General features: G+C 71.5%; 94 protein-coding genes. 56 read left to right on the forward strand and 38 right to left on the reverse strand.

Annotated features, from left to right (window positions below):
• Positions 1-448: 448 nt before the first annotated feature.
• Positions 449-1,468 carry a tryptophan--tRNA ligase gene (gene trpS / locus ASC60_RS32270; RefSeq protein WP_055557233.1) on the forward strand — a complete coding sequence of 340 codons (1,020 nt, stop codon included), beginning with the start codon at positions 449-451 and terminating at the stop codon, positions 1,466-1,468.
• Positions 1,469-1,522: 54 nt separating this feature from the next.
• On the opposite strand, the gene proC is transcribed toward trpS, so the two are convergent.
• Complete coding sequence (gene proC / locus ASC60_RS32275; RefSeq protein WP_055557234.1) at positions 1,523-2,332, reverse strand: pyrroline-5-carboxylate reductase; 810 nt, start codon at positions 2,330-2,332, stop codon at positions 1,523-1,525.
• Positions 2,333-2,629: 297 nt separating this feature from the next.
• Here proC and ASC60_RS32280 point away from each other — a divergent pair, with 297 nt between their 5' ends.
• Together ASC60_RS32280 and ASC60_RS32285 are read left to right on the forward strand one after the other, a co-directional pair.
• Entirely contained in the window at positions 2,630-3,016 is a 387-nt protein-coding gene (locus tag ASC60_RS32280; protein WP_234357225.1) for a hypothetical protein, read from the forward strand.
• Between the two features lie 201 nt (positions 3,017-3,217).
• Positions 3,218-4,729: a SulP family inorganic anion transporter gene (locus ASC60_RS32285; RefSeq protein WP_055557236.1), complete on the forward strand. Its 1,512-nt coding sequence runs from the start codon at positions 3,218-3,220 to the stop codon at positions 4,727-4,729.
• An 81-nt stretch (positions 4,730-4,810) separates the two neighbouring features.
• Here the strand turns inward: ASC60_RS32285 and ASC60_RS32290 are convergent, their stop codons facing one another.
• Positions 4,811-5,086 (reverse strand): SH3 domain-containing protein, encoded by a 276-nt coding sequence (locus ASC60_RS32290; RefSeq protein WP_055557237.1) that lies wholly within the window; start codon positions 5,084-5,086, stop codon positions 4,811-4,813.
• A 207-nt stretch (positions 5,087-5,293) separates the two neighbouring features.
• Between ASC60_RS32290 and ASC60_RS32295 the strand changes: the two genes are divergently transcribed.
• A complete protein-coding gene (locus tag ASC60_RS32295) occupies positions 5,294-7,471 on the forward strand; it encodes a PQQ-binding-like beta-propeller repeat protein (protein WP_079038774.1) in 2,178 nt (725 codons plus the stop codon).
• A gap of 12 nt (positions 7,472-7,483) precedes the next feature.
• Here ASC60_RS32295 and ilvD read toward each other — a convergent pair whose 3' ends face one another.
• The 4 genes from ilvD to ASC60_RS32315 form a co-directional block, all read right to left on the reverse strand.
• Complete coding sequence (gene ilvD, locus ASC60_RS32300; protein ID WP_055557239.1) at positions 7,484-9,334, reverse strand: dihydroxy-acid dehydratase; 1,851 nt, start codon at positions 9,332-9,334, stop codon at positions 7,484-7,486.
• A 144-nt stretch (positions 9,335-9,478) separates the two neighbouring features.
• Positions 9,479-10,129: a TetR family transcriptional regulator gene (locus ASC60_RS32305; protein ID WP_055557240.1), complete on the reverse strand. Its 651-nt coding sequence runs from the start codon at positions 10,127-10,129 to the stop codon at positions 9,479-9,481.
• Positions 10,126-10,971 (reverse strand): sugar phosphate isomerase/epimerase, encoded by an 846-nt coding sequence (locus ASC60_RS32310; protein WP_079038775.1) that lies wholly within the window; start codon positions 10,969-10,971, stop codon positions 10,126-10,128. The genes ASC60_RS32305 and ASC60_RS32310 overlap by 4 nt, the downstream gene beginning before the upstream one ends.
• 89 nt (positions 10,972-11,060) lie before the next feature.
• Positions 11,061-11,990: a Ppx/GppA phosphatase family protein gene (locus tag ASC60_RS32315; protein ID WP_055557242.1), complete on the reverse strand. Its 930-nt coding sequence runs from the start codon at positions 11,988-11,990 to the stop codon at positions 11,061-11,063.
• Between the two features lie 106 nt (positions 11,991-12,096).
• On the opposite strand from ASC60_RS32315, the gene ASC60_RS32320 reads away from it, so the two are divergent.
• On the forward strand, positions 12,097-12,954 hold the full coding sequence (locus ASC60_RS32320) for a hypothetical protein (protein ID WP_055557312.1): 858 nt from the start codon (positions 12,097-12,099) through the stop codon (positions 12,952-12,954).
• A gap of 320 nt (positions 12,955-13,274) precedes the next feature.
• On the opposite strand, the gene ASC60_RS32325 is transcribed toward ASC60_RS32320, so the two are convergent.
• Positions 13,275-14,972: a sigma-70 family RNA polymerase sigma factor gene (locus ASC60_RS32325; RefSeq protein WP_055557243.1), complete on the reverse strand. Its 1,698-nt coding sequence runs from the start codon at positions 14,970-14,972 to the stop codon at positions 13,275-13,277.
• Positions 14,973-15,177: 205 nt separating this feature from the next.
• Between ASC60_RS32325 and radA the strand changes: the two genes are divergently transcribed.
• Both radA and disA read left to right on the forward strand, forming a co-directional pair.
• Positions 15,178-16,599: a DNA repair protein RadA gene (gene radA / locus ASC60_RS32330; protein WP_055557244.1), complete on the forward strand. Its 1,422-nt coding sequence runs from the start codon at positions 15,178-15,180 to the stop codon at positions 16,597-16,599.
• A gap of 260 nt (positions 16,600-16,859) precedes the next feature.
• Positions 16,860-17,918 carry a DNA integrity scanning diadenylate cyclase DisA gene (disA, locus tag ASC60_RS32335; RefSeq protein WP_055557245.1) on the forward strand — a complete coding sequence of 353 codons (1,059 nt, stop codon included), beginning with the start codon at positions 16,860-16,862 and terminating at the stop codon, positions 17,916-17,918.
• 74 nt (positions 17,919-17,992) lie between these two features.
• Here the strand turns inward: disA and ASC60_RS32340 are convergent, their stop codons facing one another.
• The 4 genes from ASC60_RS32340 to ASC60_RS32355 form a co-directional block, all read right to left on the reverse strand.
• Positions 17,993-19,129 carry a mandelate racemase/muconate lactonizing enzyme family protein gene (locus ASC60_RS32340; protein ID WP_055557246.1) on the reverse strand — a complete coding sequence of 379 codons (1,137 nt, stop codon included), beginning with the start codon at positions 19,127-19,129 and terminating at the stop codon, positions 17,993-17,995.
• Entirely contained in the window at positions 19,126-20,091 is a 966-nt protein-coding gene (locus ASC60_RS32345; protein WP_055557247.1) for a dihydrodipicolinate synthase family protein, read from the reverse strand. The genes ASC60_RS32340 and ASC60_RS32345 overlap by 4 nt, the downstream gene beginning before the upstream one ends.
• Entirely contained in the window at positions 20,088-21,392 is a 1,305-nt protein-coding gene (locus ASC60_RS32350) for an MFS transporter (protein WP_055557248.1), read from the reverse strand. The genes ASC60_RS32345 and ASC60_RS32350 overlap by 4 nt, the downstream gene beginning before the upstream one ends.
• Before the next feature lie 461 nt (positions 21,393-21,853).
• Entirely contained in the window at positions 21,854-22,714 is an 861-nt protein-coding gene (locus ASC60_RS32355; protein WP_055557249.1) for a hypothetical protein, read from the reverse strand.
• Positions 22,715-22,953: 239 nt separating this feature from the next.
• Between ASC60_RS32355 and ASC60_RS32360 the strand changes: the two genes are divergently transcribed.
• The 5 genes from ASC60_RS32360 to cseC all read left to right on the forward strand — a co-directional run bounded on the left by ASC60_RS32360 (position 22,954) and on the right by cseC (position 27,478).
• Positions 22,954-23,874, forward strand: a complete 921-nt coding sequence (locus tag ASC60_RS32360; protein WP_055557250.1) for an A/G-specific adenine glycosylase — start codon at positions 22,954-22,956, stop codon at positions 23,872-23,874.
• Between the two features lie 242 nt (positions 23,875-24,116).
• The gene (locus ASC60_RS32365) at positions 24,117-24,734 is read left to right on the forward strand and encodes a SigE family RNA polymerase sigma factor (protein WP_055557313.1); all 618 of its coding nucleotides are present in this window, start codon (positions 24,117-24,119) and stop codon (positions 24,732-24,734) included.
• A gap of 26 nt (positions 24,735-24,760) precedes the next feature.
• Entirely contained in the window at positions 24,761-25,450 is a 690-nt protein-coding gene (locus tag ASC60_RS32370) for a hypothetical protein (RefSeq protein ID WP_055557251.1), read from the forward strand.
• Between the two features lie 9 nt (positions 25,451-25,459).
• Positions 25,460-26,170, forward strand: coding sequence for a two-component system response regulator CseB (gene cseB, locus ASC60_RS32375; RefSeq protein WP_055557252.1), 711 nt, complete (start codon positions 25,460-25,462; stop codon positions 26,168-26,170).
• A gap of 9 nt (positions 26,171-26,179) precedes the next feature.
• Complete coding sequence (gene cseC, locus ASC60_RS32380; RefSeq protein ID WP_055557253.1) at positions 26,180-27,478, forward strand: two-component system sensor histidine kinase CseC; 1,299 nt, start codon at positions 26,180-26,182, stop codon at positions 27,476-27,478.
• Positions 27,479-27,570: 92 nt separating this feature from the next.
• On the opposite strand, the gene ASC60_RS32385 is transcribed toward cseC, so the two are convergent.
• Positions 27,571-29,202: an MDR family MFS transporter gene (locus ASC60_RS32385; protein ID WP_370592996.1), complete on the reverse strand. Its 1,632-nt coding sequence runs from the start codon at positions 29,200-29,202 to the stop codon at positions 27,571-27,573.
• Between the two features lie 164 nt (positions 29,203-29,366).
• Here ASC60_RS32385 and ASC60_RS32390 point away from each other — a divergent pair, with 164 nt between their 5' ends.
• Positions 29,367-29,954, forward strand: a complete 588-nt coding sequence (locus ASC60_RS32390) for a TetR/AcrR family transcriptional regulator (protein WP_055557254.1) — start codon at positions 29,367-29,369, stop codon at positions 29,952-29,954.
• Positions 29,955-29,976: 22 nt separating this feature from the next.
• Here the strand turns inward: ASC60_RS32390 and ASC60_RS32395 are convergent, their stop codons facing one another.
• The gene (locus ASC60_RS32395) at positions 29,977-30,579 is read right to left on the reverse strand and encodes a M23 family metallopeptidase (RefSeq protein WP_055557255.1); all 603 of its coding nucleotides are present in this window, start codon (positions 30,577-30,579) and stop codon (positions 29,977-29,979) included.
• A 328-nt stretch (positions 30,580-30,907) separates the two neighbouring features.
• Between ASC60_RS32395 and ASC60_RS32400 the strand changes: the two genes are divergently transcribed.
• Complete coding sequence (locus ASC60_RS32400; protein WP_055557256.1) at positions 30,908-33,946, forward strand: NACHT domain-containing NTPase; 3,039 nt, start codon at positions 30,908-30,910, stop codon at positions 33,944-33,946.
• Here ASC60_RS32400 and ASC60_RS40105 read toward each other — a convergent pair.
• The gene (locus tag ASC60_RS40105; protein WP_234357226.1) at positions 33,846-34,148 is read right to left on the reverse strand and encodes a hypothetical protein; all 303 of its coding nucleotides are present in this window, start codon (positions 34,146-34,148) and stop codon (positions 33,846-33,848) included. The genes ASC60_RS32400 and ASC60_RS40105 overlap by 101 nt on opposite strands.
• A complete protein-coding gene (locus ASC60_RS32405; RefSeq protein ID WP_055557257.1) occupies positions 34,145-34,564 on the reverse strand; it encodes an ATP-binding protein in 420 nt (139 codons plus the stop codon). Before ASC60_RS32405 ends, ASC60_RS40105 begins: the two co-directional genes overlap by 4 nt.
• Positions 34,565-34,725: 161 nt before the next feature.
• On the opposite strand from ASC60_RS32405, the gene ASC60_RS32410 reads away from it, so the two are divergent.
• Together ASC60_RS32410 and ASC60_RS32415 are read left to right on the forward strand one after the other, a co-directional pair.
• Complete coding sequence (locus ASC60_RS32410) at positions 34,726-35,613, forward strand: helix-turn-helix transcriptional regulator (protein ID WP_055557258.1); 888 nt, start codon at positions 34,726-34,728, stop codon at positions 35,611-35,613.
• A 10-nt stretch (positions 35,614-35,623) separates the two neighbouring features.
• Positions 35,624-35,815 carry a DUF397 domain-containing protein gene (locus tag ASC60_RS32415; protein ID WP_055557259.1) on the forward strand — a complete coding sequence of 64 codons (192 nt, stop codon included), beginning with the start codon at positions 35,624-35,626 and terminating at the stop codon, positions 35,813-35,815.
• Positions 35,816-35,864: 49 nt separating this feature from the next.
• Here the strand turns inward: ASC60_RS32415 and ASC60_RS32420 are convergent, their stop codons facing one another.
• On the reverse strand, positions 35,865-36,716 hold the full coding sequence (locus tag ASC60_RS32420) for a LysR substrate-binding domain-containing protein (protein ID WP_234357227.1): 852 nt from the start codon (positions 36,714-36,716) through the stop codon (positions 35,865-35,867).
• Positions 36,717-36,797: 81 nt separating this feature from the next.
• Between ASC60_RS32420 and ASC60_RS32425 the strand changes: the two genes are divergently transcribed.
• Positions 36,798-37,292 carry a cupin domain-containing protein gene (locus tag ASC60_RS32425; protein WP_199831106.1) on the forward strand — a complete coding sequence of 165 codons (495 nt, stop codon included), beginning with the start codon at positions 36,798-36,800 and terminating at the stop codon, positions 37,290-37,292.
• A 97-nt stretch (positions 37,293-37,389) separates the two neighbouring features.
• A complete protein-coding gene (locus ASC60_RS32430) occupies positions 37,390-37,749 on the forward strand; it encodes a DoxX family protein (RefSeq protein WP_055557262.1) in 360 nt (119 codons plus the stop codon).
• A gap of 471 nt (positions 37,750-38,220) precedes the next feature.
• Here the strand turns inward: ASC60_RS32430 and ASC60_RS32435 are convergent, their stop codons facing one another.
• Entirely contained in the window at positions 38,221-38,943 is a 723-nt protein-coding gene (locus tag ASC60_RS32435) for a DJ-1/PfpI family protein (RefSeq protein ID WP_055557263.1), read from the reverse strand.
• Between the two features lie 88 nt (positions 38,944-39,031).
• On the opposite strand from ASC60_RS32435, the gene ASC60_RS32440 reads away from it, so the two are divergent.
• Complete coding sequence (locus tag ASC60_RS32440) at positions 39,032-39,985, forward strand: GlxA family transcriptional regulator (protein ID WP_055557264.1); 954 nt, start codon at positions 39,032-39,034, stop codon at positions 39,983-39,985.
• 170 nt (positions 39,986-40,155) lie between these two features.
• On the forward strand, positions 40,156-40,971 hold the full coding sequence (locus ASC60_RS32445) for a bifunctional 2-polyprenyl-6-hydroxyphenol methylase/3-demethylubiquinol 3-O-methyltransferase UbiG (RefSeq protein WP_055557265.1): 816 nt from the start codon (positions 40,156-40,158) through the stop codon (positions 40,969-40,971).
• 295 nt (positions 40,972-41,266) lie between these two features.
• Here the strand turns inward: ASC60_RS32445 and ASC60_RS32450 are convergent, their stop codons facing one another.
• Positions 41,267-42,064, reverse strand: a complete 798-nt coding sequence (locus ASC60_RS32450) for a thioesterase family protein (protein ID WP_234357228.1) — start codon at positions 42,062-42,064, stop codon at positions 41,267-41,269.
• A gap of 392 nt (positions 42,065-42,456) precedes the next feature.
• Entirely contained in the window at positions 42,457-42,813 is a 357-nt protein-coding gene (locus tag ASC60_RS32455; protein WP_055557267.1) for a MerR family transcriptional regulator, read from the reverse strand.
• A gap of 95 nt (positions 42,814-42,908) precedes the next feature.
• Here ASC60_RS32455 and ASC60_RS32460 point away from each other — a divergent pair, with 95 nt between their 5' ends.
• The 5 genes from ASC60_RS32460 to ASC60_RS32475 all read left to right on the forward strand — a co-directional run bounded on the left by ASC60_RS32460 (position 42,909) and on the right by ASC60_RS32475 (position 48,417).
• Complete coding sequence (locus ASC60_RS32460; RefSeq protein WP_055557268.1) at positions 42,909-44,042, forward strand: NADH:flavin oxidoreductase; 1,134 nt, start codon at positions 42,909-42,911, stop codon at positions 44,040-44,042.
• Between the two features lie 117 nt (positions 44,043-44,159).
• Positions 44,160-44,420 carry an RNA-binding protein gene (locus ASC60_RS32465; protein WP_055557269.1) on the forward strand — a complete coding sequence of 87 codons (261 nt, stop codon included), beginning with the start codon at positions 44,160-44,162 and terminating at the stop codon, positions 44,418-44,420.
• A 118-nt stretch (positions 44,421-44,538) separates the two neighbouring features.
• Positions 44,539-45,903 carry a DUF2993 domain-containing protein gene (locus ASC60_RS32470; RefSeq protein WP_063787255.1) on the forward strand — a complete coding sequence of 455 codons (1,365 nt, stop codon included), beginning with the start codon at positions 44,539-44,541 and terminating at the stop codon, positions 45,901-45,903.
• Positions 45,904-46,163: 260 nt separating this feature from the next.
• Positions 46,164-46,292, forward strand: coding sequence for a hypothetical protein (locus ASC60_RS43830; RefSeq protein ID WP_267892844.1), 129 nt, complete (start codon positions 46,164-46,166; stop codon positions 46,290-46,292).
• Positions 46,293-46,368: 76 nt separating this feature from the next.
• On the forward strand, positions 46,369-48,417 hold the full coding sequence (locus tag ASC60_RS32475) for an ABC transporter ATP-binding protein (protein ID WP_107097230.1): 2,049 nt from the start codon (positions 46,369-46,371) through the stop codon (positions 48,415-48,417).
• A 178-nt stretch (positions 48,418-48,595) separates the two neighbouring features.
• Here ASC60_RS32475 and ASC60_RS32480 read toward each other — a convergent pair whose 3' ends face one another.
• The 6 genes from ASC60_RS32480 to ASC60_RS32505 all read right to left on the reverse strand — a co-directional run bounded on the left by ASC60_RS32480 (position 48,596) and on the right by ASC60_RS32505 (position 54,784).
• Positions 48,596-49,336: a response regulator transcription factor gene (locus tag ASC60_RS32480; protein WP_055557270.1), complete on the reverse strand. Its 741-nt coding sequence runs from the start codon at positions 49,334-49,336 to the stop codon at positions 48,596-48,598.
• Positions 49,337-49,442: 106 nt separating this feature from the next.
• Positions 49,443-50,861, reverse strand: coding sequence for a cell wall metabolism sensor histidine kinase WalK (locus ASC60_RS32485; protein ID WP_055557271.1), 1,419 nt, complete (start codon positions 50,859-50,861; stop codon positions 49,443-49,445).
• Positions 50,858-51,598 carry a response regulator transcription factor gene (locus ASC60_RS32490; protein ID WP_055557272.1) on the reverse strand — a complete coding sequence of 247 codons (741 nt, stop codon included), beginning with the start codon at positions 51,596-51,598 and terminating at the stop codon, positions 50,858-50,860. Before ASC60_RS32490 ends, ASC60_RS32485 begins: the two co-directional genes overlap by 4 nt.
• Before the next feature lie 78 nt (positions 51,599-51,676).
• Positions 51,677-52,801 carry a S1C family serine protease gene (locus tag ASC60_RS32495; protein ID WP_055557273.1) on the reverse strand — a complete coding sequence of 375 codons (1,125 nt, stop codon included), beginning with the start codon at positions 52,799-52,801 and terminating at the stop codon, positions 51,677-51,679.
• Positions 52,802-52,901: 100 nt separating this feature from the next.
• Positions 52,902-53,924 (reverse strand): LacI family DNA-binding transcriptional regulator, encoded by a 1,023-nt coding sequence (locus ASC60_RS32500; RefSeq protein WP_055557274.1) that lies wholly within the window; start codon positions 53,922-53,924, stop codon positions 52,902-52,904.
• A 23-nt stretch (positions 53,925-53,947) separates the two neighbouring features.
• The gene (locus ASC60_RS32505) at positions 53,948-54,784 is read right to left on the reverse strand and encodes a response regulator transcription factor (RefSeq protein ID WP_055557275.1); all 837 of its coding nucleotides are present in this window, start codon (positions 54,782-54,784) and stop codon (positions 53,948-53,950) included.
• A gap of 264 nt (positions 54,785-55,048) precedes the next feature.
• On the opposite strand from ASC60_RS32505, the gene ASC60_RS32510 reads away from it, so the two are divergent.
• Positions 55,049-55,921 carry an alpha/beta hydrolase gene (locus ASC60_RS32510; RefSeq protein WP_079038779.1) on the forward strand — a complete coding sequence of 291 codons (873 nt, stop codon included), beginning with the start codon at positions 55,049-55,051 and terminating at the stop codon, positions 55,919-55,921.
• 15 nt (positions 55,922-55,936) lie between these two features.
• On the opposite strand, the gene ASC60_RS32515 is transcribed toward ASC60_RS32510, so the two are convergent.
• Together ASC60_RS32515 and ASC60_RS32520 are read right to left on the reverse strand one after the other, a co-directional pair.
• Positions 55,937-57,892 (reverse strand): ABC transporter ATP-binding protein, encoded by a 1,956-nt coding sequence (locus ASC60_RS32515; protein ID WP_304956833.1) that lies wholly within the window; start codon positions 57,890-57,892, stop codon positions 55,937-55,939.
• A gap of 37 nt (positions 57,893-57,929) precedes the next feature.
• The gene (locus ASC60_RS32520) at positions 57,930-59,669 is read right to left on the reverse strand and encodes an ABC transporter ATP-binding protein (RefSeq protein WP_055557277.1); all 1,740 of its coding nucleotides are present in this window, start codon (positions 59,667-59,669) and stop codon (positions 57,930-57,932) included.
• A 124-nt stretch (positions 59,670-59,793) separates the two neighbouring features.
• Here ASC60_RS32520 and ASC60_RS32525 point away from each other — a divergent pair, with 124 nt between their 5' ends.
• The 7 genes from ASC60_RS32525 (at position 59,794) to ASC60_RS32550 (ending at position 64,032) form a co-directional block, all read left to right on the forward strand.
• A complete protein-coding gene (locus tag ASC60_RS32525) occupies positions 59,794-60,069 on the forward strand; it encodes a MoaD/ThiS family protein (RefSeq protein WP_055557278.1) in 276 nt (91 codons plus the stop codon).
• Between the two features lie 11 nt (positions 60,070-60,080).
• A complete protein-coding gene (locus ASC60_RS32530; protein WP_055557318.1) occupies positions 60,081-61,280 on the forward strand; it encodes a hypothetical protein in 1,200 nt (399 codons plus the stop codon).
• Positions 61,281-61,377: 97 nt separating this feature from the next.
• The gene (locus tag ASC60_RS32535; RefSeq protein ID WP_055557279.1) at positions 61,378-62,064 is read left to right on the forward strand and encodes a DUF2993 domain-containing protein; all 687 of its coding nucleotides are present in this window, start codon (positions 61,378-61,380) and stop codon (positions 62,062-62,064) included.
• Between the two features lie 199 nt (positions 62,065-62,263).
• On the forward strand, positions 62,264-62,344 hold the full coding sequence (locus tag ASC60_RS44255) for a putative leader peptide (protein ID WP_350203226.1): 81 nt from the start codon (positions 62,264-62,266) through the stop codon (positions 62,342-62,344).
• A gap of 157 nt (positions 62,345-62,501) precedes the next feature.
• Positions 62,502-63,341 (forward strand): sulfurtransferase, encoded by an 840-nt coding sequence (locus ASC60_RS32540; protein ID WP_055557280.1) that lies wholly within the window; start codon positions 62,502-62,504, stop codon positions 63,339-63,341.
• A 36-nt stretch (positions 63,342-63,377) separates the two neighbouring features.
• Entirely contained in the window at positions 63,378-63,665 is a 288-nt protein-coding gene (locus ASC60_RS32545; RefSeq protein ID WP_055557281.1) for a DUF1416 domain-containing protein, read from the forward strand.
• 109 nt (positions 63,666-63,774) lie between these two features.
• The gene (locus ASC60_RS32550; protein WP_055557282.1) at positions 63,775-64,032 is read left to right on the forward strand and encodes a DUF3099 domain-containing protein; all 258 of its coding nucleotides are present in this window, start codon (positions 63,775-63,777) and stop codon (positions 64,030-64,032) included.
• 19 nt (positions 64,033-64,051) lie between these two features.
• Here the strand turns inward: ASC60_RS32550 and ASC60_RS32555 are convergent, their stop codons facing one another.
• Complete coding sequence (locus tag ASC60_RS32555; RefSeq protein ID WP_055557283.1) at positions 64,052-64,414, reverse strand: DsrE family protein; 363 nt, start codon at positions 64,412-64,414, stop codon at positions 64,052-64,054.
• 269 nt (positions 64,415-64,683) lie between these two features.
• Between ASC60_RS32555 and ASC60_RS32560 the strand changes: the two genes are divergently transcribed.
• From ASC60_RS32560 to ASC60_RS32570, 3 genes are all read left to right on the forward strand, one after another.
• On the forward strand, positions 64,684-65,247 hold the full coding sequence (locus ASC60_RS32560; RefSeq protein WP_055557284.1) for an FABP family protein: 564 nt from the start codon (positions 64,684-64,686) through the stop codon (positions 65,245-65,247).
• A gap of 70 nt (positions 65,248-65,317) precedes the next feature.
• Positions 65,318-65,779, forward strand: a complete 462-nt coding sequence (locus ASC60_RS32565) for a Fur family transcriptional regulator (protein ID WP_055557285.1) — start codon at positions 65,318-65,320, stop codon at positions 65,777-65,779.
• Positions 65,780-65,789: 10 nt separating this feature from the next.
• Positions 65,790-66,755 carry a folate-binding protein YgfZ gene (locus ASC60_RS32570; protein ID WP_055557319.1) on the forward strand — a complete coding sequence of 322 codons (966 nt, stop codon included), beginning with the start codon at positions 65,790-65,792 and terminating at the stop codon, positions 66,753-66,755.
• A gap of 13 nt (positions 66,756-66,768) precedes the next feature.
• Here the strand turns inward: ASC60_RS32570 and dtd are convergent, their stop codons facing one another.
• Positions 66,769-67,194, reverse strand: a complete 426-nt coding sequence (dtd, locus tag ASC60_RS32575; RefSeq protein WP_055557286.1) for a D-aminoacyl-tRNA deacylase — start codon at positions 67,192-67,194, stop codon at positions 66,769-66,771.
• A gap of 145 nt (positions 67,195-67,339) precedes the next feature.
• Here dtd and ASC60_RS32580 point away from each other — a divergent pair, with 145 nt between their 5' ends.
• Together ASC60_RS32580 and ASC60_RS32585 are read left to right on the forward strand one after the other, a co-directional pair.
• Complete coding sequence (locus tag ASC60_RS32580; protein ID WP_055557287.1) at positions 67,340-67,993, forward strand: hypothetical protein; 654 nt, start codon at positions 67,340-67,342, stop codon at positions 67,991-67,993.
• A gap of 90 nt (positions 67,994-68,083) precedes the next feature.
• Positions 68,084-69,334: a GNAT family N-acetyltransferase gene (locus ASC60_RS32585; protein ID WP_055557288.1), complete on the forward strand. Its 1,251-nt coding sequence runs from the start codon at positions 68,084-68,086 to the stop codon at positions 69,332-69,334.
• Between the two features lie 17 nt (positions 69,335-69,351).
• Here ASC60_RS32585 and soxR read toward each other — a convergent pair whose 3' ends face one another.
• Entirely contained in the window at positions 69,352-69,813 is a 462-nt protein-coding gene (soxR, locus tag ASC60_RS32590) for a redox-sensitive transcriptional activator SoxR (RefSeq protein WP_055557289.1), read from the reverse strand.
• Positions 69,814-69,865: 52 nt separating this feature from the next.
• Here soxR and ASC60_RS32595 point away from each other — a divergent pair, with 52 nt between their 5' ends.
• The 5 genes from ASC60_RS32595 to ASC60_RS32615 all read left to right on the forward strand — a co-directional run bounded on the left by ASC60_RS32595 (position 69,866) and on the right by ASC60_RS32615 (position 73,000).
• Positions 69,866-70,471 carry an NADPH-dependent FMN reductase gene (locus ASC60_RS32595; RefSeq protein ID WP_055557290.1) on the forward strand — a complete coding sequence of 202 codons (606 nt, stop codon included), beginning with the start codon at positions 69,866-69,868 and terminating at the stop codon, positions 70,469-70,471.
• Between the two features lie 122 nt (positions 70,472-70,593).
• On the forward strand, positions 70,594-71,385 hold the full coding sequence (locus ASC60_RS32600) for an NAD(P)H-dependent oxidoreductase (protein WP_055557291.1): 792 nt from the start codon (positions 70,594-70,596) through the stop codon (positions 71,383-71,385).
• A gap of 100 nt (positions 71,386-71,485) precedes the next feature.
• A complete protein-coding gene (locus ASC60_RS32605; RefSeq protein ID WP_055557292.1) occupies positions 71,486-71,905 on the forward strand; it encodes a helix-turn-helix domain-containing protein in 420 nt (139 codons plus the stop codon).
• A gap of 19 nt (positions 71,906-71,924) precedes the next feature.
• Positions 71,925-72,524 (forward strand): hypothetical protein, encoded by a 600-nt coding sequence (locus ASC60_RS32610; protein ID WP_055557293.1) that lies wholly within the window; start codon positions 71,925-71,927, stop codon positions 72,522-72,524.
• Between the two features lie 128 nt (positions 72,525-72,652).
• Positions 72,653-73,000, forward strand: a complete 348-nt coding sequence (locus ASC60_RS32615; protein ID WP_055557294.1) for a DUF2516 family protein — start codon at positions 72,653-72,655, stop codon at positions 72,998-73,000.
• 46 nt (positions 73,001-73,046) lie between these two features.
• On the opposite strand, the gene ASC60_RS32620 is transcribed toward ASC60_RS32615, so the two are convergent.
• Both ASC60_RS32620 and ASC60_RS32625 read right to left on the reverse strand, forming a co-directional pair.
• Complete coding sequence (locus tag ASC60_RS32620; RefSeq protein ID WP_055557295.1) at positions 73,047-74,279, reverse strand: PP2C family protein-serine/threonine phosphatase; 1,233 nt, start codon at positions 74,277-74,279, stop codon at positions 73,047-73,049.
• A 351-nt stretch (positions 74,280-74,630) separates the two neighbouring features.
• Entirely contained in the window at positions 74,631-75,722 is a 1,092-nt protein-coding gene (locus tag ASC60_RS32625; RefSeq protein WP_055557296.1) for an NlpC/P60 family protein, read from the reverse strand.
• Between the two features lie 430 nt (positions 75,723-76,152).
• Here ASC60_RS32625 and pstS point away from each other — a divergent pair, with 430 nt between their 5' ends.
• From pstS to pstB, 4 genes are all read left to right on the forward strand, one after another.
• Positions 76,153-77,271, forward strand: a complete 1,119-nt coding sequence (gene pstS, locus ASC60_RS32630; RefSeq protein ID WP_055557297.1) for a phosphate ABC transporter substrate-binding protein PstS — start codon at positions 76,153-76,155, stop codon at positions 77,269-77,271.
• A 118-nt stretch (positions 77,272-77,389) separates the two neighbouring features.
• Positions 77,390-78,379, forward strand: a complete 990-nt coding sequence (pstC, locus tag ASC60_RS32635; RefSeq protein WP_055557298.1) for a phosphate ABC transporter permease subunit PstC — start codon at positions 77,390-77,392, stop codon at positions 78,377-78,379.
• Positions 78,376-79,440: a phosphate ABC transporter permease PstA gene (gene pstA / locus ASC60_RS32640; RefSeq protein WP_055557299.1), complete on the forward strand. Its 1,065-nt coding sequence runs from the start codon at positions 78,376-78,378 to the stop codon at positions 79,438-79,440. The genes pstC and pstA overlap by 4 nt, the downstream gene beginning before the upstream one ends.
• A gap of 26 nt (positions 79,441-79,466) precedes the next feature.
• Entirely contained in the window at positions 79,467-80,243 is a 777-nt protein-coding gene (pstB, locus tag ASC60_RS32645) for a phosphate ABC transporter ATP-binding protein PstB (protein WP_055557300.1), read from the forward strand.
• A gap of 130 nt (positions 80,244-80,373) precedes the next feature.
• Here pstB and ASC60_RS32650 read toward each other — a convergent pair whose 3' ends face one another.
• Positions 80,374-81,372 (reverse strand): inorganic phosphate transporter, encoded by a 999-nt coding sequence (locus tag ASC60_RS32650; RefSeq protein ID WP_055557301.1) that lies wholly within the window; start codon positions 81,370-81,372, stop codon positions 80,374-80,376.
• A gap of 8 nt (positions 81,373-81,380) precedes the next feature.
• Positions 81,381-82,001, reverse strand: coding sequence for a DUF47 domain-containing protein (locus tag ASC60_RS32655; RefSeq protein ID WP_055557302.1), 621 nt, complete (start codon positions 81,999-82,001; stop codon positions 81,381-81,383).
• 192 nt (positions 82,002-82,193) lie between these two features.
• Between ASC60_RS32655 and ASC60_RS32660 the strand changes: the two genes are divergently transcribed.
• A complete protein-coding gene (locus ASC60_RS32660) occupies positions 82,194-82,583 on the forward strand; it encodes a metal-sensitive transcriptional regulator (protein WP_055557303.1) in 390 nt (129 codons plus the stop codon).
• Between the two features lie 57 nt (positions 82,584-82,640).
• On the opposite strand, the gene ASC60_RS42400 is transcribed toward ASC60_RS32660, so the two are convergent.
• Both ASC60_RS42400 and ASC60_RS32670 read right to left on the reverse strand, forming a co-directional pair.
• Complete coding sequence (locus ASC60_RS42400; RefSeq protein ID WP_199831110.1) at positions 82,641-82,961, reverse strand: hypothetical protein; 321 nt, start codon at positions 82,959-82,961, stop codon at positions 82,641-82,643.
• A gap of 153 nt (positions 82,962-83,114) precedes the next feature.
• Entirely contained in the window at positions 83,115-84,017 is a 903-nt protein-coding gene (locus tag ASC60_RS32670) for a hypothetical protein (RefSeq protein ID WP_055557304.1), read from the reverse strand.
• Positions 84,018-84,402: 385 nt separating this feature from the next.
• Between ASC60_RS32670 and ASC60_RS32675 the strand changes: the two genes are divergently transcribed.
• Positions 84,403-85,992, forward strand: a complete 1,590-nt coding sequence (locus ASC60_RS32675) for an FAD-binding oxidoreductase (protein ID WP_055557305.1) — start codon at positions 84,403-84,405, stop codon at positions 85,990-85,992.
• Positions 85,993-86,137: 145 nt separating this feature from the next.
• Here ASC60_RS32675 and ASC60_RS32680 read toward each other — a convergent pair whose 3' ends face one another.
• Positions 86,138-86,851: a phosphatase PAP2 family protein gene (locus ASC60_RS32680; RefSeq protein WP_055557306.1), complete on the reverse strand. Its 714-nt coding sequence runs from the start codon at positions 86,849-86,851 to the stop codon at positions 86,138-86,140.
• A gap of 214 nt (positions 86,852-87,065) precedes the next feature.
• Positions 87,066-88,073 carry a bifunctional lytic transglycosylase/C40 family peptidase gene (locus ASC60_RS32685; RefSeq protein WP_055557320.1) on the reverse strand — a complete coding sequence of 336 codons (1,008 nt, stop codon included), beginning with the start codon at positions 88,071-88,073 and terminating at the stop codon, positions 87,066-87,068.
• 194 nt (positions 88,074-88,267) lie between these two features.
• Here ASC60_RS32685 and ASC60_RS32690 point away from each other — a divergent pair, with 194 nt between their 5' ends.
• From ASC60_RS32690 to ASC60_RS42405, 7 genes are all read left to right on the forward strand, one after another.
• Positions 88,268-88,486 carry a DUF397 domain-containing protein gene (locus ASC60_RS32690; protein ID WP_055557307.1) on the forward strand — a complete coding sequence of 73 codons (219 nt, stop codon included), beginning with the start codon at positions 88,268-88,270 and terminating at the stop codon, positions 88,484-88,486.
• Between the two features lie 239 nt (positions 88,487-88,725).
• Positions 88,726-89,034, forward strand: a complete 309-nt coding sequence (locus ASC60_RS32695; protein WP_014053889.1) for a hypothetical protein — start codon at positions 88,726-88,728, stop codon at positions 89,032-89,034.
• Between the two features lie 310 nt (positions 89,035-89,344).
• Complete coding sequence (locus ASC60_RS32700; RefSeq protein WP_055557308.1) at positions 89,345-90,241, forward strand: hypothetical protein; 897 nt, start codon at positions 89,345-89,347, stop codon at positions 90,239-90,241.
• Entirely contained in the window at positions 90,231-91,556 is a 1,326-nt protein-coding gene (locus tag ASC60_RS32705) for a hypothetical protein (protein ID WP_055557309.1), read from the forward strand. The genes ASC60_RS32700 and ASC60_RS32705 overlap by 11 nt, the downstream gene beginning before the upstream one ends.
• Positions 91,553-93,115: an SCO6880 family protein gene (locus tag ASC60_RS32710; protein WP_055557310.1), complete on the forward strand. Its 1,563-nt coding sequence runs from the start codon at positions 91,553-91,555 to the stop codon at positions 93,113-93,115. Before ASC60_RS32705 ends, ASC60_RS32710 begins: the two co-directional genes overlap by 4 nt.
• An 81-nt stretch (positions 93,116-93,196) precedes the next feature.
• A complete protein-coding gene (locus ASC60_RS32715) occupies positions 93,197-94,615 on the forward strand; it encodes an ATP-binding protein (protein WP_055557311.1) in 1,419 nt (472 codons plus the stop codon).
• Between the two features lies 1 nt (position 94,616).
• On the forward strand, positions 94,617-96,509 hold the full coding sequence (locus ASC60_RS42405; RefSeq protein ID WP_063787257.1) for a hypothetical protein: 1,893 nt from the start codon (positions 94,617-94,619) through the stop codon (positions 96,507-96,509).
• Positions 96,510-96,601 lie beyond the last annotated feature (92 nt).

The raw sequence follows: 96,601 nt of genomic DNA on the forward strand, positions 1-96,601 counted from the left end.
TTTCCGGCCCCCTGTTGGAGCGGGGTGTTTCGCGCCTTCCGGCGTGTCCACCACTTTAGCGGATTCCCCCGGATGCTCATAATCGAGCTTTTCGGTCCGGATTTCGGCATGCCGAAGTCGTTCCCGATGGGAGGTCGTGCGGAGTGGTTTGCCGCCGGTGCGGCTCGAGTGGCTGTCCCGTTTCCCTGCGGGCTCCGTGACAACTCGAAGAACACTACACGACGCCCCGGCGGCGTTCAAACCCGTGCCGGAGCGCTCGGGCAGGCGTACTCTCTGTGGCATGACGAAGCATGCGCACATCGCACAGTGGTGGCCCGCCTGACGGCGGCCGCCCCCAGCGCATGCACCTCCACGGCCGCCGCTCCGGCGGCCGTTTCCGTATCTCCTCCCTCTCGCGGAGCCGGCCGTACGGTCCGGCGGTCCCGGGACAACGGGAGAGAGCACACCCATGGCACACACCACGACGGCACGGCCCAGGATCTTCAGTGGGGTCAAGCCGACCGGGCATCTGACCCTCGGCAACTACCTCGGCGCCGTGCGCCGGTGGGTCGAGGAGGACCAGTACCGGGCCGACGCGCTGTTCTGCGTCGTCGATCTGCACGCGCTGACCGTGGAGCACGATCCGGCGCGGGTGCGACGGCTGACCCGGCAGGCGGCCACGCTGTTCCTCGCCGCCGGTCTGGATCCGGCGCAGTGCACCCTGTTCGTCCAGAGCCATGTGGACGAACACGCACGGCTGTCCTATCTGATGGAGTGCACGGCCGCCGACGGTGAGATGCGGCGGATGATCCAGTACAAGGAGAAGGTCGCGCAGGAGTCGGCACGCGGCAGGAGCGTACGGCTGTCGCTGCTCACCTATCCGGCGCTGATGGCGGCCGACATCCTGGCGTACGGGACGGACGAGGTGCCGGTCGGTGACGACCAGACGCAGCACGTGGAGCTGACCCGGGATCTGGCGCGGCGGTTCAACCAGCGGTACGGGCCGGTCTTCACCGTTCCCCGGGCGACGGCTCCGCCGGTGGCGGCGCGGGTGATGGATCTGCAGGACCCGCTGTCGAAGATGGGCAAGTCGCACGGCGAGGGCAGGGGCATCGTCTATCTCCTGGACGAGACCGATGCCGTGCGCAAGAAGATCATGCGGGCGGTCACGGACAGCGGCAGCGATGTCCGGTACGACCGGGAGGAGCGGCCCGGGGTGGCGAATCTGCTGGATGTGCTCGCGGCGTGCACCGGGGGCAAGCCGGAGGTGCTGGCCGAGGAGTACACCTCGTACGGGGCGTTGAAGGGGGCGGTGGCCGAGGCGGTGGTGGAGCTGCTGCGGCCGCTCCGGGCGCGGCATGCCGAGCTGAGCGCGGATCCGGGTCATGTGGACGGGGTGCTGCGGGCCGGGGCCGAGCGGGCCCGGGCGCTGGCCCGGCCGCGGGTCGACGCCGCCTATGCGGCGGTGGGGCTGCTCCCGTCGGCCTGAGCCGCCTCAATCCGGGCCGGGGCCGTCGGGCCCCGGCCCGGGTAGGCGGGCGGGTCAGCTGTTGCCGGAGGCCAGCTCGCGGCTGCGGTCGCGGGCCGCCTCCAGGGCGGCGATCAGGGCCGCGCGTACGCCGTGGCTCTCCAGTTCGCGGATGGCGCTGATGGTCGTACCCGCGGGGGAGGTCACGGCCTCGCGCAGCGAGACCGGGTGCTGGCCGCTGTCGCGCAGCATCGTCGCGGCGCCGATCGCCGCCTGGACGATCAGGTCGTGGGCCTTGTCGCGGGGCAGCCCGAGCAGGATTCCGGCGTCCGTCATGGCCTCGACGAGAAAGTAGAAGTACGCGGGACCGGAACCGGAGAGGGCGGTCGCGGCGTCCTGCTGGCTCTCCGGGACGCGGAGCGTCTTGCCGACGCCGCCGAAGATCGCCTCGGCGTGGACGAGGTGCTCCTCCTTGGCGTGGCTGCCCGCCGAGATGACGGACATGGCCTCGTCGACGAGGGCCGGGGTGTTGGTCATGACGCGCACCACGGGCGTGCCGACGGCCAGGCGGGCCTCGAAGAAGGAGGTGGGGATGCCCGCGGCGCCGGAGATGACCAGCCGGTCGGCGGGCACATGCGGGGCCAGTTCGTCCAGCAGCGTGCTCATGTCCTGCGGCTTGACGGTGAGGATGAGGGTGTCGGCGGCCTTGGCGGCCTCGGCATTGGTGACGGCCTCGACGCCGTAGCGCGACCGCAGCTCCTGGGCGCGCTCCGGGCGGCGGGCGGTGACCAGCAGATCGGTCGGTTTCCAGCCACCGCGGATCATTCCGCTGAGAAGGGCTTCGCCGATCTTTCCCGTGCCGAGCACGGCGACCGTCTCCGTCATAGTGCGGCTCACCTCGTGCGTTGCTGCGATGGATGGACGTCTCTCATCCTCGCACCGGGCAGCCGGGTGACACGCCCCGCGTTATTCATTGTTCGATGAACAATAGTTTCCACCACCCTCTCGGCTACCCGGCGTGGCCCGATCGCTGGTGAGCGCTGGCGCCCGCCGGAGCGACCGGAAGGAATCCGTCCTGTTCGATGCCTCTCCGTTCACAAGTTGGTTACATAGCAACTTGCAAATAGTCACGGGGTTCTGGACACAATGGAGTTGAGTGTCGATACGTACAGGAGGGAGGCGATGGTGAGGACGGTCCGGCATACCGCCCGTGGGCTACTGGCCGTGGTATCCGTACTGCTCGCCCTCTTCATCGCCGTAGACTGCACGTCCGCGCAGGTCACCCACCCTGAAACGATCGCCTCGACGGCGTCCGCCGACCCTAAGCCGATCATCAAGGCTCTCTCCACCCATCATGGTGACGGGGTCAAGGACTGCAATGGGCTCCGTAACGGACGAGCCCCGCTGACCGCGCCCACACCGAGCGGCAAATACGGATGTGTGTGCGGATGCGACGCGGGTGTGCCGATGCCGCGCACCGCGATCACCACCTCCCGCACGGGCCGAGAGGCCGTGCCGGTTTCGAGATCGGGCGAGCTGCCCGTCACTCTCCAGATCTTCCGCTGCTGAGGGTTGCGCCGTCATATGCCGACGGCTCATGACGGCTTATTCCGTGCGCCCTCGCGCGTCACGTTTCACGCTTCCTCACGCTTCGTGTGAGCAAGCGAGCTTCACCGCCAGCGACCGATTCCATCGATCCCACTGACGAAGTGCTATGCCATGCCCCCGCCTGCCCAGAGCCGGTGACGGGGCGCACTGGAGGCAACCCTCATGCGAAACTCTCTACTCGACCGTTTCCGCGGCGCCGGCGGCGCCGGGACATTCCGCGCAGACTTCACCGCTTCCCTCGTCGTCTTCCTGGTGGCCGTGCCCCTGTGCGTGGGTGTGGCCGTCGCCTCCGGCGTCCCGGCCGAGCTGGGGCTGATCACCGGCATCGTCGGCGGTCTGATCACCGGTTGCCTGCCGGGCAGCAGCCTGCAGGTCTCCGGCCCCGCCGCCGGTCTGACGGTGCTGGTCTACGAGGCGGTCCAGGAATACGGCGTCGCGGCGCTGGGCGTCCTCGTCCTGATCTCCGGACTGCTCCAGCTGGCCATGGGCGCCCTGGGCTTCGGCCGCTGGTTCCGGGCGATCTCGCTCGCCGTGGTGCAGGGCATGCTGGCCGGTATCGGCCTCGTACTGATCGCCGGGCAGCTCTACGCGCTCGGCGACATGAAGGCCCCGAGCAGCGGGCTCGACAAGATCTTCGGTATCCCCGGGCTGATCGGTGACGTGGCCGGGTCGAGCGACTCTCTCACGGCCGTGGCCATCGGCGTCGGAACCATCCTGGTCCTGGTCTTCTGGCCGCGCTTCAAGCAGGGCGCCAAGATCCTGCCCGCACCGCTGGCCGCGGTCATGCTCGCGACGATCGCGACGGTCAGCCTCGATCTGCCGGTCGCCCGGGTCGAGGTCAAGGGTCTGCTGGAGGCCGTCCAGCCCCCCGGCCTCGGTGAGTTCACCCAGCTGGCCGAAGTGGGCATGATCGGCACCGTCCTCGCGTTCACGCTGATCGCGTCGGCGGAGAGCCTGTTCAGCGCGGCGGCCGTGGACCGGCTGCACGACGGTCCGCGCACCCAGTACGACAAGGAACTGATGGCGCAGGGCGCCGGTAACGCGGTGTGCGGTGCGCTCGGCGCGCTGCCGATGACCGCGGTGATCGTGCGCAGCTCGGCCAATGTGTTCGCCGGCGCCAAGACGAAGCTCTCGCGCATCCTGCACGGTGTGTGGCTGCTGGTCTTCGCGGTCCTCTTCCCCTCCGCGCTGGGCATCATCCCGATCGCGACGCTCGCCGGTGTGCTGGTGCACGCGGGCTGGAAGCTGATCCCGACCAAGGATCTGCTGCCGCTGTGGCGGGAGCGCCGGGGTGAGGCGATCATCCTGATCGTGACCGCCGGGGCCATCGTCACCACCGACATGTTCGAGGGCGTCATCATCGGTCTGCTGCTGTCGGTCATCAAGACCGCCTGGGAGACCTCGCACGTCCACATCGACGTCACGGGGCGCGACGCCGACGAGGACCAGCCCATCAAGGTGCGGGTGCTCGGCAACGCGACCTTCCTGCGGCTGCCCAAGCTGCTGGACGAGCTGGAGGGGCTGCCCCGTGAGCGGGTCGTGGAGCTGGACCTGAGGGGTCTGCGCCATGTGGACCACGCCTGCGAGATGGCGCTGGCCACGTGGACCGAGCGGCACAACGCGGTCGTGCGCCATGCGGAACCCGTCGAAGAGGACACGAAAGTACCCGCGTAACACCTGAACGGCACAGCCCGGCCCCGGGCCCTCGGCGCTTTCTCGCGCCGGGGGTCCGGGGCTTTTCGCCGGGCGCGCGGTTCAGCCGCAGGCGACGGTGACGAAGCCGTCGCTTCCGGTCTTCACATACGCGTCGGAGACGTACTGCCCCGGCGCGACGCAGTCCCAGATGTCCGTCGAGCCGTACGGGCCGGACACCCGCTGGCCGTGCGTCTGGCAGCGGATCGGCACCCGGGTGCCGACCGGCAGCTTCTTGACCAGCGCGTAGCCCGTGCCAGGACCGCTGCGGACGTTCACCTGGTAGCCGGGCGCGGTCGGATAGGTGACGGCTTGCGCGACGGCTTCTTCCATGGCCATGTGGCCCTCCCCCGTGGAATCTTCGTTTCCGCACTCGTGCGAGTGGTGCACATGTCGGATGTCGGATCAAGTGACACGACATGCGGAGGTTAACAACGCTCGTACACATCATCGACTAGGCTCGCCGAGTCGCTTAGCGGGCCGATGACACGGGGGTGGGGCATGCCGCCGGGGCGCGGAGCCGGGACGGGGCCAGAAGCGGAAGACATGGAGTACGCCGGGCAGTACCGGCTGGAGGCACGCCTGGGCTCGGGGGGCATGGGCGTGGTCCACCTCGCCCGCTCGGCGTCGGGCCGACGGCTCGCGGTGAAGGTCGTCCATGCCGAGTTCGCCGAAGACCCCGAGTTCAGGGCGCGGTTCCGGCAGGAGGTGGCGGCCGCGCGGCGGGTCAGCGGGGCGTTCACGGCGCCCGTCGTGGACGCCGATCCGGAAGGGCCGCGGCCCTGGATGGCCACCACCTACATCCCCGGCCCGACCCTGGCCGAACACGTCAAGCGGAACGGCTCGTTGGCGCCGGACGAGGTGGTGGCGCTGGCGGCCGGGCTCGCGGAGGCGCTGCGCGACATCCACCGGGTGGGGGTCGTCCACCGCGATCTGAAGCCGAGCAATGTGCTGCTCGCGGCGGACGGCCCGAAAGTCATCGACTTCGGGATCTCCCGGCCGTCCGACAGCGAACTGCGCACCGAGACGGGCAAGTTGATCGGCACGCCGCCGTTCATGGCGCCCGAGCAGTTCCAGCGGCCGCGGGCGGTGGGCCCGGCGGCGGACGTGTTCGCGCTGGGGTCGCTGCTGGTGCACGCGGCGACGGGGCGGGGTCCGTTCGAGTCCGAGAGCCCGTACATCGTGGCGTACCAAGTGGTGCACGACGAGGCGGATCTGGCGGGGGTGCCGGACGAACTGCTGCCGCTGATCGAGCGCTGTCTCGCCAAGAACCCGGCGGAACGGCCCACCCCGGATGCCCTGATGACCGTGTTGCGGGCGGTCCGCGGGCCGCAGCCGCCGGAGGCGCGGGGGCCCGCCGCTCCCGTGGTGCTCCCGGCGCAGCGGGTGGCGTCCGAGCCGGTGGTTCCGTCTGAGCTTGAGGCGGAGTCCGAGCCCGAGGCGGCGCCCGGGTCCGAGGTGGCCGCGTCCGGGGTGGCCGGGGTGGCCGCGCCGGGTGGGCGCCGGGGTGTGCGGCGGTGGGTCCCGGCGGCGCTCGCCGCGCTCGTCCTGCTGGGCGCGGGCACGGTCGTGGGGCTGCGTCAGCTGGACGAGCGGGAGCCCGCCGCGGAGCGGCACCCGCGCGACAGCGCCGCGACCACCACCGCGTGGCGGCCGTGGGAGCGGGAGCTGCGCGGCGGAGCGGCCAAGGCGAAGGCCAAGGGCGCCCGGCCCGCGTCCTGTTCGTACGGGGACGGCGCGCTGTACTGCGCGGCGCGCGGCGTCCAGGCCGCCCGGATCGACCCCGCCGACGGCCGGGTGGTGTGGTCGCGCCCGGCGACCACGAGCCGCCCCGGCGGGACGGCCGCGGACGCGCCGGTCCCGGCGGGCGGTCTGGTGCGGATGGTGTCGCCGGACGGGACGCGGCTGGAGGCACTGGACCGGCGTACCCACGCGGTCCGCTGGAGCCGCGAGGTGTCCGCGTACGGCGGCCGGGTGTACTCCGCGGGCGAAACGGTGCTGCTGGTCGCTGCGGACGGCACCGTCACGGCGGTGAACGGGGCGACGAACCGGGAGCGTTGGAGCCATCGCCTGGCCGGGCACCCGGAGCCGAGCTTCTTCGCCTACGGCGACGGCCGCACCGCGTACGCCCTCACCACCGCCCCCGACGGGCGGCACACACAGGTCACGGCGATCGACACGGTGCGCGGTACGACGCGCTGGCAGCGCTCGCTCTCCGGCACCCTCACCCCCGTGGGGGCGGGCCCGGACGGCGTCCTCCACCTGACGGAGGCCGACGAGCAGAGCCGTACCGTCGCCGTCGTCCGCTACGACCCGGCGCGGCGGGCGGAGCGGCGGTCCGAGCTGACCGTCCCGGTGTCCCTCAGCAGCGCCGCCGCCCGGGGCGACCGGGTGTATCTGCTGGGCGAGGACGGCGGGCTGGTGGCCGTCGACACCGCGCGCGGGGCGCAGCGGTGGCGGATGGAGACCTCGGTGGCCAACGCGTCGCCGCTGGTGGTCTCGGGTGAGCGGCTGTACTTCTCGTCGGCGGACGGCCGGCTGCTGGCGGTGGACACGCGGCGGGCCCGGCTGCTCGGCCAGACCCGCCCCCGCGCGGACCGCCCCGGCGGCCAGGGCTTCCTGGCCCTGATGCCCGCGCCGGTGGCGGCGGCGGGCAAGGTCTTCGCGACGGTCCCGGACGGCACGGTGTTCGCCGTGGACGCCCGGGATCCGGCGCGCTGGTGAACCATCCCGGGCTCATCCCAGCCGGGTGACGTCCCGGACGGCGCCCTTGTCCGCGCTGAGGGCCATGGCCGCGTAGGCGCGCAGGGCGGTGGACACCTTGCGCTCGCGGTTCTTCGGGGCGTAGACGCCGCCGAGGGCCTCGCGGCGGGCGGCCAGCTCCTCGTCGGTCACGAGGAGTTCCATCGTGCGGGCCGGGATGTCGATGCGGATCCGGTCGCCGTCCTCGACGAGGGCGATGGTGCCGCCGGAGGCCGCCTCGGGGGAGGCGTGGCCGATGGACAGGCCCGAGGTGCCGCCGGAGAAACGGCCGTCGGTGATCAGCGCGCAGGCCTTGCCCAGGCCCCGGCCCTTGAGGAAGGAGGTGGGGTAGAGCATTTCCTGCATGCCGGGGCCGCCCTTGGGGCCCTCGTAGCGGATGACGACGACGTCACCCTCCTTGACCTGCTTGTTCAGGATCCGCTCGACGGCTTCCTCCTGCGACTCGCAGACGACGGCCGGGCCTTCGAAGGTCCAGATCGACTCGTCGACGCCCGCGGTCTTCACGACGCAGCCGTCCTCGGCGAGGTTGCCGTAGAGGACGGCGAGGCCGCCCTCGGTGGAGTAGGCGTGCGCGACGTCGCGGATGCAGCCGCCTGAAGCGTCGGTGTCCAGGGTGTCCCAGCGCTCGGACTGGGAGAAGGCGGTCGCGGAGCGGACGCAGCCGGGCGCGGCGTGGAACAGCTCGACGGCCTCGGCGGACGGCGAACCGCCGCGGATGTCCCACTGCTTGAGCCAGTCGGCGAGCGAATCGGAGTGCACCGAGTGCACGTCCTCGTTGAGGAGGCCCGCGCGGTACAGCTCGCCGAGGATGGCGGGGATGCCGCCGGCCCGGTGGACGTCCTCCATGTAGTAGACGCCGCCGGGGGCGATGTTGGGCGCGACCTTGGACAGGCAGGGCAGCCGGCGGGAGATCTCGTCGATCGCCTGCATGTCGAAGTCGAGCCCGGCCTCCTGGGCGGCGGCCAGCAGGTGGAGGATCGTGTTGGTGGAGCCGCCCATGGCGATGTCGAGGGCCATGGCGTTCTCGAAGGCGGCGCGGGAGCCGATGTTGCGCGGCAGGACGGTCTGGTCGTCCTGCTCGTAGTGGCGCTTGGTGATCTCCACGACCGTGCGCCCGGCCGTCTCGTACAGCTCCTTGCGGGCGGTGTGGGTGGCCAGCACCGAGCCGTTCCCCGGCAGGGCGAGGCCCATCGCCTCGGTGAGGCAGTTCATCGAGTTGGCGGTGAACATGCCGGAGCAGGAGCCGCAGGTCGGACAGGCGTTGTCCTCGATGAGGGCGATGTCCTCGTCGGAGACCTCGTCGTTGACGGCCTCGGAGATCGCGGTGATCAGGTCGAGCTTGCGGACCGTGCCGTCGACGAGGGTCGCGCGGCCGGACTCCATGGGGCCGCCGGAGACGAAGACGGTCGGGATGTTGAGCCGCATCGCGGCCATCAGCATCCCGGGCGTGATCTTGTCACAGTTGGAGATGCAGATCAGCGCGTCCGCGCAGTGCGCCTCGACCATGTACTCGACGGAGTCGGCGATCAGGTCGCGGGAGGGGAGGCTGTAGAGCATCCCGCCGTGGCCCATCGCGATGCCGTCGTCGACGGCGATGGTGTTGAACTCGCGCGGGATGCCGCCCGCCGCGTGGACCGCCTCGCTGACGATCCGGCCGACCGGCTGGAGGTGGGTGTGGCCGGGCACGAACTCGGTGAAGCTGTTGGCCACGGCGACGATCGGCTTGCCGAAGTCCTCACGCGCTACGCCGGAAGCCTGCATAAGGGCGCGGGCGCCCGCCATGTTGCGGCCGTGGGTGACGGTGCGAGACCTCAGCTCGGGCACGGTGCTCGGCTCCCTCGTAAGTGCGTCCTGTGAAACGGACCAGCGAAATCGGTTCGGAGTCTTCTGACTCTACGCCTGTGGGGCGCGAATCCCGATGCGGTGTCCGGATCCAGAGACGGGCGGCTCACCGTACGGAACCAGGCGTCACTTCTCGGTGAGGTACCGCTGGAGCGTCGGGCCCACCATGGCGATGATCTCGTCCACGGTCGCCGAGGCCACCGGCTCCATCTTGATCACGTACCGCAGCATCGCGACCCCGAGGATCTGGGCGGCCGCGAGCTGGGCCCGGAACTCCGGGTCCGGCACGTCCAGGTCGCGCGCCATCCGCGTCAGCAGCCGCCGCTCGATCATCCCGCGCAGTACGGCGGCGGCCGCCTCGTTGGTGAGCGCGGAGCGCATGACCGCCAGCAGGGGCAGCCGGGTAACCGGGTTCTCCCAGGTGGCGAAGAAGTAGCGGGCCATCCGCTCGCCCGCGCCCTCCGGGCTGCCGCCGTGCACCGCGTCCGGGGCGCCCATGGCGGGCGCCAGGATCAGCTCGATCGCCGCGCCGAAGACCTGCTCCTTGGTGCCGAAGTAGTGGTGGACCAGGGCCGGGTCCACCTCGGCGGCCTTGGCGATGCCGCGGATCGAGGCCTTGTCGTAGCCGCGCTCGGCGAACTCGTTGCGCGCCGCGGTCAGGATCCGGTCGCGGGCCCCGGGCCCTTCGGCCACGCTGCCGCGGGCCGGACGGCCGCGGCCGCGGCGGGGCCCGGCGGCGGACGGCGGGGGTGTGGGCGGGGGTGTCCCGGGGGTCACTTCCGGCGCACCGCCCTGCCCGGCCGGGAGGCCGGGGTCGGGGAGGCCAGATGGAGCCGGGTGAAGGCCAGCGCCTCCGCGAGATCCGCCTCGCGCTCGGCCTGGGACATGGCCCGCCGGGTGTTCACCTCGACCACCACATGGCCGTCGAAGCCGGTCGTGGCGAGACGTTCCAGCAGCTCGGCGCAGGGCTGGGTGCCGCGCCCGGGCACCAGGTGCTCGTCCTTGTTGGAGCCGTGGCCGTCGGCGAGGTGGAGATGGGCGAGCCGGTCGCCCATCCGGTCCACCATGTCCAGGGCGTCGGTGCGGGAGGTCGCGGTGTGCGACAGGTCGATCGTGAAGTGCCGGTAGTCGTCCTTGGTGACGTCCCAGTCCGGCGCGTACGCGAGCATCTCCCGGTCGCGGTAGCGCCACGGGAACATGTTCTCCACCGCGAATCGCACGTCGGTCTCGTCCGCCATCCGCCAGATTCCGCGTACGAACTCGCGGGCGTAATTGCGCTGCCACCGGAACGGCGGGTGGACGACGACGGTGGACGCGCCCAGCCGCTCGGCCGCCGCCTTGGCCCGCTGCAGCTTGACCCACGGATCGGTGGACCACACCCGCTGAGTGATCAGCAGACATGGCGCGTGCACGGCAAGAATCGGCACCCCGTGATACTCCGAGAGGCGGCGCAGCGACTCGATGTCCTGGCTGACCGGATCGGTCCACACCATGACCTCGACACCGTCGTAGCCCAGCCGCGCGGCGATCTCGAAGGCCGTCGCCGTCGACTCCGGATAGACCGAGGCGGTGGACAGGGCGACCTTCGCATCCGGGATGCGCACCACTGGCTCTGTCACGAGGGACAGCGTACGGCCGCTGCTCTGTGCGACTAAACCGCGACCGCCGATCACGTCACGCGGGCGTCATGCGGGCAGCCGCTCAGGCGTCATGTGGGCAGGTGGTCGAGGCGGCGCAGAATGACCCCCTCGCGCAGCGCCCACGGGCAGATCTCCAGCACGTCGACGCCGAACAAATCCATGGCGGCCTCGGCGACCAGCGCCCCCGCCAGCAGCTGCGGGGCCCGCCCCTCGGACACCCCCGGCAGCTCGGCGCGCTCCGCGACGGGCATGGCCGCCAGCCGGGGCACCCATTCCTCCAGCGCCTTGGCGGTCAGCCTGCGCTCGACGTACAGGCCCTCGGCGGAGCGTGCCGCGCCCGCGATGCGGGCCAGCTGCTTGAAGGTCTTGGAGGTGGCGACCACCTGATCCGGTGTGCTGTGGCGGCTGAAGTCGCCGACGATGCGGGCTATCTCGGTCCGCACATGCCGGCGCAGGGCGCGGACGTCCTCCGGGCCGGGCGGGTCGCCGGGCAGCCACGCGGCGGTGAGCCGGCCGGCGCCCAGCGGCAGCGAGACGGCCGCGTCGGGTTCCTCGTCGAGTCCGTACGCGATCTCCAGCGAGCCGCCGCCGATGTCCACCAGCAGCAGCCGCCCCGACGACCAGCCGCACCAGCGGCGGGCGGCCAGGAAGGTGAGCCGGGCCTCGTCCTCGCCGCTGAGCACGCGCAGCCGTACGCCGGTCTCCTCGGCGACCCGGGCGAGGACGCCGTCGGCGTTGGCGGCCTCCCGCACCGCGGAGGTCGCGAACGGCAGGACCTCCTCGGCGCCCTTGTCCTCGGCCGCCTGCAGCGCATCCTTGATCACCGCGATCAGGCGGTCGACGCCTTCGGAGCCGATCGCCCCGTCGCCGTCGAGGAGTTCGGCCAGCCGCAGTTCCGCCTTGTGGGAGTGGGCGGGCAGCGGGCGGGCGCCCTGATGCGCGTCCACCACCAGCAGATGGACCGTATTCGAACCCACGTCGAGGACACCGAGTCTCATGGCCAGAACGCTACTGTGCGCCTGGCGTGGTCATGCACGGGATCCCTCCCGGGCCCGTGTGGTCCCCGTCCCCGGCGCCTCCATGGCGGGGGCATACCCTTGCACCGTGGCAAAGACGAAAAAGGCGAAGCAGGACAAAGGCCGAGAGAACGCCCCGGAGCGGGAGCAGAGCCCGGAGCAGGCGCCGGTCCCCTCCCCGGCGGCCCCGCCCGCGGACGAGGTCGGCCTGGACTTCGCCCGCGCCTGGATCGAATTCCCCGACCCCGCCGACGAGGAACAGGTCTTCCGCTGCGACCTGACCTGGCTGACCTCCCGCTGGAGCTGCGTTTTCGGCCAGGGCTGCCAGGGCATCCAGGCCGGTCGCGCGAGCGACGGCTGCTGCACGCTGGGCGCGCACTTCTCGGACGAGGAGGACGAGGAGCGGGTCGGCCGCCACATGGCCCGGCTGACCCCGGAGATCTGGCAGTTCCACGACGAGGGGCACGCCCGGGGCTGGGTGCAGGAGGACGAGGACGACGGCGACCGCCAGACGCGCCGCTACGAGGGCTCGTGCATCTTCCAGAACCGCCCCGGCTTCGCGGGCGGCGCGGGCTGCGCGCTGCACATCCTGGCGCTCCGGGAGGGGCGCGAACCGCTGGAGACCAAGCCGGACGTCTGCTGGCAGCTGCCGGTGCGGCGGTCGTACGAGTGGGTCGACCGGCCGGACGACACGCAGGTGCTGCAGATCACGATCGGCGAATACGACCGCCGGGGGTGGGGCCCGGGCGGGCACGACCTGCACTGGTGGTGCACCTCGGCGGTGTCGGCGCACGGCGCCGGGGAGCCGGTGTACGTGTCGTACCGGCCGGAGCTGACGGAGCTGATGGGCAAGGCGGGGTACGACCGGCTGGCGGAGCTGTGCGAGGCGCGGCTGGCGGCCTCCCTGCCCCTGGTGGCCCCCCACCCGGCGGACCCGGTGGGCTGAGGGGGCCCATTCCCCGACCCCGCCCCTTCCCGTAACCAGGGGCTGCGCCCCCTGGACCCCCCGCTCGCGCGGGACCGGGGGCCGGGCCTACGGAACCGCGGGCCGACCCGGTACGGCCGTGCGGCATCGGCGCCACCCTCCCGACACGACGGACTCGGCGCACGGCGAGACCCGCGCCTCGGCCAGGCCCCGGTGCCGGGGCCCGGGCAGGGGCGGGCCGCCCCGGTACGGCCGTGCGGCATCGGCGCCCGCCCAAACCGACGGACTCGGCATCAGGGCGTGGGAACGCGGCACGCTCGCGGGCGCTGTCCCCGCCCCCGCTACCCCTTCGGCGTCGGCGGGTCCGAGGGCGGTGGGGTGGACGGGGGTGAGGTGGTGCCGGGAGGCGTGGGGGTCGGGGTCGGGGCGGGACCCTGGCCCTCGATCACCACCATCGCGCCCGACGGCGCGACCATCACCCGCGCCCGCCACCGGCCCGGTGGCTCGCGCTCCTCGTCGACCGACACCGTGATCGTCACCGACTCGCCGGGGCGCAGCTCACCGGCGGTGCGGCTCAGCTGGAGCCAGGGGGCGCCGCCCGACGCCGAGGCCGACCAGCGCACCGGGGCGCCACCCGAGGCGGCCAGGGTGATGACCGTCACATCGCCGCTCGGCTGGGCCTCCACGGTGAGCCGCCCGGGCCCGGGGGCGGGGCGGGGCGGGGCGGATTCGCCGCCGTGGCGGCCGCCGCTCGGGCGGCGGGACCGCCCGGCGCTCGGGCCGAGCCGGTCCCGGTCGCCGTCCGCGCCGATGACCTCGACCGTCACCTCGGCGGCCCCCGGCGCACCGGCCCGGGTTCGCAGCCGGGCCGCGCCGGAACGGTCCTGCGCGCTGCCCGCCCGCTCGTACGCACGTCCGGCGGACCGATCCTGCTCACCGGCCGGAGCCTTGCCCGCGCCGCCCGTCCCCTCCGCACTGTCCGCGTTGGCCGCGGCCACCGAATCCGTGTCGTGCTCGTCACCGGCGAGCGGCGCGCCCCGGTAGGCGGCCCACAGGGCGAGCACCGGGGCGGCGATGACCGTGGCGACCACGGTCGTGGTCAGGACGCGGCTACGCAGCCTGCTGCGGCGGGCGGCCCGGTCCTGGGGGTCCAGTGGGAAGCCGCGCCGGTCGAAGCGCGGACCGGCCGCGGCACGCACAGGGCGGGCGCTCAGGGCGCACAGCATCGCGGCGTGCACATCGGGGCGGGGGGCCTCCAGCACCGGCAGCGCGGCGGGGGCGGCGGCCGTACCGGGCCAGGGTCCGTCCGCCGTGGCCCGCTCCGCCATCCGGCGGCATTCGCGGCAGTCGTCGACATGGCGCACCAGCTCGCGGCGGAGAGCGGCGGAGAGCAGCACCTGGGTGTCGCCCGCGAGGCGGGCGACGACGGGGCAGTGGCCCAGCTCGACGACGGCGAGCGCGGCGCGGGTCCGCTCCACCTCGCAGGCGGCGCTGGAGAGCAGGGCGCGGGTCTCGTCGGGCTCCTTGCCGAGCGCGGCGGCGACCTCGGCGGGGGTGAGCTGGTGGCGGACGTGGAGTTCGAGCGCCTCGCGCTGGGCGGCGGTGGTCCCGGCGGCCTCGGGCCAGGCGAGCGCGGCCAGTTCGCGGCGGCGCAGGTCGGCGACGGGCTCGGGCGGCGCGGTGTCCGGGCCGCCCCGCCCGGCCCTCGGATCCCGCTGATCCCGCAGCTCGGCGAGCTTGCGCAGACAGGCCCAGCGGGCGACCGCGTAGAGCCACGGACGGCTCGGCTCCTCCTCGGCCTCAGCGCGCCCCCGCCCCCGCCCGAGCCGCCGCTCGGCGACGGCCAGCACATCGCCGAGCGTGACGGCCGCGGCGTCGTGCTCGCACAGGACCGACAGGCAGTAGGTGAACAGACCGTCCAGATACGGCTCGTAGCGCGCGGGGGGCCGCTGGGGGCGCGTGGTGGCGACGCGGGGCGCGCGGCGCTGCGCCCGGTGTGCGCCGGCGGCGTGTGTCGAGTGCTCGGACCTGCTGCTCATCACCCGGTGACCGTAGGCGGATGATGCAGACTTACTCGCCTTACTTGGGCAGTTTTAACCCTTACGGGTGACCATCTCCCTCATAAGGGGACAGGTGTCCCTCTCCCGTGCCCCGGAACTGCTATGCGCACCGGGCCGGGCAAGCACTGCCGGACAAGCACTGCCGGGCGCACCGCTGTCGGTGGGCGACGCTAGCGTTGATGCCATGGCTGCCCGTAGCTCCTCCCGTTCATCCGCCAAGGACCGCCCTTCCTACCGCTGCACCGAGTGCGGCTGGACCACGGCCAAGTGGCTCGGCCGCTGCCCGGAGTGCCAGGCGTGGGGCACGGTCGAGGAGTTCGGCGCGCCCGCCGTACGGACCACCGCGCCCGGCCGGGTCACCTCGGCCGCGCTGCCCATCGGGCAGGTCGACGGCCGCCAGGCCGCCGCCCGCTCCACCGGCGTGGACGAGCTGGACCGGGTGCTCGGCGGCGGCCTGGTCCCCGGCGCCGTGGCGTTGCTGGCCGGGGAGCCGGGGGTCGGCAAGTCGACGCTGCTGCTGGACGTCGCGGCCAAGGCGGCCACCGAGGACCACCGGACGCTGTACGTCACCGGGGAGGAGTCGGCGAGCCAGGTCCGGCTGCGAGCCGACCGCATCGGGGCGCTGAGCGAGCATCTGTATCTCGCGGCCGAGACCGATCTGTCCGCCGTGCTCGGCCATCTCGACTCGGTGAAGCCGTCGCTGCTGATCATGGACTCCGTGCAGACCGTCGCCTCCCCCGAGATCGACGGCGCGCCCGGCGGCATGGCCCAGGTGCGCGAGGTGGCCGGGGCGCTGATCCGGGCGTCCAAGGAGCGGGGCATGTCCACGCTGCTGGTCGGCCATGTGACCAAGGACGGCGCGATCGCGGGCCCCCGGCTGCTGGAGCACCTGGTCGACGTGGTGCTGCACTTCGAGGGCGACCGGCACGCCCGGCTGCGGCTGGTCCGCGGCGTCAAGAACCGTTACGGGGCGACGGACGAGGTGGGCTGCTTCGAGCTGCACGACGAGGGCATCACCGGCCTCGCCGACCCGTCGGGGCTGTTCCTCACCCGGCGCGCCGAGCCGGTGCCCGGCACCTGTCTGACCGTCACCCTGGAGGGCCGCCGGCCGCTGGTGGCCGAGGTGCAGGCGCTCACCGTCGACTCGCAGATCCCCTCCCCCCGCCGTACCACCTCCGGCCTGGAGACCTCCCGTGTCTCGATGATGCTGGCCGTCCTGGAGCAGCGCGGCCGGATCAACGCGCTGGGCAAGCGCGACATCTACAGCGCCACGGTGGGCGGGGTGAAGCTGTCGGAGCCGGCGGCGGACCTGGCGGTGGCGCTGGCGCTGGCGAGCGCCGCGAGCGACACCCCGCTGCCCAAGAACCTGGTGGCGATCGGCGAGGTGGGGCTCGCGGGCGAGGTCCGGCGGGTCACGGGGGTGCAGCGGCGGCTGTCCGAGGCCGCCCGCCTGGGCTTCACCCACGCCCTGGTGCCCTCCGACCCGGGGCGCGTCCCCGACGGCATGCGGGTGCTGGAGGTGGCGGACATAGGGGACGCACTGCGCGTATTGCCCCGGCGTGAGCGCGCCGACCGGGCCCGCGAGGACGCCCCCGAGCAGGGCTGATCAAGAGGGCGAACGCGGTGGTGAGCGGGGCGGTCCGGCCCGCGGTGAGGGCCGCGCTCCGGCGTCCCCCCGCGGGCGTACGCCGGGAGACCCCACGGGAGGCCGGGCACCGCCGGTAGACTTTGCCCTGGTCTCGCCCCTACGTAGCCTCGTACACCGCCGCCGGGGGGCGACTCGCGGCACCGATTCAGACCTTGTGACGGAGGAGTGCAGTGGCAGCAGGCGACCGGGCATCGAATCCCGGCAAAGCCGACGGTCTGATGCGTGCCACTCTGAGCGCTGTCGCGCCGGGCACGGCGCTGCGCGACGGCCTTGAGCGCGTCCTCCGTGGAAACACGGGCGGGCTCATCGTGCTCGGCACCGACAAGACCGTCGAGTCGCTGTGTACCGGCGGCTTCGTCATCGACGTCGAGTTCACCGCCACCCGGCTGCGCGAACTGTGCAAGCTGGACGGGGCGCTGGTGCTCGACAAGGACATCAGCAAGATCGTGCGGGCGGGGGTGCAGCTCGTCCCGGACGCGGCGATCGCCACCGAGGAGACCGGCACCCGGCACCGCACCGCGCAGCGCGTCTCCATCCAGACCGGGTTCCCGGTCGTGTCCGTCAGCCAGTCCATGCGGCTGATCGCGCTGTACGTGGGCGGGCAGCGGCGGGTCCTGGAGGATTCGGCCGCCATCCTCTCGCGCGCCAACCAGGCGCTGGCCACCCTCGAGCGGTACAAGCTGCGGCTGGACGAGGTCGCGGGCACGCTCTCCGCGCTGGAGATCGAGGACCTGGTCACCGTCCGGGACGTCAGCGCGGTCGCGCAGCGGCTGGAGATGGTGCGGCGCATCGCCACCGAGATCGCCGAGTACGTGGTGGAGCTGGGCACGGACGGCCGGCTGCTGTCGCTGCAGCTGGACGAGCTGATCGCGGGCGTCGAGCCGGAGCGGGAGCTGGTCGTACGGGACTACGTGCCCGAGCCGACCGCCAAGCGCACCCGCACCGTGGCCGACGCGCTCGCCGAGCTGGACCGGCTCACCCACACCGAGCTGCTCGAACTCCCCATCGTGGCCCGCGCCCTGGGGTACACGGGCTCCCCCGAGACCCTGGACTCGGCGGTCTCCCCGCGCGGCTTCCGGCTGCTGGCCAAGGTGCCGAGGCTGCCGGGGGCGATCATCGAGCGTCTGGTGGAGCACTTCGGCGGGCTGCAGAAGCTGCTGGCCGCCAGCGTGGACGATCTGCAGATGGTCGACGGCGTGGGCGAGGCCCGGGCCCGCTCGGTCCGCGAGGGCCTGTCGCGGCTGGCGGAGTCGTCGATCCTGGAGCGGTACGTGTAACTCCGCGCGAGGACCCGGGGCAGGCGCGCGGGGGCGGAACCCGCTGGTCCCGCCCCCGCGCGCCACACGCTTCGTCACATCCAGGCAGTCGAGCCGTCAGGGCGTACCGGCACCTTTCGCTTCCAGGTGACCCAGTCGTCCGCGGCGAGCGCGGACTCGTCGATCTCGATGCCCCACCCCGGGCGATCCGGGCGCAGGTCGAGGTGCCCGTCGGCGGGGAGATAGGGGTCGGGGCACCACGGCACGTCGTCCGGCTTGTACTCGAGGATGGAGAAGTTGGTCGTCGCGGCCGCGAAGTGCACGTTCGCCGCGGTCGCGAGCGGGCCCAGCGGGTTGTGCGGTGCGAGCGGGACGTAGTGCGCGTCGGCGATGGCGGCGATCTTCACCATCTGGGTGAGGCCCCCGACGACGCAGATGTCCGGCTGCACGATGTCGGCGCCGCCGGCGCTCAGCAGCGCGAGGAACTCATGGGGGGAGTACAGGCACTCCCCTGTGGCCAGCGGCACCGCGATCTCGGAGCGGAGCCGGCCCCAGGCGGGGATGTGCTCGGGCCGTATCGGTTCTTCGAGGAAGAGCGGCTGGCCGGGGGCGAGCGCGGCGCCAAGGTCGACCGCTTGTCGCGGTTCCCACAGGCAGGCGTGCGCGTCGAACGCGAATTCCCACTCCGCCGGGTGTTTGTCGCGGACCTCGCCGAAGTACTCGCCCAGTTCGCGGACCAGGAGCCCGAACCGGGTGCGGTGCGGTCGCACCCGGTAGGGGCTCAGCTTGAAGGCGGTGAAGCCGAACCGCTCGTGCAACGCGGCGGTGATGTCGGTCAGTTCACCGATGTCCGGCGCGGAGTACACCCCGGCGTAGACCGGCACCCGGTCGCGTACGGCGCCGCCCAGCAGCTGGTAGACCGGCGCCCCCACGGCCTTGGCCGCGATGTCCCACAGGGCGTGGTCGATGGCGGCGACGGCGGCCAGGCCCAGTGCGCCCTGGGGAAAGCGCCCGGACTGCAGGAGGAACTGGTTGATCCGGCCCGGGGACCGGGCGTCCATACCCTTGATTTGCTCGAACAGATAGTCGAGCAGCGGCGGGTAGGCCAGGTCGGGTCCGTGGTTGTACACCTCCGACCATCCGTCGATCCCGTCCTCGGTGGTGATCTTGACCAGTACCCGGGGCCGGTCGCCCACCCGCTGCCGGAAGGTCCGCAGGGAGTCGATCCTCACGCCACACGCTCCCCGGCCGTCTCGGGCACCAGGGAGTGCCACTGCTCCATGGACTCGGCGACCTCGCGGGCGAGTGCCCCGGACAGCGGGTGGCTGGGGGGACGCACATCCCGCCGGCACAGTCCGATCCGGTGCATGGCTTCTTTCACCACCGCCACGTTGTTGGCCGAGGCGTCGCGGGCCCGCAACTCCTCGAAGTGGCGGATCCGCCGCCACACCCGGGCGGCGGTGCCGTAGTCCTCGTCGCGGAGCGCGGTGAGCATCTCCAGGGACACCGCCGGAGCAATGTTGACCAGGCCGGAGGTGAAGGCCCGCGCCCCCGCCTGCCAGTAGGCCGGGGCGTAGGACTCGGCCAGGCCCGCGATCCACAGCAGTCCGTCGGAGGCCTCCGTCCGTGTGGCGGCGAACAGGACCGGATCGGGAACCGAGTACTTCAGCCCGACGACGTTCGGCGCCCGTTCCACCAGACGGGTGATGTGCGCACCGGTGACCGCGCGCTTGGTCAGATAGGGCAGCACCCCGATGTCCGGTACGGCCCGGGCGATCCGTGCGTTGTACTCGACCCAGCCGTCGGCCGCGAGGTAGGGCAGGACGGGCTCATGGATCATGATCGCGTCCGCGCCCGCATCGCGGGCGAACCGTGCGTCGGAGATGGCCGTCTCGATGTCGAATCCCACTCCGGCGACGATCACCGTGGCGTTCGGCGCGGCGCCGTCGTGGGTCTCGCGGGCCGTCAGGACACACCTCAGCACCTGACGGCGTTCGTCCGGGGAGAGGGCGTAGAACTCGCCGGTATTGCCGTTCGGCGTCAGCACGGAGACTCCGTTGCGGATCAGTCGCGCCGTCAGCGAGATGGTGAGGTCGTGGTCGACCGCACCTTCCTCGTCGTACGGGACGACGGGAATACCGATGACGGTACCGAGCCGTTCGACCAGGTGGGCGGTGTTGAGCGAGGCGTTCACGCGGTGGTCCCTTCGTGCTGTCCGGCGGGGCCCGCGAGGTCGTCGCGGGTCTGGGTGACGGGCTTGACGCGCACCCAGAACAGGTAGATCGCGGCGCTGGCCAGGCAGCTCACCGCCGCGCCGAGCAGCGGGCCGACATAGGACCCGCCGCTGGACGCCAGGAACAGTCCGATGGCGATGGGGCTGAGGAGGTTGCCCACCTGGGAGCCGAAGTTCTGGAAGCCGGCCACCGCGCCGACGCACTCCGAGGAGCGCGCCACTTCCGCCGGGAGGCTCAGAATCGCCGCGCCGGCGAAGGAGTGGGCGGCGCTGCTGACGGTCAGGACCACCATCAGCATCACATTGCTCTGGATGAACGGGGCGAAGCCGATACAGGCGCTCAGGCCGAGCCCGGCGACGATGGGGACCTTCCGGGCCAGGTTCGGGGAGACTCCGGAGGCCAGCATCCGGTCGGACACGATGCCGCCGAGCACGGTGGAGCCGATCGCGATGAGTGACGGGATCCACCCCACCATGCCGAAGTCCGCTTCGGAGAATCCGCGGTCGTCGAGCAGATAGCTGGGGTACCAGGTGAGGAAGAACGCCCCGGCGAGCGAGCGGAACACATAGCCGACCGTCAGCGCCCACACCTGGGAGTCGCTGAGCAGGTCACGCCACGGCACGGTGACGCCGACCGCCGGTTCCGCGGACGTCTGCCCGCCCCGGTCGGACCGGATGTGGGCCAGTTCCGCCGCGGAAACGCGCGGATGGACCTCGGGTTCCCGGTAGACGACGGCCCACCCCACGAGCCACAGGAGACCGGCCGCACCGATCACGACGAAGGACAGGCGCCAGCCACCGAACAGGGTCAGCGCCGTCACGACCGGGATCGACAGCGCGGTGCCGATCTGCTGGCCCATATCGAACAGGCTGGACGCGAAGGCGCGTTCCCGGCGCGGGAACCACCGCGAGACGATTTTGACGTTCGCCGGCTGCACCGGCGCCTCACCGATACCGAGGCCGAGGCGGAAGACCACGACCGATCCAACCCCTCGCGCGAAGGCCATCAGCGCCGTCCAGATCGACCACCAGCCGACCGCGACCGGGTAGACGACCCTCGGACCGAAGCGGTCCAGCAGCCAGCCGGAGGGGATCTGGAAAAGGGCGTAGGTCCAGAAGAACGCCGAGAGCAACACCCCCTGCACGGCGGAACTGATGTGGAACTCGTCCGACATGTGGGGCATCGCCACGCTCAGCGCGGCGCGGTCGAGATAGGCGATCGTGAGGCCGAGCGCCGAGAAGCCGACGATCGTCCACCGCATGCTGCTGCGTTGCCGGGACGGTGACGCCGGGGACCTCCCGGCCTTGGAAAGAGGCATGCTGGACAGGGGCACCATCGCTCCCGAAGTTGGATAGGCTCCCCATAGAGGGAGCATGCTGACTCTCTGTCGCGGCCCGGGATCTTGGCGGTGAACGGGCCGCATCTCACATCGTCAGTGGATGAGCGGCTGCTGCCTGATCAGCTCAGGCGGCCCAGCTGCTGGCCGAGGCGGCCTATGCACCCGAGGCGACCCCGTAGCGCAACGGACATGGAGTCTCCGATCTGGGCATTGCGCCTCTCATATATGACGTACGATGCACGACGCGATGAACGTAGAAGCGCCCAGGTGCATTCGTCAACGCTTTTGACAAACTCCCGCGCTGAAGATCCGTCACTGCATCGAGCGGCGCGCAGCAGCACCGTCGCCCCCGGTCAAAGCGACCGGGGGCGGGTTCAGCGGGTTCAGTCCTTGGCGAGGACGAACGACACCTTGGCCGTGCCCAGGCCGTCGAGCTTCGCCTCGACCAGGTAGGTGCCCGCGGCGGCGGTCTTGGCGCCCTTCGGGGTCGCGCAGTGGGCGGCGGTGCGCTCGCGGTCCCATTCCACGGTGCGCTTGGTCTCGCCGGAGGCGGGCACCTCGACGAGGGCGGTGGCGGTGCCCTCGGGGCAGTCGTCCGAGGCCCAGACGTGCTCGTTGTCCGCGTCCGTGATGGTCAGTGAGGCGGCCGCCCGGCCGAAGTCCACCGCGCAGGAGCTGTTCGAGGAGTTCTTCACGGTGATTTCGAACGTCGGCTTCTCATCCGGCTCGTACGTGTTCTTCACCTTCGCGTCCTTGACGCTGCGCACCGTCAGGTCGATGTCGCCGCGCTTGCACTCCGGCAGGCTGGACCCGACCGGCAGCCCCTGGCCGTCCCCGTCGCCGAGTCCGTCGCCGGTGCCGCCGGCGGCTCCGGTGCCGCCCGTGCCCTCCGCGCCGCCGGACCCGGTGCCCGCGCCGCCACCGCCGCCGCTCTCACCGGAACCGGAACCGGAGCCCGTGCCGGAACCGGAACCGGGGCCCGTGCCGCCGGTGTCCGACTCGTCGCGCCCGCCCGGCCGTTCGCTGTTCACCGGCCCGGAGGAGGTCGGCCCGGGGGTGATCGTGCGCGCGGGTCCGCCGCCCGGCCCCTTGCCCTCGTCGCCTCCGCCGCCGCCCGAACCACCCCAGCCGAAGGCCCAGATGACGAGCAGCACGATGAGGGCGAGCAGGGCCAGCGCAACAGCCCTCCGCCGCCAGTAGATGGAGGAGGGAAGCGGCCCGATCGGATTGCGCAGAGATCCCACGCGGAAACTCTACGAGAGAACGGCGCCCACACCCGCCAATAACCGCGGCCAGCCTCCCTACTTTTCTCATCATCCGACCGGATCGGCCACCTGGGCGGCAACAGTCCGGGCGATTCCCGGCCGCCCACCGCGCAACCGGGCCTGAATTGCACCGTTTCGAGCAGATCTGCCCCAGCTCGACCCGAACGCCCGCGCCCACGGCTCCCATCGGGCCTTCCGTCGTGTCAGGATCGGATGTGATGACTGCCATTTCCGCCGCCCCGGCCGCCGCTACCCCCACCCCCGACGGTGCCGAGCTCCACCGGCCCGTCATCGACTGGTTCGACGCTCACGCCCGCGACCTCCCCTGGCGCCGCCCGGAGGCCGGAGCGTGGGGTGTGATGGTGAGCGAGTTCATGCTCCAGCAGACTCCGGTGAGCCGTGTGCTGCCGGTGTACGAGCAGTGGCTCGCCCGCTGGCCCCGCCCCGCCGACCTGGCCGCCGAGCCGCCCGGTGAGGCGGTCCGCGCCTGGGGCCGGCTCGGCTATCCGCGCCGCGCGCTGCGGCTGCACGGCGCGGCGGCGGCCATAAGGGAGCGGCACGGCGGCGATGTGCCGGGGGACCACGCGCAGCTGCTCGCGCTGCCGGGGGTCGGTGAGTACACGGCGGCGGCCGTGGCCTCGTTCGCGTACGGGCAGCGCCATCCGGTGCTGGACACCAACGTCCGCCGGGTGTTCGCCCGGGCGATCAGCGGCGTCCAGTACCCGCCGAACGCCACCACCGCCGCCGAGCGCAAGCTCGCCCGCGCCCTGCTGCCGGACGACGAGCGGACGGCGGCACGCTGGGCGGCGGCCACGATGGAGCTGGGCGCGCTGGTCTGCACGGCCCGCACCCCCGACTGCGCGCGCTGTCCCATCGCGGCGTCCTGCGCCTGGCGCGGGGCCGGTTCGCCGGAGCACGACGGGCCGCCGCGGCGCGGCCAGACGTACGCCGGGACGGACCGTCAGGTGCGCGGCAAGCTGCTGGCGGTGTTGCGGGAGGCGGTCGCGCCGGTGCCACAGGCGGCGCTGGACCAGGTGTGGCACGAGCCGGTGCAGCGGGCCCGGGCGCTGGACGGGCTGGTCTCCGACGGTCTGGTCGAACCGCTCGCGGGCGGCCTCTACCGGCTGCCGCTGACGTGATGTCGGCCTGACCGAATTCACGGTCTCACCAGGCATCCTGTGACAGAGCTGTGACACTCCCAGGACCCGGTTCTGACACGCCGTCGAACCGGGTTCCGCTGTTACACAACCTATGGGTAGCTGTGCGTTTGCCGAGGTGCTGACGCACATGGCGTCGCAACAGCGCCTCCGTAGCGTCCTTCTCGTTCCGGCCGAGCGGTCGGAATCCAACGTGGGGAAGACGCGGGATGGAGGGCTGCACGATGACCGGCAGCAGCGGCAAGGTTCTGGACTTCGAGGAGTACGTGCGCAACCGGCAGGACGCGCTGCTGCGCAGCGCCCGGCGGCTGGTTCCGGACCCGATCGAGGCACAGGACCTCCTGCAGACCGCGCTCGTGCGCACCTACGGCCGCTGGGACGGGATAGCCGACAAGTCCCTCGCCGACGCCTATCTCCGCCGCGTCATGATCAACACCCGTACCGAGTGGTGGCGCGCCCGCAAGCTGGAGGAGGTGCCCACCGAGCAGCTGCCGGAGGCCAGCGTCGAGGACGGCACCGAGCAGCACGCCGACCGGGCCCTGCTGATGGACATCCTCGGATGCCTGGCTCCCAAGCAGCGCAGCGTCGTGGTGCTGCGACACTGGGAGCAGATGACGACGGAGGAGACGGCGGAGGCGCTCGGTATGTCGACCGGCACGGTCAAGAGCACGCTGCACCGGGCGCTCGCGCGGCTGCGGCAGGAGCTGGAGAACCGCGAGCTGGACGCCCGCGCGCTCGGCCGCGAGCCGGCGGGCACGCCCGCCGCCGCGAAGCCGCTCCGGAGGGGGAACCAGGTCCGGCGTGACCGCCAGGAGCGGGGGCAGGAACGGTGCGCGGCCTGATCAGGGCCTCTCCTGGCAGAACTGCCATGATCAGCGGTGGCGCGGTGGTGGGACTCGCGGCCGCCGGGGGCTGGCTGCTGGCCGGGTGCACCGGCGACAGCCAGGGCGTGCGTACGGAAGGCCCGGCGCGCACCCAGTGGACCGCGCCCTCGGCGCAGGACCACGGCTCGTACGCGGGCGGCGGGGCGACCAAGCCGCCGGCCGTGCAGAAGGCCGACGCGGTGCGGCTGATCAAGGACGACCCGAAGGTCGCCCAGGACCTGAAGACCCACCTCCAGCCGTGCACGGCGCCGGGTAAGGGCAAGCCGGTCAAGGGCTACCCGGTGGAGGTGGCACGGGGGAAGCTGACCGGACCCACCGCGTCCGATCTCGTCATCAACGTCACGACCTGCGACGACGGCTTCGGCATCGGCTCGTATGTGTACCGCAAGGCGGGGCGCGGTTACGAGAACGTGTTCAGCGACGAGCAGCCGCCGGTCTACGCCGACGTCGTCAAGGGCGATCTGAGCGTCACCAAGCTCAGTTACGCCTCCGGGGACACCGTCTGCTGCCCCTCGCGCGAGGACGTCATCACCTACCGTTGGGCGTCGAGCAGGCAGGCTTTCACCGTGGTCCGGCACAAGCACACCGACTACAGCAAGGGCAGCCCCACGGAAGAGCCCGCCCCCAGCGCCTCCGCGACGGACGGCGGCGAGGACGACGGAACGGAAGGCTGAACCGAGGCTGTGGCCGAAACCCATGTGCTCTTCGTCGAGGACGACGACGTCATCCGCGAGGCCACCCAGCTCGCCCTGGAGCGCGACGGCTTCCTGGTGACCGCCGCGCCCGACGGGCTGACCGGTCTTGAGCGGTTCCGCGCCGACCGGCCCGATATCGCGCTGCTGGACGTGATGGTGCCGGGCCTGGACGGGGTCAGCCTGTGCCGCCGGATCCGCGACGAGTCCACCGTGCCCGTGATCATGCTGTCGGCCCGCGCCGACTCGATCGACGTGGTGCTGGGCCTGGAGGCCGGGGCCGACGACTACGTCACCAAGCCCTTCGACGGCGCCGTGCTGGTCGCCCGCATCCGCGCCGTGCTGCGCCGCTTCGGCCACGCCAGCGGCCCCGGCGGCCGCGGCGGCGAGCGGCCCGGTGCCGAGGAGCCCGAGGGCGGGGTGCTGCGCTTCGGCGACCTGGAGGTGGACCCGGAGGGCATGGAGGTCCGCAAGGGCGGCGAGCAGGTCGCGCTGACGCCGACCGAGATGCGGCTGCTGCTGGAGTTCTCCACCGCGCCCGGCACTGTGCTCTCCCGCGACCGGCTGCTGGAGCGGGTGTGGGAGTACGGCTGGGGCGGGGACACCCGGGTCGTGGACGTCCACGTCCAGCGGCTGCGCGGCAAGATAGGCCAGGACCGCATCGAGACGGTCCGCGGCTTCGGCTACAAGCTCAGGGGCTGACGCGGGACCATGGTGCGACTCGCGCTCCGCTCCGGACTGCGCTGGAAGGTCAGCCTGGCCATCGCCGCGGTGAGCGCGCTGGTCGCCGTAGCACTGAGCCTCGTCGTCCACAACGCGGCCCGGGTCTCCATGCTCGACAACAGCCGCACGGTGATGGACGAGCGGGTGAAGGTCGCCCAGAAGTGGTACGAGGAGTCCCGGGTGCTGGGCTTCGGCGCCAAGCTGGACGACCCGCGGCTGCCCGAGGACCTGCGGAAGTTCGCGGCGCGCGGGCAGCGCGCCACCTTCCTGGAGGACTCCGGCACCGGCAGCCCGGAGGTGTGGGCGTCGGTGCCGCTGCGCGACGGCAAGGTGCTGTCGGTCCACACCCGCTTCCAGGACCGCTTCGCCGTCCTGGACGACCTGGACCGGGTGCTCATCCTCGGCTCGGTCTCCGTGGTGCTGGGCGGGATCGCGCTCGGCGTGCTCATCGGCGACCAGCTCTCGCGGCGGCTGCGCAAGGCCGCCACCGCGGCCCGCAAGCTCGCCGAGGGCGACTCCGAGGTGCGGGTACGGGACGCCATCGGCGGCCGGGTGCGCGACGAGACCGACGACCTGGCGCGCGCCGTCGACGGCATGGCCGAGGCGCTCCAGGAGCGGCTGGAGGCGGAGCGGCGGGTCACCGCCGATATCGCGCACGAGCTGCGCACCCCGGTCACCGGGCTGCTCACCGCCGCCGAGCTGCTGCCCCCGGGCCGCCCCACCGAGCTGGTACGGGACCGGGCGCAGGCGATGCGCACGCTGGTGGAGGACGTGCTGGAGGTGGCCCGGCTGGACGGCTTCGCCGAGCGGGCCGAACTCCAGGAGATCGACCTCGCCGAATTCATCGTCCGCCGGGTGCGCGTGGTGGCCCCGGACGCCGTGATCACGGTGGACCGTGACGCCCATGTCTCCACCGATCCGCGCCGCCTGGAGCGCATCCTGGGCAATCTGCTGGCCAACGCCGCCCGGCACGGCAAACCGCCGTTCGAGGTCACCGTGGAGGGCCGGGTGCTGCGGGTCCGCGACCACGGGCCCGGTTTCCCGGAGTCGCTGCTGAAGGACGGGCCGAGCCGGTTCCGCACCGGCAGCAAGGACCGGGCGGGCAAGGGCCACGGGCTGGGCCTGACCATCGCCGCCGGCCAGGCCCGGGTCCTGGGCGCCCGGCTGACGTTCCGTAACGCGGACCCGGCGGTGGAGGGCGAGGAGGGCGCGGTGGCGGTGCTCTGGCTGCCGGAGTCGGCGCCCACCAACACCGGCAGCTTCCCTGTCATCGACGTCCCGGACTGAGACGTCCCGGACTGAGACGTGACGACTGAGACGTGACGGAGCCGCCCGCCCCTCGGACGAGGGCGGGCGGCTCGCGGTGGGGCTCGTAGGCGTCAGACGGGTTCGGCGACCGGCGTCACATCGGCCGGGGTCTCGCCGTCGGCGGACTTGGTGACGGAGGCGCGCAGCGGGACCTCCTTGATGAACCAGGCCGCCAGGAAGCCGACGACGCTGATCACCGCGCCCCACAGGAACACCTGGTGGGCGCCGTCGGCCACGGCGTGGAGGTAGGCGTCCTTGATGGCCGGGGGCAGTTTCGCGATGCTGCCCGGGTCGAGCTGGGCGCTGCCGGAGGTGGCGGCCGCGGCCTTGGCGCCGCCGCGCTCGGCCATGGTCTCCCCCACCTGGTTGGTGAACAGGGCACCGAGGATCGCGACGCCGAAGGAGCCGCCCAGGGTGCGGAAGAGGGTGGCGGAGGAGCTGCCGACGCCCATGTCCTTCATCTCGACGCTGTTCTGCGCGATCAGCATGGTCGTCTGCATGAGGAAGCCCATGCCCGCGCCGAGCACCGTCATGTAGATGCCGGAGGTGAGGCGGGTGGTCCCGGTGTCCATCTGCGCCAGCAGGAACATGCCCGTGGTGATCAGGAGGCCGCCCAGGATCGGGAAGATCTTGTACTTGCCGGTCTGGGTGGTGACCCGGCCCGCGACCAGCGACACGGCCATCATGCCGAGCAGCATCGGGAGCAGCAGCAGGCCGGAGTTGGTGGCGCTGGCGCCCTGCACGGTCTGCTGGAAGAGCGGCAGGAAGGTCATGGAGCCGAACATCACGAAACCGGTGAGGAAGCCGATGACCGTGACCAGCGAGAAGTTGCCGATCCGGAAGATGTGCAGCGGCAGTACGGGCTCGGCGACCCGCTTCTCGACGAACAGGAACGCGGCGAGCGCCACGACACCGAGCACCCCGAGCCCGATGATCTCGACCGAGCCCCAGGCGTACTCGTTGCCACCCCAGGTGGTGAGCAGCACGAGCGCGGTGATGCCCACGGTCAGCAGGGCGGCGCCGGTGTAGTCGATGCGGCCCTCGAAGCGCTTCTTGGGCAGGTGCAGCACCGCGCTGATCGCGAAGAGGGCGATCGCGCCGAGCGGGATGTTGATGTAGAAGATCCAGCGCCAGCCGAGGTGGTCGGTGAGGGTGCCGCCGACCAGCGGGCCACCGATCATGGCCACGGCCATCACACCGGCCATCATGCCCTGGTAGCGGCCGCGCTCCCGGGGCGGCACCAGGTCACCGATGATCGCCATCACGCCGACCATCAGACCGCCCGCGCCCAGTCCCTGGACGGCCCGGAAGCCGATCAGCTGACCCATCGTCTGGGCCATGCCGGACAGGGCCGAGCCGGCGAGGAAGAGGGCGATGGAGGAGAGGAAGATGCCCTTGCGCCCGTACATGTCGCCGAGCTTGCCCCAGATGGGGGTCGAGGCGGCGGTCGCCAGGGTGTACGCGGTCACCACCCAGGAGAGGTGGTCGAGCCCGCCCAGCTCGCCGACGATGGTCGGCATCGCGGTGCCGACGATCATGTTGTCGAGCATCGCGAGCAGCATCGCGATCATGAGCGCCAGGATCACCACGCCGGTGCTGTGGGTCTTGGGCTCCTTGGCCTGCTTGCCCGGGGCGTCCTGGGCGGTGCCCTGTGCGGGCAGGGAAGCGGGTGGCGCTTCACCTTCTGATTTCTTCTGGGACATGATCTCCACTCCCCCTGGTTACGACGAGCTCCGGTGACGCGCCACTTACTTGCCGCCCGGCTAGTTGAGTACAGTGGGAAAGGTAAGACGTCTACTAGCCGGGCGTCAAGTAAGTTTTGTTCGGCCTGCTCAGAGGGCTGGCCCCACCCCCACAGGAGAGCACCTTGGGCAGCACACCGCGCCGGGGCGACACCCGTCAGCGCATCCAGGACGTGGCCCTGGACCTCTTCGCCAGGCAGGGGTACGAGAAGACCTCGCTGCGCGAGATCGCCGAACATCTCGACGTCACCAAGGCCGCGCTCTACTACCACTTCAAGACCAAAGAGGACATCGTCCTCAGCCTCTTCCAGGACCTCAGCAAGCCCCTCGACGAGCTGATCGCCTGGGGTGAGCGGCAGCCCCGCACCCTGGAGACCAAACAGGAGCTGCTGCGCCGCTACAGCGCCGCCCTGGCGGGCGTCGAACCGCTGCTGCGCTTCATGCAGGAGAACCAGGCGACGGTGCGCGAGCTGAGCATCGGCCAGATCTTCAAGGACCGGATGATCGCGATGTCCGGCCTGATCCGCGACCCCGACGCCGGGCTGACCGAACAGGTCCGCTGCACGACCGCGCTCTTCAGCATGCACGCCGGGGCCTTCGCGATGCAGACGATCGAGGGCGACCCCGAGGAGAAGCGGCAAGCCGTCCTCGAAGTCGCCCTCGACCTGCTGACCCAGGCGCACGCGCCAGCGGGGCGCCTGGGTGACCGGTAGGCCCGTCGGGGCCGGGCGTCGGTCAGACCTTGACGCCGTGGGCCCGCAGGAAGGTCAGCGGCCCCACGGCCGAGCCGTAGTTCGGCGTCGTACGGATCTCGAAGTGCAGATGCGGGCCGGTCGTGTTGCCGGTATTGCCGGACAGCCCAATGTGCTGACCGGTGGTCACCCTCTGACCTATGCGCACGTCGATCCGGGAGAGGTGCGCGTACTGCGAGTACGTCTGGTCGTCGTGCTTGATCACGATGGCGTTGCCGTACGCCGGACCGTCGCCGCCGCCGTACGGGCCCGCCTTGACGACGACACCGGTGTGCACGGCCCGCACCGAGGTGCCGGACGGCACCACGAAGTCCTGGCCGCTGTGGTTGTGCGCCCACAGGTTGCCCGCCAGGCCGAAGGGCGCGCCCAGGACGTACTTGGCGACCGGGGTCTCCCAGGTGTCGGCCTTCTTGGCCTCGACGGCATGCGCCGGGGCGGCGGCGGACGCGTGCGCGTTCGCCGCGAACGTCACACCGGCGCCGAGTACGAGCGAGGCACCCACGCCCACGGCGATCACGGCGGCGCGGGCCCGCGCGAGGGATGAATGCGAACGCGGATAACGACGGGTGGTGACGCGCGGGGCCATAGGGGACTACCTCCGGGGAATGCGTGAAGTCGACGCCCCTTGTTATCCCGTTCGCGCGATATGGCCAAGATGCGCTTCTACTAAGCGGGTGCGTAGTTCTTGCACCTTCGGCGCCCTTTTCCGTGCGGAATTCCACGCCACCTGACCTGCCCGGACGTCCGTTATCCGCACGGTTCCTATTTTCCGTAGTAGGCCCCGGACACCCTGTGCCACATATCACCCCGCCTACGTTTCGCCGGGACTTTCGGATGTCCGTTTCAGGACCAAAGTCCCGACCCCGCCGCTATGCTGTCCGGCCAGGAGCCACCACACCTGAGGGGAATGGGACGTGGATCCCGCAGTCATCGGCGCGCGCCTGGCGTCCAGCGCCGTCGCGCCGCTCATCAAGAGGCTGTTCGTGCGGGAGGGGCCGGGCGCCGGGCTGGTGGACCAGCCGGTCCGTATCTCGTCCCTCGTCTCCTTCCGGGGCGAGAAACGCACGCTCGAAATCAACGACCTGCACAAGCTGGCCGCCGAACTGGTCGCCCGCGCCACCCGGCACGCCGGTCCGGGCGAGCGGCCCTGCCCCGCCGACGAGGACGAGCTGATCGCCCGGCATCTGGCGACGACCCTGAACGCCCTGGGCGACCTGACCATGGATGACGTACAGGCCGTACGGTTCGGCCACCGGATGCTGGCCAAGGATCTCCAGCACCGGGCGCGACTCGCCGACCTCCGGCTCTCGCTGGACGGCTCCCGGCTCTACCGGAACCTCCTGGACACCGCCTGCCTGCACATCCTGCACTTCTTCACCCAGCGCTCGACCTTCGTCGCCCGCACCCTGGTCGAGCAGAGCGGTCAGCTCACCGAACTCATCACCAAGATCGACATCCTGATCGAGCGGCTGCCGTCCCAGTCCGCGCAGGACGCCGCGTTCGAGCGCCGGTACGCCGACTACACGACCCTGAAGCACGGCACGCTGACCATCGTCGGCATCGACCTCAGCCACTCCGAGGCCACCTGGCCGCTGGACGCCGCGTACCTCAGCCTGGAGGCCGTCTCCCAGGACGAACGCCCTCTCGGCCTCGAAGGCGGCGCCCAGCTCACCACGCTCCCCGCCGACCGGGCCCTCGCCGGCCACGAGCGCGTCCTGCTGCGCGGCGTCGCGGGCTCCGGCAAGACCACCCTCGTCCAGTGGCTCGCCGTCTCCGCCGCCCGGCAGGAACCGCCGCGCGGACTGGAGCAGCTGATCGGCCGCGTCCCCTTCGTCCTGCCCTTGCGCACCATCGCCCGCCAGGACGCCCTGCCCTCCCCCGCCCGCTTCCTCGGCGCCGTCCACTGCCCCCTGGACGGCGCCCAGCCGGACGGCTGGGCCGACCGCGTCCTGACCGCCGGGCGCGGACTGCTCCTCATCGACGGCATCGACGAGATCCCCGAACGCGACCGGGAGCGCACCCGCGCCTGGCTGGCCGACCTGCTCCTCGCCTACCCCGGCAACCTCTGGCTCGTCACCTCCCGCCCCTCCGCCGTCGCCGACGACTGGCTGGCCGCCCAGCACTTCAGCGAGTTCGCGCTGTCCCCCATGCGCCGCGAGGACATGGCCGCGTTCATCGACCGCTGGCACGCCGCGGCGCGCCAGACCTGCCGCACGGACGACGAGCGCGCGCCCCTCGACGCGTACCGGATGGCCCTCCACACGGCCGTCCGCACCAAGCAGGACCTCAGCCGCCTCGCCACCAACCCGCTGATGTGCGGCCTCATCTGCGCCCTCCACCGCGCCCGCCGCGGCTACCTCCCACCCGGCCGCAAGGCCCTCTACGACGCGGCCCTGTCCATGCTGCTGACCCGTCGCGACACCGAACGCCGGGTCTACGCCCCGGGCGACATCCAGCTGGACGAGGAGCCGCAGATCCAGCTCCTCCAGCGACTGGCGTACTACCTGATCCGCAACGGCGAGGCCGAACTCGACCGCGACCGGGCGGAGCGCATCATCGCCGAGGCCCTGCCGTCCGTACCTGCCGCGCAGGCGCTGGGCGGCGCCCCGCGCATCCTGAACCATCTGCTGCTGCGCACCGGGCTGTTGCGGGAGCCTTCCGTGGGCACCGTGGAGTTCGTCCACCGCACGTTCCAGGACTACCTGGGCGCGAAGGCGGCCGTGGAGGCGTGGGACGTGGGCCTGCTGGTCAGCCATGCCGACGACACCCAGTGGGAAGACGTGTTCCGCATGTCGGTCGCCCATGCCCGCCCGCGCGAGCGGGTCGACCTGCTCACCAAGCTGCTGGAGCGCGGCAGGTCGCACCCCGCCGTACGGGCCCGGCTCCACCTCCTCGCGATGGCCTGCCTGGAGCACGCGGCCGACCTCGACCCCCAGGTGCGGGACCAGGTGAAGCGGCACGCCGACGATCTCATCCCGCCCCGCAGCTCCAGCGCCGCCCGCGACCTCGCCAACGTGGGCCCGCTGGTGCTCCCCCTGCTCCCCGGGCCGGAAGGGCTCTCGGACAGCGAAGCGGAAGCCTGCGTGATCACGGCGTCGGTCGTCGGCACGGATGCCGCGATCCCCTATCTGCGGCAGTTCTGCACCCACCCGTCCCTGCCGGTGCGCGCCCAACTCGCCTCCGGCTGGAAGCGGTTCGACACCGAGCGCTACTTCACCGAGGTGATCTCCCAGCTCGCCCCGGACGGTCTGTACTTCGTCGCCGAGTCGACGGAGCACCTGCGCATCCTCCAAGACACCGGACCGCGCCCGATGCTGCTCCTGCGTGGTGGCTTCACCGAGGACGAACTGCGCACCGCCCTCGACCCCGGCCCCCTCACCCATCTGCGGCTGGACGACAACGTCGAGCTGTCCGACCTCGGCTGCCTCCGGCACCTCACGCGGCTGCGCGTGCTCACCCTCACCAGCTGCCCGCGCGTCATCGATCTGCTGCCGCTGGCGGATCTGACGCTCACCACGCTGGATATCGTCTCGCGCCATAACCGCTGGCACTTCGACAACCTGGGGCGGCTCACCACTCTGGACCACCTGAGGCTCATGGTTCTCGACCCGGAGACCCCGCCGGAGACATACCGGCTGCCCCGGCTCTCCCGGCTCACCCTCGTCCCGCATCGGCAGGACGTGCCGCTGGACTGGATCGCCGAATGCTTCCCCGGCCTCCGCCAGCTCCGCATCGAGGCCCAGAAGCCCGGCCTCCACCCCATCGACCTCGCCCCGCTGCGCGCCCTGCGCCACCTGGAGACCGTCACCCTCCGCGCCGTACGCGCCGTGGACGACGACGCGTTGCCCGGGGTCACGGTCCGGCCGCTCCCCCTCGCCCGCCGCGTGGGCGTCCCCGCCGAGCCTGCGGATCCTGTCCCCGGGGCGGGCCCGGACGCTCACGGTCCCGCCTGATGCGCTCGGCCTTCAGCAGGCGCCGGTAGTCCATGAGCAGGCGCAGCAGCGCGAAGCCGGTGCCGAGGGGGACGGTGCCGATCACCAGGTTCGGCTGATGCGGGTCGGCGAGGTCGGCCCGTATCTCCGGCAGCCGTACGCCGTGTTCGGCGAGTTCGTCGCGGAGGATTTCGGCGACCCGCTCGGCGGGGCCGGGGCTCACGCGGCGCTCTCGGGCGGGACGTTCAGCTCGAACCAGACGGCCTTGCCCGTGCCGTCCGACGGTTCGTCGATGGTCAGGCCGACAACGTCCGACAGGGCCGTGACCAGGAACAACCCGCGCCCGTTGGTGTCATCGCCGGCCGCGCGGCGGGGCGAGGGGAGGGCGGGGCCGTCGTCGTGAACCGTCACCCGCACCCAGGTGCGCTCAATGGTGGCGGCGAGCCGTACGTCGCCCTTGCCGTGGCGATGGACGTTGGTGACTAACTCCGACGTGCACAGGGCCGCCGTATCGGCGAGTTGGCCCAGGCCGGAGGCCGTGAGGACGGCGCGTACGAAGTCGCGGCACAGGCGCGGGGCGGTCGGGAGGGCGGGGGCGGTGAGGGTGTAGTGGAGCGGGAGTTCGGCGTGTGCGCCCATGAGACGCCTCCGTGGCGTTCGGTAGCTCAATACCTTGTGTGATCGAGGCAACACCGAAAGTACGACATAGCTCAGCAATATTGCAACCACTTCCGTGAAGATGGTTGGACCGCCCCACCCGCCCGGGGCACACTGTGACCGATTCCCCTGGAGGACCGTCCGTGGCGCTGCGCACGCTCATCACCGAACGACAACGCCGACTTGGCGCCGAACTCAAGAAGTTGCGGCTGCAGGCAGGATTGTCGATCGCCGACGGCGGCAAGCTGATCGGCATGGGCGCGCCACACCTGAGCCATATCGAGGCCGGGCGGACGGCCATCCCTGCCGACAGACTGCGCCAGCTCGTTGACGCTTACGGGTGCAAGAATGCGCCGTACGTTGACGCACTCGTCAGCATGGCCGAGAGCAGTGGCAAGGGCTGGTGGTCGGCCCACCGGAAGTCCTTCCCACAGTCCACGCTTGACCTCGCCGAGCTGGAATCGCGCGCAACTGCGATCCGGACGTATGAAACCTTGCTGATCCCTGGACTGCTGCAGACCGAGTCGTACATGCGCGCACTGTTCCGCAGCGGCCTACCCCACGCCTCCACCGAGGAGATTGAGGATCTCGTCCGCTTCCGACAGGCCCGGCAACGCTTCATGGATGCCGACCCCCCTGTCACCTTCGAGGCCGTCATCCATGAGGCAGCCCTTCGCATGGAGGTGGGTGGTCCACAGGTCATGCGGGAGCAGCTGACTCACCTCATCCGAGCGGCAATGCACCCTCACGTGACGATTCAGGTGTTGCCGTTCAAGGTCGGTGTGCGCTTCTGGCAGAGCACGCCGTTCCTCATCCTCGGCGTCGGAGTTCCCGGCCTTGAGACCGTGGTCGCGGATCACCCGTCCGCGATCCTGAGACTTGGGGACCCCGAGTCCATCGCGCGATACGAATCAACGTTCAGCGATCTGAGCCAGAGTGCGCTACCACCGGTAGTCGCCAATGAGGCGCCCGAACTGCACGAGAAGCGTGATTCATGGGGCCTCCTCCAACACATCCTTTACACCCACTAGAGAAGGCAGCATGTCCGACCTCAACTGGCACAAGTCTTCGTTCAGTGAAGCGGGAGCGGCCAACTGCGTGGAACTCGCCACCGCGCCCGACGGCATACGCATACGCGAGAGCGACGAGCCCGACGCCGTGATCCACACCGGTCCGGCCGCCCTCCGCGCCTTCATACGGGCCGCCAAGGCCGGTCACCTCGACCCTCGGTGACCTGCGGTTCGGCCGTGTTCACGAGCTGCGGCAGCGCCGTTGCCGATACTCAGTGGCGGTAGGCGGCTGTCGCGATCTCGATGAATGATCGGGTCAAAGGGTTGGTGTCTCCTTCGTTGCACACCGCCACCACTCGGCTCGGCGCCATGTCGATCAGCGGCACCATGGTGAACTCCGCGGGCAGGTCGTGTCCGAACGGGGCCAGGCCGACCGTGCCGTTCCACAGCACAGCCTGCAGGCATTCCTGGACGGCACGCACCACTGGTCCCTCGCGCGGCCTGTCGCCGTTCCAGTACGACTGCCAGATGGGGTCGGTGCCCTGCGGGAACTGGAACCAGCGGCGGTCGCGCAGCTCGGCCAGGCGCAGCTCATCGCGGCGGGCCAGCGGATCGTCGGCGCGCAGGACCACGCCGACCGGATCGGTCCGCAGCGCACGCACGGTCAGGGCGGTCTCGTCGAACGGTGCTCGGGTGAGGGCGACGTCGACCAGTCCAGCGCGCAGTCCGCACGTCGGGTCGGTCAGATCGGTGTCGCGGATGCGGATGTCGACGCCGGGGTGTTTTCGGCGGTAGTACGCGGCCAGCCTGGCCAATCCCGGGTCGGTGCTGTCGCCCAAGATGCCGACGGTGATGGTCGCGACGCCGGCTGCTGCGCTCACCCGTACCCGGACGCGGTCGGCGTGGTCGAGGAGGGCTCGCGCCTCGTCGAGCAGCACCGCGCCCACCGGAGTGAGCGTGACGCCGGTGGTCGAGCGGGCGAAGAGCAGGGCCCCGGCCTCGGCTTCCAACTGCTTGATCGCCCGGCTCAGCGGCGGCTGGCTCATATGCAGTCGGGTGGCGGCCCGGCCGAAGTGGAGTTCCTCGGCGACCGCCACGAAGTAGCGCAAGGTTCGTAGCTCCACGCTGCAACGATACCGATGAGGTATCGGCTCTGCCGAATGGGTCTTGGACACCGGCGAGGTCTCGGCGGTGCACTTGTGGACATGACCGAAGAAGCGAAGACCAGCGAGCCGCAGACCGACCCCGCCGTATCGGTGGTGGGTCCCCGCGACGGCGAGATGATCGTTCTGGGCACCACGCGCATGCGCGTTCTGGAGGACGGCAGCCACACCGGGCACCGCCTCGCGATCGCCGAGTCCGTCCTCGCCCCGCAGACGCAGGGTCCGCCGCAGCACCGCCATGGCCAGCACGACGAGGGCTTCTACATTCTCTCCGGCACCGTGCGGTTCACCGTCGGGGACGAGGACTACGACGCCACCGCGGGGACGCTCGTCATGGTTCCGCCCGGCACCCCGCACACCTTCGCCAACCTGACCGACCAGCCCGCCGTCATGCTCAGCACCTTCACACCCGACCTGTACCTGCAGTACTTCCGAGACCTTCAGGAGGTGATGGCCAGCGGTCGGCCGCTGACGCCACAGGCCAACATCGACGCGATGAGCCGCTACGCCACACAGCCCGCCACCGACCTCGCCTGAAGCCCTCCGGCGACGGACCGGCCGTCTCCAGGGGCTATCCCGGCAATCGACGCAATCGACAGGCCCCCGTGAAACGGGGCCCTCGTGAACGGGAACCATGAACATCGCCTATTGGATCGTCGCGGGACTGCTCGCGCTCTTCTACCTCTACACAGGCACTCAGAAGGTGATCCGCAGCCGTGATCAACTCCGGCCGATGATGGCTTGGGTCGACCGCATCCCGTTGCCTGCCCTCAGGGCGCTGGGGGCGGTCGAAGTACTCGGCGCGGTCGGTCTGATCCTGCCACCGCTGGCCGGCACCGCTCCCTGGCTGGCGCCGGCCGCGGCCATCGGCTTCGTACTTCTGCAGATCGGTGCGATCGCCGTTCACCTGACCGGCGAAGACCGCCGGATCACACTCAATGCCGGACTCACCGCCGCCGCGGCCGTGACCGTCTGGTTGGCCACCAGGCCGTGATCTCGGATCGACACCGAAGAAGTCGCCTGACCGGTCTACGGGTGGTTCTCGGATTCGTCCACCGGGCCGTCTCCGGGACCGTTCCCGCCCTGGCCGCGTCCGCCGCGGACCGCGCGGGCGATGACGGCCGCCACGGCGGCCGTTCGTGAGGCAGCCCGCGGCCAGCCGGGCGGCCTCGCGGGGGCCGAGATGCACGGCGCCGGCCGAGTCGGCCAGGAAGGCGCCGGCGAGGAAGAACAGGAGGAGGCCCGAAGAGGGCGTCGACGCGCCTGCCTGCGGGCCAGGGCCCGCCTGGGGCTCAGGGTGGGCCGGGCTCGGGCCGGGCCCGGCCGTACGGATGGGCACGCTCGGCGGCGTCCAGGCGCGGCGCCGGCCACGGCCTCCAGTACGGCGTCGCAGGGCCCGACCCGCATACCCCTGCTCCAGGCGGGTGCACCTGGCGGCTCGGGCCGGCAACGGAACACCGGGCCGTCAAGGGGACATGCTCTGGGCCCCGTCGGCCATGGCGAGGCGGGCGAGCAGCTCCGGATGGTCTGCCAGGCCTTTCTCGGCCGCCGACCTGATCCAGGACTCCATGAACCCGCGGTCCACGCGATCCCAGTCGATCGGGCCGAACGGCGGCTGCGGGTCGTACTCGATGGTCGCCTGAATCATCCGGGCGGCATCCTCGCCCACCAGTTCGCCGGCCAGGTGCAGGGCCATGTCGATGCCCGCCGCGACTCCGGCGGCCGTGAGCACGCGCCCGTCCACGACCCAGCGCCGGGACACGGGTGTCGCACCGAAGGCGCGCAGGATCGGCATGGCAGCCCAGTGGGTGGTCGCCTCACGGCCCTCGAGCAGACCGGCGGACCCGAGGATCAGCGAGCCGGTGCAGACCGAAGCCACCACCTCGGCGCTGCGGGCCGCCTGTCGGACGTAGTCGGTCAGCTGTTCGTCCGCGAGGGCGGTGAAGGTCGGGACACCGCCGCCCGGGACGATCAGGCCGTATGGCGCGGGCACCTGCTCGAAGGTGTGGGAGGCGGTTACGGACAGCGAGGTGTCCGTCTGCAGCGGCTCCCGGGCCGCTGCCACCGTGACGGCCTCGAAGCCGAGTCCGAATTCCTTCAAGGCGCTGATGACCTGGAGCGGCCCGACGAAGTCGAGGGCGGTCAGGCCGGGGTAGAGCACGAAGGCGATGGTCCTGGTCTCTGTCATGCCACCAGCTTTGCCGGTGCGTGCGGGCGTCGGGCCGACCGTGTCTAGAATCCTGTGATCCCTGTCTTTCGGACACCAGGAGTGGCTGATGCGCCGCGTGGTCGTGATCGGTTACCCGGACACCGAGCTGCTCGACATCTCCTGCCCGGCAGACGTGTTCGACGGGGCCACGCGCTTGGGCGCGGCACCTGGATACCGGGTCGAGCTGGTCTCGCTCCGTGGCCTGCCAGTGCGGACGAGCTGCGGCCTGACCCTGGCCGCCGGCGCCCTGGAGCGGGTCGGCGGCCGACTGGACAGCGTGGTGGTGGCGGGCGGGCCGGGGCATGAGGCCGCTGCCGAGGACGCCCGGCTGCTCGTCCACCTGCGCCGGCTGGCCGGGCTCAGCCGTCGGGTGGTCTCGGTGTGCACGGGCGCCACCCTGCTGGCCGCGGCCGGGCTGCTGGACCGGCGTCGGGCGACCACGCACTGGATGTGGGCGGCGGAACTGGCCGCCCGGTACCCGGCCGTCACCGTGGACCCTGCGCCGCTGTTCGTCTCTGATGGCAACGTCCATACCTCAGCGGGCGTCACCAGCGCGATCGACCTCTCGCTTGCCCTGGTGGAGCAGGACCACGGCTCGGCCCTGGCCCGCAAGGTGGCCCGGTCGCTGGTCGCGTACCTGCAGCGGCCGGGCAATCAGGCGCAGGTGAGCATGCACCTGGCGGCGCCGCCTCCCGAGCACCGGCTGATTCGGAAGGTCTGCGGACACATCACCGCCCATCTGGACGCCGACCTCGACGCTGCCACACTGGCGCGAATCGCCGGGGTGAGCCCGCGTCATCTCATCCGGCTGTTCGCCGCGGAGCTTGGCACCACGCCCGCCCGGCACGTGCGCGCCGTGCGCACCGAAGCCGCCGCCCAGCTGCTGACGGCCACCAGCCTGCCGCTCACCACCATCGCCCGCCAGTGCGGACTGGGAACCGCCGAGACGCTGCGGCAGGCCTTCGCCGATCTGTTGGCAACCACGCCGTCGGCGTACCGGCGGGCGGCCCGGCACGGCTGAAGTCCTGTGGCGCAAGGCGATGAGTGAGCAGACGGGTTGGGCGGCCGGCCCAGTCACCGGCTCCGGGGAGCCCGCGCCCCGCCGACCGGGACCCGCGTCTGTCGGGGGCGGGCGCCGGGCGCGGAAAATCCGGATGAGATCCGGAAGGGACACCCACTACCGTCCGGGCCATGACGGACGACTGGCTACGGCGCAACCGCGCGAACTGGGACGACCGGGTCCGGGTCCACGCCGACAGTGACTTCTACGATCTGCCCGGGTTCCGCGACGGCGCCTGCACCCTGCGCGGCTTCGAGCTGGACGAGCTGGGGGACGTCAGCGGCAAGCGGCTCGTCCATCTCCAGTGCCACATGGGTCAGGACACGCTGTCCTGGGCCCGCCGCGGGGCGGCGCATGTGACCGGGCTGGACTTCTCCGAAGCGGCCATACGGACGGCGCGCCAGCTGGCCGAGGACCTGGCGCTCGATGGGCAGTCGCGGTTCGTCACCGCGGATGTGTACGACGCGGCGGAAGCCCTGCGCGGCGAGCGGTTCGACGTCGTGTACACCGGGCTCGGCGCGCTGTGCTGGCTGCCCGACCTCCCGCGCTGGGCGCGCGTCGTGGCCGGGCTGCTGGACGACGGCGGGGTGCTGTACCTCGCGGAGTTCCATCCGTTCACCGAGGTGCTGGGGGACGACGGCAAGAGCGTCGAGGTGGACTACTTCGACGAGCGGGGCACGACGTGGGACGAGCCGCACACGTACACCGATGGCCCGCCGCTCGCCCACACCGTCTCCGTCCAGTGGCAGCATCCGCTGGGGGCCGTGGTGACCGCCCTCGCCCAAGCCGGGCTGCGGATCGAGTTCCTGCACGAGCACGCCACCACCCTCTTCCAGCGCTACCCGGTGCTGGAACGGACCGGCCCCGCCCAGAACCCCGTGTTCCGCTTTCCGGCGGGGCACCCCCGGCTGCCGCTGATGTACTCGATCCGCGCGACGAGGTGGTGACGCTGCGGGTACTCACGGCGGACGACTGGCCGCTGTGGCGGGAGGTGCGGCTCGCCGCCCTCACCGACGCGCCGCACGCGTTCACGTCCACGCTCGCGGGCTGGCACCGGGGCGGCGAGGAGCGGTGGCGGGCCCGTCTGGAGATGCCGGGCGCGTTTCACGTCGTCGCCCTGCTGGACGACCGGGCCGTCGGCGTGGCGGGCGGGGTGCCCGGGGAGGGCGGGGTGCGGGAGCTGCGATCGGTGTGGGCCGGCCCCCGAGGCGCGCGACGGCGCGACCGGGCAACGGGTGATGGTCAAGGCGCTTCGCCCGGCTGCGGCCGGACCGTGAGGATCTGCTGGGCGTGGCCCACCGGGCCGCTCAGGTCGTGCAGGACGGTGCTGGTGATGCCCTGGCCGGTGGCGCCGAAGGCGACCGTGGTGTCCAGACCCGTCCAGCGGCCCTCGGGCCGGCGGTGGAGGTGGATGGTCAGGTCGACGTTGGGGAACATCCAGGCGGTGGGCGGCTGGCGGACGGCGATGCCGTTGGCGGTGTCGACGAGGGCGACGTAGGACGCCAGCGGGCTCGCCGGCTCCCCGGCGACGAGGTCCAGCCCGGTGGAGAGCCAGACGGTGGCGCGGCCCGGCTGCGGCGGGGTGACCGGGCGGGTGTCCAGGGAGGCGATGTAACCGCCGGGCCAGACGCTGGACATGGCCCAGGGCGCGAGCGCGTCGGGCGGGGTGAGGCGGTCGGCGCCGCCGCCCGCGACCGCGGTGGTGTCCAGGGTGGTCAGGAGCCAGGCGCGGGCCCGGACCACCGCGCGGTCCGCTATGAGCACGGTGGCTTCGATGAGTTCGATGGTGCGGCCGGGCCGGATGGTCTCCACCCGGATCTCGCACTCCTCGAGGGCGAGGCGTCCGAGGATGTCGAAGCTGATGCGGCTCAGCACCATGCCGGAGGCGTCCGGACGGCGCCCGGCCAGGTGGCGGTCGATGGCGTGGACGATGAGGCCGCCGAGCGGGCTGAAGTGCTGTTCGTCGGTGGCCCACGCACCGCCGACGTGGCCGGTGGGCTTGTAGCGGTGTGCGTCGGTGCGCTCGAAGTAGCTGTCCAACGGGTCCCTCCTCGGCGGTCGTTGACGGATACAACCATAGGCGTACGGCGCGCGGCCGCGGCATCAGGCCAGGCGTTCCACCAGCAGGAACCCACCGATGACGATCACCAGGACAGACGATCACCAGGACACCGGAGGCCCGGGTGACCGCGCGGACCGCCGACGGCCGGGGCCTCGGCACGGTGCGGGCCAGGACGCCGACGGACGCAGCGGCTGTTCGGCGACCCCGGTCACCTGCCGCGCGTCGTCACCCGCGAACTGTCCGCCTTCCAGCGGCCGTACGACGAACGGCCGGCCACGCTCCCCGGTGTGCAGCCGCTCGGCTCGGCCCTGGTCATGAAGGCGGTCGTGGAGGACCGGGCACTCCCTTTGTGACTGCTCGGGCCTGGTGACTACCCGGGCGCGCAGGCGTGGATCTTCGTGTTGGTGATGACGGCGTCGAGCCGGTCGCGGGCCTCGGCCAGGGCGCCGATCTGGCGCTCGATGCGTTCGCGCTCGGCCAGCAGCAGTTCCATCATCTCCGGGGTCGCCGCTCCCGTGTCGACGCACGGCATGAGCTGCACGATCGTCCGGCTCGGCAGGCCCGCCGCGAACATCTGCCGGATCAGGCGGACGCGGCCGACCGCGCTGTCCGGGTAGTGCCGCTGACCGCTGGCGCTGCGCTTCGAGTGGAGCAGGCCCTGTTCCTCGTAGTAGCGCAGTGCCCGTACGCTCACGCCTGCCTTGGCGGCGAGTTCACCGATGCGCACCCGCGGCTCCTCCCTGCGATATTTGCCCCTGACGTCAACGTCAGGTTTTAGCTTAGCTCCGCGAACCAAAAGGTCCTGCTTCGAGGAGCATTCACGTGTCTGCCAACAGCACCGCCGCCGACCGCGCGGCTCAGACCCTGTCCCGCCCGTTCACCCTGGGCGGGCTCACCGTGCCGAACCGGATCGCGATGGCGCCGATGACGCGAGCGTTCTCGCCGGACGGCGTCCCCGGCGCCGATGTGGCGCAGTACTACGCGCGCCGGGCGGCCGGTGGAGTCGGGTTGATCATCACCGAGGGGACGTACGTCGGTCACCCCTCGGCGGGGGACAACGACCGGGTGCCGCGCTTCCACGGGGAGGACGCGCTGGCGGGCTGGAAGGACGTGGTGGACGAGGTGCACCGCGCGGGCGGCCGGATCATGCCGCAACTCTGGCACGTGGGGGCGACCCGCGCCGAGGGCTCGGGCCCGGTCCCGGACGCCCCGACGGTCGGCCCGTCGGGCATCGGCCTGGACGGCGGCCCGGCCGGCCGGGCCATGACCCAGGACGACCTGGACGCCGTGATCGCCGCCTTCGCCGAGGCCGCGGCCGCCGCCGAGCGCACCGGCTTCGACGGCATCGAACTCCACGGCGCCCACGGCTATCTGATCGACCAGTTCCTGTGGGAGCGCACCAACCGCCGCACCGACGGCTACGGCGGCGATCCGGTCGCCCGTGCCCGGTTCGCCGCCGAGATCGTGGCCGCGTGCCGGAAGGCCGTCTCCGCCGGCTTCCCCGTAGTCCTGCGCACCTCGCAGTGGAAGGCGTTCCACTACGACGCGCGGCTCGCCGGGACCCCGCAGGAGCTGGAGGCGATCCTCGCCCCGCTCGCGGAGGCCGGGGTGGACGCCTTCCACTCCTCCACCCGCCGGTACTGGGTACCGGAGTTCGAGGACTCCGACCTCAACCTCGCGGGCTGGACGAAGAAGCTCACCGGCAAGGCCACCATCAGCGTCGGATCCGTCGGCCTGGACAAGGAGTTCGACCCCGCGATGTTCGAGGGCGGGGCCGCTCGGAGCGGGGTGGCGGGCATCGAGAAGCTGCTGGACCGGATGGAGCGGGACGAGTTCGACCTCATCGCGATCGGCCGCGCCCTGATCGCCGACCCGGAGTGGGCCCGGAAGGTCCTCACCGGGGACACCGGGGCGCTCGTCCCCTTCGCCACCGAACAGCTCCAGACCCTGCACTGAGCCCGGGCGGGTAACCGGTTCGGCCCAAGCGCGATGGCCCGCTTTCCACCTCGCTGCGACGATTGACCCGATTGGCGCCACCTTGACGGCGTCCCGGATCAGGCAGGAGAGCGGGTCATGTCGAAGCGGCTGCATGTGGGCAATCTGAGCTACCAGACCACGAAGGAGGACCTGGAGAAGCTGTTCGGGCAGTTCGGCGAGGTGATGGACGCGACCGTCATCACCGACCGGGACACCGGGCGCTCACGGGGGTTCGGATTCGTGGAGATGGCGGACATGGAGGCCGAGAAGGCCATGGCCCAGCTGGATGGACAGCAGATGAACGGACGGGCCGTCACCGTCACCGAGGCACGGGCGGTTTCGCGCGGCGGGCGGTGAACGGGGCGGGGGACGACGGGCGAACGGTACGGCGGCGGACGCCGCGTGAGCGTGCCGTTCGCCACGTATCGCCGCTAGGACTTGCGGGCGGAGCAGTGTGGCGTGGTGGTATTGACCGATGCGATCCCCCACACGCATATCTTCACCTCGTCCCCAGAATTCCCACAACGACTCGGGTCGCGATGACGCGCGGAAGCGCCCCGGCGACGCGCACGACGACGGCGTACGCGACGACGCGCACCGCGACGTGCACCCCGTCCCGTACAGCAACCCGTACGAGGAACTCGCCGAGCTGGCCGACCCGTACGACCCGGAGGACCCGCTCGGCCTCGGGATGAAGCCGGACGACGACGACACCTCCGACCTCGGCGGCGGGGGCGGCGGCCCGGGCGGAGACGGCGGCGAGCCGTGGTCTCCGCCCGACCACGGCCGCTCCCGGCGCGGCCGGCGGCGCGGGCGCGGGCGCTTCAAGGCGGTGCCGCTCACCGTGAAGCTGGTCATCGGCGTGCTGGTGCTCGCTGCGCTGGCGGTGCTGGCCGACCGGTGCGCCGTGATGTACGTGGAGCGCAAGGCGGAGGCCGCGCTGCAGAAGAAGCTCAAGCTGGCCACCGCCCCCAACGTGACCATCCACGGCTTCCCGTTCCTCACCCAGGTGCTGGACAAGAAGCTGGAGAAGGTCGACGTGGCCGTGCCCGACGTGGCGGCCGACCGGGTCTCGCTCGCCAAGGTGAACGTCCAGGCCGAGGGCATCCGGCTGAACGCCGACCTGCCCACCTCGATCAAGGGCGCCGTGGTGGAGCGCATGAAGGGCAACGTCCTGCTGGCCTTCGAGGACCTGGACCGGGAACTGGGCGCCTCCCAGGTGCGGTTCCGGGCGTACGGCCCCAACTCGGTGCGCGCGGACGGCAAGCTGCCGGTCGCCGGGCAGAACGTGTCGCTGCACGCGATGGCCCACATCCAGCGCCAGGGAGACCGGGGGATCTCCACCGAGGTGACGGACATGCGGCTGGACATTCCCGGGATCGCCACCTACCGGCCGGGCAAGGACGCCGGGCTGCGGCTGCACCCCAAGGCGGCCAAGCAGATCAGCGAGGACACCGCGAAGGCGAGGGCGCTGCTTCAGGTGCCGTCGGTGGCGGAGCGGCTGGGGATCGCTCCCGAACCGGCCGGCCGGGCGCGGACCGACGACCGGCAGCTGGACAAGATCACCGGGTCGCCGGAGTTCGTGCCCGCGCTGACGAAGGTCAACCTCGTCGACGTGACGAACGAGCACCCGGAGCTGGTCAAGAAGCTCGGCATCGATCCGACCGTGGCCGCCGCGCTGACCAAGTACAAGCTGCCGGAGTTGTCGGAGAAGCTGTCGCTCTCCTTCCAGCTTCCGGAGAAGGCCAAGGGCATCAAGATTCAGAACATCGGTGTGGAACCGGACGGGATCGTGGCCGATCTGACCGGCACCAAGATGGGATTCGGCAAGAGGCCGTAATTCCCCTGGCGAGGTGACCCGTCGAAGGGGCCGGTGGCGACATGCCACCGGCCCCTTCGTCATGGACGCACCCGGCCGCGCGGCGGTTCCGGCGATCGCCTGAGAAATCCGTCAGACGGTTCTGGGCAAACACACAGTCGAGTCCGAACTGGTCCACGGAAAGCGTTCCTAATGTTTTCCGTGTCGAAGCCGAACGGCCCAGAAAAGAGGGCCGAATGGCATCGGCACAGGAAACCGAGAATTCCCGAGAGGAAAACATCATGAGCTTCAAGAAGATCGCCCCGGTCAAGCCCGCCCGCAAGCCCGAGCCGGGCAAGAAGCACCACCCGAAGCCGGGCGCCCCGAAGCCCCCGCACAAGAAGCAGCCCCGTCGCCCCATCGGCGGCTGAACCACCCCCTGAAGGCGGGCCCGTGGCAATCGCGCCACGGGCCCGCCTCGGCCGTTTCCGGACCCGGGAGACCTCCATGACCTCACCACCACCCCCGTACGACGACCAGGCCACCATGCGGCTGCGCATGGTCGTGACCGATCCCGTCACCGGCAGCGGCCGGCACCGGCTTCCCGGGCGGCCCCGCCCGTACGGCCGCCACCAGCGGGCGGTGCAGCCGCTGCCCGAGGAGTACGCGTACGTCCCCGCCCCCCTCTCCGTCCCCGCCCCCGCCCACGCCCCCGTACCCGTCTCCGCGACGGCGGACGGCGAGGAGGCGGAGCAGGCCACTCCGCAGCTTCCGGCGCGGCTGGCGTTCCGCCGGTTCTGGCCGCTCACCAAGGGCGACCGCCGCTGGATCGTGCTGATCTGCGTCTGTGTGATCGCCGCGGCGCTCGCCGAGACCGCCGCGATCCTGCTCTTCTCCGACCTCACCGACAACGCCCTGCGGCAGGGGTCGCTCGGCGCGTTCTGGAGCCCCGCGGCGCAGTGGCTCGCGGTCGCCGTCCTCGGCGCGGGCGTCGGCTACGCCGGTAACTCGCTCGCCGTCTGGACCGCCGAGCGCTTCGTGATGCGGTTGCGGGCCCGGGTCTTCGGGCACGTCCAGGATCTGCCGCCGCACTTCTTCGCCCGCCACCGCCAGGGCGATCTGCTGGAACGGCTCACCGGGGACATCGACGCCATCGAGCAGATGGTGGTGTCCGGGGCGGTGGGCACCGTATCGGCGATCTTCAGCACCGTCTTCTTCTCCGTCGCCGCCCTCACCCTGCGCTGGGACCTGGCGCTGGCCACCTTCGTCCTCGCGCCGCTGTTCTGGCTGGCCGCCCGGCGCTTCTCCGGCCGCGTCAAGTCGGTCGCCCGGGAGGAGCGGGTCGCCGACGGCGCCATCACCTCGGTGGTCGAGGAGTCCCTTGGACACGTCGTGCTCACCCAGGCCTACAACCGCAAGGCCGCCGAGGAGGACCGGCTGCGGCGTGAGGCGTCGGCGTGGATGCGGGCCTCGGTGTCCGGGGCGCGGATGAGCGAGCTGTACGAGCAGCTGGTGGAGGTCATCGAGACGCTGTGCGTGCTCGCCGTCATCGGACTCGGTGCCTGGGAGATCTCCCAGGACCGGATGACGATCGGCCAGATGCTCGCCTTCGCCGCCTTCCTCGGCTACCTCTACCCGCCGGTCCGCAACCTCGGACAGCTGGGCCTGACCCTCACCGCCGCGACCGCGGGCGCCGAACGGCTGCTGGAGGTCCTGGACGCCGAACCGGCCGTACGCGACCCCGCGCCGGGCGCGGCCGTCGCGCCGTGGCGGGTGCACGGCACGGTGGAGTTCGACCGGGTCGGCTTCCGGTACCCGGGCGCCGAACGGCCGACCCTGGCCGGGGTGTCGCTGACCGCGCGGCCGGGTGAGTTCGTGCTGATCACGGGGGCGAGCGGGGCGGGCAAGTCGACCGTCTCCAAGCTGCTGCTGCGCTTCTACGACCCGGACGAGGGCTACGTACGGCTGGACGGCGTGCCGCTGCGCGCCCTGCCGCTCGGCTTCCTGCGCGAGCACGTGACCCTGCTGCCGCAGGAGACGCTGATCCTGCACGACACGATCCGCGAGAACATCGCGTGCGGGCGCCCCGGGGCGAGCGGCCACGACATCGTCCGGGCCGCGCGGGACGCGGCCGCGGACGACTTCATCCGCGCCCTGCCGCAGGGCTACGACACCCGGATCGACCCGCATACGGCCCAGCTCTCCGGCGGTCAGCTGCAACGGATCGCGATCGCGCGGGCGATGCTGCGCAACGCGCCGGTACTGGTCCTGGACGAGCCCACCACCGGCCTCGACGCGCTGGCCGCACGGCGCGTGGTGCGGCCGCTGCGGCGGCTGATGGCGGGCCGTACGACGATCATGATCACCCACGACCTCAACCTGGCCCCGGACGCCGACCGCGTCCTGGTCCTCGACCACGGCCGCCTGGTGGAGACCGGCACCCACCACGAACTGCTCGCCCGAGGCGGCGTCTACGCCCGCCTCCACGGCTCCCAGAACGGCTCCCCGGCCGACACCGGCTCCCACCCCACGGCCCATCTCGGCCCGTCCCTCTGACGGGCGCCGGCGTCCCTAGTGCCGCGTCAGCCAAGGTTCACCCCGCTCGCCGCCCTGGCACGGCCATCTGCGGCGTTGCCGAATCGACCGAGTAGGCCCACTACGAGGCCGATCCGGCGCCTTGCATCTGACCGCACCAGGACGCCTCGCTACCGGGCAAACCCTGACTGACGCGGCACTAGTCCGCGCGCAGCATGTACCCCACGCCCCGCACCGTGTGGACCACGCGCGGCTCGCCGCCCGCCTCCGTCTTGCGGCGCAGGTACATCACGTACACGTCCAGCGTGTTGGACGACGGCTCGAAGTCGAAGCCCCAGACGTCGCGGAGGATCGCGGCGCGGCTGAGGACCTGGCGGGGGCGGGACAGGAAGAGCTTCAGCAGGGCGAATTCGGTTCGGGTGAGGTCCAGGCGGCGGCCGGAGCGGGTGACCTGGCGGGTGAGGGTGTCCAGGGTCATGTCCTCGAAGGCCAGTCGCGCGCCCGGCTCCGGGCGCGCCGGGGCCCGCCAGGGAGAGGGCACAGCGGCGGGCGGAGCGGACGGGGCGGTGCGGCCGCGGCGCAGCAGGGCGCGGACGCGGGCCAGCAGTTCCTCCACCGCGTAGGGCTTGACGAGGTAGTCGTCGGCGCCGTTGTCGAGGCCGACGATGCGGTCGCCCACGGAGCCCCGCCCGGTGACCATCATGATCGGTACGGTGCGGCCGGAGGCCCGGAGGCGGCGGGCGACGGCCAGCCCGTCCAGGCCGGGCATCATCACGTCGAGCAGCACCAGGTCGGGCGGCTCCTCATCGACGCGGCGCAACGCCGCCGGGCCGTCCTCCGCCGAGTCGACCTCGTAGCCCTCGAACCGCAGGGCTCTGCCGGTGGCTTCGCGTACCGAGGGCTCGTCGTCCACGACCAGGATCCGGGAAGTCTCGCGCATGGGCGTAAACCTGATGCCCGTTGCTGTGCGTCCGCTGGGTCCGGCATGTCCGCGGGCTGAGAAGGGCCCGCGGAGGGCGGCGGAGGGCCACGGAGGGCCGAGAACGTCAGGGACCGAGTTCGGGCGGGGCGGTGGGGGCGCCGGGGAGGCGGAGCCAGGCGACGGTGCCGCCGCCGGGCGCGGGCCGCAGGCCCACCTGGCCGCCGCAGCTCTGGACGGTACGGGCCACGATCGACAGCCCGAGCCCGGAGCCGGGCAGGCTGCGGGCGGACGGGGAACGCCAGAACCGCTCGAAGACGTGCGGGAGTTCATCGTCGGGAATGCCGGGGCCATGGTCCCGCACCGTCAACTCGCCCGCTCTGAGCGCGACGTCGATGACACCACCCGAAGGGCTGAACTTCACGGCGTTGTCGAGGAGGTTGACCAGGGCCCGTTCCAGGGCGGCGGCCTCGCCGCGTACGTACCAGGGCTCGATCGAGGCGTCGAGGGTCAGCCCGGTACCCCGCAGCCGGGCCCGCCGCAGGGCGGTGTCCGCGATCTCGTGCAGCGCGACCACCTGGAGCGGCCCGCTGCCGGGCAGCGCGTCCGGGCGGGACAGCTCCTGCAGATCGCCGATGAGCGCCGCCAGTTCGGTCATCTGCGCCTTGACGCTGCTCATGAGCGCCTTGCGGTCCTCCGGCGGCAGGGCGCGGCCGGTCTCGTCGCTGCGGGCGAGGAGTTCGACGTTGGTGCGCAGCGAGGTGAGCGGGGTGCGCAGCTCGTGGCCCGCGTCGGCGATCAGCTGCTGCTGGCGGTCGCGGGAGGAGGCGAGGGCGGCGGTCATGGCGTTGAACGAGCGGGACAGCCGGGCGATCTCGTCGTCGCCCTCGGCGGGGATGCGGACGGCCAGGTCCTCGGTGCGGGCCACGTGCTCCACGGCGTGGGTCAGCCGGTCCACCGGTTTCAGCCCGGTCCGGGCGATCCACAGCCCGGCCGCCCCGGCGCCGACGACGCCGATACCGGCGACGAGGGCGAGGACGAGCGCGAGCGTGTTCAGGGGGTCCTGGATCTCGCTGAGCGGGCGGGCCATGGAGACGGCGATACCGCGCGGCAGCGGGCTGTCGGGGCCGCCGGAGGGCCGGTAGGTGAAGACGCGCATGCCGCGGCCGTCCGCGGCGGTCGCGTCGTGCAGCGCGGCCGGCCGCTGTCCGGTGGCGACCGCCACGTCGTCGGCGCTGACCGGCAGCTCCGTCGCCCCGGGCTGGGGGCAGCGGTTGCCGTCGGGCAGGACGATCTGCACGGAGTACGAGCCGAGGGCGCGCGGGGTGTGGCCGTCGGCGCCGTCGGGGTTCTGGCACGCGTCGAGGATGCTCACCACGTTGCGCTCGTCGACCTTGACGTTGCGCAGCGACGAGTCGAGCTGGGCGCTGAGCTGTTCGCGCACGATCAGCCAGCACGCGAACGCCGACGCCGCGACCGCGACCGCCACCGCCACCGCGGTCAGCAGGGCCAGCCGCGAACGCAGCGGGAGCCCGCGGAACCTCACGACGGCTCGCCCTCCGCCGACCGCAGGACGTACCCCACGCCGCGCACCGTGTGGACGAGCCGCGGCTCCCCGGCCGCCTCGGTCTTGCGGCGCAGGTACATCACGTACACGTCGAGCGAGTTGGACGACGGCTCGAAGTCGAAGCCCCATACGGCCTTCAGGATCTGTTCGCGGGTGAGGACCTGGCGCGGATGCGCGAGGAACATCTCCAGCAGGGTGAACTCGGTGCGGGTCAGCTCCACGCGCCGCCCGCCCCGGGTGACCTCGCGCGTCGCCAGGTCCATCCGCAGGTCGCCGAAGGACATCGTGTCGTCGTCGGCGACCGGCGCGCCCGCCGCGGCCGCGTACGAGCTGCGGCGCAGCAGGGCGCGGATGCGGGCCAGCAGCTCGTCCAGCTCGAACGGCTTGACGAGGTAGTCGTCCGCGCCCGCGTCGAGGCCGGTGACCCGGTCGCCGACCGTGTCGCGTGCGGTGAGCATCAGGATGGGCACGGTCACGCCGGTGGCGCGCAGCCGCCGGGCGGCGGTGAGCCCGTCCATGCGGGGCATCAGCACGTCGAGCACGATCAGCTCCGGGTCGTACGTACCGGCCTTCTCCAGGGCGTCCACTCCGTCGACGGCGGTGCCGGTCGCGTAGCCCTCGAAGGCGAGGCTGCGCCGCAGCGCCTCGCGGACGGCCGGCTCGTCGTCGACGATCAGGATGCGGGCGGGCTGATCGCCGTGGTCGGCGGGGCTCATGGATCGGTTTCCTTAAACGGTGGGCGGGGCGGGGAGCGATGCTGTCAGCCTCGCACGGCCGGCCGCTGCCGGGGCGGCTCAGCTGTTGCCGGTGCCGCCGCTGCCGCCGTCGCGCAGGGCGGAGAGGTCGGACTTGACGGTGTCGACCGGGATCGAGAAGCCGAGCCCGATGCTGCCCGTGCTGCTGCTCTGGCCGGAGGCCGGGGCGTACATGGCGGAGTTGATCCCGATGACCTGGCCCTTCATGTTGATCAGCGCGCCGCCGGAGTTGCCGGGGTTGAGCGAGGCGTCGGTCTGGATGGCCTTGTACGTGGTCGTCGACCGGCCGACGTCGCCGTTGTAGCGGCCGCCGCCGAACTCGAAGGGCCACTGGCCGCCGCCGTCCTGCTGCTGCCCCTGGCCCTCGTCGGTGGAGACGGTGACGTCGCGGTCGAGCGCGGAGACGATGCCGCTGGTCACGGTGCCGGTCAGCCCCTCGGGCGAGCCGATGGCCACGACCTGGTCGCCGACCTTGACCTGGCTGGAGTCGCCGAGGGACGCGGCCTTGAGGCCGTGTCCGCCCCGCACCTTGATCAGGGCCAGGTCCTTGCCGCTGTCGGTGCCGACGACCGACGCGCTCTTGGTGCTGCCGTCGCTGAACCTCACCTTGATCGAATCGGCGCCGGAGACCACGTGGTTGTTGGTGATGATCTCGCCGCCGCTGGTGACGATCACGCCGGAGCCGGTGGACTCGCCCTGGGCGGACGTCGCGCTGATCTCCACGATGCTGGGGCTCACGGCGGCCGCCACGGCGGACACGCCGCTGCCGGCGCTGCTGGAGCCCGCGTTGACCACCGGGGTCGAGACGGTCGTGTCCCCCCGGTCCGCCACCTGGCCGACCAGGGTCGCCGTACCGCCGCCCACCAGCGCCGAGACCACCGCCACGGCGGCGATGAGCCCGGCCGGCCGGGAGAGCCGCCGCCTGCGGCGGCCACCACCGCCACCGGGGTGCGGTATCGCCGCGGTGTCCCCGCCACCGGGGCCGCCGGGGCCATCGGGGCCGCCCGGGTCGCCGGTTCCGCCGCCCGGCCACACGGTGACCCCGGACGGGGTGGTCACCGGCGTCCGCGGCTCATGGGTGGGCGGCGGCGGGTAGGCCGCCGCGCCGCCGAACGCGTAGGGAAAGGGCTCGTGGTCGCCGCTACGGCGTGGGCTGTCGGTCATGTCTATGACTGTGCGGCGGAAGTATGAGAACAGGCTGAGGACCTGCTGAGAAGCAGGGCAGAAGTCGGTATGCCCGGTATAAGGAAGCCCGGTGCCGGCGCTACGAACAGCCGCAGGAGCGCCGCACCACCAGCGCGGAGGGGAACTGCCGCATCCGCTCCCGGCGCGAGACCGCCAGCCGAGGCCCGTCCTCCAGCACCAGGTCGACCGCGGCGCGCGCCATCGCGGGCCGGTCGGAGCCGACCGTGGTCAGCGGCGGATCGGTCAGCCCCGCCTCCTTGACGTCGTCGAAGCCCGCGACCGCCAGCTCCCCGGGGACGTCGATGCGCAGCTCACGCGCCGCCCGCAGCACCCCGAACGCCTGGTCGTCGGTGGCGCAGAAGATCGCCGGGGGCCGGTCGGGGCCGGCCAGCAGGCCGAGGGCCACCTGGTAGGCGTCGTACCGGTTGTACGGGGCCTGGAACAGCCGCCCCTCCGTGGACCGCCCGGCCTCCCGCATCGCCCGGCGCCACCCCTCGACGTGGTCGGTCACCGGGTCGCCGACGGTCGGGGTTATCTCGGTGCCGCCGAGGCAGGCCACATAGGGGTGGCCGTGCTCCAGCAGATGGCGCACCGCGAGCTGGGCTCCGCCGACGTCGTCCAGCACCACGGCCACGTCGTCGATCGCCTCGGGCCGCTCGTGCAGCAGCACCACCCGGGCGTCCCACGCCTCGATCTCGGCGGCGGCGTTCTCGCTGGGGCCCTGGCTGATGAGGATCAGCCCGGACACCCGCATCCCCAGGAAGGCGCGCAGATAGTGCACCTCGCGCTCGTCCAGGTAGTCGGAGTTGCCGACCAGCACCATCTTGCCGCGCTCGGCGGCGGCCTGTTCGACGGCGTGCGCCATCTCGGCGAAGAACGGCTGGCGGGCGTCCGGCACGATCAGCCCTATGAGGTCGGTCCGCCGGCTCGCCATCGCCTGGGCGACCCGGTCGGGCCGGTAGCCCAGCTCCTTGATCGCGGCGAGTACCCGCTCGCGCGTGGCCGGGGCGACCGGCCGGGGTCCGTCGTTGATGACGTAACTGACGACCGCGGTCGAGGTCCCCGCCAGCCTTGCCACATCATCCCGCGTCACCTTGGCCACGCGCGAATTCTACGCGGGTCCAGCTAGGTCTTGACCGGTCGTGCGGGCCCCGCTTCGCCGGCGGACCGCGCACCGCCTCCGGACGGACCGGACGGACCTGAGCCGGTGGCCTCCCGGGACGCGGGTCCGGTCTCCCGGGACGCCGTCCGGGCGCGGTCCTCCGCGGCGGCCCGCTCGGCCCGCTCGACCTTCTCCGGGGTGACGAAGCGGTAGCCGACGTTACGGACGGTCCCGATCAGCGACTCGTGCTCCGGGCCCAGCTTGGCCCGCAGCCGCCGTACGTGCACGTCGACCGTGCGCGTACCGCCGAAGTAGTCGTAGCCCCAGACCTCCTGCAGCAGCTGCGCCCGGGTGAAGACCCGGCCGGGGTGCTGGGCGAGGTACTTCAGCAGCTCGAACTCCTTGAAGGTGAGGTCGAGCACCCGCCCCTTCAGCTTGGCGCTGTAGGTGGCCTCGTCCACCGACAGATCGCCGTTGCGGATCTCCATCGGGCTGTCGTCCGTGGTGATCTGCTGGCGGCCCATGGCCAGCCGCAGCCGGGCCTCGACCTCGGCCGGGCCCGCGGTGTCCAGCAGCACGTCGTCGATGCCCCAGTCGGCGGTGACGGCGGCGAGCCCGCCCTCGGTCACCACCAGGACCAGCGGACAGCCGGGGCCGGTCGACCGCAGCAGCTGGCACAGGCTGCGCACCTGCGGCAGATCACGGCGGCCGTCGATCAGGATGACGTCGGCACCGGGGGTGTCCACCAGGGCCGGGCCCTCCGCCGGGGCGACCCGCACGCTGTGCAGCAGCAGGCCGAGAGCGGGGAGCACCTCCGTCGAGGGCTGCAGTGCGTTGGTCAGCAGCAGGAGGGAACTCATCGTCCACCACCCGCCCCGGCCGTGATGGTGATGATGTGCACGCTTCGCTCGCCCATTGCCTCGGTTTCCTCCTCGGTCCCTGCGAGAGGGGGGCACCTCCCAGGCTCCGGCCTGGGGGAGTCTGCGGCTACTACTTCGTACGGTTCTGCTCGCCCCCCGGGGCAAACGCGCGTCTCAGTGCTCAAACGCGCGCGGTGCCCCTGAAAGCACAAAAGGACCCGGGGGCGACATTGCCCGGATCCTTCACCCAGCAGAATAACCCACATGACACCCGGTGGAGAGGCTGAATCCGCTCGTCGTTTCCTTCCCCCGGCCGCCGCGGGCGCTCGGAGAGCCACGCTGCTCACCGAGGACGGGGTCCCGATCGAGACCCGCTACGAGCCTTCCCCGGCGGGCGGCGGTCCATCCGCCGGGGCGCCTGTGATCGTGGTCGCGCACGGTTTCACCGGCGCCCTGGAGCGGCCCGCGCTGCGCCGGGTGGCGTCGGCGTTCACGCAGCGTACGGCCGTGATCACGTTCTCCTTCCGGGGTCACGGCCGGTCCGGCGGGCGGTCCACGGTCGGCGACCGGGAGGTGCTGGACCTGGCGGCCGCGGTGCGCTGGGCCCGGGAGCTGGGCCACCGGCGGGTGATCACGGTCGGCTTCTCGATGGGCGGCTCCGTGGTGCTCCGCCATGCGGCGCTGTACGCACGGAACAAGCCCGATCCGGATGAGGAGCGCGAGGGGCGCACGGGGGCGCACGCCTCGGGGGCGGACGCGGTCGTCGCCGTGAGCGCGCCCGCGCGCTGGTACTACCGGGGGACGGCCCCGATGCGCCGCGTCCACTGGGCGATCACCCGGCCCACCGGCCGGCTGGTCTCCCGCTACGGGCTGCGGACCCGGATCGACGCCCGCGGCTGGAACCCGGAGCCGCTGCCGCCGGTGGCGGCGGTCCCCCGGATCGCGCCGACGCCGCTGCTGATCGTGCACGGCGACCGGGACCCGTACTTCCCGCTGGACCATCCACGGATGCTGATGGCGGCGGCGGACCGGGCGTCCACGGAGCTGTGGATCGAGCCGGGCTTCGGCCACGCGGAGACGGCGGCCCCGGCGGAGCTGCTGGACCGGGTCGCGGGATGGGCGCTGGCCCACACCTGACCCGGCCCAGGGCCGTCACTCCGGTTCGGCCACCGGCTCCGCGAACTGGGCCGCGTACAGCCGGGCGTACGCGCCCTGGGCCGCCACCAGGGAGTCGTGGCTGCCCTGCTCCACGATGCGGCCCGCCTCCATCACCAGGATCACGTCCGCGTCCCGGATCGTGGAGAGCCGGTGGGCGATCACGAAGCTGGTGCGGCCGGTGCGCAGCGAGGCCATGGCGTGCTGGATGAGGACCTCGGTGCGGGTGTCGACGGAGCTGGTCGCCTCGTCCAGGACCAGGATCGACGGCCCGGAGAGGAAGGCGCGGGCGATGGTGATCAGCTGCTTCTCGCCGACGCTGACGTTGGAACCCTCCTCGTCGATCACCGTGTCGTAGCCGTCGGGCAGGGTGCGTACGAAGCGGTCCACATGGGTGGCCTTCGCCGCCGCCACGATCGCCTCGTGGGAGGCGCCCTCCGAGCCGTAGGCGATGTTGTCCGCGATGGTGCCGCCGAACAGCCAGGTGTCCTGGAGGACCATGCCGATGTGGGAGCGCAGCTCCTCGCGCGGCATGGTGGCGATGTCGACGCCGTCGAGCGTGATGCGGCCGCCGCTGACCTCGTAGAACCGCATCAGCAGATTGACCAGGGTGGTCTTGCCCGCGCCGGTCGGGCCGACGATGGCCACGGTCTGGCCGGGGCTCACCGACAGCGAGAGCCCGTCGATGAGGGGCGTGTCGGGCTGGTAGCGGAAGGAGACGTCCTCGAACTCGACCTGGCCGAGCACGGTGCGCGGCCCCACCGGCCCCTCCGGGTCCGGGGTCTGCTCCTCCGCGTCCAGCAGTTCGAAGACCCGCTCGGCGGAGGCGACGCCCGACTGGACCATGTTGGCCATGGACGCCACCTGGGTGAGCGGCTGGCTGAACTGCCGGGAGTACTGGACGAACGCCTGGACGTCGCCGATCGACAGCGCCCCGCTCGCCACCCGCAGCCCGCCGACCACGGCGACCAGGACGTAGTTGAGGTTGCCGATGAACGTCATCGCGGGCTGGATGAGCCCGGAGATGAACTGGGCGCGGAAGCCCGCCTCGTACAGCTTCTCGTTCTGCGCGCGGAAGATCGCGGCGGACTCCCGCTCCCGCCCGAACACCTTCACCAGCGCGTGGCCGGTGTACATCTCCTCGATATGGGCGTTGAGCCGGCCCGTGGTCTTCCACTGCTGCACGAACTGGGGCTGGGCGCGCTTGCCGACGCGCGTCGCGACCAGCACCGACACCGGGACGGTGACCAGCGCGACCAGCGCCAGCAGCGGCGAGATCCAGAACATCATGGCCAGCACGCCGACCAGGGTCAGAGTCGAGGCCATGATCTGGCTGAGGGTCTGCTGCAGCGTCTGCTGGATGTTGTCGATGTCGTTGGTGGCGCGCGACAGCACCTCGCCGCGCGACTGCCGGTCGAAGTACGACAGCGGCAGCCGCGCCAGCTTGTGCTCGACGTCCTCGCGCAGCCGGAAGACCGCGCGCTGGACGATGTTCGTGGCGACCCGGGCCTGGACCAGGTTGAGGAGCGAGGCCACGACGTACAGGCCCAGCGCCCACAGCAGGACGGTGCCGACGGCGCCGAAGTCGATGCCCTGGCCGGGCGTCACGTTCATCGAGGCGACCATGTCGGCCACCGTGCCCTGGCCGCTGTCGCGCAGGTGCTGGACGGCCTCGGCCTTGGTGAGGCCGTCGGGCAGCCGCCGTCCGATGATGCCCGCGAAGATCAGGTCGGTGGCGTGGCCGAGCACCTTGGGGCCCAGCACCGACAGCGAGATGCTGACCGTGCACAGGGCGAGGACGGCGAAGGCGATACCGCGCTCGGGGCGCAGGGCGGCCAGCAGACGGCGGCCGGAACCGCGGAAGTCCATGGACCGCTCGACGGGCTGGCCGCCCATGAAGCGGCCGGGCCCGGCGGCGGGCGCGGGGCCCCTGCGGGGTGCCGGGGTACTCATACGCTGCCCTTCCATCGAGGCGATCGGGACGAGCGGCTCATGCGGCTTCCTGCTCGGTGAGCTGGGAGAGCACGATCTCCCGGTAGGTCTGGTTGCCGTCCATCAGCTCGCCATGGGTGCCGCTGCCGACGACGCGCCCCTCGTCGAGGACCACGATCCGGTCCGCGCCGCGGATGGTCGACACCCGCTGGGCGACGATGACGACGGTCGCCTCCCCCGTCTCGTCCGTCAGCGCCGCCCGCAGCCGGGCGTCGGTGGCGTAGTCGAGCGCCGAGAAGGAGTCGTCGAAGAGGTAGACGGACGGCTTGAGGACCAGGGCGCGGGCGATCGCCAGCCGCTGCCGCTGCCCGCCGGAGACATTGGAGCCGCCCTGGGCGATGGGCGCTTCCAGGCCGCCCTCCATGGCCTCGACGAAGTCCCGCGCCTGGGCGGTCTCCAGGGCCCGCCACAGCTCCTCGTCGGTGGCGTCCGGGTTTCCGTACCGCAGGTTGGAGGCGACGGTGCCGGAGAAGAGGTACGGCTTCTGCGGTACGAGGCCGATGGACCGGGACATCACCGCGGGGTCGAGGTCGCGGACGTCCACGCCGTCGAGGTGGACGCTGCCGTCGGTCACGTCGAACAGCCGGGGCACCAGCCCGAGGAGGGTGGACTTGCCGCTGCCGGTGGAGCCGATGACGGCGGTGGTCCGGCCGGGATGGGCGGTCAGCGAGATGTCGCGCAGCACGGGCTCCTCGGCGCCCGGGTAGCGGAACTCCACGCCCCGCAGCTCCAGCAGCCCGCGGCCGCCGCCGGCGGGGAGCGCGACCGGCTTCAGGGGCGGGACGACGCTGGTCCCGGTGTCCAGCACCTCCTGGACGCGCTCGGCGCACACCTCGGCGCGCGGCACCATCATGAACATGAAGGTGGCCATCATCACCGACGTCAGGATCTGCATGAGGTAGCTGATGAAGGCGGTCAGCGCGCCGATCTGCATCCCGCCGCTGTCGATGCGGTGGCCACCGGCCCACACCACGGCGACGCTGGACAGGTTCACCACCAGCATCACGGTGGGGAACATCAGCGACATCAGCCGCCCGGCCCGCAGCGAGACGTCCATCAGCGCGGCGTTGGCGCCGGTGAACCGGGTCCGCTCATGGCCGTCGCGGACGAAGGCCCGGATCACCCGGATGCCGGTGATCTGCTCGCGCAGCACCCGGTTGACGGTGTCGATGCGCTCCTGGACGTGCCGGAACAGCGGGCGCATCCGGCGGACGATGAGGGTGACGGTGATGCCCAGCACCGGCACGATCAGCAGCAGCAGCCCGGAGAGCGGCACGTCCTGATTGAGCGCCATGGCGATGCCGCCGACGCACATGATGGGCGCCGACACCATCAGCGTGAAGGACATCAGGCACAGCATCTGCACCTGCTGCACGTCGTTGGTGGTGCGGGTGATCAGCGAGGGAGCCCCGAACCGGCCCATCTCACGGGCGGAGAAGGACTGCACCCGGTCGAAGACATCGGCCCGGATGTCCCGGCCGAGCGCCATGGCGGTGCGGGCGCCGAAGTAGACGGCGCAGATCGCGCACACGATCTGCACCAGCGTGACGGCGACCATCAGACCGCCGGTGGTGAGGATGTAGCCGGTGTCGCCCTTGACGACGCCGTCGTCGATGATGTCGGCGTTGAGGGTGGGCAGATAGAGGGTCGCCAGTGTCTGCACGAGCTGCAATAGCACGATCAAAGTGATCGTTCGGGTATAGGGCCTCAGATACGCCCGTATGAGTCGGACCAGCACAACCGAAACCCTAAGCGAGCAGGCCCGGGTACGGCCCGGGTTTTGCCCGGGGCGTACCGCGTCCACGGGGCCCTCCCGCACCCGTCATCATGGAGGGCGGCAGATGACGGGAGAGGGACACGCGATGGCGCTGAAGAAAACGCCCGCCGGAACCATCCGGTACTGGGCCGCGGCCCGGGCGGCGGCAGGCACCGCCGAGGAGCCGTACGCCGCGGCGACGCTGGCCGACGCGCTCGACGCGGCACGCGAGCGGCACGCCCTGCGTCCGGAGTTCTCCCGGGTCCTGCTGCGCTGTTCGTTCCTGGTCGACGGCGCGCCCGTCGGCACCCGTGATCACACGACGGTCCAACTGGCCGAGGGCGGCACGGTCGAGGTGCTTCCGCCGTTCGCAGGAGGGTGACCTACGACGTCATGAGCAACCAGCCGCACGATCCACAGCAACCGTACGAGCCGCATGGGCCGTACGGGTCCTACCAGCCGCCGCACGAGGGACAGCAGCAGCCGCCCGCCGACCCCTACGGCGCGTACGCCCAGGAGCAGCCCGGGTACGGCTACCCGCAGCAGCAGGCGTACGCACAGCAGCAGTACCCGCAGCAGCAATATCCCCAGCAACAGCAACAACAACAACCACAACAGCCGTACCAGCAGCCGTACGCGGATCCGTACGCCGCGCAGCAGCAGTACGCGGCGGGCTGGGACCAGCAGCGGCACTACGCGCAGCAGCACCAACAACAGCAGCAGTACCAGCAGGCCGCGCACCCCCGCCCGCAGGCGCAGCGGCCCGCCGCGCCCGCGCCCACCGCACCCGGGCCCGCGCCCGCCGCGCCGGAGCCCGCCCGGCCGATGACCGCCGCCGAGAAGGCGCGCGCCGAGGGCCGCCCCCAGATCATCGACCCCGGGCTGCGGCCGGCCGCCCTCACGGCCGTGCTGGCCGCCCTGCTCGCGGCCACCGCGCCGCTCGGCGAATTCGGGGTCGCCGTCGCCGTGGCGCTGCTGCAGGCGGTCACGGCGGCGGGCTGGTTCCGGCTGAACGGCATGTGGCCCGCCCGGCAGGGCATCGCGCTCGCCTTCGCGGGCGGCCTGGCGGCCGACGCCGGGCTGCTCGCCACCGAGCGCGTCCACGCCCCGACGGTGCTCATCGGCACGATCGGCGTCTGGCTGCTGCTGGTGATCGTCCTCCAACTGCGCAGCCACGCCTCGGCGGACGAGCGGCTGTACGGGCTGACCGCGGCGGTCGTCTCGAGCGCCCTCACCGTGATCGCGGCCGGGTATCTGGCCGCCGTCGACGAGTCCTCGGACGCCGTGGTGGTGGGCACCGCCGCGGTCGCCGTGGGCACCCTGGCCCGCGCGCTGCCGCTGCCGACGCCCGCCGCCGTCGCCCTCGGGCTGCTCGCGGCCGCCGGGGCGGGCGCCGGGGCCGGGCAGCTCACCGGCACCGGGACCGCCGCGGCCGCCGTGCTGGGGCTCGCGGCCGGGGCGTGTGCGCTGGTGGGGCTGCGGGTCGCGGCGTACGACTACCCGTCCCGCTTCGTCCACATGACGGCCGGGGTGGCCCTGCCGCTCGCGGCCGCCGCGCCGGCCGTCTACGTGCTGGGCCGCACCCTGGTCTGATGCGCTGGTCTGAGGTGGTAGGTCCCCAGGTGTCCACCCCCTATAGGCTCGCTGCATCAGGCGAGGGCCTGAGCGAGAGCCTGGGGGATCTACGGATATGCGCGCACTACGCATCACACTGATCGTCGCCGTCATCCTCGGCGGTCTCTTCGTCGGCGCCGACCGGCTGGCGGTCTCCATGGCGGAGTCCAAGGCCGCCGACAAGATCAAGAGTTCACAGGGGCTGACCACCGCCCCCAGCGTCTCGATCAAGGGCTTCCCGTTCCTGACCCAGGTCGTGGGCAAGGAGCTGGACGAGGTGGACGTCGGCGTGGACGGGCTGACGACGGACGCGGGCGGCGGGACCACCGTCCGCGTCTCCGAGCTGGACGCCCAGTTGCACGACGTCCGCATCGGGGGGAACTTCTCCACGGCCACCGCGGACCGGGCCAGCGGCTCGGCCCATATCTCCTACGCGGACCTCTCCCGGGCCGCGGGCCCGGGGGTGACGGTGAGCTACGACCCGTCGGGGGCCAACCAGGTCAAGATCACCGGGAATCTGCTGGGCTTCAGCCTCAGCGCCCGCTCCAGGGTGACGATCGTCAACGGAGACACGATCAAGCTGCACGCCGAGCGCATCCCGGGCGGCTCCATCCCGCGGTGGGAGGACAAGGTGCGCGAGCGCACCGACATGGAGCGGAAAATCGACGGCATGCCGCGGGGCATGCGGCTGGAGACGGTGAAGACCGGCAAGGACGGCATAGACGTCTCGGTCGCGGGTAATAACGTCGCGTTGACGGGCTGACCCGCCCGGCACGGACCGTCTCGCGTCCACCTGACGAGACGATCATGTCCGCGATGACAGACACCGACGGCCGCCGGGCACCCCGGCGGCCGTTCCCCGTAGCCCTCCGCACCCCGCCGTGTCCACATCGCGGACATAAGCGTCTCACCATGCGACACGCCGGTGACATGCCCACCCGTCCGTCCTTACGATCGGACCCATGAAGCGACAGGCGGATCTCACGAAGCGGCGGGCAGTCGACCTGTGCCGCGTCGCCGCCATGCTCTGTCGCACCGTCTGAAACCGAGGGCGCGCACGGCCACCGCAGCTTCGGCCCCGCCCCCTCCGGCCCGTCCACCGGGCCGTCCCGCACTCCGCTCGTACGCTCGCGACCAGGCTCCGCGCAGCGCCGCGCGTCGAGCGCCCGTACCGCCGCAACTGCCCCGGAGGAGAGATACATGAGCCGCAGTGACGTCCTGGTGGACGCCGACTGGGTACAGGCCCGCATCGATGACCCCAAGACGGTCATCGTGGAGGTCGACGAGGACACGTCCGCCTACGACAAGAACCACATCAAGAACGCCATCCGGATCGACTGGAAGCAGGACCTCCAGGACCCGGTGCGCCGTGACTTCGTGGACCAGGCGGGCTTCGAGAAGCTGCTGTCCGAGAAGGGCATCGCCAACGACGACACCGTCGTCCTCTACGGCGGCAACAACAACTGGTTCGCGTCGTACGCCTACTGGTACTTCAAGCTCTACGGCCACCAGGACGTGAAGCTCCTCGACGGCGGCCGCAAGAAGTGGGAGCTGGACTCGCGCGACCTGGTCGCCGAGGTCCCGACCCGTGCGAAGACCGAGTACAAGGCCAAGCCGCAGGACACCTCGATCCGCGCCTTCCGCGACGACGTCGTGGCGGCCATCGACAACCTGAACCTGGTCGACGTCCGCTCGCCCGACGAGTTCTCCGGCAAGCTGCTCGCGCCGGCGCACCTCCCGCAGGAGCAGTCGCAGCGCGCGGGCCACGTCCCGAGCGCCCGCAACATCCCGTGGTCGAAGTCGGCCAACGACGACGGCACCTTCAAGTCCGACGACCAGCTCAAGGAGCTGTACGAGGGCGAGGGCGTCGACCTGTCGAAGGACACCATCGCCTACTGCCGCATCGGTGAGCGCTCCGCGCACACCTGGTTCGTGCTGCACGAGCTGCTCGGCCAGACCAACGTCAAGAACTACGACGGTTCCTGGACCGAGTACGGCTCGCTGGTGGGCGTGCCGATCGAGCTCGGCTCCGGCAGCTGACCCCCTCTCCTCCCCGAAACACGTAAGGACAGACACATGTGTGGAGCGCAGGCAGGCGGCCCCGACGCCTCGACCATCAAGCCCGGTGAGACCACGATCCAGGGCCAGGTGACCCGCGACGGCGAGCCCGTCACCGGCTACGTGCGTCTCCTGGACAGCACGGGCGAGTTCACCGCCGAGGTCCCCACCTCCGCGACCGGACAGTTCCGGTTCTACGCCGCCGAGGGCACCTGGACGCTGCGCGCCCTGGTCCCGGGTGGCACCGCCGACCGTACGGTCGTCGCCCAGAAGGGCGGTCTGGCGGAGGTCGCCATCACCGTCTGACGCCCCCACGCGTCGTACCGCGGAAGGGCCGCATCCCGGGGTTGGACGCCTCGGCGGGATGCGGCCCTTCCGTCTGTCGGCGCGGGAGCCCCGGACGTATCCTGGCCATATGTACGCGCGACGCCGCCACGCATACTTCTTCCTGATGGGCGCGTGTCTGACGCTCTTCATCTCGGCCTGGGCCTTCGTGCGTCTGTGGTCCGTGCCCGCCGCCGTCGCGATGTGCATCGTCGCGATGGTCATCCCGCCGCTGGCGGCCATCGTCGCCAACCGCCGGGGCCCGCAGGACCGCTGGTGGGACGAGTCGGGGGATCCGGAGTCCGACCGGTGGTGGCGGGAGCTGGACGAGCACCACCACCGGCACTGATCGGCGGTCCGGGACGGGGTCAGTAGACGAGCGCCCGCACGCCGTCCGGCATGATCTCGCTCACGAAGACCTGCGCCCCCGCGATCCGCGCGCCCTCGATCAGATCCGCCTCGTCGATCTCCCGCCGCGCCGCGCACTGGCTGCACACGGTGATCGTCCCGCCCGCCAGGATGCCGCTGATCAGCTCCGGCAGCGGCGCCGCGTGCGGCAGCGAGAAGTCCGCCGCCCGGCCCGGCAGCGCGAACCACGTCGACTCACCGGTCAGCCACAGCGAGACCTCGACCCCACTCGCCACGGCCACCGCCGCCACCGTGAACGCCTGCGAGCACCGCTCGGGCGCGTCCGCGCCCGCCGTCACCTTGATCACGAGCTTGTTCGCCATGCCGTACAGCCTAGGCTTGCCGCCGCGCGGCACGGCGCGGAGCCGCCCGCCGGACCGGCGGCCGGAACCGGCTACTAGACTCGGGTCCGGTCCGTCATCCTTTATGAGGAGCAGCTCGTGCTTGAGGCAGTCTTCACCACCCTGTTGATCCTGGTCATCGTGGCCAGCCTCGGTTTCGTCGGGCTGACCTGGAAGAAGCTCTACCAGGGCCAGCGCTGAGCGCTCCCGCCCCTCGCCCCAGCCCGCCTAGCGACGGATCGTCTGAACCCATGATCGAGATTCCCTCCGACCTCCACCCGGACCTGGTGCCGCTGGCCTTCCTCCTCGGCAACTGGGAAGGCGCCGGCGTATCGGACTTCCCCGGCGCCGAGAAGTGCAACTTCGGGCAGGAAGCGACCTTCACCCACGACGGCCGCGACTTCATCGAGTACATCTCGCACACCTGGGTGCTGGACTCCGAGGGCAAGAAGGTCCGCCCGCTGGAATCCGAGTCCGGATACTGGCGGATCGACAAGGACCGCAAGGTCGAGGTCGTGATGATCCGCGACCAGGGCGTCGTCGAGGTCTGGTACGGCGAGCTGGCCGACGGCAAGCCGCAGATCGACCTGGCGACCGACGCCGTGGCGCGCACCTCCGCCTCGGGCCCGTACTCGGGCGGCAAGCGGCTGTACGGCTACGTCAACAGCGATCTGATGTGGGTCGGCGAGAAGGCCACCCCCGAGGTCGAGCTGCGCCCGTACATGTCCGCGCACCTGAAGAAGGTCGTCGACCCGCGCGAGTGGGCCAAGGACCTCAAGGACCTGCCGGACGACGGGATCGCCTTCTTCCGCTGAGGCCCCCGCTCCCCGGCCGCTCCAACCGAGCACGACCGCGCACCGGTGCCTCGCCGCCTACACTGGCACCGTGGCGACCACCGACTGGAAGACCGATCTGCGGGAGCGCGGCTACCGGCTGACCCCGCAGCGCCAGCTCGTGCTCGAAGCCGTCGACCGCCTGGAGCACGCCACTCCGGACGACATCCTCACCGAGGTGCGCCGTACCGCGAGCGGGGTGAACATCTCCACCGTCTACCGCACGCTGGAGCTGCTGGAGGAGCTGGGCCTGGTCAGCCATGCCCATCTCGGGCACGGCGCCCCCACCTACCACCTGGCCGACCGGCACCACCACCTCCATCTGGTGTGCCGGGACTGCACGGAGGTCATCGAGGCCGACGTCTCGGTCGCCGAGTCCTTCACCCGGCAGCTGCGGGCGTCCTTCGGCTTCGACACCGACATGAAGCATTTCGCCATCTTCGGCCGCTGCGCCCGGTGTTCCGCCGCCGACCCCGCGGAGGACGCCGCCGGGGGCCGGGCGGCCACGTCGTAGGGTGAAGCACATGAAGAGCCCTTTGCTGTCGCTGCCCGGCGCCGTCCCCGGCGAGGGCCCCGACGAAGGTGTCGCCGCCCACTACGGCGACCTGTTCCGCGAGCAGCGCGCGCTCGCCGACGGCACCGGCTTCGTGGACCTCTCGCACCGCGGAGTGGTCACGGTCACCGGTGCCGACCGGCTGAGCTGGCTGCATCTGCTGCTCACCCAGCACGTCAGCGAGCTTCCCGCCGGCGAGGCCACCGAGGCGCTGATCCTGTCCGCGCACGGCCACATCGAGCACGCGCTCTACCTCGTCGACGACGGCGAGACCACCTGGGCCCATGTGGAGCCCGGCAGCCAGGGCGATCTGATCGCGTACCTGGAGAGCATGAAGTTCTTCTACCGGGTCGAGATCGCCGACCGCACCGAGAGTCACGCGGTCGTCCACCTCCCGGCGGGCAGCATCGCCGAGACCCCCGAGGGCGCCGTCGCCCGCGAGACCGCGCACGGCCGCGACCTGTTCCTGCCGCGCACCGACCTGGAGTCCTTCGCGGCGGCGAGCGGCCCGCCGATCGGCGTCCTGGCGTACGAGGCGCTGCGCGTCGAGGCGCACCGGCCGCGGCTCGGCCTGGAGACCGACCACCGCACGATCCCGCACGAGCTGGGCTGGATCGGCACCGCCGTCCATCTGCAGAAGGGCTGCTACCGCGGCCAGGAGACGGTCGCCCGGGTGCACAACCTGGGCAAGCCGCCGCGGCGGCTGGTCTTCCTGCACCTCGACGGCAGCGAGGTGAAGCTGCCGGGCCACGGCGCGCCCATACGGCTCGCGGCGGACGGCGAGGAGGGCCGCCAGCTCGGCTTCGTCACCTCCTCGGCCCGCCACCACGAGCTGGGCCCGATCGCGCTCGCGCTGGTGAAGCGCAACGTACCGGTGGACGCGGCGCTGATCGCGGACACCACGGCCGCCTCGCAGGAGACGGTCGTCGAGCCGTAGCGCCTGCCTGCTGTCACACCTCGACGATCACCGTGAACGGGCCGTCGTTCGTGAGCGAGACCTTCATGTCCGCTCCGAACCGGCCCGTCTCCACCTGGGCGCCCAGCTCCCGCAGCCGCGCCACCACCTCGTCCACCAGCGGTTCGGCGACCTCGCCGGGCGCCGCCGCGTTCCAGGTGGGGCGGCGGCCCTTGCGGGCGTCCCCGTACAGCGTGAACTGGCTGATGACCAGCAGCGGGGCGCCCAGGTCCGAGCAGGACTTCTCGCCGGGCAGGATGCGCACCGACCACAGCTTGCGGGCCAGCTGGGCCGCCTTCTCCGGGGTGTCGTCGTGCGTCACCCCGACCAGGACGCACAGCCCCTGACCGACGATCTCCCCGGTCGTCTCGCCGTCCACGACGACGCTCGCCCCGTCCACTCTCTGTACCACAGCACGCATACGCACCATCATGCCCCGCGCCCATCGGGGCCGATCGGGTGGACGGCCGCTGCACAGGGGCCATTCGGAGTGGCACGATGCGTGCAGGCGGTGCAGGTGGGCAGGAACTGCGGGAATGACGCATCGCTGGAGGGGACGGACAAGCATGATCACACCGGGCACCGAGCGGCCCATGGCCACCGAGAGCCCGCTGCCGGCGCGGCCGCCGAGCCAGCGCGGCGGGCGGCTGGCCGACGCCGAGGCCGTGCCGTCGGCGGCGGGGGCGGCGGCAGGGGCGGGGGCGGCTCCGGCCGCGATGGGCGGGCTGCGGCTGGCGGAGCTGCGCGCGCTGCGCCGCTCCGCGCAGCGCGAGGAGGCGGACCTGAGCTACGTACGCAGACTGCTGCACGGCCGGATCGACATCCTCCGCGCCGAGCTGGCCCGCCGCCGCGCGCCGGGGGCGCCGATGGCGGCGGACGGCCCGTCGGCGCCGCCCGCGGAGTTGGTGGAGCTGCTGCCCGAGATCCTGGCGGACGTACCGTCCCGGCACCGCACCTCCGCCCGCCATGTGACGCTCGGCACCCCGCACAGCGCGGAGTGCGAGCGGCTGGCCGAGGAGATGCTGGCCGAGGTCGGCCTGTCGGATCTTCCGGCGCGTACGGACGAGGAGCTGCGCGGCGCGATGGGCCGCCTGGAGGGGTTCGAGCAGCAGGTGTCCCGGCGGCGGCAGGGGCTCCAGCGGACCGCCGACCGGTGCGGTGCCGAGATCGCCCGCCGGTACCGCGAGGGCGAGGCCCAGGTCGACGACCTGCTCTCGTAGCACTCCTTTCCTGGAACGCGCGCCGGATATCCACAGGCTGGGGATAAATATTCGCGTGCGGCCTGTTCCGCGGCCGCCTAGCGTGGCCGCATGGCCGCCCGCATCCGTACCTCCCTCGATGCCTCCGACGTCCCCGCCTGGATCCGCGCGAAGCACGTGGGCTTTCTGGTGTCGCCGGAGGTCTCCAAGGAAGAGCTGGAGGTGCGGCGGGCGGGCATCGACCTGGACCGCACCCAGGGGGCGTTCGAGGGGGACCGCTGCGTCGCCACGTTCCGCAGCTTCGCGCAGCGGCTGACGGCGGTCGGCGGGGCCGACGTACCGGCCGATGCGGTCACCAATGTCACCGTGTCGCCCACCCACCGCCGCCGGGGCCTGCTCAGCCGCATGATGGAGCACGACCTGCGTGCGGCCAAGGAGCGGGGGGACGCGGTCGCCTCGCTGCTCGCCGCCGAGTACCCGATCTACGGGCGGTACGGCTTCGGCCCTGCCACCTGGGTCACCGAGTGGATGGTGGACGTCGCCCGCGCCGGTCTCGATCCGCACTACGCCGGACCCACGGACGGCGGCCGGGTCGACTACGCCGACGCCGACGAGATACGGGAGCTGGGCCCCGCCCTGCACGAGCGGCTGCGCGCCCGGCAACACGGCGCCGTCGACCGCACCGAGCGCTGGTGGCGGCTCACCACCGGCCGGCTCCGCTTCCCGGGCGACGGCTGGACCGCCGAACCGTTCTACGCCCTCTACCGCTCCCCCGACGGCTCGGTCGACGGCCTGCTCGCCTTCACCGTCGACGACCGCTGGGAGGGCAACAAGCGGCCGCACAACACCGCCACCGTCCTCGACCTGTTCGGCGTCAGCCCGGCCGCCGAGCGGGCGCTGTGGCACTTCCTGTGCTCCATCGACTGGGTCCTGTACATCGCCGCCGGCCGACGCGCCCCGGACGATCTGCTCCCCCTGCTCCTCGCCGACCCGCGGGCGGCCCGCCCCACCACCTACGCCGACTACCTGTGGCTGCGCCCGCTGGACGTCCCCGCGCTGCTGGAGACCCGTACGTACCCGGTCTCCGGCTCCCTCGTCCTCGACCTGCGCGACCCGGCCGGGCTGGCGGGCGGCCGCTTCCTGCTGGACGCGAGCCCGGACGGCGCCACCTGCGCCCCCACCACCCGCCCGGCCGATCTGACCATGGGCATCGGCGAGTTGGGCACCGTCTGGCTGGGCGACGAGTCGCCGGTCCGCCTCACCGCCCTGGGCCGCGCCGAGGAGGAGCGCCCCGGCGCCGCCGCCCTGGCCGACACCCTGCTGCGCACCCCGCGCCGCCCGTGGTGCCCCGACATGTTCTGAAGGGCCCGACGAAGCCCTCAGCAGCTGGACTTGAGCAGCCGGCGGGCGCCCGCGCCCTGCTCGCCCAGCTTGTCGTAGGGGTTGGCCAGCGCGCACTTGTCGATCGACAGACAGCCGCAGCCGATGCAGTCGGTCAGATGGTCGCGGAGGTTCTCCAGCTGCTCGATGCGCTCGGTGAGGTCCGTGCGCCAGCACTCGGAGATCCGCGCCCAGTCCTCCTTGGTCAGGACGTGGTCCTCGGGGAAGAGCGACAGCACCTCCCGGATCCTCGACAGCGGGATGCCGACCCGCTGCGAGGAGCGCACGAAGGCCACCCGGCGGAGCGTGTCGCGGGTGTAGCGGCGCTGGTTGCCGGAGGTGCGGCGGCTGTGGATGAGCCCCTCGCGCTCGTAGAACCGCAGCGCGGAGGCGGGGACTCCGCTGCGCTCGGCCAGCTCGCCGACCGTCAGTTCATGGGTTTTCCAGGTGAGGTGCGTCATGCTGCCGAGAGTAGCTTGACTTCAACCTTTGTTTAAGTCCGAGTCTTTTCCCATGACTACCGCTACCGCCGCCTCCACCGGCGCCCCCATCCGTCTCGCCGTCATCGTCGGCAGCACCCGCGAGGGCCGCTTCGGACCCAAGGTCGCGAACTGGTTCACCGGCCGCGCCGCGCTGCGCGAGGACATGAGTGTGGACGTCGTCGACCTGGCCGACACCCCGCTCCCGGCCTCCCTCACCCACCGCCCCGGCCCCGAGGACGCCAAGGCCCTGGAGGCCGTGACGCCCCGCCTGGACGCGGCGGACGCGTTCGCCGTCGTCACCCCCGAGTACAACCACAGCTATCCCGCCCCGCTGAAGAACGCGATCGACTGGCACCACAGCCAGTGGCAGGCCAAGCCCGTCGGCTTCGTCTCCTACGGCGGCATCTCGGGCGGTCTGCGCGCGGTCGAGCATCTGCGGCCCGTCTTCGCCGAGGTCCACGCCGTCACCGTGCGCGACACGGTCAGCTTCCACGGCGCCTGGGACGCCTTCGGCCCGGACGGCCGCCCCACCGACCCCAGGGGCCCCGACACCGCCGCAACGGCCATGCTCGACCAGCTCGCCTGGTGGGCCGAAGCCCTCCGCACCGCCCGCGCGGCCCGCCCCTACGGAGCCTGAGCCCCGGGGCCCTGGAGCGCGGCGGCCGGATCCTCGATGGCCAGATCCGTTGGCCAGATCCTCACACATCCTGGCCATCCGGCCACTCGTCGCCCGGCGGGCGCGTTGCGACGCTGACCGGTATGAACGTGCTGTGGATATTCGCCCACCCCGAACCGCGCTCGCTGAGCGGCTCCCTGCGCGACGAGGGCCTGCGCGCCCTGCGGGAGCTGGGCCATGAGTGCCGGGTGTCCGACCTCTACGCCATGCGCTGGAACCCGGTCGTGGACAGCGCCGACTTCCGGCATGACGACGGCGAACGCCTGGTCGTCGGCGCCTCCTCGCACGACGCCTACGCCGCCGGGACGCTGAGCGAGGACATCCGCGCCGAGCAGGAGAAGATCGCCTGGGCGGACGCGCTGATCGTGCAGTTCCCGCTGTGGTGGTACGGGATGCCCGCCATCCTCAAGGGCTGGTTCGACCGCGTCTTCGTGAAGGGCTTCGCCTTCGGCGTCACCGGCCCCGACGGCCGTACCCTGCGCTACGGGGACGGCAAGCTGGCCGGGAAGCGCGCCATGGTCCTGCTCACCGCCGGGGCCCGCGAACCGGGGCTCGGGCCGCGCGGCGTCAACGGCGACATCGAGCATCTGCTGTTCCCGCTCCAGCACGGCACGCTCTGGTACAGCGGCATGTCCGTCCTGCCGCCGCAGGTCGTCTACGGCGCGGACCGGCTCTCCGCCGAGGAGTACCAGGACCACGCCGCCGCGCTGCGGGAACGGCTCGCCGCCCTGCCGACCGCCGCCCCGATCCCCTTCCGCCGCCAGAACGGCGGGGACTACGACGAGAACCTGGTGCTGCGCCCCGACGTCATGCCCGGCCACTGTGGCCTGGCGGTGCACTACGCGGCTCCGGCCGCCAGTCGCCGCACGGCGTGAAGGAGGCCGCACGGCGTGAAGCAGCCGGGCGGGTGGCACGCACCACTTTTGCAAGCAGTTTGCTTGCAAAAGTTAGCACTCCTGGTGCAGCATCGAAGGCATGGCATCACTGAACGTCGGCAACCTCGGCGACTTCCTGCGGGAGCAGCGGCGCAGCGCCCAGCTCTCGCTGCGGCAGCTGGCCGACGCCGCCGGGGTGTCCAATCCGTACCTCAGCCAGATCGAGCGCGGGCTGCGCAAGCCGAGCGCCGAGATCCTGCAGCAGCTCGCGAAGGCGCTGCGGATATCCGCCGAGACCCTGTACGTCCAGGCGGGGATCCTCGACGAGCGCGATCGGGAGGAAACCGAGGTGCGCAGCGTGATACTCGCCGATCCCACGATCAACGAGCGGCAGAAGCAGGTGCTGCTCCAGATCTACGAGTCCTTCCGCAAGGAGAACGGACACGGGACCGACGCGGACGGGACCGACGCGGACGACACCCTCACCGCCGACGCCGACGTCGCCACACCCTCGAACTGATCCGGGAGGACCAGCAGCCATGGCCATCACCGACGACGTACGCAAGACCCTCACCGACCCGACCCCGCTCTACTTCGTGGCGGGCACGGCCGACCTCGCGGCCCAGAAGCTCAAGGAGGTGCCGACGCTGGTCGAGAAGATCGTCGCGGAGGCCCCCGAGCGCTTCAACGCGGTGCGCAACACCGACCCGAAGGCCGTCCAGGACCGGGTCACCCAGCAGGCGAAGGGCGCCCAGGGCAAGCTCAACGAGGTGCTGGGTTCCCTGGACACCGACCTCAAGCGGCTCCGTGACTCGGCGCAGGACCTCGCCCTGCAGGGCGTCGGCCGCGCCGCCGAGCTGGCCGTCAAGGCGCGGGAGCGGTACGACGAGGTCGCCGAGCACGGCCAGGAGGTCGTGAAGACCTGGCGCGGCGAGGCGGCCGACGAGGTCGTCGACATCGCCTCCGCGATCGAGCCCCACGAGGGGAAGAGCGCGCCGAAGGCACCGTCGCAGCCGGTCGCGGTGGACTCCGCCAAGGAGTCGCCGAAGGCCTCGGCCAAGCCGGCCACCCCGGCGAAGAAGGCCCCGGCCCGCAAGCCCGCCCCCACGAAGAAGCCCGACTCGAAGCCGAACAGCTGACGGACGGGCGCCATCGCGAGCGCAGGGGCCGGGTACGCGACGGGCGTGCCCGGCCCCGTCAGCGGGTACGGTGGCCCGTAACGCTCATCCCTCTACTCTCTAAGCGTCTCTTCTAGGCGGTGGACAGCGTGCTGGTGCAAGGTTTCGGCGAGTTGCTGTACTGGGTCTCCTGGGGCCTTCTCCTCTTCAGCCTGTTCGCCTTCGTCGACTCCGCGATCCGCCGCGAGGCCGCCTACCGGGCCGCGGACAAGCAGACCAAGCCCTTCTGGATGATCATCCTGGGGCTCGCGGCCGTGGTGAACTTCTTCATGGGCATCATGAGCTTCCTGCCGATCATCGGGCTGATCGCGACGATCGTGTACATGGTCGACGTACGCCCGGCGGTGCGGCAGATCTCCGGCGGCGGCCGTGGCTGGCCGCGGGGGCGCGGCTCCAGCTCCGACGGTCCGTACGGGCCCTACAACGGCGGCCGGTAGCGCGCCCGGGGGCGCGAGCGGCGCCCCTCGGCGGCCCTCGGCGGCCTCAGCAGCGGTCGAGCAGGAGCACCGCGAGGTCGTCCGTCAGCTCGCCGCCGTTCAGCGCCCGCACCTCGGTGACCGTGGCGTCCAGCAGCTCCTCGCCGCGCAGCCCGGTCGCCATCTGGCGGGCGACGATCTCGACCATCCCCTCCTGGCCGAGCCGCTGCACCCCGGCCCCGACGCGGCCCTCGATCAGCCCGTCGGTGTACATCATCAGGCTCCAGGCGCCGCCCAGCTCGACCTGGCGGCGCGGCCAGCGGGCGTTCGGCAGCAGGCCGAGCGCGGGGCCGTTCTCGTCCGTGGGCAGCAGCCGGGGCGCCATTCCGGGCCGTACCGCCAGCGGTGAGGGGTGCCCGGCGAGGCAGACCCCGGCCCGGCGGCCGTCCGGGGCGATGTCGACGGTGCACAGGGTCGCGAAGATCTCGTCGTCCGGGCGCTCGTTCTCCAGCACCTGCTGGAGGGTGCCGAGCAGCTGGTCGCCGCAGAGCCCGGCGAAGGTCAGGGCGCGCCAGGCGATCCGCAGCTCCACGCCGAGGGCGGCCTCGTCGGGGCCGTGGCCGCAGACGTCGCCGATCATCGCGTGCACCGTGCCGTCCGGGGTGCGGACGGTGTCGTAGAAGTCGCCGCCGAGCAGGGCCCGGCTGCGGCCGGGCCGGTAGCGGGCGGCGAAGTGCAGTCCGGAGCCCTGGAGCAGCGGGGTGGGCAGGAGTCCGCGCTCCAGCCGGGCGTTCTCCTGGGCGCGCAGCCGGGACTCGGTGAGCTGGCGCTGGGCGAGGTCGGAGCGTTTTCGCTCGACCGCGTACCGGATGGCGCGGCTGAGGATGCGGCCGTCCAGCTCGTCGCGGAAGAGGAAGTCCTGCGCCCCGACCCGGACGGCCTCGGCGGCGCGCTCGGCGTCGTCCTCGGCGGTGAGGACCAGGACGGCCTGGGTGGGGGCGAGCTTCAGTACGGAGCGCAGCGTGTCGAGCGCGTCCTCCGCCTCGTGCTCGGGGCCGGGCAGGGCCAGGTCGAGCAGGATGCACTGCACCCCGTCGGTGAGCAGCCGGGCGGCCTCGGTGAGGTTGCGGGCCGTACGGATACGGACCCGGTTGCCCTCGGTGTCCAGCATCTCGGGGACGTTGAAGGCGCCGGCCGGATCGTCCTCGATCACCAGCAGGGTGAGCCCGCTGTCGGGCAGGGCGGCCGGCCGGGCCTCGGTGGCCACTGCCTCCCGCTGCCTCGGCACGGGTACGGACATCGCTCGATTCCTTCCCTCCCCCCGAGGGCGCGGCGCCCGCCGCCGACCGGCGGACCGCACGAACGGCTCGCACCTCCTGGTCGGTTCAGGGCGTGGAAGCCGGATACTGCCCGCCGACTTTAGCGCTCGGTCCGGGCCCCGTGGAATGACCTCTCGGACGCCACTTTCGTCATATGCCCCACGCTCTGGGCGACTTGGCAGAATCCGGACAGGGGCCCGAATGACAAAGGTCACGCGAACTCGTCGCCCTTTTGTGGAACCGAACACGGATGGCACGGCACACGCCCCAACCACACCGGGGCGAGGCGGACATATCGCCTGAATCACCCCTCAGTATGAAATCAGCCCGCATCAGGAGGCGTCCGGGCGCACCACGCCCAGGATCGGCATCGAACCCGCCCCGGCCAGGGTGATCTGACGGCCCGGGCGCGGGGCGTGGACGATCGCGCCGTCGCCCACGTAGATCCCCACATGGCTGGCGTCCTTGAAGTAGATGACCAGGTCACCGGGGCGCATGCGCGCGGTGTCCACCTTCGGCAGCAGCCGCCACTGCTCCTGCGAGGTCCGCGGGATGGCCCGCCCGGCCGAGGCCCAGGCCCGCTGGGTCAGCCCCGAGCAGTCGTAGGCGTCCGGGCCCACGGCGCCCCATACGTAGGCCTTGCCGATCTGGGCCGTCGCGAAGTCGATCGCACGCCGCCCCACCGAGCTGGAGCGTCCGCCGGCCTCCCGCAGTATGCCGGTCTTGAGCCACTTCGCCTGGGACGCCCGGTCCCGCTCCTCCTGGAGCCGCCGCAGCCGGTCCCGCTCCGTGACCTCCAGCCGCGATTCCAGCCGCCGGGCCCGGGCGAGCTTTTCGGTGATCTCCTTCTTGGCGGCCGCCTTGCGCGCCCGGCTGCGGTCGAGCCGTTCCCACTCACGGGAGGCGGAGTCGGCGTAGCGGTCGAGCACCGTCCGGGTGTGCTCCAGCCGGTTCATCAGCCCGCGGACCGCCTTCTCGCCCTTGCGCGCGAGGGCGAAGTCCTCGAGGAAGCCATCGGGGTCGCCGCCCAGCAGCAGCCGCGCCTCGGCCGGCATCCCGCCGCCGCGGTACTGGGCCCGCGCCAGCGCCCCGGCGCGCTCCCGCAGCCCGGCCATCTCCTTCCGCGTCTTCACCACGGCCCGCGCGATCCTCAGGATCGACTTCTCCTGGCGCGTCTGTTTCTCCCGCGCGAGGTTGTACGCGTCGGTGGCTGATTCCGCTTGCCGGTAGAGGCCGTCCACGCGCGAGCGGACCTCCTCCAGCCGCCCGGCGCGTAACGCGGTGCCGCCGGAGCCGCCCCGGGTCGGCTCCGGTTCGCCGGGCGCCGCGTACGCCGGGCCGGGCGCGGCCGACGTTCCCAGCGCGCAGACGAGCGCGGCGGCCGCGGCGACGCCCGCGCCCCTCCCTCTTCCGTCCCGCCTCACCCGACCGGCCTCCTCTCCTCGAAGTAGGGACGGATAGTGACATGCCGTACCGCAATCCGACAGAGCCACGCGCCGGTCGGCCGTACACCCGACGCGATCCGGGGGCATGAGAGGACAGAAGTGGACGAGAGCGAGCGGGAGCGGCCTGAAGCGGATGTAAGGCGCGATGAAGGGGAGAAGCGGGCGCAAACCGGACCGCGACCGCGCTGTGACCCAGCCGTTATCCGGCCACCACACTGACGGCCGAGGTTCACCACTCGTTCACTCGCGCCCATCGGTCGCTTCATCTGATCTGCCTAATTTCAGCCCTACTGAGGCGCAGACCGAGCCCCCGTGCCCGGCCTCGCGCCGTCCGGCGCACCACCACCCCTGCGCTCCATTACGTCCCGCGCCGTCCCCCACCGGCGGCTTCTGGAAGGAATCCCTGAAAGTGAAGCTTCAGCGCAACAACCGGCTTCGCGCCATCGCCGCCGGTGCCCTCGCCCTGTCCGGCGCCTTCGTCCTCACCGCCTGCGGTTCGGACAACAACTCCGGCGGCGGCAGCAGCGCCAAAGCCACCGGCGACATCACGTGCGAAGGCAAGGGCCAGCTCCTGGCCTCCGGCTCGTCCGCGCAGAAGAACGCCATGGACCTGTGGACGAAGAACTACGGCGGGGCGTGCAAGGACGTCAAGCTCAACTACAAGGCCACCGGCTCGGGCGCGGGCATCCAGGAGTGGCTGCAGGGCAAGACCGCCTTCGCGGGCTCGGACTCGGCGCTCAAGCCCGAGGAGGTCGCCTCCTCGAAGAAGATGTGCAAGGGCGGCCAGGGCATCAACCTGCCGATGGTCGGCGGCCCGATCGCGGTCGGCTTCAACGTCCCCGGCGTGGACAAGCTGACCCTCAACGCCGATGTCCTCGCCAAGATCTTCAACTCGGACATCACCAAGTGGGACGACCCCGCGATCAAGGCGCTCAACAAGGGCGTGAAGCTTCCGAGCCTCAAGATCCAGGCGTTCCACCGCTCGGACGAGTCCGGCACCACCGACAACTTCACCAAGTACCTCAAGGCCGCCGCCCCGAAGGCGTGGCCGCACGAGCCGGGCAAGGCGTGGGAGGGCAAGGGCGGCCAGTCCGCCGACGGGTCCTCCGGTGTCTCCTCGCAGGTCAAGCAGGTCTCCGGGGCGATCTCGTACTTCGAGCTGTCGTACGCGACCGCCAACAGCATCAAGACCGTCGACCTGGACACCGGCGCCTCGGCCCCGGTCCAGGCCACCGTCGAGAACGCCTCCAAGGCCATCGCCGAGGCCAAGCCCGCGGGCACCGGCAAGGACCAGGCCCTGGACCTGGCGTACGACACCAAGGCGGCCGGCGCCTACCCGATCACGCTGGTCACCTACGAGATCGCCTGCGACAAGGGCAACAAGGCCGGCACGCTCAAGGCCACCAAGTCCTTCCTGAACTACGCGGCGAGCGAGGGCGGCCAGTCCGCGCTGAAGGAACTGGGCTACGCCCCGCTGCCCGACTCGATCGCCAAGAAGGTCCGCGAGAGCATTTCCAGCCTCTCCTGACCTGACGTGTGCGGCCTGTTCCGCTCCGGCCGACCGCCGGGGCGGAGCAGGCCGTATGTCCGGTGCACCGCCGCACCAGGAGCCTCACCCCCATCCGGCTCCGCAGACCGGAGAACCCATGAAAACGGATATAGAACCCACTTCCACATCCGCCGGGTCACAGCCCAAGGTCCCGACCCGCTCCACCGGCCGGGCCGGTGACAAGATCTTCCTCGGCCTCTCCCGGGGCTCCGGGATCGCCCTCCTGGTGATCATGGCGGCCATCGCGGTCTTCCTCGCGTACCGCGCCGCCATCGCGATCTCCAAGGACGAGGCCAACTTCCTCACCGCCTTCGAGTGGAGCACCGGCTCGACCCCGATGCGCTTCGGCATCGCGGTCCTCGCCTTCGGCACGGTCGTCAGCTCGATCATCGCGATGGTGCTCGCGGTCCCGATCGCCGTCGGCATCGCGCTCTTCATCTCGCACTACGCCCCGCGGCGGCTGGCCACCCCGGTCGCATACGTGATCGACCTGCTCGCCGCGGTCCCCAGCATCGTCTACGGCCTGTGGGGCGCGCTCTTCCTGGTGCCGCATCTGACGGGTCTGTACACCTGGATGGACGACACCCTGGGCTGGACCAAGGTCCTGTCGTACCAGGGCGGCGCCGCGCGGTCGCTGTTCACCGTCGGCATCCTGCTGGCGATCATGATCCTGCCGATCGTCACCAGCGTGACCCGCGAGGTGTTCCGGCAGGTCCCGAAGACGCACGAGGAGGCCGCGCTGGCGCTCGGCGCGACCCGCTGGGAAGTCGTCCGGATGTCGGTCCTCCCCTTCGGCCGCTCCGGCATCATCAGCGCCTCGATGCTGGGCCTCGGCCGCGCGCTGGGCGAGACCATGGCGGTCGCCACCGTGCTGTCCCCCAGCTACCTGATCAACGCCAGCCTGCTGGACCCGGGCGGCGGCACCTTCGCGCAGAACATCGCCAGCCACTTCAAGGAGGCCAACGGCAACGGGCGTGACGCGCTCATCGCCTCCGGTCTGGTCCTGTTCGTCATCACCCTGCTGGTGAACGGCGCCGCGCGCATGATCATCGCCCGCCGCAAGGAGTACTCGGGGACCGCAGCATGAGCGACACGACCATCGACACCAGCACGCCGCGCGCGTCCGCCCTCGCCCAGGCACGACTGCCCCGCTGGGCCCCGCTGGGGCTGGCCGCGGTCTCGATCGCCGCGGGCGTCGGCATCGGCAGCGCGGCGGGCATGAGCAACCCCTTGCAGTGGGGGCTGATCGCGGCCCTGCTCTTCGTCGTCCTCTCCTACGGCGTCACGGCCTCGGTCGAGGGCGGCCGGCAGGCCAGGAACCAGCTGGCCACCAGCCTGGTGTGGCTCTGCTTCCTGATCGCGGTCGTCCCGCTGTTCTCGCTGCTCTTCGAGACCATCAACCGCGGCAAGACCGTGCTCGACGGCTACTTCCTCAGCCACTCCATGGACGGCGTCCAGACCATCCTGCCCGGCGGCGGCGCGTACCACGCGATCCTCGGCACCCTGGAGCAGGTCGGCATCGCCACCGTCATCGCGGCCCCCATCGGCCTGCTGACCGCCATCTACCTGGTCGAGTACGGGCGCGGGCGGCTCGCGAAGGCCGTGACCTTCTTCGTCGACGTCATGACCGGCATCCCGTCCATCGTGGCCGGTCTGTTCATCCTCAGCTTCTGGATCATCATCCTGGGCTTCGACTACTCCGGATTCGCCGGTGCCATGGCGCTGGCCATCCTGATGATGCCGGTCGTGGTCCGCTCCACCGAGGAGATGCTCAAGCTCGTCCCGGACGAGCTGCGCGAGGCGTCGCTCGCGCTGGGCGTGCCCAAGTGGCGCACCATCCTCAAGGTGGTGCTGCCCACCTCGATCGGCGGGATCACCACGGGTGTGATGCTCGCGGTCGCCCGTATCGCCGGTGAGTCCGCCCCCATCGTGCTGCTGGTCTTCGGCTCCCAGGCGATCAACCCGAACCCCTTCGAAGGCGCCCAGTCGTCGCTGCCGTACTACATCTACGAGCAGTGGCAGCTCGGCAACGAGGCGTCGTTCAACCGCGCCTGGGCCGCGGCGCTCGTACTCATCGCCTTCGTCATGATCCTGAACCTGGTGGCCCGCGGCATCGCCCGCTGGAAGGCCCCGAAGACCGGCCGCTGAGGCCACAAAGAAGAGAAGTGATTCACATGGCCAAGCGCATCGACGTCAGCGGGCTGACCGCCTACTACGGCAGCCACAAGGCCATCGAGGACATCTCGATGACCGTCGAACCCCGCTCGGTGACCGCCTTCATCGGCCCCTCCGGCTGCGGCAAGTCGACCTTCCTGCGCACCCTCAACCGGATGCACGAGGTCACCCCCGGCGGCCGGGTCGAGGGCAAGGTGATGCTCGACGACGAGAACCTGTACGCCTCCGGCATCGACCCCGTCTCCGTGCGGCGCACGGTCGGCATGGTCTTCCAGCGCCCCAACCCCTTCCCGACGATGTCGATCTTCGAGAACGTCGCGGCCGGGCTGAAGCTCAACGGCTCGTACAAGAAGAGCGAGCTGCAGGACGTCGTCGAGAAGTCCCTCAAGGGCGCCAACCTGTGGAACGAGGTCAAGGACCGGCTGAACAAGCCGGGTGCCGGGCTCTCCGGCGGTCAGCAGCAGCGGCTGTGCATCGCCCGCGCCATCGCGGTAGCGCCCGACGTGCTGCTGATGGACGAGCCCTGCTCGGCGCTGGACCCGATCTCGACCCTCGCCATCGAGGACCTGATCGGTGAGCTGAAGGAGCGGTTCACGATCGTCATCGTGACCCACAACATGCAGCAGGCGGCGCGCGTCTCGGACCGTACGGCCTTCTTCAACCTGGCCGGTGTCGGCCAGCCCGGCAAGCTCATCGAGATCGACGAGACCGAGCGGATCTTCTCCAACCCGTCCGTCCAGGCCACCGAGGACTACATCTCCGGTCGCTTCGGCTGACGGACAAGCCCCTCGCCCCCGGGCGAGGACGAGCGTCCTGCGGTGCTGCATGGCGGTGCCACCGCATGACGAAAGGGCCCGCCCCCGGCTCCCGGGGGCGGGCCCGCTTTCCGTATCCGCGCCGCGCGGGTCAGCCGAAGGCCAGGTCGACGATCCAGTAGCTGAGGGCGGCGACTCCGGCCGCCGCGGGCATGGTGATGAACCAGCCGAGGATGATGTTCTTCGCGACCCCCCAGCGCACCGCGTTCACGCGCTTGGTCGCCCCCACACCCATGATCGCCGAGGTGATGACATGGGTCGTCGAGATCGGCGCCTGGAACATGAACGACGCGGTGTACATGACCGAGGCCGCCGTCGTCTCGGCGGCGAAGCCCTGCGGCGGGTCCAGTTCGATGATCCGGCGGCCCAGGGTGCGCATGATGCGCCAGCCACCCGCGTACGTGCCGAGCGAGAGCATCGCGGCGCAGGCGATCTTCACCCACACCGGGATCGCGTCCCCCTGATCCTCGACACCGCCGATGACCAGGGCCATCACGACCACACCCATGGTCTTCTGGGCATCTTGCAGACCGTGTCCGAGCGCCATGGCGGCGGCCGACACGGTCTGTGCTATCCGGAAGCCGCGCTTGGCCTTGTGCGGGTTGGACTTACGGAACATCCAGAGGATGGCCACCATGACGAAGTAGCCCAGCACCAGGCCGACGACGGGCGAGATGACCATCGGGAGGACGACCTTCTCCACCACCCCGCTCCAGTGAACGGTGCTGGCACCGGCGAGCGCGGCGCCCACCAGGCCGCCGAACAGGGCGTGCGAGGAGGACGACGGCAGCCCGTAGTACCAGGTGACCATGTTCCAGGTGATCGCGCCGATCAACGCGGAAAACAGGATGATCATGCCCTGTTTGCCGGTCGGGGTGGCGATCAGGCCCTCACTGACCGTCTTGGCGACCCCGCTGCCCAGGAAGGCACCCGCGAGGTTCATCACCGCGGCCATCGCGAGGGCGGCCCGCGGGGTCAGGGCCCGGGTGGAGACCGAGGTGGCGATGGCGTTCGCCGAGTCGTGGAAGCCGTTGGTGTAGGTGAAGAAGAGCGCGACCGCGATGGTCACGACGAGCGCGAAGGTGTCCATGCCGGGGCTCAGGACTCCTTGACGGCGATGGTCTCGACCGTGTTGGCCACATGCTCGAAGGCGTCGGCCGCCTCTTCCAGCACATCCACGATCTGCTTGAGCTTGAGCACCTCCATCGCGTCGTACTTGCCGTTGAAGAGGTGGGCCAGCAGCTTGCGGTGGATCTGGTCGGCCTGGTTCTCCAGCCGGTTGACCTCGATCCAGTACTCCGTGAGGTTCGTCATGGTGCGCAGGTTCGGCATGGCCTCGGCGGTCAGCTCGGCCGCCCGCGCCAGCACCTCGATCTGCTGCTCGACACCCTTGGGCAGCTCATCGACCTGATAGAGGACGACCAGGTCGACGGCCTCCTCCATGAAGTCCATGATGTCGTCGAGGGACGAAGCGAGGGAGTAGATGTCCTCGCGGTCGAACGGCGTGATGAAGGAGGAGTTCAGCTGATGGAAGATCGCGTGCGTGGCGTCGTCCCCCGCATGCTCCGCGGCCCTCATCCGCTCGGCGATCTCGGAACGAGCGGCGGAGTCCGCCCCGAGCAGTTCCATCAGGAGCTTGGAGCCGGTCACGATGTTGTCCGCGGAGGCGGCGAACATGTCGTAGAAGCTCGTCTCCCTGGGGGTCAGACGAAAGCGCACTGGGGATCCTCGGGATGCGGCGGATGGGGACTCGACGATGCTAGGCGCATCTTCCGGCCACGGTAACCGGCGTCCCCAGTGTCGCCCATCGGGCAGGGTGCTCTTCACAGGGGCCTTGTTTGGCCGGAAAAGCCGTTACCATATACCCACCAGGGGTATATGCGCACCGATAGTGAACAACGGGAGGACGCCATGACCACCACGGCAGCCGGCACCACCACGCCCACCGGCGACCAGCGGGGCCAGGCGTCCGGCCAGGCTTCGTCTACCCACGGCGGCCACGGGTACGCCCACCAGAAGGACCAGCACCTGAAGCGGCTGCGCCGGATCGAAGGCCAGATCCGGGGTCTGCAACGGATGGTCGAGGAGGATGTCTACTGCATCGACATACTCACCCAGGTCTCAGCGAGCACCAAGGCCCTGCAGTCCTTCGCCCTCCAACTGCTCGAAGAGCACCTGCGGCACTGCGTCGCCAGCGCGGCCGTCGAGAGCGCCGCCAAGGAGGGCGGCGAAGGAGGGGACGAGGTGGACGCCAAGGTCGCCGAGGCGACGGCGGCCATCGCCCGGCTGCTGCGCACCTGAGGACGTCCGCGGATCCGGGGTTCACCCCCGGGCCCGACACCGCTCCGGGGGACGGGCCTATCGGGCGTCCGGAGCGCCGGCTTCGGGCAGGCCGGTTTCCGGCAGGCCGGTTTCCGGACGGTCGGTTTCCGGACGGTCGGTTTCCGGACGGTCGGCCTTCCGCGCCTTCGAGTGGTCGGCCGAATCTGATCGCTCTGATGACCGGTCCGACGATCGCCCTGATGACCGGTCGGATGACCGGTCGGATGACCGGCGGGCTGATCGGTCGGTCTCCACCCGGAGCACTTCGTCGATGCGGTCCGGACTGAGCCTGTCCTCGACCGCGCTCGCCGCAGCGATCATCAGTTCACCGTAGAGATCGATCTCGACGAGGGCCACGGGGTCCGGGCCCGGAGAGCCGCGACGCGCAACCACGTGTTTCACCTCCTCCTGCGAGCACCTTCGAGCAGCAGCTTCCCAGCGTAGGGATCGGTACACACTCCGCGCATGGCACGGATGGGCCATTTCGAAGGACAGAGCGGGCCCCTCCGACTACTTCTGAGGCGATCCGACCTTTCCTGCGTAGATATCCGCGGGCTTGGGGAGCCGAACGGCGGCCGCCACCCCGAAGTCGTACAGCTCCGTCGTCGAGGCGACCCCCACCGCCCGCCGCCCGTCCGCGCCCCCGGGGGGCCGGGTACCGCTCGCCCGGCTGGTCACCGTGAAGCGGTGCCGCACCTCGCGCAGCCGCCCCAGCCCGTCCAGATACGCGTCGAACGGCACCAGCGGGTCGGTGAACCCCTTCGCCGCGGCCCGCAACGGCCCCCGTACGCCGGGGGAGGCCACCTGGGCGGCCCGGCCGATGTCCGTGGTGCCGCGGTAGTGCCGCACCAGGGCGCCGTCCAGCCCCTCCTGTCCGACCAGGCTCGCCCGCCGTACGCCGCGCAGCAGTTCGGCGGCGGTCAGCGGATCGGTCGCCCCACCGGTGACCAGATTGCCGTCCGGAATGCCCGCCGTGTCCACCCGTACCCATTTGTCGCTGGGGATGCCCGCGCCGCGGTTGCGCATGAAGAGGGCACCGGACGCCAGCAGTTCGGTGATCGGCCCGTGCTCGGCCGCGCCCGTCGCGTCCCTCGGCAGCACCAGCCGCAGCCGCCCCCGCCGCTGCTCGAAGTCGTACGCCCCGCGGCCCTCGATCGACACCCGGGTGCCGCCGGTCGCCGTCTCCAGGGTCGTCCGCACCCGTGAACTCCCCGAGCTCACCAGCACATCCGCGGCCTGCCGCAGCACGGCGACCGCGGCCGCCGCCCCGGGGGCACCGCCCGGGCGCTCGTCCGCCACCGTCTGGGACGAGCAGCCGCTGACGGTCGCCAGCAGCCCGGCCAGCAGACCACCCGCCACGCACCCGGCGACCGCCCTCGCCCGTCTCCTTCCACCGCGTCGCTGAACCACCATCGACCGTCGACCCCCTGGCCACGCTCGTCCACGCCTTGATACTTGTTCGTTTAACGACCCGTTCCGGCCGCCCGTCACGGCCCGGTAGCGTGGTCATGTGCTCGACTCAGGTGACACAGGCCCCGGCCAAGCCCGCACCACCACCGTGGAGAAGGGGGCCTTCTGCCTCGCCCGATGCACCTGCGGCTGGACCGGTCCGGCCCGCCGCGCCCGGTCCATGGCCCGCGACGACGCCAGTGCCCATACGACGGACCGTCATTCTTCCGCCACAGACGGAACCCCGCCGCCCGGCATGCCCTCTGACCAGGAGACCGGGCGGCGAACGCGGTAACGGCGGTGGCCCGGTCGACCGGAGGGGCAAGGTCGACAGGGAGGGGACACCGTCATGGACCGGCGGAAACTGCTGGCAGCGAGCGCGGGGCTGGCGTCCACGGCCACCTGGGCCGCGGCATGCGGCAGCAACAGCACGACGGGTCACGCCGCCGGCGGCGTGACCTCCCTCGACGCCGTCTCGACCAGCCGGTTCACGGCGCGCGACGGCAAGCCGAAGGCCGCGGACTGGACCGCGCTCGGCACGGCGCTGCACGGCGACCTGGTGCGCCCCGGCGACGCCGACTACACCTCCGCCAGCCGCCTGTACAACACCCGCTTCGACCGTCTGCGGCCCGCCGGTGTCGCCTATATAGGCAATACGTCCGACATCGTCGCATGCCTGGACTTCGCCCGGCGCCATGGCACCCCCGTCGCCATCCGCAACGGCGGCCACAGCTACGCGGGTTATTCCAGCGGCGACGGCCGCCTGGTCATCGACGTCTCCGCACTCGACTCCATCCGCACCACCACGGGCGAAGCCCGCATCGGCGGCGGCGCCAAGCTCATCGACGTCTACACCCGGCTCGGCGCCCACGGCGTCACCGTCCCCGGTGGCTCCTGCCCGACCGTCGGCATCTCCGGGCTCACCCTCGGCGGCGGCCACGGCGTGGTCTCCCGGGCGTACGGGCTCACCTCCGACCACCTCACCGGCGCGACCCTCGTCACCGCCGCGGGCAAGACCCTCCAGGTCTCCAAGGACCGCGAACCCGACCTCTTCTGGGCGCTGCGCGGCGCGGGCGGCGGCAACTTCGGCGTCGTCACCGAGCTGCGCTTCCGTACCCGCAAGCCCGGCGACGGCGTCACCGCCTATATGTCCTGGCCCTGGTCGAAGGCGGCCAAGGTGCTTCAGTCCTGGCAGAAGTGGGGCCCCGACCAGCCCGACGAGATCTGGTCGGCGCTGCACCTGTCGGCCGCCCCCGGCCACACCCCCACCGTCTCCATCAGCTGCTTCTCGCTCGGCACCTACGGCGACCTGCAGAACGCGGTGGACCGGCTCGCCGACGGCCCCGGCGGCCCCGGCCCCGCCTCCCGGGTGACCCTGCGCCGCCGGGGGTACGTCGACGCGATGCGCATGTACGCGGGATGCGGCGACACCTCGGCCACCCGCTGCCATCTGCCCGGCGACAAGCCCGGCCGCAGCGCCGACGGGGTGCTGACGCGGGAGACGTACGCGGCCCGGTCCGACTTCTTCGACCGCTCGCTGAGCCAGGCGGGGGTGCGCGCGATGCTCGACCAGGTCGAGCGCTTCGGGCGGCGCACCAGCGGCGGCGGCGCGGTCAGCGTCGCGCTCACCGCGCTCGGCGGCGCCGTGAACCGCGTCGACCCGAAGGCCACCGCGTTCGTCCACCGCCGCTCGCGGTTCCTCGCGCAGTACACCGCGTCCTGGGCGGCGGGCGGCGCGGGCGCCCCGCAGAACGCCTGGCTGGACCAGGCGCACACGGCGATGCGGCGCTACGCCTCCGGGGCGGCGTACCAGAACTACACCGACGCCACGCTCAAGGACTGGCGCTCGGCGTACTACGGATCCGGCGCGGACCGGCTGGCGGCGCTGAAGAAGCGTTACGACCCGAACCGGCTCTTCGACTTCCCACAGGCGCTGTGACCGGGCGGGGCTGTGACGGGCGGGCGCTGTGACGGGCGGGCCCGCCGGCGCGCCCCGTCCCTCCGTCCCCCCGTCCCCTTTGACGCCACCTTCTATGAACGACGGGCGGCCCGGCCTGATGCCGTGCCGCCCGTCGACAGGTGTGTCAGGCCGCGAGGTCCTTGCTGCCGCGCTCCGAGCCCGGCGACCGGGCCTCGGGGAACTCCGGGACCTCCTCGCCCGCCGCGGCGGCCGGAGCGGGGCGCCCGGCCCGTATCAGCCAGGAGGCCCGCGACCCGGCGATCGTCGTGGTGAGCGGCGTCAGCAGCATCATCGCGAGCGGCGCGAGCAGCAGCGCGACCGCCGTTCCCAGCGCGAACCCGCCGACCACGTCGGTCGGATAGTGCACGCCCATGTAGACGCGGCAGAAGCCCTCGAGCAGCGCGAGCCCGATCGCGGCCAGCCCGTACCGCCGGTGGGCCATGAAGATGCCCACGGCGAGCCCCATGGTCAGCGTCGCGTGATCGCTGACGAAGGAGAAGTCGGTCTTGCCCGCCACCAGGACGTCGAGCCCCTGATGGTCCCGGAACGGCCGCGGGCGCTGGACGAAGCCGCGGATCGGGATGTTGGCGATCAGCGCGAGCCCGGCGGCCAGCGGCGCCCACATCAGCCCGGCGACCGCCGACGGCGCGTCCTGCGGCCGCTTGCGCACGCTCCACCAGGCGCCGAGGCCCACCAGGGCGAGCCCGATGACGATCCCGTACTCGCCGACGAACTCCATCACGCGGTCGAACCAGTGCGGGGCGTCCTTGGCGAGCCCGTTGATGTCGTAGAGAAGGCTGACATCGGGGTTCGACCCGTCCAGTGCGAGTCCAGCCATGTGCCGCGGCCCCTTATCTCTCACCTGTCGCTACGTACAGCTGCCGACCCCCGTGATTCCCCACGACCGACGGTCCCGGCGTGCGATCGCCGAGCGGTGTGCGCCGGTCCACTTCCAGGAAACGCCCTTATTCCGCCAGGCGTTCCGTTCGCTACCCAACGATCACCGGGACGTTATCGAAGGGTGACCCATCGCCGCAGCTCAGAGGGAATCCTCAGGCCGTGCCGGGATCGGGCAGCGCTTTTGCGCCATCCTGCGTCACCCGCGTCGCCCCGATGTAGTCCGGGGAGTCGATGGGGTCGAAACGGATCACCGCACCAGTGTAGGGCGCGTTGATCATCTTCCCGCCGCCCACGTAGATCCCCACGTGGTGAATGGATCTCGGGTCGTTCAGGTCGTACGCGAAGAAGACCAGATCCCCGGGGAGCAGCTCGTCGCGCTTGGGATGCGGCCCGGCGTTCCACTGGTCGTTGGCGACGCGCGGCAGCTCGATCCCCACCGTCTTGTACGCCGCCTTCGTCAGCCCCGAGCAGTCGAACCGCCCGTCCTGGTCCGGGGTGCCGTTACCGCCCCACAGATAGGGCTTCCCGAGCTGCTTCTGCGCGAAGTAGATCGCCGCCGCCGACTGCCGCGACGGCTGCACGGTCCGCGTGGGTGCCTCGAAGCTCTTGGCCAGCGTGGTGATGGTCTTCACGTAGTTCTGGGTCTCGCGGTACGGCGGCACGCCGTTGTACTTGAGCACGGCGTACGCGCCCGCGTTGTAGGACGCCAGCATGTTGTGCGTCAGATTGCCCGGTACGTCCTTCACGTACTTCGCGAGGGAGCAGTCGTAGGCGGCCGCGGACGGAATCGCGTCGTTCGGATTCCAGATGTCCCGCTTGCCGTCCTTGTCGCCGTCCACCCCGTGCGACGCCCAGGTGGCGGGAATGAACTGGGCCAGCCCCTTGGCGTTGGCCGGGCTCTGCGCCTTCGCGTTCCAGCCGCTCTCCTGGTAGAGCTGCGCGGCGAGCAGGGCCGGGTTGAGCGCGGGGCAGGAGTTCCCGTACCGCTGGATCAGCGGCGCGTACGAGGCCGGGACAGCACCCTTCGCCAGACCGACGCTGGTGCCCCCGCCACCGCCCGCGAGATTCGCGGCGACCAAGTAGGTGCCGAGAACGAGCAGGACGACGAAGGAAAAACAGACTCCGATACCGACACTGACACCCAGCCAGACCTTACGCACCCGGCCATCCTCCCCCATCAGCCCGCAGTACGAACGCGTTTCCGTACGCACGGCGAAAATCAGCCGCTCGCCAGCCGAAATCCTACGGCCAACCGCCGCCGCGTGCTCCCTGCGCCCCCTCCGCGCGCCCCGTGGAACGCGTAAAGTCCGGCCCGTCCGAGCACCTGACACCCCATGAACCCCGAGGAACACGGATGACGCAGCTGGACTGGCAGCGGGCCTCGACCGGCGAGGACGAGGAGGCGGGCGCCTACCTGGAGGTGGCCGCGGGTCCCGACGGCCGGATCTACATGCGCGAGAGCAACGACCCGGAGACCGTCGTCGTCACCACCCAGGCCAAGTGGGAGGCGTTCCTCAAGGGGGTCAAGGCGGGTGAGTTCGACGACTTCGCGGAGGAGCCCGCGGAGGAATGAGGGGTTCGGCTACCGATCGTTGCCCGGCGCCCACCCGCGTGATACACAGAGTAACCAAAGGGCGCCTGATGGACACGGCTCGCCCTCCTGCCAGGTCACCGTGGTCCACAACACGTACGAGATCCGCCAAGAAATGCCGCCCAGTCGGCATGCGGAAGCGGATTCGTCAGCGAAGATAGAGACTGACCCACGCCGACCGGCGGGGCACATAACTACCCATAAGGGGCGGTGAGTTCACTATGTTTCTAGCGGCCGAAAAGGGCGACATCAACACCATCATCGGCGGAATCGCCCCAGACTGGGGCCCCTTCGGAAGCCTGGGCAGCGAGGCCCGCGTCATGATCGAGGTCGTCATGGCCGTCGCGCTGCTGCTGTGCTTCGGCATCGCGATCTGGGGCGCGGCCAAGCAGCGCATCGGCGCGACCGCGCTGCGCGACACCTTCAGCGCGGAGCAGGGCAAGGGCCTGATCGTCGCGGGGCTGACCGGTGTGTTCATCATCGGCTCGCTGGGCACGCTCTTCACGATCGTGTACGGCATGGCCGTCTAGCCACGCCCCCGCACCGCCCCGGCCCGCGCCCCCGCACACCGGAGCCGCCCCCCGCGCGCCGCGCGCGCCCCCACCCCCGAGCCTCCGCCCCCGATCCCCCCTACCGGCCCCACCCTCCGTACCCGAGGCTGCTTCCTGATGCCCGCTATGCCCGCTCCCGTCGCTCCCGTCGCCGAGGTCGTGTCAGTCTGATGTCCACTCACACCACCACGCCCACACCTCGGTCCACGCCGCTACCGTCGTACCAGCGTGGCGGAAGAGCGACCACGGACGGCGGCAGGGTCGGCACGGTTGAAGGGGCGAGCACACGATGAGTCTCGGCGGCGACGGCGGCTACGGCGGTGACTACGACTACGACGGCCACGACACCGGCCGCACCCGCGGCACGGCCTCCGGCGGCCACCTGACGCGCACGCGCCTACCGGAAGGCGACGAGGACCCCTACGGCCCGCCCCGCCGCGGCCCCGGCCGGGCGGGCAAGCCGAGCCGCAACCTGATCACGGTCGTCGGGGTCGTCGTCCTGCTCCTCGCCGCCATCGCCTTCGTCAACCGCGGCGGCCAGGACGACGGCGGCTCGTCCGACGCGGACTCCGGCGGCTCCAACGCCAACGCCCAGCCCACCGCCCCCACCGGCACCCGCCCGGTCACCGGCAAGAACGGCACGACGGGCATCGCGTCGGGCTTCGCGAGGTCCCAGCAGGGGGCGCAGAGCGCGGCGGCGAACTACGCGGTGGCGCTGAGCTCGGCCGACATGTTCAACCGCGACAGTCGCCACGACCTCCTGCCCCAGATCTTCACCAGCGCGGCAGCGGCCCCGCTCCAGACCAAGCTCGACAAGGCGTACTCCGCCGACTCCCTCGAGAAGATCGGCCTGGACGCGAACGGCAAGGCACCCGACGGCATGACCTACATCTCGCGTACCGCCCCCATGGGAACGAAGGTCTCAAAGTTCACGAACACCACGGCGACGGTGGCGGTGTGGTGCACAGGGGTGTTCGGTACGGCGGGGGAAGGTTCGAAGAATCCGGTCACCAATGACTGGTTCACCCTGACGCTCAAGCTCCGCTGGGCGAAGAACGACTGGAAGACCGAGGCCTACTCGCAGAAGGACGGCCCAGCACCCGTCAACAGCGACCGCACCGCGTCCACGGCCGATGAGATCGCCAAGGCAGTCGAGCAGTACGGAGCGTTCACCTATGCCCGCTAGCCTCCGCCGTTGCGCTCTCGTGCTCACCGGTGCCGTCGCGTCCGTACAGACGGCGATCATTCTCCTGGCCAGTCGTGCTGTCGCCGCGCCGTCGCCCACTCCCAGCCCGGCGGAAGACGGTCATTGTGGCGACATCATCGGCCCTGCCCCATGCGGGGACGGGTCCGGCGGCTCAGGCGCCCCTTCCGACCCGTCGAACCCCCTCGACCCCGCCGCCTCCCTCGCCCGCGGCTGCGCCGATGCCGCCTCATGGCTCGTCGGCAAGCTCTCGAAGCTCGTCAAGGAGACGGCGAACGTCGACTTCACCAACGAGGCCTTCCTCCGCCAGTACGCCGTCGTCTTCGCCGCCTCGACCGTCCTGACCCTCGTCCTCTGGCTCCTCGCCGTCGCCAAGCGCGCCATCCGCGGCGTCCCGCTCGGCGAGGCGCTCTCCGAGGCCATCGGCTTCCTGTGGCTGACGGTCCTGGCCTCCGCCTTCACCCCGCTCATCCTCTATACGGTCGTCACCGCCACCGACGCCGTCACGGACGCCATCGCCTCCGGCACCGGTGCCGACAACGACGCCTTCTTCGGATCGTTCGCCCAGGCCCTCAAGCGGGACGAGGACATCGGCGGCGGCCCCATCATGCTCATCGTCGTGTCGCTCGTGACGATCCTCGCCGCCGGTGTGCTCTGTCTGGAGCTGGTCATCCGCGCGGCCCTGCTCTACGTCGGCGCCCTGCTCGGTACGGCCGTCTACGCGGGCCTCGTCGACAAGAACATGTGGGGGCACGTCCGCCGCTGGGCCGGGATCATGATCGCGGTGATTCTCGTCAAGCCGGTCATCGTGATAGTCCTCGCCCTGGCTGGCGCGCTCTCCACCTCCGGTAACGAGCCCGAAGCCTTCTCGGCCGTCGTCTCCGGCCTCTCGATCATCATCCTCGCCATCTTCGCCAGCGCGATGATCTACCGCTTCGTGCCCGGTTTCGGCGACGAGATCGTCAAGGCCCGCAGCGCCAGCGCCGATCCCGCCTCCCGCCAGGCCGCCGCCGTCATCAGCTCGCCCGCGGCCCTGGTGAAGCAGGGCATCAACACCCACAGTGCCCGCGGCGGGGGCGACGGCGGAGGCGGCGGTGCCCGCCCGGGTCAGGCCAAGCCCGCCAACCCCGTATCCGGCGGCGTCGCCGCGCACAGCTCCCGCGGCGGCGGGGGCGGCAGCGGCGGGGGCGCCTCCGGCGCCAGCCGCACCGGCAACTCCGGAGGCGGCGGGTCCGCTCCCACCCCTCGTTCGCAGAACAACAGCTCAGGCAACAACCCGGGAGGTGACCAGCGGTGACGGTCGATGCCCAGTCCCACGCCATCGCACCGCGCCGCACATATCTGATCGGCCGTGCCCGCCCCAACGCGATCGTCGGCAAGAACCGCGAGACCGGTGAGATCGCGCTGATCATCGCGGGCGCGTTCATCGGGATGATGTGCGGGCTGCTGGTGCCGATGCTGACGCTGCGCATCGTCGCCCTGGTCGGCTTCCCGACCCTCGCGCTGGCCGCCGTGTACGTGCCGTACAACGGGCGCACGTTCTACCGCTGGTTCGAGATCAACCGTTCGTACCGGCGCAGCGTCCGCAAGGGCACCACCGGCTATCGCTCCGCTGCCGCCGAGGCCGGCACCCGGCTCGACGGCCGCGAGGTGGAGGTCGGGCCGCCCCCCGGCATCGGCCGGATCAACTGGCTGGCCGCGCCGTTCGGCCCGGACGAGATCGCCGTCCTGCTGCACGCCGACCGCCGCACGGTCACCGCCGCGATCGAGATCGAGGGCCCGGGCGTGGGCCTGCGGGACAGCGAGGACCAGGAGGCCCTGGTCGACCGGTTCGGCACGCTGCTCAAGCATGTGGCCAACGGCGACGGCTTCGTGACCCGGCTGCAGATGCTGGCCCGCACCCTCCCCGCCGACCCGGACGCGCACGCCAAGGACGTCGAGCGGCGCGGCGACACCGGCGCCCCGGGCTGGCTCAAGGACTCGTACGACCAGCTGCAGTCGATGGTGTCCACCTCCTCCGAGCAGCACCGCGCCTACCTCGTCGCCTGCATGCACTACACCCGCGACCTGGCTGCCGAGGCGCAGGCCATCGCGCGCGCCACCCGGCGCAGCGGCGGCGGCCGCCGGATCGACAAGGACGCCGGCCTGGCCGTGATCATGGCGCGTGAGCTGACCGACATCTGCGCGCGGCTCGCCGAGGCCGACATCCGGGTGCGTCAGCCCCTCGGGCAGGGGCGGCTGGCCTCGCTCATCCACTCCATGTACGACCCGGACCACCCCATCGACCACATCCAGGCGATGACCAAGCGCAACGCCTGGCCCGCCGAGCTGGACGCGATGGAGCCCACCTACCTCCAGGCGAAGACCCGCGAGTCCAGCACCCGCGAGCCCTGGTGCCACGCCACCGCATGGGTGAAGGAATGGCCCATGACGCCGGTCGGGGTGAACTTCCTCGCCCCGCTGCTCGTCCACACCCCCGATGTCATCCGTACGGTCGCCGTCTGCATGGACCTGGAGCCCACGGAGATCGCGATCGAGCGGATGCTGACCGAAAAGGTCAACGACGAGGCCGAGGCCAGCCGCGCCGCGAAGATGAACCGTACGGTGGACCCGCGCGACATCGCCGCGCACGGCCGGCTCGACCAGCGGGGCGAGGACCTGGCCAGCGGTGCCGCGGGCGTCAACCTGGTCGGCTACATCACCGTCTCCTCCCGCTCGCCGGAGGGGCTCGCCCGCGACAAGCGGACCATCCGGGCCTCGGCGGGGAAGAGCTATCTCAAGCTGGAGTGGTGCGACCGTGAGCACCACCGCGCTTTTGTGAACACGCTGCCGTTCGCGACCGGTATCCGCCGTTAGCCGACCGCAGCTGATCAGCTGATCGATAGCCGTCAAAGACGACCTTGAGACGACTGGGACTGGGACGATAGGGGCTCCGCCGTGGCCGATCCGATGACCGCCGTCACCGACGCGTTCACCAGCTTTCTGTTCGGGAAGGTGGAGACGATTCGGCTGCCGGTCCGTACGTCCACGGGGCAGGCGCAGGCCGTCTACCTCCCGACAGCGGCCCCCGGCCTCGGCGACTCGGGCGTCATCATCGGGCGCGAGGTGTACTCCGGGAAGGGCTACATCTACGACCCGTTCCAGCTGTACGGCCAGCAGCTGCCCGCCCCGCACTGGCTGGTGCTCGGGGAGTCCGGCAATGGCAAGTCGGCCCTGGAGAAGACGTACGTACTGCGTCAGCTCCGGTTCCGCGACCGCCAGGTGGTGGTGCTGGACGCGCAGGGCGAGGACGGCGTCGGCGAGTGGAACCTGATCGCCCAGGAGCTGGGGATAACGCCCATCCGGCTCGACCCGATGGCGGCCCTGGACGGCGGCATCCGGCTCAACCCCCTGGACCCGTCGATCACGACGACCGGTCAGCTGGCCCTGCTCCGCACGATCATCGAGGTCGCGATGGGGCACGGGCTCGACGAGCGCTCCGGATTCGCCCTCAAGGTCTCGCACGCCTACGTCAACGAGACCATCACCGACCGCCAGCCCGTACTGACCGACATCGTCGAGCAGCTGCGCCACCCGGAGCCGGAGTCGGCCGAGGCGATGAACGTCGACCTGGACGACGTACGGGCCTGGGGCCTGGACGTCGCCCTGGTGCTGGACCGGCTGGTCGACGGTGACCTGCGCGGCATGTTCGACGGTCCGACCACGGCCGGAATCGATCTCGACGCGCCGCTCATCGTCTTCGACCTGTCCCATATCGACCGCAACTCGATCGCGATGCCCATCCTCATGGCCATCGTGGGTGTCTGGCTGGAGCACACCTGGATCCGGCCCGACCGCAAGAAGCGCATCTTCCTGGTCGAAGAGGCCTGGCACATCATCAACTCGCCCTTCGTCGCCCAGCTCTTCCAGCGGCTGCTGAAGTTCGGCCGACGGCTCGGACTGTCCTTCGTCGCCGTCGTCCACCATCTGTCCGACGTCGTCGACGGCGCGGCGGCGCGCGAGGCCGCGGCGATCCTCAAGATGGCCTCGACCCGGACGATCTACGCCCAGAAGGCGGACGAGGCCCGGGCCACCGGGCGGGTGCTGGGCCTGCCCCGCTGGGCGGTCGAGATCATTCCGACGCTCTCGCCCGGTATCGCGGTCTGGGACGTCAACGGCAACGTACAGGTCGTCAAACACCTGATCACCGAGGCCGAGCGCCCCCTCGTCTACACCGACCGGGCAATGACCGAGGACGGGATCGCCGTCCAGCTGGCCGCCGAGGCAGAGGCCGAGGAGCGAGCGGCAGCGGCGGTCGAGGCCGCGGCGGAGGCGGAGCCCTACGGCGGTCCGTCGTACGGCTCCACGGTGGCCTGACATGACGGCGGGGCACTACCGCGGCGGACCCGCGGAGCACGGCGATCACGGAGGCCACGGAAGTCACGGAAGACCGCCGTCCCCCCAGGGCGGCATTCCGGACGGGCTGCTGCTCGGGCTCATCGCCTTTCTGCTGGGGCTGACCGTACTGATCTGGTCGGCGACCGGCCTGTCCGCACTCTTCGCGCACGGCGCCTGGCCGGACGGCCTCAGCTTCCTGCACACGCCCCTGGCGCTGCGCCACCTGGTGGAGGAGCCGCACAACCTGGCGGCGGCCTGGCCCGCCACACCGAAGACCCAGCTGTCCGGGTACGGACTGTTCTGGGGCGTCTTCATCAGCGAACTGATGGTGCTGATCGTGCTCGCGGTCTTCGCGATCGGCACGCTGACCCGCTACCGGCTGGTCCGCGCCAAGCGCCGCGCCGCCCGGACCCGGCCCCAGGCCCAGGCCACACCCGGCATCGCCGACGCTACGGACGCCGCCGACGGCACGGGTACGGAGCGGGCTCACGGCCCCGCGTACGCCCCCGAAGGCACCGCGTACCGGACGGCGCCCCCGGAAGCCCCCCACCCACCCGTCCACGGGACGGTGACGGGCCACGGCGGACCGGGGCACGGCGGACCCGGGCACGACCACATTCCGGCCGCCCGGCCCGAGGGGACCCCCGCGCCCGGCGCCCCCGGCGCTCGCGACGCGGTCACGGCGTATGGCAACGGCGCCCACCACCGCGGAACCCCGGTCGAGGCCATCGCCCCCGGCGCCGAGGGGCCGGTCGGCCTCCCAGCCCCCGCGTACGAGACGGCCGCCGGCCCCGGCCCGGTCACCCCGGAACCCACCGAGCCGGCCGCCCCGGCGCCCGCCCCCGGCGGCCTCCGGGGCCCCGCCTCGCCGCCACAGCCCGCCTCCGCCCCCGGCGCCGGCCTCGCCGCCGGACTGTTCGGCCCCGGCGGGGAACCGGCCCGGTCCCGCGTCCTCTTCGGCACCGAGCGCGGCGAAGCCGCCGCCCAGGCCATCCTGGAAGCGGTCGGCCCGGTTGTCGCCGTCACCAGCGATCCCGGCCTGTGGGCCGCGACGAAGGACGCCCGCGCCAAGTTCGGGCCCACCCACGTCTTCGACCCGTCCCACCTCCTCGACACCCCTGCCCGGCTGCGCTGGAACCCGGCGGACGACTGCGCTTCCCGCGAGGTCGCGGCCGCCCGTGCCGCCGCCCTGCTGGCCCCCGTACGCCCCGCGCACGCGATGGACCAGCCCATGGCACAGGCCGCGGAGACGATGCTGCGCTGCTGGCTGCACGCGGCCGCGGTGGACGGCCGTCCCTTCCGCCACGTACACCGCTGGGCACAGGGCAACTCGGCGCATGAGCCGGTACGGATCCTCCGTACGCATCCCAAGGCGGCGGGCGGCATGGCAGGCGAGCTGGAAGCCACCCTCACCGCGCACCCCGAACGCCGCGATACGGCCCAGGAACTCACAGCACGTGCGCTGGGCGCACTCTCGTCGATCCACATTCGGGACGCGTGCAATCCGGGGCGAGCCGACGCGCTCGCTCTGGAGTCATTCATCGGTGAAGGGGGAACCCTCTATCTGATGGGGGAATCCATCGAGGATCCCCGAACCCATCCGGGTGCGATGCCCTTGTTGACCGCACTCGCCTCGCACGTGGTCGAGCACGGCCGGCGCATGGCCGAACGGTCATCCTCCGGTCGGCTCGACCCACCACTGACCCTGGTGCTGGACGACGTGGCCGCCGTTGCGCCGCTGCCCGCCCTGCCGGACCTGCTGACCCAGGGCGCAGCCCTGGGCCTGCCCACGCTGGCCCTGATGCGCTCGCAGGAGCAGGCACGAGCCCGTTGGCCGCGCCACACCCTGACCGCCGGGCAGGAGCTGGGATAGCCGCACACCGCACCTGAGGCGATGGCCAGGGCCCGGGACAGGGACAGGGACAGGGACAGGGACAGGGAGAGCGCTGAACACGGAAGTGTTCC

This window comes from Streptomyces sp. NBRC 110028 (genome assembly GCF_001417735.1).
Lineage (GTDB): Bacteria > Actinomycetota > Actinomycetes > Streptomycetales > Streptomycetaceae > Streptomyces.

What these genes read in the sequence shown, in the direction of transcription:
- trpS (WP_055557233.1), top strand. Translation starts at nt 449, where the DNA reads ATGGCACACACCACGACGGCACGGCCCAGGATCTTCAGTGGGGTCAAG.
- proC (WP_055557234.1), bottom strand. Translation starts at nt 2,332, where the DNA reads ATGACGGAGACGGTCGCCGTGCTCGGCACGGGAAAGATCGGCGAAGCC.
- ASC60_RS32280 (WP_234357225.1), top strand. Translation starts at nt 2,630, where the DNA reads ATGGTGAGGACGGTCCGGCATACCGCCCGTGGGCTACTGGCCGTGGTA.
- ASC60_RS32285 (WP_055557236.1), top strand. Translation starts at nt 3,218, where the DNA reads ATGCGAAACTCTCTACTCGACCGTTTCCGCGGCGCCGGCGGCGCCGGG.
- ASC60_RS32290 (WP_055557237.1), bottom strand. Translation starts at nt 5,086, where the DNA reads ATGGCCATGGAAGAAGCCGTCGCGCAAGCCGTCACCTATCCGACCGCG.
- ASC60_RS32295 (WP_079038774.1), top strand. Translation starts at nt 5,294, where the DNA reads ATGGAGTACGCCGGGCAGTACCGGCTGGAGGCACGCCTGGGCTCGGGG.
- ASC60_RS32315 (WP_055557242.1), bottom strand. Translation starts at nt 11,990, where the DNA reads ATGAGACTCGGTGTCCTCGACGTGGGTTCGAATACGGTCCATCTGCTG.
- ASC60_RS32325 (WP_055557243.1), bottom strand. Translation starts at nt 14,972, where the DNA reads ATGAGCAGCAGGTCCGAGCACTCGACACACGCCGCCGGCGCACACCGG.
- radA (WP_055557244.1), top strand. Translation starts at nt 15,178, where the DNA reads ATGGCTGCCCGTAGCTCCTCCCGTTCATCCGCCAAGGACCGCCCTTCC.
- disA (WP_055557245.1), top strand. Translation starts at nt 16,860, where the DNA reads ATGCGTGCCACTCTGAGCGCTGTCGCGCCGGGCACGGCGCTGCGCGAC.
- ASC60_RS32350 (WP_055557248.1), bottom strand. Translation starts at nt 21,392, where the DNA reads ATGCGGTGGACGATCGTCGGCTTCTCGGCGCTCGGCCTCACGATCGCC.
- ASC60_RS32360 (WP_055557250.1), top strand. Translation starts at nt 22,954, where the DNA reads ATGACTGCCATTTCCGCCGCCCCGGCCGCCGCTACCCCCACCCCCGAC.
- ASC60_RS32365 (WP_055557313.1), top strand. Translation starts at nt 24,117, where the DNA reads ATGACCGGCAGCAGCGGCAAGGTTCTGGACTTCGAGGAGTACGTGCGC.
- ASC60_RS32370 (WP_055557251.1), top strand. Translation starts at nt 24,761, where the DNA reads ATGATCAGCGGTGGCGCGGTGGTGGGACTCGCGGCCGCCGGGGGCTGG.
- cseC (WP_055557253.1), top strand. Translation starts at nt 26,180, where the DNA reads ATGGTGCGACTCGCGCTCCGCTCCGGACTGCGCTGGAAGGTCAGCCTG.
- ASC60_RS32385 (WP_370592996.1), bottom strand. Translation starts at nt 29,202, where the DNA reads ATGTCCCAGAAGAAATCAGAAGGTGAAGCGCCACCCGCTTCCCTGCCC.
- ASC60_RS32395 (WP_055557255.1), bottom strand. Translation starts at nt 30,579, where the DNA reads ATGGCCCCGCGCGTCACCACCCGTCGTTATCCGCGTTCGCATTCATCC.
- ASC60_RS32405 (WP_055557257.1), bottom strand. Translation starts at nt 34,564, where the DNA reads ATGGGCGCACACGCCGAACTCCCGCTCCACTACACCCTCACCGCCCCC.
- ASC60_RS32415 (WP_055557259.1), top strand. Translation starts at nt 35,624, where the DNA reads ATGTCCGACCTCAACTGGCACAAGTCTTCGTTCAGTGAAGCGGGAGCG.
- ASC60_RS32425 (WP_199831106.1), top strand. Translation starts at nt 36,798, where the DNA reads ATGACCGAAGAAGCGAAGACCAGCGAGCCGCAGACCGACCCCGCCGTA.
- ASC60_RS32430 (WP_055557262.1), top strand. Translation starts at nt 37,390, where the DNA reads ATGAACATCGCCTATTGGATCGTCGCGGGACTGCTCGCGCTCTTCTAC.
- ASC60_RS32435 (WP_055557263.1), bottom strand. Translation starts at nt 38,943, where the DNA reads ATGACAGAGACCAGGACCATCGCCTTCGTGCTCTACCCCGGCCTGACC.
- ASC60_RS32440 (WP_055557264.1), top strand. Translation starts at nt 39,032, where the DNA reads ATGCGCCGCGTGGTCGTGATCGGTTACCCGGACACCGAGCTGCTCGAC.
- ASC60_RS32445 (WP_055557265.1), top strand. Translation starts at nt 40,156, where the DNA reads ATGACGGACGACTGGCTACGGCGCAACCGCGCGAACTGGGACGACCGG.
- ASC60_RS32465 (WP_055557269.1), top strand. Translation starts at nt 44,160, where the DNA reads ATGTCGAAGCGGCTGCATGTGGGCAATCTGAGCTACCAGACCACGAAG.
- ASC60_RS32470 (WP_063787255.1), top strand. Translation starts at nt 44,539, where the DNA reads ATGCGATCCCCCACACGCATATCTTCACCTCGTCCCCAGAATTCCCAC.
- ASC60_RS43830 (WP_267892844.1), top strand. Translation starts at nt 46,164, where the DNA reads ATGAGCTTCAAGAAGATCGCCCCGGTCAAGCCCGCCCGCAAGCCCGAG.
- ASC60_RS32475 (WP_107097230.1), top strand. Translation starts at nt 46,369, where the DNA reads ATGACCTCACCACCACCCCCGTACGACGACCAGGCCACCATGCGGCTG.
- ASC60_RS32480 (WP_055557270.1), bottom strand. Translation starts at nt 49,336, where the DNA reads ATGCGCGAGACTTCCCGGATCCTGGTCGTGGACGACGAGCCCTCGGTA.
- ASC60_RS32490 (WP_055557272.1), bottom strand. Translation starts at nt 51,598, where the DNA reads ATGAGCCCCGCCGACCACGGCGATCAGCCCGCCCGCATCCTGATCGTC.
- ASC60_RS32495 (WP_055557273.1), bottom strand. Translation starts at nt 52,801, where the DNA reads ATGACCGACAGCCCACGCCGTAGCGGCGACCACGAGCCCTTTCCCTAC.
- ASC60_RS32505 (WP_055557275.1), bottom strand. Translation starts at nt 54,784, where the DNA reads ATGAGTTCCCTCCTGCTGCTGACCAACGCACTGCAGCCCTCGACGGAG.
- ASC60_RS32510 (WP_079038779.1), top strand. Translation starts at nt 55,049, where the DNA reads ATGACACCCGGTGGAGAGGCTGAATCCGCTCGTCGTTTCCTTCCCCCG.
- ASC60_RS32515 (WP_304956833.1), bottom strand. Translation starts at nt 57,892, where the DNA reads ATGAGTACCCCGGCACCCCGCAGGGGCCCCGCGCCCGCCGCCGGGCCC.
- ASC60_RS32525 (WP_055557278.1), top strand. Translation starts at nt 59,794, where the DNA reads ATGGCGCTGAAGAAAACGCCCGCCGGAACCATCCGGTACTGGGCCGCG.
- ASC60_RS32530 (WP_055557318.1), top strand. Translation starts at nt 60,081, where the DNA reads ATGAGCAACCAGCCGCACGATCCACAGCAACCGTACGAGCCGCATGGG.
- ASC60_RS32535 (WP_055557279.1), top strand. Translation starts at nt 61,378, where the DNA reads ATGCGCGCACTACGCATCACACTGATCGTCGCCGTCATCCTCGGCGGT.
- ASC60_RS44255 (WP_350203226.1), top strand. Translation starts at nt 62,264, where the DNA reads ATGAAGCGACAGGCGGATCTCACGAAGCGGCGGGCAGTCGACCTGTGC.
- ASC60_RS32540 (WP_055557280.1), top strand. Translation starts at nt 62,502, where the DNA reads ATGAGCCGCAGTGACGTCCTGGTGGACGCCGACTGGGTACAGGCCCGC.
- ASC60_RS32545 (WP_055557281.1), top strand. Translation starts at nt 63,378, where the DNA reads ATGTGTGGAGCGCAGGCAGGCGGCCCCGACGCCTCGACCATCAAGCCC.
- ASC60_RS32550 (WP_055557282.1), top strand. Translation starts at nt 63,775, where the DNA reads ATGTACGCGCGACGCCGCCACGCATACTTCTTCCTGATGGGCGCGTGT.
- ASC60_RS32555 (WP_055557283.1), bottom strand. Translation starts at nt 64,414, where the DNA reads ATGGCGAACAAGCTCGTGATCAAGGTGACGGCGGGCGCGGACGCGCCC.
- ASC60_RS32560 (WP_055557284.1), top strand. Translation starts at nt 64,684, where the DNA reads ATGATCGAGATTCCCTCCGACCTCCACCCGGACCTGGTGCCGCTGGCC.
- ASC60_RS32570 (WP_055557319.1), top strand. Translation starts at nt 65,790, where the DNA reads ATGAAGAGCCCTTTGCTGTCGCTGCCCGGCGCCGTCCCCGGCGAGGGC.
- dtd (WP_055557286.1), bottom strand. Translation starts at nt 67,194, where the DNA reads ATGCGTGCTGTGGTACAGAGAGTGGACGGGGCGAGCGTCGTCGTGGAC.
- ASC60_RS32580 (WP_055557287.1), top strand. Translation starts at nt 67,340, where the DNA reads ATGATCACACCGGGCACCGAGCGGCCCATGGCCACCGAGAGCCCGCTG.
- ASC60_RS32585 (WP_055557288.1), top strand. Translation starts at nt 68,084, where the DNA reads ATGGCCGCCCGCATCCGTACCTCCCTCGATGCCTCCGACGTCCCCGCC.
- soxR (WP_055557289.1), bottom strand. Translation starts at nt 69,813, where the DNA reads ATGACGCACCTCACCTGGAAAACCCATGAACTGACGGTCGGCGAGCTG.
- ASC60_RS32595 (WP_055557290.1), top strand. Translation starts at nt 69,866, where the DNA reads ATGACTACCGCTACCGCCGCCTCCACCGGCGCCCCCATCCGTCTCGCC.
- ASC60_RS32600 (WP_055557291.1), top strand. Translation starts at nt 70,594, where the DNA reads ATGAACGTGCTGTGGATATTCGCCCACCCCGAACCGCGCTCGCTGAGC.
- ASC60_RS32605 (WP_055557292.1), top strand. Translation starts at nt 71,486, where the DNA reads ATGGCATCACTGAACGTCGGCAACCTCGGCGACTTCCTGCGGGAGCAG.
- ASC60_RS32610 (WP_055557293.1), top strand. Translation starts at nt 71,925, where the DNA reads ATGGCCATCACCGACGACGTACGCAAGACCCTCACCGACCCGACCCCG.
- ASC60_RS32620 (WP_055557295.1), bottom strand. Translation starts at nt 74,279, where the DNA reads ATGTCCGTACCCGTGCCGAGGCAGCGGGAGGCAGTGGCCACCGAGGCC.
- pstC (WP_055557298.1), top strand. Translation starts at nt 77,390, where the DNA reads ATGAAAACGGATATAGAACCCACTTCCACATCCGCCGGGTCACAGCCC.
- pstA (WP_055557299.1), top strand. Translation starts at nt 78,376, where the DNA reads ATGAGCGACACGACCATCGACACCAGCACGCCGCGCGCGTCCGCCCTC.
- pstB (WP_055557300.1), top strand. Translation starts at nt 79,467, where the DNA reads ATGGCCAAGCGCATCGACGTCAGCGGGCTGACCGCCTACTACGGCAGC.
- ASC60_RS32650 (WP_055557301.1), bottom strand. Translation starts at nt 81,372, where the DNA reads ATGGACACCTTCGCGCTCGTCGTGACCATCGCGGTCGCGCTCTTCTTC.
- ASC60_RS32660 (WP_055557303.1), top strand. Translation starts at nt 82,194, where the DNA reads ATGACCACCACGGCAGCCGGCACCACCACGCCCACCGGCGACCAGCGG.
- ASC60_RS32670 (WP_055557304.1), bottom strand. Translation starts at nt 84,017, where the DNA reads ATGGTGGTTCAGCGACGCGGTGGAAGGAGACGGGCGAGGGCGGTCGCC.
- ASC60_RS32675 (WP_055557305.1), top strand. Translation starts at nt 84,403, where the DNA reads ATGGACCGGCGGAAACTGCTGGCAGCGAGCGCGGGGCTGGCGTCCACG.
- ASC60_RS32680 (WP_055557306.1), bottom strand. Translation starts at nt 86,851, where the DNA reads ATGGCTGGACTCGCACTGGACGGGTCGAACCCCGATGTCAGCCTTCTC.
- ASC60_RS32690 (WP_055557307.1), top strand. Translation starts at nt 88,268, where the DNA reads ATGACGCAGCTGGACTGGCAGCGGGCCTCGACCGGCGAGGACGAGGAG.
- ASC60_RS32695 (WP_014053889.1), top strand. Translation starts at nt 88,726, where the DNA reads ATGTTTCTAGCGGCCGAAAAGGGCGACATCAACACCATCATCGGCGGA.
- ASC60_RS32700 (WP_055557308.1), top strand. Translation starts at nt 89,345, where the DNA reads ATGAGTCTCGGCGGCGACGGCGGCTACGGCGGTGACTACGACTACGAC.
- ASC60_RS32705 (WP_055557309.1), top strand. Translation starts at nt 90,231, where the DNA reads ATGCCCGCTAGCCTCCGCCGTTGCGCTCTCGTGCTCACCGGTGCCGTC.
- ASC60_RS42405 (WP_063787257.1), top strand. Translation starts at nt 94,617, where the DNA reads ATGACGGCGGGGCACTACCGCGGCGGACCCGCGGAGCACGGCGATCAC.